The organism is Gilliamella sp. ESL0250 (assembly GCF_013345045.1).
Taxonomy (GTDB): Bacteria; Pseudomonadota; Gammaproteobacteria; order Enterobacterales; family Orbaceae; genus Gilliamella; species Gilliamella apicola_H.
The window spans coordinates 1-113891 of sequence record NZ_JAAEDV010000006.1 but is presented as its reverse complement, the minus strand read 5'-3'; the positions used below and the strand labels follow the sequence as shown (position 1 = coordinate 113891).

Below are 113891 nucleotides of genomic sequence, written 5' to 3'. Positions count from 1 at the left end.
GTTCTGTTTTAAATGTGCGTTCATCGTTACTGTCAAAGCAGTAACCAGTGAAATAAACTTCGTCATACGAGTTTATTTGGACTTTATCTAATAACAATTCTCTTTTGCCGCTGGAATATCCAAATGAAATTGAAAATACGCCAGAATTCCAAATTGTGGTTAGGCTATTTCTAAAATTTTCAAAATCTCGCTCTCGTTGTTTGTATTCGTTATCATCTGAATCATCAGAATAATGTGAATAGTTATATGAAGCAGTTTGATCCGATGCCTTTTTAGTATCAAAGCAAGCCCTAGATTTTTCAATTTCCGAATTTAAATTATTGTTCGCCTCAACCTGTGCATTTTTGTTGCTTTGTCCACAGATTGCTCGACCTAACAAAATCAAACCACAAACAAAAAATGAACAAAGAGAAATAGCGCCTAAAGTAACCATCGTTGGATTAGGCGGCGAATCGTCTTTAGGAAAAGTAATGATATAGATAGCAAAAATTATTAAACTAAAAATTAAAACCTTTTTCACCGTGATCTTATGTTTTTTTGTAGACATTATTCATTTCCTATTAAATCAATTTAGCCTTTAATTCGTTAAGCTCTTGCTCGGTTATTGGACCCTTTTCTTGCAGGGTGGTGAGCCGTTCCAACTTACCTAACGTATCATTATAAAGAATAGTTTTTTCGGTTGTTGTTCGGTTGGTAAAAATTCACTTTCACCATTAGCTAACCACTTTAGTGTGGCGCCTATTTCAGCCATACAACGAATAACCCAATCAGAAGGGGAAAAATATCTTTTATATCTTAAAGAAAGATTTACTGATTTTGTACCAAAGTGATTACAAAGTTGTAGTTTTGCACGAAATCCATAGGCTTTAATTATTCGATCTATTACAGCGGCTCCGCCACTATCAAAATTAACTTGCATAATTTTAATCTCAAGTAATAAAAATTCATTAACAACATCTTAGATTAAATTAAATTAATTTAATCTAAGATTGAATAAATCATATAAAAACACATATAAACACTTAATTGGGAATAATGCACTATGACGCCAAGAATATCAATAGCTATTTCAGTGCCTTATGTCACTGTTGATGAATTTGCCCGTGTATCAGGCATGAATCCTCGCACAGTAAAAAAATACATTAGTGAAAGCAAGCTTCCTATCCGTAAAAAGCAAATCACTGGCAAATACGACCGCTCAATCACCTTTATCAATATGGTGACTTAAATATTAAAGAGGAATAAACAATAAGCCACACAATCTATTTAAGTCCAAAAGTCGCTAATAAGTCAGCTTTAATTTCTTATCCAGATTAATGACCACAACCCTAAAGGTTATATCGAAAAGTCAAACGGTAAAGTGATTAAGTTGTATAAGAAGTTAATTGCGGATTAATCAAGTTAATCAATAAAAGTAAGTAATCATGTTTTGTCAGATATCGGATTCAGAACAGCAGGCTACTTTTTTGCTTGGAAATAAAAAACGCAAGACTAAGTGCACTTAACCCTCGTTTATTCAATTCTGGGGTTACATGAACACAACACGAAATACTCAAGCAACTAATCAATACAGCTTTTTGCGTGAGTTTCATCGCCCATATAGACCAAACCAACGAATCTGATGCTTCATTTTTAACACGTTTATACAATGATTTTAATGCCGCTGTAACATTAAAAAAACGGCATACTGATTTTTTTCAAAAAAGGACTGGCAAAAACGATAAATGGTCAAGACATCCACCCATAAACTTGGCGATCAGTACCGCTTTGCTATTGCTGACAGAAATACTTACAAATCTTATTGGATTGACTACCGCCACTTAATAAAAGTGGCTGATTTTTAAATGTAAACTTTTGATTATATTGATTTAGAGTGGTGGCCCCTACTGGACTTGAACCAGTGACCAATCGATTATGAGTCGACTACATCAAATAACTGATTTTAATATTTAACTAAGCTCAGTATAGAGGGATAGATATTGTTTATAAATAATAAATAAATTAAAATTTTTGTCAACATCAATAATTATTCAGCATTTTATAACTATTAATACATTTCTGGCTAGTTTTTCATATTATTACTTTCAATTAAATAAATAGCAGTAAGTTATTTTAAATAATTTTAATAATCAACAAACCACTATTTATATAATTACTCCATTATTTTAATTGGTTAAAATGAGCATCTAAGCAAGATCTTAATTGTTCATGATCTGTCACAATATATTCTAATGTCGTTGACAAAGATGAATGCCCTAATAGTTCTTTTACCAACGTCACATTTCTGTCTGGATGCCTCATCAAGTTTGTTGCTAATGTATGTCTAAATCGATGGGGACTAACTCTTACACAACAAGCTTTTGATAACTGCTGAAAAAAAGAATCTATTCTATTAAAATTCATTTCTTTATAAAAATCACATTTATTATTTTTAAAATGATAAATATTAAATAATTGCATAGTCGGTTTCTTATTCAACATTTTCAATTGTTTTTTTAATTCAACAATATCATTAAATACATCATCAATGAGCGGAATTTCTCGTTCGCTGTGAGTTTTAGAGCCTTCTTCTCTTAAAAATAGCTTCTTATCTTTATCATTAACATCACAAATACGAATATGCAACAATTGATTACGTCGTATTCCTGTATATTGCAAGACTTTAATTAAAGTTATCCAAAACTGTGCTGGATAACAAAAATCTTTTATTGATTCTTTTAGCTGCTTTTGTTTTAGAAAATTTAAACAAATATCAATATTGGTTTGTGATACAGTCTTTTTTGCTTTCTTCCCCGATTTGATTAACATACTATCAAACGGATTTTTTTTTGAGCAACTAAACTATTTTCAATTCCAAACTTCATCAATGCTTTAAAATGCCGACAATAGCTATTCCACGTTACATTTTTACATTGTCTTACACACAAAATGTGGTTTCTAAAATTAGATACCTTTTCATGAGTGATGGAATCAATATCTGTAAACTCGCTATTAAAAAATCGAGTAAATGATTCAATATATCTTTGATAATTGTAACTACTTTGTTCACGCAATGACTTAAAGTCTAGATATGCAATTAACAATTTTTGCCAAGACATTTTTCCTTGTGTTTCTGTTTTTGTTTTCATAAAAACTCCTTATTAATTGTTTTTGTAAATATTAATATCATGGATTAAAGTTAAATGAGGGTTATCAGGGAAATTATTCTCAATAGCAAATAATGGTTTGTTATCAATTAAATAACCCTTAATAGTATGACTCTTTCTTTTTCCAGAAATGATGCATTTCCAGATGTTAAATCCTTCATCACTAAATTTTGTATGAATTTTTAAAGCTTGAAATTCACGTTGATATTGTTTCCAGTTACTATCATCATCATTACCATTTATATGTAAACTGTATTTTTTAAAAATTTTGGGAGTTACCATAAATATTTTATGGTCAACAGTATGAATGCATGCATTTTGGTTATTAACTGGTAATTTTTTATCAATAATTTGACTTCTAACCCATTTAAAAAATGGGTGATTATAGATATCATCATTATCTAATGTGTTAGAAATACACTCATTTGAAATAGAAATATTATTATTTTTTGAATCATTCCCTTTTATCTGACGGTTCTCTTTGGAATTGTCGCAATCATCATGATTATCAGCCATATCTACTTCAGATATCTCAATATTTGTCTGTTGATTAGAAAATAGATTAAATATTGTATCTTGCATTATAGAAGCTTTGTCATCTACAGACTCAGATATAATGTTTAATTTAGGCTCTTCTTCAACTTCCTCGGCAGGAATGGCAGGAATATTATCGGGTATCATAATATCATTTTTTTCAGTATGTTCAGGATTTTCAGCTTCTATCAACAGTGGAGTGATTGAACCTTTAAATGGTTCTGGAGCATTAGTAATATTATGAAATGCCACATTAGCAGGTATTCTAATAAGTGTTAATTTTTCAGCAATCCAACCACTCTCCTCAGATTCAATTTTACATGGCCAAATAGTTTTATCTTCATTTGCTATTGCTATCCCGTGCTCTTTTAATATATTAAATATTTTTGCATTATCAGTCGGTATATCAGTTATACCATTTTGCAACAAATTAGCTTTCATTTTATCGGTGAATGATTTACTGATAACCCAAACATCTTTCCCATCAAACCAGCCATCGCAAGCTTTTGGAGCATTCAAAATTAATTCCGATTCAATTAAATACCTTATCGAAACTATCATTTTACTCATTAATGATACAGGTTTACTCAGTATTTTTGTTGGGTCTCCACCTAAATTATTCGATACAGAAAACATATCAGCTTTTTGTATAATTTCAGATAATACGCCAGCTTTTTCAGTATGACCTGAACATAAACTTAAAAAAGATTTAAACAATTCAGGGAATTGTGATAACCAAGTGATACTTTCATCTGGTAAAATTCGTTTAATCATCAATGCTGCAGCACTCGGATGAAGAGAATAATCCTTATTTTTTTTATAATTAAACCGATACGGTAAATCTAAATTGCTTTTCCAGGGATACCAGATTTTGCCATCGTTCATTTCAACATGAACATCTACAACAACTTTACCTATGTCATGTAACAATGCACCGTATACAACTGCGGCACTCCAAGCCTGAGCTTGTCTTGGAATATCTTCTGCGTTAGCTCCAAGTAAGTAAGATTGTCTAAGCTTCAATGCATAATTTGCCACCTCCAGTCCGTGATCAATCATTCCCCCTGTATACGAGTGATGGTGTGCTTCCGAAGCTGGCAGTAATTGCACTATTTCAACATAATTATTGATAACATCCATATATAATTTATTAAACCTTTGTTGATCAATTGATACTCGTTGCCAAATTAGTGAGACCAACTTTTTTCGGGAAGGCGTATCAAGCAATTTTTTTGCGGATGTTGGAATATACCACCCATCTAACCCCGATAAAGTGGTGATATCATTAGTTTCGTTGTCTTCTTGTTTATTTTTAACAATTAATTTTTTTATTAAATGAAACATAATCACTATTATTTTTTAGATATCTGTAGTCTTTCAATATAAACTCGGTAAACCACATTTAATATAACAAAATAAACATTAATCAAAAGATCTTATTGCGATTTTTTACTTAATTAGTATAATTATCCTGTTTTCAGCTACTTTTTGTAGCAAACAACGAGAAGATGATCATTAATTCTCAGACGCTGCCAATAAAATGGGGCGTTCCTTTCTTAAGGTGATCACATCCTAACAGCCAACAAACTCACTACTTTCGTAGGTTGGTAGCATCTATTTGATGTTGAGTTATTTTAGACTATCTTTTACTCACCCATAGGGGAATTTTATCCCTATTGGGCATAAATTCTCCTTTTATTGACTTAATTTTGGAGAATATTATGACTAACTTAACTAATAACACAGTAACTAAACAATTTTTTGATTTACATACAACTGGAATTGGCTATTTAAACCGAATCCGTGAAGTTAAAGTCAAAAATGGTAAACCTTATTTATCATGTACAATCGCCGCTTTGAGGGGAAATTGTCAGAACGCCGAATATACTTACATTAACTGTAACGTTACCGGTGAAAAAGCAAAAAAATTAGTTGAAAAATGCATCGAAGCAAATAAAGCTAACAAAAAAATCTTAGTAAATTTTTGCGTTGGTGATATCTATGCTGAAACATTTACATACAGCACTGGGGATAAAAAAGGAGAAGTTGGAGTCAATTTAAAAGCTCGATTACTAAAAATCTCCAGCATTAAAATTGACGGTGAACTTAAATATTCGGATAAAATCGAACATTTAGAAAATCAAGGTGAACCTCAACAAATTGACGAAAAACTCAGTAATGTTGCATAATAATTAACGATAAAAAAAGCAAGGAAACTTGCTTTTTTTAATTGTAAAATCAGTTGCTTTTTACGTTTTTTAAATTACATTATTATTGGTGCAATACATATTGCAATGCACTTATAATATGGAGAATAAATTATGAGTAATAAACCTATACAAATCAGAATTGATGATAAACTTAGGGATGAATCATTTTCTGTTTTTAATCAGATGAATATTAAGCCAAATGAAGCTATTCGTGGTTTTTTGCGGTATGTCGCCAATAATAAGAGATTACCTTTTAAGGAAGTGAATCTATTTATTGACGAAGATGAAGATATTCTTAGAATTGCCGAAGATAGACTCAGAAATCCAGGTAAAACTATTGAGGTGAATGTGGATGACCTTTAAAGTCGTGTTCGATGAAAAGGCATTTAAAGAATGGAATAAATTAGATCGGAGTATTCAGCTTCAATTTAAAAAAAAGTTAAAAAAACTTCAGATTAACCCCTATATTGAATCAGCTAAGTTAAGTGGTTCACTGTCTGGGTGTTTCAAAATAAAATTGAGGTCATCTGGATTCAGAATGGTCTATAAAGTTATTGATGAGCTTATTATTATCAAAGTGTTAGCGATAGGTAAGCGAGAATCTTTAAATGTTTACAATGATGCGAAGCAGCGCATTAACTAAATCGTTATACTAATTTTTTTCGCTACTTTTAGTGGCAAACATAGAGAAGATGATCGTTAATTCTCTGACGTCGCCAATAAAATGGGACGTTCCTTTTTTAAGGTGATCACATCCTAACAGCCAACAAACTCACTACTTTCGTAGGTTGGTAACATCTGTTTGATGTTGAGTTCTTATAAACTTATCTTTTACTCACCCATAGGGGAATTTTATCCCTATCGGGCATAAATTCTCCTTTTATCGACTTAATTTTGGAGAATTATCATGACAATTAATTACATTAAAGACTTATTTACAAGTAATTATGGATTTAAACTAGAGATCAATTTCACTGACAATAATCAGGTCGAAATTATCACTTCTGAGCGTAGTTTCAATTCAATTATTGAGGCTGAAAATGAAATTACTCACCTTCTTAGTGATATTTGGATGGATGGTGAAATTAATAATCGTCCATGTAAAGTTAAACGTGCATCAATAGTAGACAATTCTACCCAGAACATAGTAATTAGTGGCTTAGTAAATGTAGTATTAGTTCATTGGCAGTTAAACCCAACAACTAATTTCATCGAATATCTGAAACGTAAATTACCTATTGTTCGTAATATTGAAATAGCTAAACTCATTGATCTAACTCGTTATGAATTAGCTTTATAAAAACTCTACACATTCCATTAGGAGAATACTCCTAATGGAGTGTTCTCCATCAATTAAACTATAGGAGAACACTTATGTATAGTGAAAATAAACTTGATAATGATACTAGTAAACGACTCTATCTTAGAGATGACATTATAAAAATTGATGACGATATATTATCTAATATTAAACGATATGATTTGATTAATTCATTCTCTGATGGAGAAGGCGTTGAATTTAATCTCTATCTATCAAAAATGGAAGATTGGTTAATGAAACAATGGCAATGTAATAATTTAAATGATTTCAATCATAAAATTGCTAGCCGTTTCAATTCATCTTATAAAGAAATTTTATCATCAGGAGATTATACACAATGTTTTTTGATTTGCTTTTTGGAGCATTTAAAAGAATTAGGCCATAATGCCTATTTTGATTTGTATTCCGAAGCTGTATTAAGTATTGATGGTGAAATTATTGATAATATCTGTCTCTTAACTAGTTAAATCATTCACAATAAGAAAGCAAGGAAACTTGCTTTTTTACGACTGATTTTATTCAGTGCAGATTGGACTCACGCAATAGATTTAAAAATAGGGGTTGAGGCTAATAATGGAAACAATAAAAAAAACAATTACAACAATCGAACAAATTAAAACACAAAAAGGGCTAGTTCTACAACGAACATTAACACATATAGCAACTAGTGATGGCACGCTCTGCAATAGCTATACAATAAAAAGAAATGAAAAAAATGAAGTAATTGGGGATTCTCTAAAAATCGCTGAAAACCAATACCCAATAACGTGTGTTGAGTGCCTAGTAACATGGGGGGAAGTTTGTAATTTTACTATTTCGGATTTTGCAGATTCTGAACAAAATAATTTCACTGAAACTCAGTTAAAAGAGATTTGTTTTGATAATTGCAACTCAGATTAATTTACAATATCAGCAACTCCATATTAATTTAATATGTAAGTTTGAATAAATCTTGATATTTCAAACATTTCAAAATCTAAATTATCACTGTACTTATTGATAACATGCAAACAATTGATACTATTTGCTTTAAATGAAAGAAAGCCCTCTTGATGCTCCACATCAATAACTGTTAAAAAAATATCTTCGGTATTATTCTTATCGAATAGTTGAGAATGCAAAGACAGTAACTTGTTAATATCGAATTTTTCATTATTTTTATATTTTAACTCAAATCCTTTTTCAATTAATCGTTCGCATGTGGTTATAATAACTATCTTCTCTTTCTCCTTTAATTGTTTTCTTTTTTCTTGTTCTCGAATGCAAGCCATATCCATCATTATTTGCTCCTATAATTATTTAGGCAATAATATTATTGCACTTATAATGCCATTTGGATTTATAATTAAAAAAACTGACACATAACGTGCCAGCTTTTACTTTATATCACTTATTTTTATACGGCAATTAGCTGTTTTGCTAAAGCCACTTCAATGGATTCATCATCAGAATTAAGTATATCTAATCCCGATTCAGGCATATCCCCTGAAGTACTTTGTGAAACCGCTATTTTTTTTGCCATTAATTTTAAACAGCTTGTTTGTGCTGAATTTTCATAGCCCAAATAAATCACTTTTACATCATTTTTCTGGCCAATTCTGAACGAACGTTTTGCTGCTTGTTGCAATGTGTAAACATTAAAACCAGTTTGCAAGAAAATAATGGTCGGAAAATCAAGTAAATCAAGACCTGTTTTAACAAGTTCTGGATTTGTTATGACAATATCATAATCTTTATCCACTTTGTCTAAGATCCAATCCTCTCTCTTTTCTGGCGACACATTTGATTTTAATATAGCTGTTTTTAAACCAGCTTGTTCTAAAATAAGCTTAAGCCGTTCTGTTATATCTCGAGTACCAGTATAAGTTGCATATACTAATACTTTACGACCATCTGTTTTTTCAGCTAAACAATGTTCAACTAAAGATTGCTCTTTTGGCGAACATTCAATAAAACTATCACCCTCATCACCACTAAATACAGATGGCACAAAAGCCAGCTTATCTCGTGTTCTTGGATGAGTGACTGTTTCTGCTCTAAAACAGCAGTCAGGCCATGCAAGTAAGGTATTGAGTACAACACCAAGTAATGTTGTATCTCTTTTCACTAATGCACTTCTCAACTCACTCTTAAGTTTATTCGATAAATCATCGTAATAACTTCTTTGCTCATATGACATTTTAATATCAATATACTCTTCAGTATAATTCGGGAGAATATTATCACCAATATCTTTAAGCTTTAGAAATACTGTATACGGTAATACATATCGTAAAATACCCTTTGGTCCAAAACCTGGAGCTTTTTGTGTTCGATGAGAAATCTGATTACCTTTGGCTGTTTTATGACTATTTCCATGCCTTTCCGTATATAGGTCTTTAATGATTCCATGATCTCGCATAAACTCCATTGCTGCAGTACCAAGTGAACCTCTGCTATTCGGTTTATAACCGTCTTCAATCATCTTAGACGTTAATACACGGAAAAGTAAAAAAAATAGGTCATCTGCATAACCTCCCATCAAAGTACCAGTTAAAAGTAAAATCTTTTTAACTTGGCTGGCAAGCACACCCATCGCCTGCCCTTGTGCAGAGCCCTGATTTTTATATTCATGACATTCATCAACAATCAATAAATCAAAAAATCCTTGTGGTAAATATCTTTTGATAAATTCGGTAGCTTGATAAGCACCCTCGCCAAAACCAAATTCAAGTTTAGCTAACGCTTTTTCCATTCTTATTGCTTGTCTGTCAGTGAAAATAAACTCACCCTCTTCATTCATAAGATTAACAAAATCTGATGCATTATCCGCAAGCAGATCAGATAGAAAATCGTCACCAAATTTATTAATTAAAGATTCAGCTTTTACTGGTCCAATTGTCGGAATTTGACACATCGATTTTTTAACTCTGTCTCTAAAACTAGAATTCGAGTTATTTGATGGTCTAATCAAAGTCCATAAAGCACTGCCACAATTCACACAAGTTGTTCGATGTTCTTTCAAAACAAAATCGCTAAAAAGAATTAACTCCCCCTCGTCATCACGACAAAAATTATAACAGTCGGGACAAGCAGCACAGTCTTTTTTTATGTATTTTGTTTTAACTTCCCCACTTTCATGAAAATTTTGCTTTTGGTAAATAGGTTTTGATTTCAGTGCGTGTTTCCAGTGGTATCCCATCCGCATTCGAACACGTCCTAAAACGTAAAATTCAGGCACATTAGATGTAGATGTAATACCTAACTTAAGCTCTTGTCTCAATTTTAATAGTTTTACAAGCGTATCTGAGCCATTTAAAACCCATACTTTTGCACCTGGTATCGTTTCTAAAATTTCACGTCGCCATTTATATACAAGATGAGGTGGCGAAATTATCAGATTACGTCGATACTGGGCTTCATAGTGAAGTACTGCTGCCACAGCAATTGCCATCATTGTCTTTCCTGTTCCCATTTCAGCATTGATAATTGCTGCAGGTTCATTCTGATCTAATAACAATTTTGTAACAGCCTGTACAACATTAGCTTGTTCACTAAATGGTTTACGTTTTAACTGTTCCATAATTGATTGTCGTTCAAATGACATATCATCCTCACTGTAAACTGGAGGATTAGATGCATTCAAACTATTCAATAGTGAATCTTTAAACTCGTTAATAAAACTATTTAAATCAATTTGTATATTTGATGTTACTTGTTCCATTTTTAATCCTTAAATAAAAAGGGATACAAGCTCCACAAGGGATTGTATCCCTTATGGGTTAATGTTTAAATTAATATAGATTTAATATTCATTTGGCAGCATTAACGTAGTTATAAAACCTCGCTCACCATGCCATTCAGTAATAATCCATAGTTTTATATCATCAGAAAGCTTATAACTTGCAAATAAGCGATCATTTTTTTGTCCTTGCCTTAAAACTCGATCATTTAATTTTTTGTCACTATCATCCATATCATTACCCCAATCACCTTTTTCATAACGACTGAGAGCTTTTGAAACAGCAAGTGCCATATTAAAATCACTATCTGTTAAGGACTTAACTCCTTGTGTAAAATAAATCTCTCCAGTGATAACCAAATTGTATTGATTATTTTCAAGACATCCATCATTTTCACACAATTCATCAGCTTCATTATCTCGGTTCGAAATCAGAAATAACGAACCAAATGTTTCAGAATTTGGAGTGAAATCCCATGCCTGAATTGAAGGAACAAATTTATCAGTCAAAATTGTTTTTGATTCAATAATAAATCCATTATCATCCAACGTATTTTCAACATTTTTCGACTTTGATTTATAAGTATCACCTTTAATAATATATGTTTTACCTGTGTTAGACTTTACAATACCATTGATTTCACCAGCAGCTAGTGCTAACGATAAATGCCAATCCGACATTTTACACAACGGTTTGCGTTTGCGTTCACAACATTTTTTGAAAAAAAGATTAAAGTCATTCCATAATCCACCTATCTTTTTAACTTCCTGACCTAACTCTTCATCGGTAAATGATAATTTATAGAAAGACTTAATTTCACTTTCTAGCTCAGGAATTTGATACATTGGCTTATTTGTAACAGCTATCTCATCAGGAACAATTTCTCCTTCAAAAATAGCCTTAAATTTCGCCTTCACATCATTTTTTTCCTGAAGTGATATATCATTTTGTCGAACTTTTCTTCCAAAAATAACAATTTGCTTGAATTGTTTATCACAAGCTGTAAATATTGAAATATCAGTGAACTGACTTGCAATCCAATTTGAAAGCATCTCATCAAGCTGAGTAAACGGAATTATTAATACTAAAATACCGTTATACTGAAGCGACGGAATCGTAAAACGATAGAATATTTTCTCTAGTCGTTTGTAGTCTTTCTGATAATTTTTAATTGCTCCTTTATGTTCACTAGTTAAATCTCCATATGGTGGATTTAAGAATAATAAACCAAAGGAATTAGGTGAAATAACGGTATCAAATAAGTCACTTCTTAACAAAACATCACAATATTTTTGAGCTAGTTCTGCTCGATGTCGATTGTATTCAATACCATATAGTTTTGCTTTATGACTAAGTGAATACGCAATATTACTTGCTGCTCGAGCTTCACCAACGCAAGGATCTAAAACTCGAATAGCAGTATTATCAATTCTTACAAAATGGCTAATAATTGCATTTGTTGTAGCATCATCCGTTGGATAATAGCCATTTTTAGCAAAATTATGCGCCACTCTCGGTGATACAAGTGCAACCATAAATACTCCCTATGATTATGATAAAGTTAAAATACCATCACAAATTTTTTGGCTCATGATTTGAGTTAATATTGTGTCGTTTACAATGATTGTTGTTGCATCAATATCACCAACAATTGCTTTATGTTCTTTAATCATTCCTTGTTGTTTAGCAATCGATACAATTTCGTCAGCCCAATGTTCTAAAATGGGTACAGATGAAAGTGTTTTAATTGCATCAAAGTAACGATTATGTCTAGTGGAAACATCTTCTACCTTATAAATAGAGATCATTGAATTTGAATCACGGTTTGGCTCAATAATGCGTTTATCAAAAATAAAAGCATGAATCAACGAACCAAATAACGTTTTAGTTACTTTCAATGTGCGCTTTGCATAATGCTTTCCTTCAGCTAAAAACACCCGATGATGATTTAACTTAATATCCGTTAAACCATGTTTAGTTGTTTCGCCAATCGTAAGTTTTGCAAAGAGTTCCTGCATTGCTGTATCTTTCCCCCATACAGATAAAAAAATCAGTTCGGAGTCATTATTCGCAATACAACAATCACATTTCAAATCTGGAATATCTTGTAATGTAAGAATGTTACTCATTAAAGTTTCTCCTTAAATCAATATAAGGAGAAACGATCTCTAGAGAGACCTGTTTCTCCCCAGAGATAGATAAGTTAAGTTAAAATTGTTCTGGCAATTTATTCCAACATTGGCTTTTATAGTCAAAATGGTAACCAAGTTCGATTAAACGTTTTTTCTGGGAACGTATTTTTAAGCGATCCTCCGTTGAATCTAGTTTAACTTGATCACCTATCGGCCATAAAATACCAAACAGTTCAGCATCACCTGAACCTGAGGTAGCCATAGTTTCTTCATGTTGATGTTCAGTATTAACTTTCTGAACTTCAGATGACTCAGTCTGACAAATAGGGTCTTCTGATACATGTATTTTTTCCGAATCTGCTTCATCTAATTTGGATGAATTAACCAGATCCATCTCTTCAATATACGCACAACATTCAATAACAACACGATTGCCATAACTATATGAAGAAGATTTGATTTGTTTAATCACAAACGACCCTTCATATTTTCCAGCTTCATACTGATCCAATAATTTATTATCTTTTAAAGAAAATTCACCAATGGACGTAAAAAGCTTGGCGACATTGAAATTGCCATATTTACCCGTTCTGGTTGTAATGACTAATTCACCAGATATTGAAATCATATTAATGCTCCAGTATAAAAAGTAAAAATAAAAACCAACTACTTTATACGTAATAAAGTAAGCTGGTTTAAATAGAAATAGGAAAACTATTTTTGTAGTTGATGATAATTTCTAACTTGAGTTCGCCATTCTTGATTTACTTCAAAATTAGCTAATTCAAGGTAATTAAGTGGACATGAATAATAAGGAGGAAAAGATAATTCACAATAATATGAATAGCTCCAAGCCTCGTCAATTTTTTTAATCAAATTACATTTTATGTAACGGTATTTACCCGCCAGTAAAATGTTTCGATAATCGTTTATGACATTAAATTCAATTAATGACCATAATATGGTTACTCCATGAATATAGTCATTACAAACATGAAATTGCAATGTTTTTTCTTCATAATGTTCACTATAAACAGGAGCAATTAATAAATTAATTAACTCAGATTTAGTATGAATATTATGCTCTGAATACCATCTCATAATAATAAACCTCCTCAAACAAAATCAGGAGATATCACTCAAGAGGAGTGAAAATCCCCCCTCCTGGTTGACACATTAAAATTAAGACTTATGTAAGTATTCTTGAATGATTGAACTTAATGATACATCATCAGGTATAGTTGCTTCACAATTGATTAAAGCAAGGAAATATTCTGTCGAAAGAAGTATGTATTCGTTAGTTAACATGGATATATATTCTCCTAATTAAAAGTTGAATAAAAAAGGAGAATTTATGCCCGATAGGGATAAAATTCCCCTATGGGTAAGTGATAAAAACAATTAATTACTTATTAAAATAATTTTCTTGTTTTATTTTGGATCTCATTTTTTTCTAATGAGGCATGAGTTAGTTCTCGTTGTTGCACCAATGCTGGAAGTAAGTCATTGTATTCCTCAATTCTTAGCATTCGAATATCTTTCAATGAAGGTGTAAACCAACTAAACTTTTGTCCCAATTGTTGAACGGCTAAAACACAAGTTACTGCATTAATACTACTATTACCAAAATATACAGATCCTTGCTTCCATTCAAAACCAAGCTTTTTTAACTCATCTCTAACTTCTTTATAAGCATTAGTATATGCACCAGGATAATAGTGCTCTAACCTACTAGTATCGAAGTCAAAAGTAATTGCATAAGACATTGAGTATTCCTCAATATGTGAATGTGATAGTCTAAAATAACTCAACATCAAATAGATGCTACCAACCTACGAAAGTAGTGAGTTTGTTGGCTGTTAGGATGTGATCACCTTAAGAAAGGAACGCCCCATTTTATTGGCAGCGTCTGAGAATTAATGATCATCTTCTCGTTGTTTGTTACTAAAAAAGTAACTAAAACTAGTTTCATTATAATGCAAATGATTCACTAAATTCAATATTAAATTTAAAATCAACAACTAGTTATGCTATGCCCTTTTTATTTTTAGCCTTTTCAGCCTTTTCAAGGTAGGGCCATTCCCATTATGGCCCATTACCATTAATAACCATTACCTTTTTTTCCTTACCCTTTTACCCTTTGTTTTTGCCATTTAAGTATTTAGCATTGACACAAAGCAAAATATATTTTATATATAAAGGCTAAATTTTAATCAGAGGCATAAAAATGGAAAATAAAGATAAGTCAACACAATCTGACACAAACCATAAAATGCTGTTTAATAGCGACGGATTTGAATTATTTATAAAAATTTTATCAGTTTCTGTAACATTTATATTGTTTATATTCAAAGGTATACTCTACATATTACCGTTTTTTTTGGAAACAACACCAGCAGAAAGAAGAGAAGAAGAAGAAGATGATGATGATGATGAAATATCATATTATGATGATGACGGTCATGCTTACACAAGAGATGGCAGGATAAAATGGTGATTATTTTAAATAACTGACATTTAGCATTTAATGCCAGTTATTTTAGCGCAACTTATCTAATTCCCTTTAACTATTTTTTCCCTTTTCCTTTTGTTGCAACTTTCATTGCAATGTTTGCTCCTTGTTTAGCCTTACTCATTCCTTCTCTTCCTGCCTGTTGCATTTTTTTACCCGAATTATTGATAAAACTCTCTACTCCTACACTAACTTTAAACCCAGCCCACGATAAACTTGTAAGTAAAATCAAAGGGAATCCAATAAATACAAATGACGTAATAATATCAACTAACGATTTATTAATATTCCACCTATCTGACATAAAATGAATAGCATTATTTTCATACATAATATTAATAAGTCTAGAATCTAGAAAACGAGCAAGTTCCCAGACAAAAGTTAAAAATATCAATGAAAACATGACAAATGTTAGTGTAATTATCGTTTTCGGTTCAAATCCCCCAATTAAACTAATGATAGGTAATAAAATAATAATAGACATTATTAATATAGATTGAATCATGGGTGCTGCTTGTCGCAACGCATCAATTTCAATAAAGTTCGACATAGAAGAAAAAAATGTACCTACCGACGCAATTGAACTGCCGAGTTGCTCTGATATCGATGGATCCCTGTTTTCGTAGTCAATAAACAGATAATCAGAACTCTGTAACATTTTTTTTGGATTTAAAACTGAACGTAAAACAATTTCATTTAACTCTTTTTTGCTTGTAGTCACCCATTTCCAAAACGAAAATTTATTAATATTAGGATTTAAATTACCAGTTCTTGTTTTTTCATTAGATTCAATATAAATCTGCTCATTAATATCATCAATAATTTTCTTTTTTAAACCAACTTCACTATCACTCCACCATGTATTACATGTCGGATAGCCAGTATTACCTTCTCCAGGCGTCAATCCCACATCTCGTTGTTCATCATATGGCCAGCTTTTTTGAGGAGTCTGAGATCTAAACGAATCATAATATCCCGGCGTATTTAAATAATATGACGATCCCGGCCACGTCACATCACTAATTAAATCATCAGGTAATTTAGGCAACTCAGTATTTAATTTGTTAAACGATGGATTAAAACAAAATGAATAAAACTCATTGGCTTCTTTTTTCAAAATTGGATCTCTTACTGCTAACTCTGAAATTGTTGTACGAATTTCTCGTAAATCGGTGTTACACGGTAATGTCGTGACCACTGATTGTGTAACACCAGAAGATAAAGAATGCACAAAGTACCACCAAATTGGGACATAAATTTGTTGTCCACCAAATAAAATACTATTTTTTTTAAATGATGAAGACTCTGGAGATATTTCAGCATATGAACATTCCATTTTCTGTCGAGTAATTTTTCCTTCATCAATAACTGCTGAAAATCCGCTATGCTCATAGTGTAATACACGAATATCAAGAGGAATTGATGGATAACATGCAAAGAAAATGACAACCATGCTAATATAAATGTACGTTTCCAATCTAGTCAGAATAAAGTTTGCATGCTTACCTTTTAATTCTCCATCCTCCATAACATTTATCGTGATGCTAAACATTTTGAATATAAAAGGGACAATAAAAAGACCAGAAGATGATATAATGCTCCATATTCCGTTATTTACCAACCACGCTAGTGACAATGTCACATAGTCAAAAAAGCTCATTGCAGACATATATCATTACCCCATTTTAATAAATAGCATCACTTCATTAAAACAAATTAAAGCAACACATAACATGCTAATTCTAAAAACTAATCTGTTGTAATATATCTTTTTTTCAGTTGTTACTACTTTTGTCTTTATTATTTTTTTTAGTTTTAATAAAAGAAAACCAGTAAAACAATAAATACACAAACGCATTACAAGAAAAAAATAGTAATTGCTACTCAAAAATACATTAATAGAAGCAACTTTACGTTCTGTTAATGAAAAAACAGATAATATGCAACAAATTAATCCAAGTGAAAAAATAAGAGAAATTGCAAGTTTAATAATTTTTTTCTTATTCATATTTAACTCGCTATTTATTTGCGTCAAAAGATTCATGATTATCGATATGCAAAATAGCACCTTGCTGTCTTTGTTGTTTCCGTTCTTGTATGACAGATAACGTATTGCCTGCAATCGATTTACGCATATCGTACTCTAATTTAATTTGATTCAGTTCCATATCCAGTTCATCTATTTGGTCCAAAATTGTAGACTGAACTGGTTCATTTTTAGCAACATTTGGCTCTTTACGGCCTGCCAACATGATACGTCGCGCCATCATCGCTTCTTCAATAGTTCTAGACAACGCCATTTCACTCGCTAAACGTTTCACTAGTACAACACGCTCATTATCTTCTCTCAATGTTTCAATGACACTTCGAGTGACACTTACAGAGCTACCTTGTAGTGCCTCTAATTCCGCTTTGCTAATGGGCTTTGTACCATTTACTAAATCAACCAACTTTTTATAATAAAATTCGTAGTATTCCTCCGTTTTAGGGCTTAAACCTGTCCCCGGCTTACCTGTCTCATTGCCGTTTTGATTTTCACTATCAGTTATCATGGTGCGCTCACCAACTACCTCAGTTAGCCACACTTGGGCGTCACTAGGTTTATTCCATGTTTTATAAACCCCCCCTTTATTTTTTGCATCACTAACTGGTGTTGTATCCGTAACGTTTCGATTTATTAATGAGTTATAGCCAGCTAAAGCAACATCACTTGTTATATTAATCGGAGCTTGCCCTTTCCCCCCCTTTTTTACCCCTCCGATCCATGAGATACCATTTTTACCTGCATCGCTATCAATTTGTTTATCAACTCGAATTGCATCGACTTTCTTTCCATTTAACATCTCTGCCATATTTTCGGCTTTAGCGGCTTGAACAAAACTTGCAGAATCTGTGTAATCAGTCATTTTTTCAGCAAGTTGCTTACAACTAGTCTTAATATCGGAATAATCCAACTTTGCTTGTAACACACCATTGGTCAATAAGTCATAAAGCTGAGGATTAGCTCGTTGTATAACTAATGCAGGTAAACTTGCAACAGCACCTTTAGCATTGTTAATAACTTCACTCATAATATTGTTAAAACCTTCTGTTACACCATTAAGTTGATTTGAAATCGTTGAACTAATATCAAAATTACCGCACATCAAACTAGAGTTCCATTTTCCCATATTCATAATTGATTTTGGTTTATCAAATGTATATGTAGATCCTTTTACCGAGCCACCTCCGATACGATAATAAAGGCTATCCGATATTCCACCAGTTGAATTAGCATAACTATATGAGCTAATTGTTAATAATAATGCTGTTATAGTCATTGTTGTTTTCTTTGCCATGATCATCCCCCAAAATCGATACTGTATAAAAATTTTTGCCCACGTCTCTTACAACATGCATAAGGTCTCCACAAAGCATAAACATAGGCTCCATCAACGCTCGCTGTATCATTAATATTTGGAAAAATACCGCATGACATATTTAATGTTGGAGCCAATTCTTGCCATTTATGATTTTTTGTATTTTCTTTAACTGGAGCGGGTGGCCAAAATCCATCTTTTTTACGCTTAGTGTAATTTTGAACGACATGCAATGAATTACTATTTGTTAATACATCAGCACCTCGTTGAACGACCACCGCTCCTGCCTTGAAGTCGTCATTTTGAGTAACAGCACCAGCTCTTGGATAAATGTTTCCCCACATATCGGATGAATTACCATTACCAATTTCTCTTTTACCTGGTATTAATGCCTCTGGGTATACAGATTCAACAAGTGCTAATCGCCATGCAATAAAATCAAGTTCACTCACAAAATAAGGATAAAATGGCGTTACCCCATTATTACAATAGTAGCCCATACCTGATAGCATTTGAGAGAAAACAGCCCCACCAGGGTGGCCGATTGCTTGAACATCTTTAAAACGAATTTTTGTTCGATTATTTGCTTGACGATTATTTGTATCTCCCCCTCCTTGAATATTTGACCCAACTAATGAACTTCCTGATGAGGTAATAGCATTAATTTCAGTCCAAGGATTTTCAAACGGCTGTTCATATGCGGACATAACAACATCCGGAATATAGTGCTTTACTTTTACAGATGTACGAATTTTGCAACCGTAAGAACAAAACAGCCAAAAACAGGTTCCAGCAATTTTATATTCAGTACAACTAGTCGAGAGAGCTGATTGAACTATTTGTTGAGTATTAATAGATGTGGCAAAACTCGGCATAGTAATTATGAGTCCAAGTAAGCTACATTTTATTTTTTTTATCATCGTTTATCCTCATTACTCATAAAATCATTAACTGCACGTGCAACATCTGTTATTCCGTAAATCACATTTTTTTCATTAATAACAATCGCAGGATATTTTTTAACACCGAGATAAAATGCTTTTGTAATTGTTTTTTGAGCTTCAATTATTTGAGCTTCATGCGTTTTCCATTCTGGTAAATTTAATTTTTTTTCAACAACTGAATAAGCATCATCAATATCACTCGGTAACTCACCAAAAAATGAATTTAAAAGCACTTCTGTGCTATCTAGATCATATATTTGACAATTATCATGACAATTTTTAACTCGACTTGCTTGCTCATGATTCACAAAAACATCAATACTATAAATATCTGCCCCAATACTTTGAAAACTTACAAATACAATCAGTCCTAATATACGTTTCATGCATCAGCTACCTCTGTTTCTGTTAAAGCCATCAAATTTTTAATCAGCAAAAAGGCATCTATCCAGTCAACAACATTGATACATAGCCGTTTCCCTGTTTCAATATCAGCTAATTGTGGCCAATGAATTTTGTTCAAATTAGGATTGCATGACACCTCAATTAAACACGCTGATTTTTTACCTTCAAAAGCAATTAAAGCATATTGCTTATACAGTATTCCAAATTCTGTATGATCATCTGTAGGTATGCGACATAAACGTAATTTAGTCGAAATTATTGCTCCAATTTTTCCTAATAATTCAGAGCAGAATTGTTCAAAACCTTTACTGTGTTCAATATTAATATTTGATTTTTTTAATGAAGTTGCATTAAATAAAAAAGCATTATCATTCATCATGAATCCTCATATTTTCGTGTAATACCTCGAGCTTCATCTAATTTTTCAGATACTTTAATGGCAGCATCAAGCTCACTGATATTAAACTCATTCATCAGTTTCATTCTCTCCGCTTTTTCATCTTTCTCTGTCATAGCTAGAGCTAAGAAAAGGCTTGGGGGAACAATTCTGAAAAGGCATTCCATATTTTTTGATAACACAACGCCTTCCGTGTACTGGCAAGCAGCTTTACAAGCAGAAGTGATCATTGAAATTTGTTCATCCGTTAATGCTTTAAAACGACGTATTTTCTCTGCTTCAGATGATTCTGTTACTAACATTTCCCACCACTCAATCATTGATAATAGTTTTGAAGCCGCATCGGGAAAATCTTCCATGTTTTGGGTGGCTAACCATAGCCATACTCCCAGTTTACGCCACATTTTTGACGCTTTTGTTAAGTATGCTGCTGTTAGTGGTTTTACTGTAATAATATGTGACTCATCGGTAATATTAACGATAGCTCTCGCCTGATGCTGATATTGTTCGCCCATATTGTTGATATGATTAATAAGAGAAATATACGCAATTGATAATTGAGCTTCATAACCCTCCCTCGCGAAAGTAGCAAGATCGACATGAATAACATCAACATCTGGCCATGATGTACCTTGTTTATTAAATATTTCACCTTCAAATCCGTGAGTGAACATACTTAATGATTCACCCATTTCATATGCTTTTGCACGTCGAGCTTCGGGTAACTGATTATCTTTACTTAAAGAAAATAATGCATCTTGAACATCACTGGGAATAGCTTGCCGTCTTTCATCATAAGCAACTTGAGCAGCCATAACTATGGCTTGTCTAATCATTGCTCTATCTGAACGACGCAGTAATTCATCTTCCCGTTCTTCCCCTCCAGTAATCATTAGACGTATAGAAATTTCTATTTCACCGAGTACATCTCGTTGTGCATCATCTTCTTCATCTTCCTCATTTTGTTCTAGTGCTTCATTAACAATGTCATCGCTCAAATTGTTTTCATCAATTTCAAACTGAATATCCTTATTTTGTAAAATTAAATGAGAATCAGCTAAAGGATTAAGCACTACACCGCTCCCGGGCTTTAAACTTACTCGATGAACACTGACCCCAAGTCGCTCCATAAAATCAACAAGAAGACCAAAAGAATTACCGGTTTCGACAATAATTGTTCTAGGCCGATACATAGCAACAAGCTGTGCTATTTCGACATTCAGTGTTGCTGATTTACCCGCCCCTGTCGGCCCTAAAATAAGTTTGTGACCATTTTGTGCTTTATCGATCATTGGATCGTAACTCAATGGTTCCCCACCGCGGTTAAAAAATGTCACACCAGGATGACCTGTTCCACTACTTCGACCCAAAACAGGTAATAAATTAGCTAAATGCTTGCACCAATTAAATTTAACATACAGTCGTTTTATGTCATTTTGAGGGTTATAGTTCATGGGTAACCATCTTAAAAATGACGATGCTGGAGCAACTTCATTAGCTTCAGCTACTGTGACAAGCCCATTATTATTAAGTACTGAACTCAGCCCCTGTATTTTACGTTTCAATCCACCGATACTTGAATCTTTCACATAAAATGCAATAGAGCTGTAATACATTTTTTCTCGTTGCCTGATATACTCCATCGCTTCATCACAATCCTCCTTGACAGACAACGATTCAGCATTCTCACCAATGGCTTTACCTCGAACAAAATTGATATGTTCTTCTAACCTGTCCTGTGGATGAGTTACAATTGTCAAACTCATCATTGTTGATTCAGGCAATACATCAAAAAGCGCATTTATTCCATCCGCTTTACTTGTCTCGCCTGTAATATGACCAATTTTGGGTGGTGTTTTTAATCGATCCACCATAACAACAGCGTGAGGAATATTATCAAAATGCCAGTACCCCTCTTTAATCTCTGGTTCACTGTAGAAAAGACTTTCGGCAAAATCATTAATGATCGGCAGTTCATCAGCCTGTTTTTGGTCATCCATTAACTGTTTAATAAAATTTTTTTTACCTTGAACGGGTGAAGGATTAAATATTTGAGCTAACCACCTAGAAACCTCATTTTTCCCCAATCTCTTGACAGCAATTCCCGCTCCTTTCAACGCAAGTATCAAATTGTTACAAACAATATCTAGCTTTTCTTGTGCATTTAAATTTTCACGTTCTTTTGGTCCGATATACCGATATACAACTAACCTCGTTTTCCGAACCTTTCCTCTCCACGGTGTTTTTGTCACTGTGTTATCAAAAAAAAGGCCATCACTTTTAGTGATACTATCTAAATGATATTCCATAATATCTAGCCATTTTTTTGTAAATTCAGTGCCCTGAGCGTGAGGTCTAGGATATTGTTTTAATAAAGAGATATAATCTTGTAAATTATCTTCATCTTGACAAAAATATTGTATAACCCACGGATTCATATCTCGTTCATCAAAAGAATCCTCAATACTATTTGCTACAATATCACTAATAGCTCGTAGTTTTGATGTTGGTTTTGCTTCAGTTCCATAGGGTGTAATCTCAAAAACAGCACCGACAGATCGACCATCTTCTAATAAAATTGAATTATGCTCTTCATCAAATTCAATCCAAGGCAAAAAATCAATAATTGATTTTTTGCCATTATTGGCATAAAGAAAGTTTTTTTTATGACTATGAGTCAAATTTCCTTTGCGTGTTGGTCTTTTACTTTCTTGAACTTCTTTTTGTGAAACTTTTTTCTTACCAAATAACTTCATTAGTAATTCTCCACCCTTTCTCCAGGCATCGCATATTGCACTTCCGCATAAAATGGAAATACTGTTGAATAACCAGGAACTGGAACTTTTCCGTCGGTCAAATGAGGATAGACATACATGACTAAATCGGGGTTTGGTAATCGTTGAAAAAGATTATTAATTTCTTGTTCTGCTGTTCGTGTATGCGTTACCACTTCAACATTTTGCGTTAAATTATCAACTTCTCTTCTGAGTTGAAGTCGATTATCAAACAATTGAGAAGCTCCCCCTCCCGATTTTTTATTGTAAATATCACTCATCGTCTCACTACTATGTGGAAACATTTTTTCTTTTGAAGTACTACAACCAGATAATAAAAATAGAGCTGTGCCAAAAGTTAATAAAAATATTGTTAATTTTTTTTTCTGTTTCATTAATCAAGCCCTCCCATTTTTTTAGTATTCATCTCATAATCAACAAGTCTGCCCTCAAATAAATAATCAATTTGCAGCTCCTTGCTAATGTGAATTGCAATTTCTTTACCAGGAGGGACATAAACAGCATCAAAAGTTTGACCATAGCGTTTATTTAACCAGTCGATTTTTTCATGTTTTCAGGGGCTAAAAATTGCTGTTGTTGCTCACTATATTCATCTTGAGGATCTAACATTTCATAATACACACCCATCGAATTACCGCCATAATCACTGATTACATTCAAATCAGCTATTGCAGAATGAGCTGTTATAGAGATAATAAAAATTAATGCTCTTTTGTTTATAATCATTACAAATCACCCAATTCAATTTGTCTCCATTTGCCACCCTGATTTTGTACTAAAATTGGCAAGGTATTTTTTCCGATTTGTTCCCACTGACCGCTATTGTGATTTAATGTAATTTCGCCACTTTTTACTTTATCAATTGGGAGATGATTTAAACTAGCCCACTTTTGGGCAGCTAGATCATCATGTTTGGTATTCAGCAAATAAATATCCATTTCTTTATTTGTTTTTAATACTTTACCTAATAATGTTTCACTTCTTACATTATCATTAATATCAATAAATAAAATCATTCTGTCCCCCTCATAATTTAGAGGTGCTACAAAATTAGGATTATCATCCAACTCAACAGGTAATATGTTTGTATAAAGTTGTTTAAACATACGATTATAAATCCGTTGAAATTCAAGTTCTTTAGTCGTACGTTCAAATTCTTTTTGGGCTAATAATTTTGCGTAATGCTCTCGTTCTTCTTGAGTTTCAGATTCAACGCCAAGAGTGGTTAGAGGGTCAAGATTAGGAGACCAATAACGCCGTCCGCCTTCATTAATGAGTTTTTCATATTTTTGCCATTCTGTGACTGTCAATCCCCAAAAAGATGCTTTCTCTTTAATTCTTTCTTCTTGCGTATTCCGAGATTCTTCATCAGATTTTTCAACCGATTCAGTGGTATCAAGATCCTTGGAAACCTGTTGAGAATTAGCTAATAAATCCCAAGAAATAAAACTTAATAGCAATAACAAACATATTTGTTTTTTTAGTATCATATTTACTCCTTATCTATTGTTAGAGTATAAGTTTGTTGCTTACTATTTATTAATTTCACAGAGTTTTTATCAATTTTTGCAACTTTCCAAGAATCATCTATAAACTCACCTTCATTTACAAATTTCAACGCAGATAGTGATGTCGCATTTTTAGGTAGGAATACAGCAACTAATTCACCAGCTCTAAATTCAATGCTAGATAATTGATATTTAAAATTTACTGCCGTTTCAATTTTAGCCTTTATATTACTTCTTGTTGTATTGGTTGACTTGCTATTGTTATTTGATAGCATTACTGTAATTTTTTGTATAATCTGATCTTTAAATTGACTGAAAGATGCAACAACGCCATCTAATGACTCTTGTTGCATTTTTTGAACATTCTTAACTGCTTCTAACTCAACTTCAATATTTGCTATAGCTGTTTCAAAATTATCTAATTTACTATCGAGATTTTTATCATTTAGAATTAGTTGTAATGACGTTATGTCCTGTTGACTTCGTGCAGAGCGTGTATTTAAATTATCATAATCAACATTGATTTTTTTCTGTTCCAACTGAATTTCACTTAATTTTTTTTCTACTGTATTAATATTATTTATACTTACATCATTTGCGTTCACTTTATCCAATAGCTCGTTATAACTATTGGAAATTAATTGATGTTTATCAAAGTTATTGAGAGATAAAAGCAACGTTATCACTATTAACGTAAACAAAATTGCAAATACACCACATATCAAAATTATCATTTTTTTAGTTATAGTAACGGGTTCATTTATATTTAATTTTATTAACGTATCCTTCATTTTTTACTTCCTCTAATATTAAGATGTTTTGTATTTTTAGAATCTTCTGTTTCTATAATCTGAGGTGGTGTTTGATAAGTATCGTCTTGTTTAACTGAGGAAATAGGTTGTTGTTTTCGAAAATATCCTTTTTTTAGCTGAAAACAGATCTCTCGTTCTACATCGTCTACAACTAAATTCCAAGCAGGGCCAGCCATAATATGTAGTGCATCATTTAATAAAATTGGCCCCATTTTATATTGAACTTTGGGTAAAGTGCTTTCATAAAGAACATTGATATCTGAGTTAGTGCAAAGAGAATAACCTGATTGTTTTAAAGCATATTCCATTCCATCTTTAACTGTTAAGTTTAAATTTTTAGGTAGTGAAATATTAATAATTTGATCTAAAACATATTTATGAATTGGATCATCTAGTTCAACAATAGTATATCTATCGGTCTGCAAAACTGGCTTAGATTCTATTTTGGGCTTAGAAGTAATAGTTTTAGAGTTATTTGTACATGCTGTTAATACAAATATTGGAAGCAATGCTAACATAGAGATAGCGATTTTCATTGTATTGACCCTTAGATTAATATATAGAAAATAGAAAGGTAAAATGCAATGATGACTGAGTAAACAAATAAATCAATTCTGAGTACAACAAAAAACCCATTTATCAAAATTATCAAAATGGGCTTTTGTTTCCAAGTATATATGTAATTAATATAATTAGAATTAAAGATAACTCAATAAAAAGTGATAAAATGCACTCTCCCCTCAAAAATCATGCAATTTCATACACATTCTCGATTCGCTATTTAGTTAGCTGAGATGAACCGAATAAACAAGCCTGCTTTTTTAAACAGTCTTATCAGGCACGCGTTAACGCACTAAGGGCTACTGATTTTTTTACCATTCAGTTTTGGTGTTGTTATTAGTCGTTATAGAACAAACAAGGTAAATACCACTGTTTTTCTTGCTACAATTTACAATGGTATTTACCCTGAGTTCGGACATAAAGACAGGAACAAGAACCACCTTGCTCCTTGTTGTATATTATTTCAAAATTGATGTGAATTGAATCAGCTCTGATACACATACAGCTCTATCCAACCGTAGTATAGTTGTAACTTACACAGAGTTGTTACAAGCAGCCATAAATTATGGACTTGGGACATTTCAGATTTCAGATTAATAAGGGTTAAAAATTAATCTAAAACAAATTAGTGATTTTATGACCGCAAAACCACAAAAACAACGGAGTAAGTTTTGATTCTGTCATAATTCGTTTAATTTTTCAATATTGAGCCTAATCTCATCCCCCTTTCTTCTCAAAAACTGGATTACCTTTCTTGTCCCCAAAGCAGGTAAATTTGCATCCATCTTTGTAACGAGAGCAACCAAACCAAATATATTTACCTTTTTGACTTTTACCTTCTCTTTTGATAAGTGCACCAATTTTACATTCAGGGCAATCGTATAATTTTGTTTTTGAGACTTTTTTAGATGTGATATTTTTAGGTAACTCAGCTCCTTTATACGTTTGAATTAGTTGGTTAATAAAAATATACTGTTTACGCATAAACTCGCTTTGTTGCTGTTGACCCGTTGCAATATTTTCTAATTCTTGCTCCCACAAGGCTGTCATACCAGGATCTTTTAAAACAGGAGGTAATGTGTCTATCAGTGCGTAGGCAATATCAGTTGCTAAGATAGCTTTCTTTTTTCGTTCAATGTAATTACGTTTTTCTAATGTTTCTACAATTCCAGCTCTTGTTGCTTCAGTACCGATCCCCGATGTCTCCTTTAACATTTTTTTTAATTGAGGATTTTCTACATATTTGGCAATTTGTTTCATTGCATCAAGCAGACTACCGTCATCGAAATGTGTCGGTGGCTTAGTTTGTAACGATCTAAAGTCAACTTTAGAAATAGTGCAAATATCATTGTTAGATAAAAGTGGAAGTTTTTGTTTATCATCAACATCTTCAGCATTTTCAATGTTGTCTCTTGTAAATAATACTTTCCATCCCAGCACAACTAATACTGTACCTTTTGCTTGAAATTTCTGCTCAGAACTAATTAAATTAACTACTGTTTTATCTACTTCATTATGCACCATAAAATTAGCTAAATAGTTTCGTCGAATCAAATCATAGACTTTTAATTCATCTGCACTAAGTTGTGACAATTCTATAGTCTTTGATGTCGGGATGATACCATGGTGTGCGGTTACTTTTTTATCATTCCAAAGTCGAGATTTATAAGCTAAATTAATCTGTGGCATAAATTTTGCCATTTCAGGATCATTTTTCATAATGACAGAAACTATGGTTTCAGACTCATTAAACATTGATTCAGGCAAATATCCGCAATCAGTTCTTGGGTAAGTTGTAATTTTATGTGTTTCATAAAGTGATTGAGCAATATTAAGTACTTGAGGCATAGACATACCGTACTTTTTAGAGCACGCTTTCTGCAGGTCACTTAAACTAAATGCTAAAGGAGGAGAGAATTTAACCCGTTCAGTGTTAACATCAATAACTTTTGCTTCTCTTGAATGCTGTAGCTTTTGTGCTATTTGTCTTGCAAAAGATTCATTAAGACATCGTCCAGCTTCGTCTATATTTTCTTCTGGAATCCAAGTGGCATTAAATGTCTGGGATGTCTTAGATAACTGAATATTGACAGAAAAATAAGGTTTGGGTATGAAATTTTTAATTTCTCTATCTCTATCAACAATTAGCTTTAGGACTGGTGTCTGAACACGACCCACAGATAAAACTCCATAACCCAAATCTCTACCTAATAAAGTAAATAGTCTGGTACTATTTAATCCAACCAACCAATCAGCTTTTGCTCGAGCTTGGGCTGCTAAATATAACGGATAAGTTTCACTAGCTGCCTTAAGACTAGCAAGGGCTTTTTTTATTGATGTATCATCAAGTGCTGAAAACCATAATCTTTTAGTTTCACATTTCCAGTTAAAACGTTCTAGCAGAGACCAGGCAATAGCTTCCCCTTCCCGATCTGGGTCGGTGGCAATAATAATAACATTAGCTTTTTTTACTAATCCTTGAACCACTTTAAATTGTTTTGACGTTTTTTGAGCAACATTATAAACCCACTTTTCAGGTAAAATAGGCAAATCGTCTATGCTCCACTTCTTAAATTTTTCGTCATAAACATGTGGTTCTGCTAGTTCCAGCAAATGACCGACACACCATGTAATACATATTTTTCCATCGGAGCTACGATAAAAACCGTTATCATTAACTGTAGCTCCAATATGTTTCTGGATATCTTTAGCTTGACTAGGTTTTTCACAAATAAATAATTTCATTAACATTCATTCTCTTATTATTCCTGATGTGTGAAATATGTTAACGAATTGAAATAAATATGGGATAGTTAAATCAATATTGCTAAATGGAATATTGATTTAATAATAAAAAACATATACAGCATAATTATAATTAAAGTTCACATAAATTTTTGAAGCAAAATACGAAAAATTTTCGTATTTTTAAATTAGAGAATGACGATATGAACGGATATGAATTAAAAATTTGGAGAAGAGGTTTTGGTTGGTGTCAAGAGATTGCAGCAGAACAATTAAACGTGACAACAAGAACATATCAAAATTACGAAAAATCAGAGTCAGTTCCCCACATAGTCATATTAGCAACTCAAGCATTATCATTAAAAATGAGATACAACGAAATGCAAAATAAACCTAAAAAAGAAATATTAAGAATTTTAAAGATAACCCTCGAAAAATAGATAGCCTAACTACTTTTAGCTAGATTATCTATTTAATATTTATAAAGTAAACTCTAGAATGGGATATCGTCATCAAAGTCCATTGGTGGCTCAGACATAGCTGTAGCTTGTTCTGTATGTTCTGTAGTTGGTGCATTTTGCGTTGTTGATTGTGGCACTGGTGCAGATGAAGAATTGTTTGCGCTTTGTCCCCAATTTTGTGAACCATCCCGTGAACCTAACATTTGTAAAGTACCGCCGATTGGGTTAATCACAACTTCTGTAGTATAACGATCTTGTCCAGACTTATCTTGCCATTTTCGCGTTTGAAGTTGTCCTTCAAGATAGACTTGAGTACCTTTTTTTATATACTCGCCTGCGATCTCAGCGAGTTTACCAAATACGACAACACGATGCCATTCAGTACGATCTCGGGTTTCGCCTGTTTGTTTATCTTTCCATGATTCTGATGTTGCGATACTAAAATTAGCAACTGCATTACCATTAGGCATATAACGAACCTCAGGATCTTGCCCCAGATTGCCAACTAAAATTACCTTGTTTATTCCTCTAGCCATTTTCTTGCTCCAATTCTTTTAAATTCTCATTACCAAATAACATCCCCAACTTTTAGCTTTTTCCATTCTTCATCTGTATAAATATAAAGATAAACAAAAGTATTAATGCAACAAATGCAATCCAGTAAATATATATAGGTATAGGTACTCCGAGCCACACGTCTATCGTGATTCCAAGCGCACAAATAATGACACCTAGAAAATAATATATTAGTTTAAAATTCATTCTATTTACCCCACATTAATGAATTAAAGTGTTCATTTTTTACTTCTAATAAAAGTGTATTAATTTCTTCACTCATTTTTTTAACTCTATAAAAATAAGGTTAAGCATAAGAATGACGGGAAGTATCGCCACAACACCTGTAATCCCTAAAAAAAAACTACTAAAAATATAGCTACAAACGATAAAATAATTATTATTCGTTTCAAATTTTTAACATTCATTCTATTTACCCCACATTAATGAATTAAAGTGTTATTATTTAATTTAGTTGGTGTTAAGCTCATCAAACTTGGGCAACATTTCATTAATTAAGTGTCTGATTCGAATACATACCCTCATTTGAAAATTTAACGTTAAGCGATCAATTTCTAGTTGTCTGATAAAATTTTTATCCTCATGACTCAAATTGTTTTGTTCCAGGGCATCTAATATCAATCGTTTTCCCTCAATCTCGGTACGACTAGTTTTACCATCAACAATGACTATTTTCTTATACTTCCAACTTAAATATACTGAACCATTTGATAAGCGTCTTTTTTTCAAATAAAAAGGTAAATACTTAATGGGTAATTTATCTCTTGTGTCATTGATGAGTCTTTCTGCAATGTTTTCTAATCTAGAAAGGTGGGACTCAATTTCTTGTAAAATAGTTTCATATTCCCCCTTACCTTTAAAAGGCTTTAAAAGGCCTTTTAGGGATAGATGTTGTTTTGCAAATTGATAATCTGTTGAAGAGAGTGTATTTGCATATTCATCTTTATAAAACTCATTCATTAGCTCACCTTATTATGTTAATTAGTTATTGATACTGTTCTGTCTCGCATTTTATCTGCATTTAGTATTTCTTCTGGTACAATCCCTAATTGCTCAATAGCTTTAGTTGCTAACGGGGTATTATCGACAAAATCTTTTCGTGTTACACCAGTGCGTTTATATTTAGTTATATAAGTAATTAACGAACGTAATTCATGAGCAATCATATTCTGCCTATCAGATGCATCGCCACCTTTAATCAATGAAATATGTTTAGCTAGCTGAACTTTTCGGACAAATAAATCAAATTTACACAGTAAAAATACTAACTGATAACCACTTGGAACATTAATAAATAGGTTCAGATCAACGGGTTTAACTGATGTCGCATCACTTATTTTAAAACCGGGTGGGACTGATTTAAGTGTTTCATCAATACGATAATTCTCAACATCTAATAATTTTTCAATTTTAGTAATATGCTCATAGAATTTAGTCAATCTGATATCTGCGTAGGGATCATCAAGACGTGTTGCTATTTCAATGACTTTTAAATAAGCAATAGCCCTTGTCATACTTTGAATCGGATGCTTATCATCAGTTTTTTTTCTACCGTACCAGATTTGAATTGCGGGAACAGTATGAAGCTCTATTTTAATATCACTTCGTAAAACACCAACTTGATTGTTTTCAATTGTTTCCATGGGAATACTCCTATCTAAATAAAATAAATTTTGAGTAACAGCAAATTAACTACTTAGCTCACTGTAACCCCCCGTTACAGTAATTGGACTACTTAGCTCACTGTAACCCCCCGTTACAGTAATTGGACTACTTAGCTCACTGTAACCCCCCGTTACAGTAAATAACTACTCAGTTCACTGTTACCCCCCGTAACAGCAAATTAACTACTTAGCTCACTGTAACCCCCCGTTACAGTAATTAACTACTCAGTTCACTGTTACCCCCCGTTACAGTAATTGGACTACTTAGCTCACTGTAACCCCCCGTTACAGTAATTAACTACTCAGTTCACTGTTACCCCCCGTAACAGCAAATTAACTACTTAGCTCACATTAAGGATTAGCCTCACATAACATGTTTTTTAATGGATTCAAGAGTTGTTCTATTTTTTCTTTGCTAATCATCTTCTTCTCTGAGTAGTCAACAGGTAAGATTCTTGAAATTTCCTGTTTGCTAGAATCCTCATCTGCTGTGGTTCCTGAAATGAGGTTATATTCACCTCGAGCGGCTTTTTGTATATTTGTTACAAGATAAGCAGTCATATTTTTAATTTTAGTGATATCTTTCATCGAGATAGTTTTTAATACACTATTGGCAATTTGTATGTCTAAACTATTTTTATTTATCGCACTGATAACATCATTCAATCCTTGAATACCAAGATTAGCTTTAATATTGTCTGGAACATTTAAATCTAACAAAACATTACTATTAGTAGTAGTACTACTATATAAACTACTACTAGTAGTACTACTAGAGGAATCATAACATAATGATTTTTTAGGTAGTTTCTTTTTGGAACTTAGTGAGTTTAGGCTTAGTTCACTTTTGGAACTTAGTTGTTTTTTACTGAGTTCCTTTTGGAAACTTGGTGTTTTTTCACTTAGTTTCTTTTGGGAACTTAATAAATTCTGTAAGTGAGTGAGTAACGATGATGCAATATTATTAAAATTGTAATTTATATCGCTTTCTTTCTTTGTATCGTTAATGTGCAAAAAAATGTCTTTATCAGATTGACTGCTTTTATTGATATATTCGTTGATTAGATTGTATGCAAGTATCGCTAATGATTTTGTAACTTTACTTTTATTTAACAATGATGCTAAAATATGTATAACACTGTCATCAATAATTTTTTCAAGTGGTAGTGCTGTATTATGAAGAATATAAATATTCCCCATTATTTGCCCATTACTACTTCTAATCATTCTAAATGACAACCATCCTGATAAAACTAATCTAGAAAGTATTTCTCGTACAGTTTTTCTAGACAATGTACCGCCTAGGTTTCCCCACAGCTTTTGTAAATTATCGTAAGTTGGAAAGTAGTTATTGTGCCTGTATTTTTGTAATTCAATATACAACCGTTGCCAAGCATATTTATCTAATGATGTAATCGAATCATCTTCTAATAACGCCCGTGGCATTGAGTCATATTGATGACCTGCAAAAAACATGGCAATCTTTTCATCAGAAGAAATGTTATTTGTTTTCTGCTCAACTAATGCATTACGTAATACGCTAATTTGATTTTCAAAATCTACCATAATATTTACAAACTATTTGAATTAATTAATGGCTCTAGCTCTTTAATTACCGATGTTAATGTTAAAGGCTCAGTATTATCATCGCTCATCATCGAAACATGTTGAGTAATATCCATATAAACTAATAAACGATTCAAATCATCGTTTATTACAATATCTGGATTTTCATTTTTTTTAAGCTGCCATTGTTCCCAAATAACTATTTTTTCGGCTTCGTCGGGTTTCCTAAAACGCCCCTTTGATACAGTTAAATCCTTTAGTTTTCTGGAACAACTAATATCAGATGTTGATAACCCAAAATATTTATTTAAAATTTCTATAGATGCGCCAAGTGAATGTGCTTTGTCAATAATATGGCTTCTTTCTTCAAATTCTCTTGCTCTTGCAAGTACAACATCAAATAATTTTGTATCTATGGTAACTTGAATCAATAGTACGGGTGAGTTTGCAATATAAGTAACTTGTGAATAACTCAATTCTTTCATTTGTTTTAAGTGTTCAATTGTAAATCCCATTTCAATTAATGAGTGAATCTTTCCTTCATTAATAAAATTATGAACCATGTTCAGGATCGCCAAATTTATATTATTACTGACACTTACCATGATATGCCCTATATTTCCTATATTTAATGTTGTTGATTTAAAAACTCGTTATAAACTCGGAACAATCGAATAATTCGTAAAAATTTAATCACTAAAAAATCATTGAATTCAGTGATTAAATAATGCATACTAATCGATTCTTCTGTCTGTTTTGTAAGTAATGATAATAATAGTTTATATGCGGTGCGTTTTTTGCTATCTACTTCATCTTCTGTAGAGAGAGGATTAAATGCAATAATGGGTAATTTTGATTTATCATTATCGTCAATTGAAAATGCAAAAGATTGGTTATTGATGCCAATTTCATCAAAAATATCAAGTACATGACCTGCAATGTCTCGAAAAACATATTCATAATTAGTAGCTTCTTCAGGCAGTTTCCAAATATCTAAAATAGGTGTTCTTTCCGTTTTCCCATATGTATTTAAATTAGCACTGAGACTATAAGCATGTGGATTAATTTTAGTTAAATCAGTACTTTTAATTATGTCTTCCATCACTGATTTAACATCAGTCCCGTCATGTACAGTAATATCACCATTAGGTAAAATAGTATAAGAGGAACTTACAGCAGTTTCCGATTCAGGCTCATCATCGGATATGACTGTTGGATTTATCTCTCTTTTTAATGAAATTGGGTCAACTTTAGTTGATTGTTGGCTATTAACATTAGTTTCTGATGAAATATCCTGTTGCAATTGACCTTTTAATGTTGGAACAACTTCCAATTTATCTTCCCCACCTTGTCCAGCATTGGCCTCATTTTTGCTAACATCAATTGGTGGCAAGTTTTTCTTTATCCCTTTATGGTTTTTTTCCTCTAATTCAAATTCAAAAAGCTGATAGCTAATTCCCAACAATTTCGCAAAATAACCAAATATTTCGTCTTGTAAACGTTCATAACTAAATAATTCTGGCTCATAATCAAATTCACTTAATACTAAATTAAAACCTTCAACAAAAGCATTGTCATCATCATATTTTTCGGAACGTTTATATAAATCCCAACATATACTTCTTAACATTAGAATTTTTTCAATTTGATTTCGACTCAATCCTAATTTCAGAATCTCTGGGATATAAGGATACAAATAATCAACTGTATTTAGCATCTTGTTGATCAATGTATGTGAAATAGGATATCCATGATTTTTTAAACACTCACTCAATTCTCGTGAAGATAATTGTTTGCCAGCTTCCTTTTCATATAAGGTTTTACTTTTTGAAACGCCCAATGCTTTTTCTATAAATGTATAATCGCTACGCAGTCCATTTTCGGTTAAATGTCCGACAATGGATTTCAGCTCTCCGCCCCAAGGTCTGAAAATACAATTAATTGTATAAAAGCGTTTATCGCCAGTTTCTTCATACAACTCTTTCAAAATTTGTAATCGTGTATTTCCCCCATCTGAAATTACATAGCCCTCTTCTCCTGGTATTTTTGTAATTGCAGGAGCATGATCAAGTCCTTTTTTTCGAATAGATTCTTTAATATCTTCATATGATTCATTTTTTTTCAAACGTGGTAATACCTGACTAGGTCTTAATTCGTCAAGATTGACCCGCATAGGCATTTCATTCAATGTAATTTTAGTTGTTGCCCTATCACCGTCAGGGAAACCTGTAGACATACGTTCACGCATAACATCAACAGATGATTTTTGTTCTACCATAATATTAATATTTTCCTTAAACTAAATTTTGATAATGCATGTATGGCCCATCAAATTTGACTGCTACTTTACCAGTCGCTGCATTACGAGCCTTGGCCACAATTAATTCACCAGTCCCTCTAGCTTCACTGTTTTCGTTATAGACTTCATCTCGATATAACAATATTACTGTTGTAGCATCTTGCTCAAGACCGCCTGATTCTCTCAAATCAGACAAAAGAGGATGTTTATCAGAACGAGATTCAACTGATCGGTTTAATTGTGAAAGCAGAACTAAGGGAATATTGAAATCTTTACAATGAATTTTTAGCTGTCTACTAATATTGCCCACTTCAACAGCACGATTTTCACTGTTTTTTTCACCTGATGACATTAACTGCACATAATCAACTGCAACAAATATTGGTTGACCATATAAACGTGTATAACGCTGAACTTTACGCCTAAAAATAGCTGGAGTTAAATACGCATTATCATCAATAATAAGAAACTTTTTTAACTTCAATAACATTGCAATCGCTGCAGAAATTTTTCCATAATCACTATCGTCAAGATTTTTATTCTTTATATCGATAAATGGTACATGAGCTAATGTAGCTAATAATCGCAACATCAACGATTGTGCATCCATTTCTAAACTAAAAACAAAAACAGGTTGTATAGGTAAATTAGGATTATCATTAAGAGCTATTATGTGATTGTAAATCAATGAAATAAGAAATGCTGTTTTCCCCATAGATGGTCTTGCTGCAACAATTGTTATTTCTTTTGGTTCTAATCCACCTATTTTATAATCTAAATTTTTAAAACCTGTTGGAATAAATGGGTTGTGTTCTGTTTCTAAGAAATTCATGACATTAGTCAATAATTCAGGTATACGTTGTTCATTTTGATTTTCTACATCGTGCCCAAGTTGAAATAGTTCTGATTCAGTTTGTGCTATAATCTGATTACTGCTGTCTGAATTACTAAATGACGCTTTTGTGAGATTTTTTATCAATGTCTTTGCAATATTATTTGCACTACGAGCTTTTGTATAATTGCGTAAAATTGATGCGTAGTGTTTAAAATTTGTTGCTCTTGGTGTATCTCTACTCAACTCAGCTAAATATGCTAACCCCCCGCAATTTTTTAGTTGTTCTTCGGAAAGAGCCTGAGATACAGTCAGAATATCCGCATGCTGACCTTCTTGAATTAAAGAAACTATGGCATTAAAAATCAATTTGTGCTGTGGTATATAAAAATCATCCACTTTTATTTCAAATGTATCATCAATACAGCTATTATCGATTAATAATGCACCTAATACTGATCGCTCAGTATCATTAGAATAAAATTGCTTATTCATATAATCACCTTGTTATTTATTGTGAACAGAAATAAAAATGATTAATGAGCAATTTCGGTTTTCATGAATGCATCAAATTGTGGCTGGTACCTGGGCAATAGGTGTTGACACAAATAATAAATATCGTCTTTGATACTTTGAGCCTGGGCTTTTGTTATTTTGTACGGATGTGCTACTTTATTTGTTGGTTCGGTATAATGTTGAAATGCTGCAATACCGAGGGATGCGGCAACTTTGTAACTATTTTTCTTTTTAATATCTTTATCTAAAACAGTAATTTTAAAAGGTAATGGTGGCAGAGCATTGATTTGTTGATTAAAAAGTTCTTTTATACGATGACAATCATTATTTTCTTCTACTCGATTAAAAAACGTATAAACGGGAGGTAATTCTATTCCGTAGTCAGTGAAAGGAATCAAACTTCTAAATAAATTAGAAATAGTACCCCGTAGATATTCTCGAACGCCTGGCATGGAAGGATCTAGCGGAGATAAAACCACATCAGAAGCAAGTACTGCCATGTTAACAGTTGGATCAATTGTTCCGACCGTATCAATGACTATCACATCATACTCACTTTTGAGAAGTTTTAAGCATGATTTTAGACGGATAATACCATCCGCCGAAGCGTTTAAATGTGAAACGATTTCTTGTCTAACGCTGTTTGATGACATAACATCTAAATTTTGTGTTGTTGTCGCAGATATTAGTTTATCTAAATCTGTTTCATACATTATAAGAAACTCATAAACGCCATATGGAGCTTCTTTTTGCAATGGAAAATATGAACAAGCTGTAGGCTGCTCTAAGTCAAAATCCAATAATAGTGTTTTTAACCCAGAATGAGCTATAAAAGCAGCAATATTAACTGCTGTAGTAGATTTGGTAGAACCGCCTTTCGTGTCGGCTATAGTGATCACTGTTGCATTTTTTTTCATGATATTAACCCTTAAAAAATTAAAAATTTATTAAACATTAAAATCATGATATTGATTGATGGTGGCCCCTACTGGACTTGAACCAGTGACCAATCGATTATGAGTCGACTGCTCTGACCAACTGAGCTAAGGGGCCATTTGGATGCGCTACTGAGTTAGTAGGGTTATGATTATAATAGAGTTGAATTAAATTTGCTATAGTTAATTAATAAAATAGGTCAGTTTGATTATTTATTAAACTTTAATTTATTGGATTTTATGCAAGTTTAATTACTGATATTTTTTGTTTAATTAAACTGATACAATAATTTGGCTTATTATTGTTTGCTATTTTATTGGTTGAGGGAATGTTATGTCTATAAAAAAATTATTATTTATTGGTGTTGCGATGTTTGCAACCTTGTTTTTAGGTGCTTGTAGTAGTTCTAAATATCAACCTACTTCTGCTGGTAGTCAAGTTCAGTTTATTGATATTAAGCCTGCAGCTTCTTGTCAGTTATTAGGTAAAGCGGAAGGACGTCGTAGTAGTTTCTTTTCTGGCCTTAAAACGCATAGCGAGCTAATTCACGATGCGGCTTCTGAGCTGATGAATAAGGCTGCTGCAATGGGGGGGAATGTGATTTATAACGCACAAGATACTTCTATGCAATATATTTCGGATATTGCGCCAACAGATGCGGTTATGGCTGGTGATGTTTATAGTTGTAAATAAGGCTAGTTAAATAAGAAAGGGAGCTTTGCCTCCCTTTTTTATTGGTATTAATGAATTGTAATATCTTGAGTTAATTTAACCATTTTGTTTTTCAAATTGCTGCATAAAGTCAATTAAATAATTCACTCCTTCTTGATCCATCGCGTTATAAATGGATGCACGCATTCCACCTGCAATACGGTGACCTTTGATGCCAATAATGTTAGCTTGAGTTGCTTCGCTTACAAATTTTTTATCTAGTTCTTCATTTGGCGATAAGAAAGTGACATTCATAATTGATCGATTCGCTGTTGCGACAGTATTTCGATAAAAATCGGATTGATCGATAAATTGGTATAGTAATTGCGCTTTGGCTTGGTTTCGTTGCTGCATTGCTTTTAGTCCACCAAGGCTTTTTATCCATTTAAACACTAAGCCTGACATATACCATGCAAATGTAGGTGGCGTATTAAACATGGAATCGTTATCTAATAAGATTTTGTAATCTAATACTGATGGTAGGATTTTTTGCGCATAACCAATAAGATCTTCACGCACAATAACAATGGTAATTCCTGATGGACCAATATTTTTTTGTGCACCAGCATAAATAATGCCATATCGGCTTACATCAATAGGTTGCGATAATATGCATGATGATAAGTCTGCAACCACGGTTTTATTGCCAAAGTTGGGGTCTTCAAAGATTTGAATTCCATCTATTGTTTCATTTGGGCAATAGTGTACATAGGCAGAATTATCATTTAATTGCCATTCTGACATAGGTTTGATAGCTGTTAGTCCATTTTGTTTGATAACAACATTTTGTTCATTAATTTGGCAATATTTGCTGGCTTCTTTGGCTGCGCATTGGCTCCAATAACCGCTGTTAATATAGTCTGCACTGGTTTTGTTACCTAAGATATTTAATGGAACTGCGGCAAATTGTGCTCTGGCACCACCTTGGCAATAGAGGATTTTGTAATTATTAGGGATATTTAAAATTTCACGCAAGTCATTAGAGGCTTCAATAGCACATGCATCAAAATCTTTGCCTCTATGGCTTAATTCCATGACCGATGCGCCTGTATTACGCCAATTTAATAATTCAGTTTGAACTTGCTTTAATACATCAGCAGGCAATTTTGCAGGACCTGCACTAAAGTTATAACTTTTATTCATTGCGATTCACTTTAATCCATTCAAAAAAGGATTCTATTTTTACACTGTATGGACAGATATACAATCAGATTTTTTGTAAAAAAGTTTCAGGAAACTATGTGTTTTAGTATAAAAACACCGGCGAATGCCGGCATGGTTGTAATTAGATTGATATAGATGATTATGAAAGTTGTTGCTTGGCAACTTCAATCGCTGATTTTACCTGCTGTGGTGCAACGCCGCCTTTAGCACAGCGTTTAGCTAAACAGGATTCTAACGATAATATTGGATAGACATCACTATCGATAACGGTGCTGAACTTTTGTAGTTCGGCAAGCGAGAGTTCTTCGAGTGCTTTTTGCTTTGCTATCGCATCAACAACGGCTTCGCCAACAATGTGATGAGCTTCGCGGAATGGTATGCCTTTGGCAACTAAATAATCAGCAAGTTCGGTTGCATTTGAATAACCTTGTTTAGCGGCTTCTTGGCAGTTAGTATAGTTAATTTTGATATCTTCTAACACTAGTGTGGCCATATCTAAACATTCTTGCCAAGTGTCAAGCGCATCAAATAGGTGTTCTTTGTCTTCTTGTAGATCTTTATTATAAGCAAGAGGTAAGCCTTTGATAGTCATGAGTATTCCCATTAGAGCGCCAGTGACCCGCCCTACTTTGCCGCGAATCAGTTCTAATGCATCGGGATTCTTTTTTTGTGGCATGAGTGAAGAGCCTGACGTAACGCGATCTGATAACTCAACAAAGTTGGTTTCGCCACTGTTGAAAATAATAAGATCTTCAGCAAAACGCGATAGATGTACCATGCCTATTGAGGCGTTATTTAATAATTCAACAATATGATCACGATCAGACACCGAATCTAAACTATTATTAGTTGCTTGAGTAAATCCTAACCAATGCGCCAATTGCTCACGGTCCATTGGATAGGCGGTTCCGGCTAATGCACCTGAGCCTAATGGGCTAACGTCTAAGCGTTTTAGTGTATCTTGTAAGCGGCTGACATCACGGCTAAGCATTTCAAAATAGGCTAAGCACCATTGTGCAAAAGTAATTGGTTGTGCTCGTTGCAAGTGGGTATAACCGGGCATAATGGCATTTTGATGCTGTTCGGCAGTTATAACCAGAGATTGTCGCAAGTGATTAATCGCACTAATTAAGTAAGGGATTTGATCTTTACACCATAGTTTTAAATCGGTCGTTGATTGGTCGTTACGGCTTCGCCCTGTATGTAATTTTTTACCTAAGTCGCCAATTTTTTCGATCAGTTTTTGTTCAACCCAACTATGTATATCTTCGGCATCACTTTGTAAAATCTGTTTGGGATCTTGTTGAACCGAAATCAGTAATTCATTTAAGGCTTTTTCTAATTTTTTTTGTTCATCATAAGATATTACGTTAACTGTCACCAATGCTTTTGACCAAGCAATTGAACCCATGATATCTTGCTCTGCAAGACGATAGTCAAAGCGCAATGAATCATTAAAATGCTTAAATCGTTGATCTGCCGCTTGACTAAAACGTCCTCCCCATAATGCCATAATTACCTCAATATTATCTTTAATAATTGCTTAAATAATTTAAATTTTATCAAGAATAAAAATAATATATACAGGGTTTAACCTGTATATATTTATTATTCTCACTATTTGCGCATTAGCTTTTACTTTTTTGCTTTTGTTGCTGATTTTTTAGCTGCTATTTTTGTGTTATTAGCGGATTTAGCTTTTTTTGCAGGTTGTTTTTGCTTTTCTTCATTTAATGCACGTATTCGTGATGATAACGAGAATAGACGAATAAACCCACCAGCATGGCTATGATCATAAACTTCATCTTCACCAAATGTGGCAAACTCTTCGCTGTATAAGCTATTTGGTGATTGCTTTTGTACCGCAGTCGCGTTACCTTTATAAAGTTTAACCACTACTTCACCGGTCATATCTTGCGCTAAAACTTCAGCTGCGGCTTGAATTGATCGACGATATGGAGCAAACCAGCGTCCATCATAAACAACGTAAGCCATTTCTAAACCTAGTTGCTCGCGCCATTTAAAGCTGTCACGATCTAAGATTAATTGTTCTAAACCGCGTAATGCTGTCATCATGATTGTGCCACCAGGTGTTTCATAACAACCACGTGATTTAATGCCAACTAGGCGATTTTCAATAATATCAACTCGTCCAACACCATGTTTTGCACCAATTTTATTTAATGTTGCAACACAGTTGTAAGGCGATAATTTTTTACCATTGACTGAAATCACTTCACCTTTTTCAATGCCAATGGTCACCAATTCTGGTTTGTCTGGCGCTTCTTCTGGCGAAACAGTCCAAGCCCAGCAATCAGCGTTAGCTTGGTTCCATGTGCTTTCTAACACGCCGCCTTCGGTTGAGATATGCCATGCGTTTTCGTCACGGCTGTAAATTTTTTCAACAGTTGCGGTAGTTGGAATTTTACGTACTTTTAAATAATCAATCAGTGCTTCACGTGAACGTAGATCCCATTCACGCCAAGGTGCAATCACTTTAAGTTGTGGCGCGAGTGCAGCATAAGTGGTTTCAAAACGTACTTGGTCATTACCTTTACCTGTCGCACCATGGCATAATGTATCAGCGCCAACCTCTAGCGCATACTCAACTTGTGCTTTAGCAATAATTGGACGAGCCATCGAGGTACCAAGATAATAAGTACCTTCGTATAAAGCCCCTGTTTTTAAGACAGGGTACACATAGTCTTTAACAAATTCTTCTCTTAAATCAACAACCTTACAAGCAACTGCACCCGATGCTTTGGCTTTTTTTTCTACATCTTTTAATTCTTTTGGATCTTGACCTACATTAGCAACGAATGCATAAACTTCACACCCGCCATAATTTTCTTTTAACCAAGGAATAATCGCCGATGTATCCAAACCACCTGAATAAGCCAATACAACTTTTTTTGTTCCACTTTTTTTCATGCTACACCCTTTCTAAATTAACTTACTATAAAAAATGAGTTAGAGACCCTTACTTTAAATTGTTAAATATAGCTAACCAGCTTAATATTTAAACAATAATTCTTGTACCTGTTGTACCTGATTGTCCGTTAAATAATTTAATCAGTTGATCAGACTCTTTCCAACTAGCAATTGCAATCGGTCGTCCTAAGGCTTTGGCAGCTTCAAAAGCGGAATTGACTTTTACGACCATGCCCTCTGTAATAGTACCTTTGGCAATCAATTGATCAGCTTGCGATTGCGTTAGTGATTCAATGCGTTGTTTATTTTCATCAAGTACGCCAACCACATCAGATAGCAATATCAAGTCAGCATTTAAAGTTTTAGCTAGCGCAACCGCAGCGTGATCGGCATTGACATTCATCATTTGCCCTTCTTCAGTGATACCAATCGAGCTGACAATTGGTAAGTAACCGGCATTAATAAGTAGGTTTATTAATGTAGGATCGCCGGTTTTGGCTTCGCCAACATAACCAAGGTCTTCCGAAATTTGCTTGACTTCTACACTATTACCATCAGCTAAGCAGAGTCCCACACTGGCTATTTGCTGTTTTTTAGCTTCTGACAATAAAGTGGTATTGGCACTGCCAGCAAGGCTACCAACAATAACGTCAATTTGGTCAGCAGGGGTGACTCGTAGCCCATTTCGACGTACCACGGGTAAAGAGAGTCTATCCATTAGTGAATCGACCACTGTACCACCACCATGCACAATAATTAATGGCCGTTGAAAATTCTTTTTATATTCACTAATAACAACAAATAATTTATTTAAGGCATCTTTGTTATCAAGTAATACACCACCAAGCTTTATAATTAATGGTTTCATTTTAGTTTCCTATTAATTTAACTTACTGCTAATTTATTCAATAATTTTTTACAGAATTTAAATATTTCATCCATTTTTATAATAATGATGTGGTTTCATCAAAACCATATCGAATATTCATACACTGCACTGCTTGTGCTGCTGCACCTTTTAATAAGTTGTCTTCAACAGAAATTAATATTAAATGGCGATCTTTTAATACAAAACCAATATCACAATAAGGCAAACCAATGACAGATTTTAATGCCGGCCAATCTTTTTGATAAACTCTGATTAAAGGTTTATTTTGGTAATATTTATTCAAAGCCGTAAGAATATCTTGTGATGTTACGCCTTCTTTTACTCGGCAAGTTATAGTGGCATGAATACCTTGTTTAAAACTACCTAAATGAGGTATAAAGATCACTTCTTGACCTAAATGTGTCGCAATTTCGGGTTGATGGCGATGAGTAAACAACCCATAAGCATGTAAGCTCACTTCGCAAAATATATTATTATGCGAAGGTTTTCGCCCTGCTCCACTTACACCACTGACGGCATTAATAACAGGCCATTGTGAACTGTCTAGTAGTTCTTCTTTAATTAATGGTTTTAGTGGTAATTGCGAAGCGGTAGGATAACACCCTGGTACCGCAATAAGTTGAGCTCTTTTGATCTGTTCACTATTCCATTCAGCTAAGCCATAAACGGCTTTGTCTAACCATTTTGGATGTTGATGGGTGAAGCCATAATAATCAGTATAAAAAGTGGCGGAATTGACTCTAAACGCACCAGATAAATCAAAAACGGTACAGTCATGTTCTAAGAAATAAGGGGCAATAGTGTGACTAACGGCATGTTCAGTAGCTAAAAACACGATATCGACATCATTAATATAAGCGGAATAATCCGCAGTGGCTATAAGCGGTAAATCAACAACACATTTTAACTGGGGATGTAAATCGTAATCAGAAATGAGCTTGCCACCATCTTGGCTGTTTTCTGATACAATTAAAGCAATAAGTTCTATATGCGGATGCTTATGTAAATAATAAGCTAATTTTGCACCAGCATAACCACTCGCTCCTACAATAATGGCCTTTAACATACCTATCCTTATCTATTTTTTATACAATAATTTGTATATAGTAGGTTATTTATAAGGCTATTACAAGTGTCAAAATGAATTTTTATTCACTTTTTATGAATTTAATTTCATTTTGTTTTTTTGGGGATTTTGTCCTAATATTTTAAGTGAATCTAATTTATGATTTTATTTTCTTGAGTAAATACAAGCAAACAACTTCAAATACCTACCGATAAAAATCGGCAGGTATACGTTAGATTATTTTAAAAAACTTGCCGATTTTAATATCGCTATCAATAATTCCCAATAGCGGTAAACGCTTTGTATGTTTACTTTTTCGTCTGGTGAATGTGGCGAAACAATCGTTGGCCCAATTGAAATCATATCCATATTTGGATAACTTTGTTTAAATAAACCACATTCAAGCCCTGCATGAATCACCATTATTTTTGCTTGCTGAGAAAAAATTTCGAGATATTTATCTTTAGCTAGTTTAAGTAATTGTGAATCTAAATTAGGTTCCCATCCTGAATAACCACCACTTATTTCATAATTGGCATTCACAAGTTGACTAAGAGATATCAATGTCGATACAACGGCATCTTTAGCACTATCAACTTGAGAGCGAATTAAAAAATGGGCATTAAGTTGGTTATCTTCAATATTAACAATACCGAAATTGAGTGATGTTTCAACCACACCATGAAGCTGATCACTCATTCTAACCACACCATTAGGTGCTGTATTTAACCAATCAATGATCTTATTTTGATGTTCAGTGGTTAATACACGTTTTACTTTATTGGATTCAACCTCTGATAAAATTATTTCGATAGCAGGCTCTGCATGACCTAATTCGCTGTGTAAAATAGTTTGATATTGTCTAACAATAGCTTCTAATTTAGGTAAATCTTGTTTATTTAGTGTGATTTCAGCAAAGGCTTCTCTTGGAATAGCATTGCGCAATGATCCTCCTTTTATATCGGCTAATCTAAACGAGATATTTTGTGCATATTGCGCTAAAAAACGAGCCATTAATTTAATTGCGTTACCACGACCAAGGTGAATATCACAACCTGAATGCCCACCTTTTAACCCTTTAAGCGAAATGCTCATATAACAATCATGTTTTTCAGGTATTACTGCATAAGTAATAGCAAAAGTCGTGGTAAAGTCAACACCGCCAGCGCAACCAGTAAATATTTCGCCTTCGTCTTCAGAATCAGTATTAATTAAATAGTGGCTTTTTAACCAATTTGGTTGTAAACCAAAGGCACCATGCATGCCAGTTTCTTCTGATACTGTTATTAACACTTCAATCGGCCCATGTTCAACAGTAGGATCAATTAACACAGCTAACGCAGATGCAAGCCCAACGCCGTTATCTGCACCTAATGTTGTACCTTTGGCTTTTACCCATTCACCATCAACATAAGCTTGAATTGGGTCGGTTAAAAAATCGTGACTAGTGCCTTCATTTTTTTGAGGCACCATATCCATATGAGCTTGCAAAGCAATCGACGGGCACGTCTCCATCCCTTTAGTAGCAGGTTTGGTTAATAAAATATTACCTACTTTATCAAGCTTGCAATCAATGTGATTCCTATTGGCAAAATCAACAATATATTTGGTTATCATTTGCTCATGATGAGATGGGTGGGGAATTTTACAAATATCATTAAAAATCTGCCAAACAAATTTAGGTGTTAAGGTAGAAAGCATAATATAACCTCAATTATTAAGTAAGTAATAAATTAATGAGTGGTTTTTTTTAACTAATCACTCTATAATAAGGTGCAATTTTACAACTATTTTTAGTCCATTAATATTTATTTATTCGTACATTCGATTAAAATTGCAGGTTACACATGTCAACAGAACAAACTTTATTAACAGAAGAAGAAATCCAAGCAAAAAAACAACACAAAGCAGAACTTATTGCTGAAAAGAAAAAATTCAATGTCACTTGGGAAATGTTACAATCCTACGGGCGTCAACTCTCAGAACGTTTATTACCTGCTAACCAATGGAAAGGTATTATTGCCGTTAGTCGTGGTGGATTAGTTCCAGCAGCTATCTTAGCGCGTGAATTAAGTATTCGTTATGTCGATACGGTTTGTATTTCAAGTTACGATCATGATCATCAACGCGAAAAACTAATATTAAAACAGGCAAATGGCGATGGTGAAGGCTTTATTGTCGTTGACGATTTAGTCGATACAGGTAACACAGCTCATACTATCCGCGAAATGTATCCAAAAGCACACTTTGTTACTATTTTTGCAAAACCAGCAGGTAAACCACTTGTTGATGATTATGTTATTGATATCGATCAAGATACTTGGATCGAACAACCTTGGGATACTGGCGTCATGTTCGTTAAACCAATTTGTGATCATAAATAATCAATAAGGAAATTAAGGTTGTTATGGCAACTACCGAAAATCTAACGGCACAGATATTTAAACCACAATTTGATTATCCTGAAACATCAACACTCATAAATCGTATCGATAGTAGTGATGGTAGTAGTATTAGCGCGTTAGATGGGGAAATTGATTCGAGGTGGTATCGCATTATTAATCCCATTTTGTGGCATTGGCGTGGATTACCTAAATTAGAAGCTGAAGCGGTTTTATCCAAAATTGCCGCTTCAACTAGACATCATACAAATGATAACTGGCTAGATACGGTTGTTGGTTATCAATCTGGTAACTGGATTTATGAATTTTTAAACCAAGCAGCAATCTGGCAAGCGAAAGCAGAGTCGATAGATAGAACGAATCTGAGCAATGAAGATAAAAATAATTTACTCAATTATTACCTTATTGCCAGTGAATTTTCAAGTATCGCCAGTTATCCCCATTTTAAAAATGATGAACTGGCAATGTATGCCCAAACTTGTGCTTATCAAGCTTATACAAAAGCACTTGGTTTTTCACCGTTTTTGATTAAAGAGCTTGAATTTAAGGTTGATAATCGTAGCGCCAAAGCAATTTTACATCTACCAAAAACTGAAAAAGCGTGCCCTGTTGTGCTAATCTGTAATGCATTAGGTAATTTGCAAATCGATTACTATCGTTATTTTAGTGAGTTTTTAGCCCCACATGGATTTGCTATGTTAACCGTTGACTTACCGACTGTTGGATATAGCCGTAACTTTGCTTTAACACAAAATAGTAGCCTAATTCATCAAGCTATATTAGAGCAATTGTCCTCTGTGCCATGGGTTGATGATCATCGTGTTTTTGTTGCTGGCTTTCGTTTTGGTTCACATATTGCTACACGTTTGGCCTATTTAATGCCAAATAAAATAAAAGGATTGTTTAACTTCACTCCATTTGTTCACCAAATTTTTGTTGATAATGAGCTGCAAAAAAATCTACCTAATAGCTACAAAGATATGCTCGCAAGTCGCTTGGCATTACCTTCGATATCCAATCAGCAATTAGCGGCAGAATTGAAATACTTTTCACTAAAAAATCAAGGACTTTTAACTCATTCTTGCCATGTACCGGTGATGAATATCATCTTTGAGGATGATAAGCTAAGCAATCTTTGTGAAGCAAAATTGATTCATTCAATTAAGCAAAATAAAGTAGTAACAGTGTCTAAAAAACAGTTACAAAAAAGTTTGCATCAAGCGTTAACTCAATCAGTACAATGGATGGAGTCTATTTTATAATTCATGATTTAAAAATAAGAGCAATGTTATGATCAATAAAAAACAACAAATTGTTGTTGTTAAATTAGGTACCAGTGTGTTAACTGATGGCACAAAACAACTCGATCGGGCACGAATAGTTGAGCTAATAAGACAATGTGCATGTTTACATAAAGATGGACATAAAGTTATTATTGTTACTTCTGGCGCAATTGCAGCAGGTCGCGAATACTTAAACTTCCCTACTCTACCTAATACTGTTGCATCAAAACAATTGCTCGCATCGGTTGGCCAAAGTAAATTAATACAGCTTTGGGAACAGCTGTTTTCTATCTATAAAATCTATATTGGCCAAATGTTACTTACCCGTGCCGACCTTGAAGATCGTGAACGATTTTTAAATGCCCAAGATGTGTTAAAAGCCATGTTGGATAATCATATCATTCCAGTTATTAACGAAAATGACGCGGTTGCAACTGCCGAAATAAAAGTTGGAGACAATGATAATCTATCAGCGCTAGCCGCAATTTTAGCCGAAGCTGATAAACTGATTTTATTAACCGACATTGAAGGCCTCTATACAGCCGATCCAAGATCAGATAAAAGTGCCAAGTTAATTCATGAAGTCGATCATATTGATGATAAATTACTAAGCATTGCTGGTGATAGTGTTTCGGGACTTGGTACTGGTGGTATGACAACAAAATTACAAGCAGCAAAAGTTGCTGGCAGTGCGGGTATTGAAGTTGTGATTGCAGCAGGAAACAGAGCTAATGTCATTATTGATATTATCAATAATCACCCTGTCGGCACACGATTTCTTCCTCAAAAAACGCCACTAGAACATCGAAAACATTGGTTATTTGGCGCACCCAAAGCAGGCAAAGTGTTATTAGATGATGGTGCTGTTAATGCGATTTTAAATAATGGCAGTTCGCTATTACCTAAAGGTATTCTAAAAGTTGAAAAGGACTTTTCGCGCGGTGAAGTTATTGATATATGTGATAGCTTAGGCAAACATATTGCTCGAGGTGTTAGTCGTTATAACAGTGATGCTTTAAGGCAAATTGCTGGGCATCATTCGCAAGAAATTAGTCAAATTATTGGCTATGAATATGGTCCTGTTGCCGTTCATCGTAATGATATGATAATAAAATAACATACAAAAACGAAATAAATAATAGGAAGCTATTAGGGTACGATTGCCAATTGGAAGAGCTTTTAGATTCATTACACAGGATTTTAAAGGATAAAGAAATATAAGTTAACTGACATTAAGCACAAAGAAGTAATATATTTTCTTTTCGCTTAATAAAATAAATGGTGATAACAATGTTACAACAAATGGGTAAAACAGCAAAACTTGCATCATACCAATTAGCACAATGCCCTACTTCAACCAAAAATCAAGTTTTAACCATAATTGCAGAGTTATTAGAACAGCATAGTGAAATTATCCTTGAAGCGAATAAACAAGATATCCAAGCGGCTAAAACGCAAGGGATAAGTGCTGCTATTTTAGACCGTTTATTATTAACACCTGAGCGCTTAGTCTCTATCGCTAGTGACGTAAGAAAAGTAGTTTCATTGACTGATCCAATTGGTCAGATTATTGATGGTTCAACCTTATATAGTGGTTTAAAGCTACAACGCCATAGAGTTCCTTTGGGGGTTATTGGTGTTATTTATGAAGCAAGACCAAATGTAACGATTGATATTGCAGCACTTTGCTTAAAAACGGGTAATGCAGCAATATTACGAGGTGGTACAGAAACAATGCATACCAATGCCGCCACAATCTCGATTATTCAACAGGCTTTATCTCAAGTTGGATTACCCGAAGCGACTATACAGTATATTGATAATCCTGATCGTAAATACATCACTGAATTACTTAAACTCGACAAATATGTCGATATGATTATTCCTCGTGGTGGGTCAGCTTTACATACATTATGTCGCGAACATTCAACAATCCCTGTCATTACCGGTGGTATTGGCGTCTGCCATACTTTTGTCGACGAAACGGCTGATTTTGATAAAGCACTTTCTATTATTGTCAACGCCAAAACTCAGCGCCCAAGTACCTGTAATACACTTGAAACACTACTTGTACATACAAAAATTGCCGATACATTTTTACCCAAACTTAGCCAAATTATGGCTGATAATAATGTGGTATTACACGCTGCTCCAAATGCGTATAAAATATTAAAATCCGGTATAGCAAATACTTTTGCAGTAAAAGATGATGAGTTACGCCAAGAATGGTTATCAAAAGACTTGAATGTGGTGATTGTCGACTCCCTTGAACTAGCAGTGGAACATATTCGTGACTATGGTAGTGGACATTCCGAAGCAATTTTAACGCGTGATTTAACTAACGCCCAGCAATTCGTCAATTTGGTTGATTCTGCTGCGGTTTATGTCAATGCTTCAACACGCTTTACCGATGGTGGGCAATTTGGGTTAGGCGCAGAAGTAGCGGTTAGTACACAAAAATTACATGCCCGAGGCCCAATGGGTCTTGAAGCTTTAACCACATATAAGTGGATTGCTTATGGCGATGATTTAATTCGCCAATAACAAAGTAAGATTTAAAATAACTGTTCGGTTATCCCGAACAGTTTTTATTGTTCAATCGCTAATCAAAATTACGCATTAATAATGCATAATTAAGATCTATATCTTCAGGTATTGGAATATAAACAATATGACCATCCCCCAGTCCTGCTGGAACGGGTTGTCCTTTTTTGTTTTCCATACGTTCGATAATGAAGTTTTGATTACCTTTGGGAGTCATCATTTCGACACTATCCCCAACAGAAAATTTATTCTTTACGATAACTTCAGCTAAGCCATTGAGCCTCTCACCGCTAAACTCGCCAACAAATTGTTGCCTTTCTGAAACCGAATGGCTATGTTCGTAATTTTGCATTTCTTCATGCTTATGGCGACGTAAAAATCCTTCGGTATAGCCTCGATTAGCAAGTGCATTAAGTTCTTGTAATAAACGAGGATCAAAAGGTTTACCTTCACTTGCCGCATCAATTGCTTGGCGATACACTTGCGCCGTTCTTGCACAATAATAAAAAGATTTGGTTCTTCCTTCAATTTTGAGAGAATGTACGCCAATTTTAGTTAAATCGTCGACTAACTCCACAGCTCTTAAATCTTTTGAGTTCATAATATATGTGCCATGTTCATCTTCAAAAGCTTGCATATATTCGCCTGGACGCCCTGACTCTTCAAGCATGAATACTTTATTAGTTGTTTGACCAATACCTAATGTTGGCTCAACTTGTTGTACTGGTATCGGTTCACATTTATGAACAATTTGCCCTACTTCGTCTTCTTTACCTTCAGCAACTTTATATTCCCAACGGCATGCGTTAGTGCATGTACCTTGATTTGAATCACGCTTATTGATATAACCAGAAAGCAAACAGCGCCCAGAATATGCCATACATAGCGCACCGTGAATAAATACTTCTAATTCCATTTCGGGCACTTTTTCACGGATTTCAGTAATTTCATCCAGTGATAATTCACGCGATAATACTACTCGAGTTAACCCCATTTGATGCCAAAATTTTACTGTTGCCCAGTTAACTGCGTTAGATTGTACCGATAAATGAATTTCCATATCAGGAAAGTGTTCGCGTACTAACATAATTAAACCTGGATCTGACATGATAAAGGCATCGGGTTTCATGTTTACAATTGGTTCTAAATCGCGAATAAAAGTTTTTAACTTAGAGTTATGCGGTGCTATATTAACCACTACATAAAACTTTTTGCCTTGGGCATGAGCTTCGTTAATGCCGATCGCTAAATTTTCATGATTAAATTCATTATTACGAACCCGCAAACTATATCGGGGTTGCCCTGCATAAACTGCATCTGCACCATATGCAAATGCATAGCGCATATTTTTTAAAGAACCAGCAGGAGAAAGTAATTCTGGTTTTGCATATAAATTTGTCATTAAAAATGCCTCTGATTTCAGGTCAGTATTACTAATTAGTAATAGATTAAGCAAAATAGGATGGGCATTTTACGCTTTAGCCTATCAGTTGGCAAATTTATTATATAGTCAAGCTATATAACGCCAAAACTATACTCATTAAAAAGTGTTTTATTAATCAATATGATTAGATTAGATTCGAACAAATTTACAAATGTTTCTCACTCTTTTAATTTTCAATCATTCTTTTTAGGCAAAGCCACATGGCGCGATACCTATTACAATACTAAAATGAATTTGGATATAACTTAGCAAAATGGAAGTAAATTAAGGAAAAAATTCAAAAATTAAACTAATTACTTGGCACAGTGAATTAATAGAATTATTTTTTTGCAATATTTTTCGAGAAATAATCCTGTTTGTTCGTTATTTTTTGATGCAATAATTGAGAGTATTTATTAGTGGTGGCAATTTAATTCGAACAGTATCTATTTCAACTAATGCTACACAAAGTATTATGGAGACAGTAATTTGAGCATTAGCACTTACATATCAGCCTAATGCTTTATTAAGCAAAGCTACTTATTTTAATAAACTCTCCCCATTACTCAACAATGGTAAATATTCATTCCATCGATATTCTCTAATTGGCATGGGGTTAGCCTCTCTAAAATATAAAACTAACGCAGGCTTGATACCATTCCAATTATCTACAAACTCATACCTGATAAGATAACCATCCTTGATTAACTTCTTCGCTTTTGCATGATAATTAAAATAGCTCATAGTTAATATTGAAAAGTTAGATTACAAAATTGAAAAAATGTGATTACAAAAAATGACAAAATATTGGTTAATTTAAATGGAGGCGCGTCCCGGAGTCGAACCGAGGTAGACGGATTTGCAATCCGAAAACATGTCATTATAAATCAATCAGTTACAAAAATAACTTAGAATATACAGTACTTTTTATCGATTTTTTCATCGTTAAATATCAATAAGTTATTCAATTATATTCTCACATATTCTAACACTTTTTGCGACCATTTTCTCAAAATCTCACATCACAATTTCACATCAAAATACAATCGCACTAATAGCACAAAAAATCAAAAATAATACTTTACATTATGGAGCGCTCCATTTATAATGAATTCATACAGTCAACTAAGACTACCGAACTGGACGGGTTTCCAGCTTTCTGATAAGGAAAATGTTATGTTTGTATCAATTAAAAATATTGACAAAACAATTCAAGTAAAAACTCAATTCAACCCTGATTTTGCATGTGCAGCCCGAAAAATTGGGGGAAAATATGATTATAGTCTAAAAGCGTGGTGCTTTGATGAAAGAAATATCGATTTAGTCAAAGCCGCATTATTAGATATATTCGGTACTGACGGATATAATCAATCAGTTGTTGATGTAGAAATCACGGTAAAAAAGAAAATATTAGGCGAGCAATCACCGATTTACTTGGGCGGCAGAATTATCGCGCAAGCACGAGGTAGAGATAGCGGCGCAACAATCGGAGATGGGGTGGTTTTTATCGAAAAATCACCAACTTCGGGAGGCTCAGTTAAAAACTGGTCAACTAAAGTAGAGGAAGGTTTAAAATTCAAAATATTAGATCTTTATGAGGGCGCGTTAAAGTTTTTAGATAATGACGAATCAATCGAATATAAAATTATTAGTAAAAAATCACCACATGACGAGTTGCAACAGTTAAAGGCTGAGTTAGCAAGAATTACATCACGCATAGCAGAGCTAGAAGCCTGATCCCAATAGTGCGCTCACGGCGCACTTTTTTTAATTAATTTAAATGTAAACGAGTTACAGTGATGATAAATAATATTTTTAATTTTTTTAAAGCAAAATTCGCGAAATCAAAAACTTTGAACATGTGGTTAATTGAGTTTCAATTTATATTGAACAATAAAGGGCTCAAAAAACACACCCTTGATAACAAAAATTCTCTAATAAAAATTTTAAAATCCCGGTTGGGGCATAAAAGAATCAGAAAAATATCAACACTAGATCTAGCTGAAATTATAAATGAATACGTTAAACGCGGGACCAATAGCGCAGCCAAATCTATGTATCAAATTATAAAGGAGATTTTTAGAGAGGCGTACTTTAACGGTTGGATTACGACAGATCCAACCATTCCATTACGCCCCCCACGAACCCCGCCAAAACGCTGCCGACTAACATTTGATGAATTTAAAAAAATTTTAAATTCCGCTAAAAAATCTAGACAGCAATATTTTTATCAGGCGATGATTGTGGCATTAGTAACGGGTCAACGACGATCTGATATAGTAGCTATACAGCGCTCAGATATAAAAAATGGGCATCTATTTATAGAGCAATACAAAACTGGCGCAAAAATAGCATTGCCACTCAATTTATATTGTGAAAAATTAAATATGACACTAGAACATGTAATAAACAACATTTGTACGGGTAAAAAGTATTTAATTGAAAATAACAAAAAACAAGTTAAATTATTTTCACTAACTCAATATTTTTCAGAATTTCGAGATAAAATTTACTATGAACGTAACTATTGGAACGGCACTCCGCCATCATTTCATGAAATTAGATCGCTATCAGAACGGTTGTACCGTGCGCAGGGTATTGATACAATGAATTTGTTGGGACACAAATCCCAACAAATGACAGATAGGTATAACGACAGTAGAGGACGGGAATGGCGATATCTGAGAATATAAATATATATAGAGTTTATGTCATTAAACAACGCCGCGGAGGCAGTGAAACAATTACACATCTCAGTACAAAAACACCATTTTTTAGCGCCGCTAAAGCGGCGTTTTTAGAGCTATATAAATTATCGTTTGATAAAAATCATCTAGTTTTAATGTCAAAAAACAATAAACAAATTAATGCGTATCGCTATCAATCAGAAAAAGGTGATCGCGATTATTTTAATGAAACGATGGGTATAAATGATGGCACTAACTGAGGCTCAAAAGCGGGCAGAAGAAAAACGAAAACAGAAACGACTGGGTAGGCCAAGATTGCCAGGTATATATCTGACCGATAGTGAACATGCGCTATTAACAGAAATGGGCGAAAAATATGGCTCAAAAAAAGCTGCTATTTTTGAGGGGCTACACTTGCTAAAAGACGTATCGAAAGACGGTTAGAATATATTTGTCATAAATGATAACGATAAACTACACACTACCAATTTACATACGCCAGAAGCCAGAAGACTTCGAAAATGAAATATCGGGCGAGTGCTACATTATCAACAGCGACGACAAACACAATTACGTGTTCTATCAAACAGCAAAAACGCTATACGATATCGCCGATTTTGTGATGCTACATGACGCTGTTGAGTATTGTAGGTTGAAGATTGATAGTGTGTTTTGATGTTATTATGGTTTTTCTGGCCATTTGATATCTGGCGCAGTTTCGACATCAATACGATTTAGCAAAACTCTGTATTTTTTCCACGTTGAATACAATGCTTTTTCTTCGTCTGTTGCTATTTCTGTATCAATTGCGTCTTGTAGGTAATCAATCTGCGTAGTAGCTTCGCTTAATAGCTGTTTTTTTTGTGCTGTTGCTACAGCTATATAATGCTGATGCTGTTTGTTTTTATCTAACACCCACGCCTCACCATTCCATGTGTCAAACTCGCTAGACGGTTTTAATAGCGTGTAATTATTCGGAATGTCGCCGATTTCTGTTACTGTTGATTCTGCGCCATTTTCTGTTGAGTAGATTTTTTTACCGCGATGGTCTGAGGGGTATGTCCACGTATCGCCGACTCTAACGATTGCGTGCTCATCGTCAACTGAATTTGGGGCATCTAAACAAACATGATCAGGTAAACCAATACCTTCGGCAACATATTCGTATGTTGCGTTCATAAATTCGCCAGTTATAACATCTGTGTTATAAATTAATGCCCAGCCCTCAGTTGTTACAAAACCGTCTTTGTCAAACTGTGCAACTTTCGGTGTTAATTGATATTTCATTATAAATCTCCTTAATTATTCTGCTTTAACTATATATAAAAACGCTACACTGCGTACTCTGTTTTCGTTAGCTGTTGGGACTATATTTGATGCATCAAATACAACGCCGCCGACACTGCCTCTATCAATGGTCGTGGGGGTGTGACCAGCGTGCTTTTCAAAATATTTGAAGGCCCCTGTGGCTATTGGTTCTGATGCAAAAGATTCAGAAATCGGTGATATTTCACCCCAAATATTACGTATAGCGTCGCCCTGCGGGCTTAAAATTTCTCGTCCAGGATCAACTCCACGACCATCATCCCAGCCCCGAATGGTTTCACCCCGCATTTCGGGCAAATAACCCGACGGGTATGCTTTTGCCAGTTTCGGATATTTATTTTTATCAAATTTCCATCCGTTGCATTTTAACCAGCCAGCGGGTGGGGTTGTTGTCGGCCATGGTTGAGGGATGCCGACAGGCAAATAATCATTGATATTTGCTGTTGTAATTTGTTCAACCCAACTCTCCCAATGCCCGCTATTTGCTGTACCGCGGTAATTTCGAATAAACTGCCGCCCAGATTTATATAACGTATATATTTGTGCACAACTCTCACCATCACCATCTGTTTTTAAAACAGTTAATGCGCCCGCATCACGCACAGGGTAGCCGCGTTCTATCGGCGCTTCGTTATATGAATTTTGAAAATAAACGCCGTGGGATGTTGCACCAATGTTATTTAAATGTCGGCCGCCCAGATTTCCGCGAAATGGAAATTCGTTGCCACGTCGGACTGCTAATTCGGCAATATTATGTGCCGTGGTCGCTAGATCATTCACTTTCTTAACAGCCAACGGCGTTGCAGCTTCTGTTTCTGATGTACTGTTAGTTGATGAGCTTAATTTAACTATACCGCTTTGTGTTGTACTTGCTTTAGAAACTTCTGCTTGCGTTTTTTTCCATTTTGTAGTGCTTGTTGCTGGGTTTGAGTTATCATTTTCAGCTATTGCAGTGTACAAAACACCGTTATATTTAATAATTGCATTATCTGGATATTTGACGCTTTCGCTCCATTCTGGTACGCCCTGTTGTAATAAATACAGCATATTTTTATCAATGCGATTAAATGCGCCATTCATCCATTCCATCGGTGGTTTTGAGCCTGTTTGCTCGATAGTCACCCCCCAGCCTCGACTTACATCAGGGAAATTACTAATCTCCCCCTTTTTCGCAGATTCGGCAAAAATTAAATAATCTGGTTTTTCTTGAATTTTCATGAATTGATTCCTATTTCTTGAAGCCTTACAAATTTACCTAAATTAAACCCGTATGAATGTTTATCATGCACAAAGCCAAACGGTTCGTTATTGACCAAAACTAAATAGCGGTACATAACCCCAATTGGTCTCACTAAAATATCCATTTTGCTTATTGCATATAGCGTTAATGAATTAAGCTGATCGCTATTTACTAGCACATTCATAGTCATGTTTTGCGCATCAATGATATTTCCGTGATCGCCGATCATAAATTTAATTGATTTAACAATGTTTGATATTTCGCCATTCTGATAGTTTTTTGTTATGCGTGCTTTGATAAAAAAACGATAGTCATTGTCATTTAAAACTACAGATGCGTGTAGTGCGTCACCGTGTCGATAAAATTCACCGATACCGAACGACAAAGCTGTTTTATCTTTTAGCCATCCGAAATATTCTTTTGCTATTGCGGTAGATAAAACTCTTGATACACCGACATGACGACCAACTAGATCCAACGCATAGCCCGTCGCATCATCAATGTTGAGAATATCTGCTACTTGAACAACATTTTTAAACGTGTTATCTGTTTCTGTGTAAATAGCTCTAATCGTACCCAAAGCCTTTGGCCTAGTTCGATACTGCCAAATGATGAAATTTTCTCTACTCAATTAGCACCTCGACATTGTTTATCTGTGCATATTCTCTATAACCGATATTAGCTATATTTGAGCCATTAACCGTAAGCTCTTTAATATAAAAGCCATCAACTAAATTAATGCTCGAAATAATGCGTGAGGCGTAAACATTCTCGCCGATTTCAAATTCCAAACTCTTTAAATTAGTTTTGATTTGCTCAGTATTAATATCGTTAAATGACTTATAACGGCCAATTGTCATAGCGACGTTAACATCAATTTTTTTCGGTCTGTCAAAGTAAACTCTGCGAGGTATGTCATCTAACAGATAAGACGTTTCAATTTCCCCGAATAGACCGCAACCGCCAATTTTCTTCTTGGTGATCACTTCCGCTATTTTTTCATCAGCACCACCCAAAATAACGGCATTAAATGAATGAGCTGGAACACCTTTTTCATCGGTTTTATTCGTGTAATTTTCATATACAACACATTTAGTCACGCCAGTAATATTCATTAAAGCTGACTGTATGCCTCGTCTATCATCATAGTTATTAATTGAATGAGAAAGCATGAAACGTTTTAATAATTGCGCGTCAGTTTCCTCATCAACACCGCCGTAGCTTTTTGTATTTGCTGTAACTTTATCAACGCCAATAATAATTGCACTTAGCGTAAACTCATCAAGTGCGCTAACAGTGTAATTACCGAGTTCTAACGATCTGAATTTAACGCGTGCGCTACCTAAATCATTTAATGTTATCGGTTCTGTTGTTACCCATTTGTTTTTGTTCTTGTCTATATAAATAGAATTGTTCGGTATTGTCGTTTTTGGTGAGCCAGTGAAAATAACCTCATCAATATAAGAATAAGATGCTGTAATTCGTGTTATTCCAGCGTACATTGCTCTCTGTTCTAACCAATGCCCAGTTGCTTGGTATGGGTCCAACATTTGAACGATAAACGAAACAGCTTGATGAATGTTTGCAAGCTCCTGCGAGAATAATCCAAGTAATTGACCATCGGGCGTATCACTGTCAAGGTTGACATTCTCACCATAAATTGACTTAAATGCGCTAACTAATCGATTTTGAATAGTGTATAAGTCATCAATTTCGACGCCCTTATCTGTTATCTGTAACATTGAATGATGCCTCGTTAGTTTTGTTAAATTTATCTGTATAGCTAATTTGTATTAGAAATTGGCGGGTATCGCTATCTAACAAAATATCGAAACTATCGATGTTGATCACACCATCCACTTTAAAAATTTCCGCTTTTACATCAATTTCTAACTGTTTTGTGTTCGGGTTTTTAGTTAGATAATCAAACCATGCGATACCGTCCTCGCGATTTAAAAACCAATCTCTTTTTAATGCTAATAACTTGGTTTTTACACATTGCGCTATCGCATCAGAACTATCTAAATAGTTACCTAAACCATGCCCAAACGTCCAATCGTGATTATTATCTAAGCCTCTAACTATCATGTTGGCGCTCCTGTTTTTTCATTACCACTTTTTACATCTGTGTGAGTGTGCGTATTTAAATCAATACCTTTATTTGTCTTGACATCTTCGGCGGTAATAACTCCTGAGCTTGTTGTATTTCCGCCTGTTTGATTGTAGCTACCAATTTGCTCAGTGTTACCCTCGTGCTCGATATTGCCTTTTATGTAGATTGTGCCATTTGTCAGTCTTATATGTGTTGAGCCGTCATCGGTTTGCATGGATGCACCATCATGATAAAAATCAGGTATTTTGTTAGGTACGCTATTGCAACCAACAATAAAAAAGCCGTCGCTAAGGTCGTTAATTCGGTTATCTAGCGGTTTTGACGCATTACCCGATGCAAACCAACCATCAATACAACGGCTAGAAAAGACTACCAAACCCTCGTCGCCCTCTTTTATCGGCACAGTAATGCAAAATCCGCCCGCGTGCGGAAATTGAGCAGGAACATCAACTAAAGGCGGTATCGTTATTTCTTGCCCGTTCGCCATTACTCGGTTAACCATTACTTGGCAGCTAACTGTATGACCGTCAAAGCTAATAACTTTAGCTGGTAGTGCAGTGTATATATTCGATTGAGCACGCTTTATTTGACTTTCAATCGCTTCAAATAGTGAATCTGTCATAAATAACCTAATAAAAATTATTGACTAGTGTGTATATATGTGTATAATGATTTTCAGGTTAGGAGGTAAACATGAAATCAACTGACCTGATAAAGGAACTTACCAATGCCGGGTGTATTCTGAAACGAGTTAGAGGTAGTCATCATATGTTTTACTCACCGATAACTAATAAAACGTTTCCAGTTCCTCACCCAAAATCGGATTTACCGATTGGCACAGTAAGATCAATCAAAAAATCGGCGAGGCTTTTATAGCCCGCCATCTTTGGAGGTATTATGTTTTTTACTCTTGGCATTGAAACACCGAAAGATAGCGATACGGCTTACGGCATTGTCGTGCCCGCGTTATGTAATGAAAAATATAGTTGTTATTCTGCTGCCGACAAAGAAAGTGATATCCCAGCAATGGCAACAGAAGCTATTTTGTTAACTGTGCAAGATATGATTGAATCAGGCGATTATGATGTTAAAGATATTCACAACGATCATGTTTCGTATAAAAATAACGATGAGTATGCTCATTGCGATACGTGGGTCATTATTGATGTTGATTTGTCATCATTTGTTGGTAAACAAAAAAGAATTAATATCACATTGCCCGATATTCTTATCGATAGAATAGATAACGCAGTTAAAGCACCGAATTCTTTTTATAAAGATCGGAGTAATTTTTTGGCAGAAGCTGCTATTAATGAATTGGCGGCACAAAATAGAGTGCGTTAATTATTTTTAGTTATTAAGCGCCATACAACTACTAATAAAAAACCACCCGAAGGTGGTTTATTCGCCTACTCGGCGGTGAACGGTTACGTTAAATATGCCATCAATTCTCTAATTTTCTAAACCGCTTTGGTGGTCAATAATAAATTAACTCAATTTAAATAAGCCCTTTCGGGCTTTATTATGGCTTTGGCATTGTAAAGTTTTTTACCTCGTCTGTCGCTTTGCTTTCAGCGAAATCTAAGATCTCATCAAAGTCGGACTTATTTTTTATCAATTCAGATACAGTTTTATATTTATCTAAAATATTAGGTTTTTTTACATCGAACTCCCAAAGTCCGAAATAAAAAGCCTCAAAACTATTGTCAGGTTTAGCATCTTTGTCTAATTTGTTGATATTCAGCATCGTTGTTTCAATAAATTTTTGAAAATAACTGTCCGCCGTCACACATTTTTTTAACGACGGAAACATAACATTATTTTTTGTGCCAACGCAAATCAGCTCAAGCTTGTTACCCTTATTTATATTCATTGCGTCATCTTTATTTTTTAGTTCAAGAGACACGTGTTCAAATTGATTTTTACCATTTGCAACAACGTATGGATCACCACTGAAATCTGTTTTTACACCTGATGCCACTGTTTTGATGTAAACAACTGTATTATCGTATTTTTTTTCATACTTAAACTGATTATTTGCGTATTCGCTAATTAATTGAGACGCATTAACAGACGGGATTTTTTTACCAATAACTGAACCTCCACCTTTTCTGAAAGTAGACACGTCATCTTTTATAAAAAGTTCAGTAATCCTTTTGGCATTATCATTTGCTGACGCATTAAAACCGATCAACATCAATAGTGTGATGGCGATTATCTTTTTCATGTGTTATCCCCTTTCATCAGATAAATGAAAAACAAAATAACAAATTAATTATACTTTTTCAAACTTTCCACCCGTACAAACCAATTTACTGTGCCAGTTTGTGCCGTATAAGTCGCCGTTATGCTCAATTGATTTTACTTTGTAATCGCCGTTATACTCGGTGAGTTTTGATTCAACACGAACAAGCGAACCAATTCTATAATGCGGATTGCATAGCGTTGTAATTTCCAGTCCGTCGTTGCTTTTTTTAGGGCTTCCTATCATTCCCGTGTTTCTAGAAATGACCCAACCCTCTTTATTAGCGAGGGCTTTATTTTTAGGGATAACAACTAGCTGATCATCTTGTATAGACCAATCAGCGTTATTGTTAATAGCGATTTTATGCATTGCTTCGCGTGTGTCGCACATGAGCACTTTACCGCGAGGCAAAGCCCTATCATTTGGCAAATTAATAGCGCCTTTTTGGACACCAAAGCTACTTACTGCTTCGTTTAAAAAGTCGCTGTCTTTTTGCCCTTTTTGCATTGTTTTAATAATGGTTTTTTCGGTATAGGCTCGGTGACCATCACCACAACGCATTGTTGTGATGATGTCCTGCCCTGTTAACTTATTTTCTACCGTCAAAATATCACCGCAGAATATCAACCGCAAAACATCCTCTTTATAGCAGACTGATAACTCTAAAAAATGATATTGTTTGCTAGTAATAAGGTTGCGGTTTGAATCATTAAGATTATAAACCGATATTTCGGCTGTATTTGGCTCAGAAGTTAACGTTTTTTTAATCGAAAAAGCGACACGTAAATTATTGATAACAATGCTTTCTTTACGGTTACCGATTTTAAGTTCTAATACCCTGCCGAATTGCCTCACGATATTCGTCCTTTGTCATTGCTAATAATTGCATGCGATTATTAAAGTCGTCTTTAGATATAGCGTTAGTGCCTCGACCAGACTTATCATCTAATACCAAAACGAAAGGTAAATTAAACTCAATTAATGATGGGCTATTAACGACTAAACCTTTGTTTTTCACAATAAACTCATTTTTATCAATATCAAATAAATCAAATTGATAACCTTTTAAGAATTTGTTGTAACGCAATGTTAATCGCAAATTCATATCATATAAATTTAGCGTCTGTTCTAATATATCGTCATTCGTTGTCTGTATAATGTGCATAGTTTTACCCTTTTTTGTTACGTATATTTTAAAAACTAATTTTCCCGCCAAGCCGTTCAAGTACAGCCCGTTGTTCAACCTCTTTCGGTTGAGTTTTACCTAGATTTCTAACTTTCGGCTTAGACATTTTAAAGCCGTTAGCAATTTGCGTTTCAACTATGAAAATTTCGCGAAACGTTAATACAAACTCACCGCTTGTATTTTGCTTTTGAGTAAGACCAACCGAGGTTAAGATCATGTTTTTATACTGCCGTGTGTTAGTCTGTAGCGTTACAGGCTCACCGCTTCGCTGTATTGCTAACAGCTTTTCATGAGCATCAGCAATGCGATCTGATGATGAGCTGTTTAAAAATGGAGATTGGTAGTCAAGTAAAAAATCAGCTACAACTTGGTTTTTTACTTTCTCTTTTGCGTCATTTATTGATGCATAATAACGCTGAATCATTTTTTCTGCTTGCTCAGTAATTGGGCTAATCTTCATTGGCGCAGGGTATTCCTCAAAATTATAACCTGTCATCCGCTCAATTGAATTAGCTTTCGGCTCATAACTGACAACCAAGCCGTATACCGTCACTTCTTTAGGGTCTAATACTGCATGGTCTGCAATATTAGCCCCATTTTCGATTGGGTTTTCCGTTACTCTTAACTTTGATGTGTGTTGTTCAACAGTGTTAATATCAAGATTAAACGTAAAATTATCACTGATAATTAACCCAAAATTATTTGATGATTTATTTAATATAGATTGAAACATTAGTTAGACCCCAAAGCTGTTTGTATATTATCGTTTATACGTCTCGCAGCATTATTAGAAAGGCTATTCAAGTTATCAAAACCATCTTGTGGTGTTGTAACGTTCATCGTGTTATTGATAGTTACCGCATTGTTATTATTGATGTTTTTGTTTGATGGCATAAGACTTCCTGCTTTAGCTCCGTCAGTACTGAGCTTTGCTTGTATGTTTGTGTTAGTTAATCGCTTAGCTGTAACTTCTATCTCATCATCGTCACCACCTAATCCAATCCACGATAGCGCCCCCTTAACTTTGTTTTTCACCGTATCAATAAATCCATAGAATTTATCTTTTATCCAATCCATTGCTTTTTTAAATGGCGCAGTAATTGACTCATGAACCTTTAAAAACGTTTCAGCAAATTTTTTAGTAGTATCTCCAACATCTCCGACCCACGCTTTAAACAGACTTTTCACAAAACTCCAAGCTGATTCAAACGGGGATATAACAAAATCGAAAATAGCCCAAAGTGTTTCGCCTACCTTGTCGGTAGTAGTGGCAGTGTCATCTTCCCAGATGTCAAACAGATCATTAATGAACTTCCAAGCAGCTTTGAACGGAGCAGTCCAAAACTCAAAAATAGCTTTAAACGTCTCTCCAATAGCATTAACAGAGTCCCCAGCATCAACACCTAGCCAGTCCATTATTTGACAAATAGTGTTATATGCTGAGCGGAAAGGTAGCGTTAGTACATCGATAATAAAGTTAAAAATCTTACCGATTCTATCTACCGTCTTGCTTGCTTCGCTTTCAGACATACCAAAAAACATTAGTATGTTTTTAAGCGCTTTTGACAGTAACGACTTGATACCCGCTATTAGCGATTTAAAACCGCTTACTATCGAATCAAACAAGCTTTTAGATAACGATTTTATTTTTTTAGTATCGCCCGTCCACAGCGCTTTGAGAAATTTCCAGAATGTTTTTGCAAATTCCCACGCCGCTTTGGCTCCGTCGATAAATGGTTGCCAGTACTCACCAAACAGGCTTTTACCGCCGTTCATGTAGACCATGAGGTCATCAATTAACAGCATTAACGCAGTTAATAAACCCAGTATTATGCCTATTGGGCTAAATAAAAATGCTCGATTGAGCACTGCCCAAGCGATGCCAAGCGCAATTAGTGCGTTTTTCCAGCCAATTGTTCCTGATATGATTTTGTCAATAAATTTAACAAAATTAACAACAACCTGAATTGCCATCCCGACCGCTTTAATGACTTTTGTAATGCCGTCAGCAATCAATTCCTTATTAACTGTTAACCAGTTTCTGAACCCAGCAATTAAATTAGTCAAAGCAGGGGCAAGATTGAGTGCAATCTTAGTTTTTATGCTATCGAGTGCTAACCCAGTCTTGCTCATTTCTCGCTTATAAAGCTCAGCTTGTTTAAGCTCTTTTTGTGAGATTTTGAACAGTGCGCTTTTTTTTGTTGCTAACTCTTTAGCTTTATCCATTGCATGGTTAAATGCGCTAACAATTTTTTTACCATACAACACGGCGATCGTAATTAAACCAGCAATACCAATTTTCAACTTGCTAATTTTAGATTTAGTTTTATCTGCCGCTTTACCTGCTTCTGCTGTTGATTTTTTTGTCTCTCGAATCGCTTTGTTTGCATCTTCTTGTATGTTATTAGCTGTATCTGCAAGCTGATTTGCACCAGCCTGTAAATTATTAACAACTTTCGTTATCTCACCAGCTTTGGAAGCGTCAACGCCGATTTTTATCAAAAATTCTTCTAAAAACATTATTGCGCCTCACCTTGCTGTTGTTGCTTTTCTGCTAATTTAGTTTCAGCTATTACGTTATGCATATCGATAACATCATCAAGAGAATAGACAGTTCGAAGCTCGTGGAGCGTTGCATATCTATTTACGATAACGCCCCACACAAACCAATCTACATTGCTTTCTGAGCTATCCCCTCCCAGCTGAGCGTACTTAGATTGGACAATATGCCACTTGGTAAAAAACCCAAAAAATGGAATTTTAGCCCCTCAATAATGACTTGATAGTAATGACTTCGATGTGTGTTAAAAAATTCCCCTGCTTCTTGAGGTTTTTGAAACAGCACTTTTTTACCGTTTTCATCTATAGCAGTGACATAATCAAGAATGAATTTTTCTATTTCAGCAAATTGTTCAGAGCCGATATTTGATGCTAGTTGACCGATATCAAAGCCTGATTTGTTGCCCTCGAATGAAAAACAGCCTTGAAGTAAGGCTGTTAATTTTTTTAAATATTTGTTTGATTTGAAAAAATCTGCTTGTGTGAATGTATAAACTACATCATCAATAGTAAAATCTGTGCTTTGCATTATAAACCGCCCTTAATGTCAAATTCTGCTTTAGTTGCTTTAAAAGTCCATGTTACACCGTTGTGAGACGTACCCCGTGCGTGCGTTGGTGGTGTTGTAAACCAACAACCTGTTAGTAAAAATTCATCACCATTACGTAAGTCTTTGTATGTGATTAATTTACCCGTCGCTGTTGTTGGGTTGTTAATTTGAGCATTACGTAACTGATTTAATTTTTGATTAGTTTCAGAATGCTGTAACGTTTTAATAGTAACAGTTGCGCCACGATTACAAGAATGAACAAAAACACCCTTGCCGTTAATGCCGTATGTGATATCACCGTCGTCGCCTATTGGCGCAATACTGATAGCATCTTGCGCATTCTCGTAGCCTGTAATTTCAGTGCCGTCGATAGTCAAAACGGCATCTTCTAAAGAAAATGATTTAGACATATAAAATCCTTATCGATTGAATTGAACAATAATATCGACACTGTGGCCTGCGCCAGCAAGTTTAAGGGCACAGTTGATTGGCATCATCTTGCGAGCTTCTCTATCCGCTGTATCTTGCATATCGAACGAATCAGAATAGAAATAGTAACCGTTAATATGATCGCCGTATGATAGCTCGCCAACATCTCCACCTGTCCATTTTCCAGAACCCAAGAACCCATTATTAATAAACTGTTCTCCCGGAATTTTCATTGCGCTAAGTAAAATTTCTTGCCCCCTATCAGTTTGCGAGATTTTAAACGGATTACCCTGTAACGTATTAAACATTTGCACTTGCGACACATTAATGAAAGCATCTAGACCAGCGGTTTCATCAATAAATGTGCCACCAAGCATAACGCCCTCAGCTAGCATGTTTACACCCGCATAATCAGTATAAAAATTAACGCCTAACCGACGGCATTTTGTTGCTTCGTTGATAGTGATTTTATCGTCTGATGTGACACTAACTTCCTGCTTGAATTTAACGGTTTTAGCGGTGTTTACACCTGTCCAAACTGTTGTTAGTGCAATTCCCATTAATTCAGCGGCAGCATGTGTATTGCCCTTATTGTTATACTGAACCATTAAACGACCGCTATTACGTTTTGATAGCGTTTTAAGTACGTTGTTATCAGTATATTCAATGTTAGCTGGTCGGGTTTCTGTGTACGCCATGACTTTAGCATTTTCGACGCCCTGAGCGACAACCCAGTCGTGGGCTTCAACTAATTCGGCGTCAGTGATCGTATTAGCAAAATAAACGCCGTACCAGTTTTGGTATTGATTTTGTAACTTGCTCAGTGCCTCTGCTGGTGTTTCTTTATTGTAAGTGATCGCATCCTCACCGTTAATTAGCGTACCTCTGCCGTCAATCAGGTTAGTCATACTACCGACATAAGTACCATCTAATTGCGCATCAAACACATAGCCAAAATTAGCACCCTTACCCTCAGTGTTTGCTGATAAGATAAATCGACTACCTACAGCGTCATAAATAAACTTAACACCAAGATCATTTAGTTTTGCATTAATGACATTTACCACATCTTGCATACTTGAAATAGTCGAAAAATCTAGCTCTTTAACATCGATTTTTGCATCACCAAAATAGAATGACAGATAACCGTCCGTAATATTTTTAAATTGAATATATGAAACCGCTAACGCTGAACCGTTTACTTTTGAACTAACCGCTGATGATGTGAAATTTTCTTTCATATATCTAGCAATTAACGCAGTTTTTGGTTTTGGTCGCGCTGAAAATAACGCAGAAGCAGCACGATACGCATCTGAATTAGTGCCAAACAATGACGCTACACTGTTAACATCTGAAACAACGACGTAGCGAGTATCTGGATTTGTAAATTCGTCGCACATTTCATGAGTGAAAATAGCAACAACACTCAAATCACGCTTTTGTGCGCCCCGTGGTGATTGCGGTAGAGTTACATCTACCACTTGACTAATTGGTAAACTCATTATTACCCTCTTTTTATGTTGAATTTAACTGTATCGCCACGGTTTACTTGAGCCTTGACGATCGGATTAATTGAAAATGTAAGATCGACCTGCGCACGCTGTTCTTTACCGCCTGCTATAGTCGTTGGTAGGCTTCGAATTTGCGAGCATTTGAGATACCCCATACCTAAACGCTTCAACCTCTGCCAAACCGCTGTTAATCGCATTGATTCGGTTAATTTGCACAGCATATCGTAAGCATTCTTACCGTACGCATTGATTGAGATGGTAACCTCTCTGAGAGTTGACGCTATTTCTTCTTCATCTGTACCGTTAAATTTAACCTCAGTACCGATATCCGATTGATACGCATTTAGTACAGTGATAAATTTATCCAGTTTTGAAATGTCCTGCATATTGTTAGCATCAAATACCAGCTCCTCAGGTAACGTCAAAACCTCCGCTATCGTGCGTTTGACTTCCATCATATCTAGTCGCGAGACAGTCGTAATAGCCATAATCGCTCCAAATTGATTCCGAAATAACTTTAAATCTCATGCCGTGATGATGAAATAGCACGCCATTAGTGATTTTTTCACGAGAAAATATCCTGACTGTTGGATTGTATCTATCGCCCTCAGGTAATATTTGCAAATCATCATTACTAGCGGGTTGAACAATGCATGTGATACTGCCCATTGATTCAAAATTAACTTTAGTAGCAAAAAACGGATCGCTTAAAAATTGCGATATTAATTCACGATTCATTTTCTCTTATCTCATAAGTTATCGACGCTCGTAGTTGTCCAGTATCAATCAAAGGCTTGCTTGATTTCTTGCGCTTTGCTGTTTCTTCTTTATTTGCCACAAAATCGCCATCAGTTATTTTCTCAACGATTTTACCTTGCAAATAAGCACCAACATCAGCAAAAGCATCATGTGCAGATTTTTGACCTTTCAAAAATTCGGCAATACGAGCATTACCAAGCCGCCCCAAGTTTTCAGATTCTTCTGACGCTGTTGACCGCATAAAAGAACGTTCTGGAATACCTTTTTCAGGTGCTCCGAATTCATGAATAACACCAAGTTCGGCATTAGTTATGCCGGTCGATTCTTTTCGTGAACTTTCATCACTCGGAATACCAACAACTAATTGAATGCGATTTAGTTGTTCGGCTCGCTTCATGACTTCTTTTAGTCGTTTTACGATTTCTAATTCACTCATCCAATAACTCCGATTGGAGTTATTAAACGACGTAAGCGTAGATACTCTTGACCGTAAGAAGTGGAAGTTAAATCGTAGTCACTTGGGTTGCCCGATGATGTATTTTGTGATGTGTAGCCGATTGATAAACCGCCTGCTGATTTGCTTGATACTGATTTAAAGTTTTCGCCATTGTTAAAAATAACGTTATCGTCTAAATCCCGATTTAAAAAGCCTTTGACAGCTAATCTGTGCGCCGTGTAAGCAAACAAACCGAGGTTATACTGCTTACCCCATACTTTTTCACTCACAACTATCGCACTACTTTCTAAGAAATGCGTGATTGTGCTGTCATCGACTTTTGAAAATTCAGGGTATTCATCGCGAAAGTTCATAAATACCCCTATTTTTTATTTTGATGATTTATAATCCAGATATTGCGCAGATTTAGGCTCTTTCCACATTACGCCCGTAAATGCTGAACGATAGCCGCTTTGATATGAGAGTAAATCTTTTCGCATTACCTCTAAGATTTCTGGCATGTGTACTTTCATTTCAAGATAATCTTCGTCTGGCGTATAGATTACTAAACGTGATTTGTTTTTGTTAATATTTTTGGCGTATCCTGCTGGAATTTTAACAAAGTTGACATTAAAGCTGTCATTTTGTGACGCTTTTCGCAATGCCGCCATGACACGATCCATCGCAGCAATTGGTAATAGATCCGTACCGACAATTTGCGGATTTGGGTCGAATTTCTGCATTGCTGTCATGAAATCTTTTGCGTCCATAGCAATATTGGCTGGCTGAATAGTATAGTCAGAACGAGACCAAACTTTATCGTATGCACCAAGAATCATTTTAACGAATTCCTCAGATGACATTTCTTCTAACGTCTTACCTGATGTGTCGTTATAAACTTCAACTTGCTTCCCAGTTAACAGCCCTTCTTGCCCCGGCTTTTGTTCATGCCCAACATAGCCAGCATATTGAATAGTTGCTACAGCATTCGCGTATAAATCATTCTGCTTTTTAGCTGGTAAATTGATACCTAATTTTTGTGCTTTCTCAATTTCTTGTTGAGTGTACACAAGCCCTTTAGCCCACTGAACTACTGGTGATTTTTTCGCTTCAATGGTGCTATCGATTGTTTCGAGTGATGTGGTTTTAATACCAATCACGCCGTTTTTAACAGATCCACGAACCTCCGTTACACCGTACTCCCACTCCTCGGTCGCAAAGTCTAACCCCTCGGTAACTGGTACAGCTTGACCGATGTTAATTTCCGGTAGTTCTTTTTCTTGTAACTGTTTATCACGCTCTAACAGTTGTTCTGTGATAACGTCACTATAATCTACATTTTCATATGCCATTATTATTTAGCTCCCCTTGTTGCAACCTTACAGATTGCGCATAACCCAATGTAATTGCCGCGCAGTGATTACCATTACTAACGCGCTCAACCCAATAACCTAAATCGATATTACCCTCGGCAACGTTTGTAATTTTTCCTGCATTATCACCCGTTGATACGATATAAACACGCTCACCACGCTTCAACTCGATGTCATTTACTGCTAGCGCAACAACAGAATCACCGTGAGAGAAGTGTCCAATGTTGATTTGTCGATTATTTGGATGTTTATCACCGTAAATATCACGCACGATAATTCCGTGAATCAAATCGTTTGCTGATTCAATCGCTTTGATACCGCCGTCGGCATTAACTGCCACGAATGTACCGCACAATAAATCTTTACCCGTTAAATTTTCTTCACCCCAGACTTTACTGTCTGAGCTAGATACGCGGTAAATAGAACCAGGTTGCATTGTCCCCTGATCTGAATCCCAACTTGTAAAACTGTAACCCATTACTTACCTCCTAATCGTTTGCTTGCTGATTTTGTTTGCGCTTCTTTACTGTCATTAAGCAAACTTGAAACAACCTTGTTTTTCTTCGTGCTTGTTGCTACTAAACCAGCATAAGCCGCTCTGATTTCTGCGTCTGTTAATTTTGATGCTTGGTCCTTTGTGTAAATACCGTGATCGACCAAAACACCAATACGAACATCACGACCACTTTTAGCGTCATTCAGCTTCACTTTCGGGAATCGTGCTTTAGCATCATTCATCACACTGTCCTTGTCTTTTTCTGCTTCAAGTTCTTCAACACGCGCTTTGTATTCATCACGCTCTTTCTTAACTTGTTCAAGCTCTGCTGTTAAAGCCGTAATTCGTGCATCTTTATCATCTTCGCCATTACCGCTTGCGGCTGGATCATTGTCATTAGGTTTTTCAAGCTTTGCTTTTAGCTCATCGATTTGTTTTTGAAGTTCATCAGCTTTAGCTTTTGATTCTTCATCTTCTTTACCTTGAACTTCTTCAAGTTGTTTTGTGAGTTCATCAATCATTTTATTGATTTCCTCTTTTGACAACTCCCCCTCAGCATCATTTAGACGTTTACGAAACGAATCGATCAATGCGAGTAACTTGTTTTTTTTAGGCATTAAATTTGCTCCTATTTTTGGTTTACTATCGTTTAATCTACAATCTGAGCCAGCGCGCCCCTCAGCAACGATAGCAACATGATTGACCTTGATATTTTTGTGATAAAACTTTCCATTTTCTTCTTGAATATCCGCAGGCTCATAACCAACCGACAATTCGCGAATATCTTTGTTTTTGAGTAACTCAATTGCTGACGCATCTTGAATATATGCATCGCATACAATGTAATTACCATCAGCTCTTGGATTCTGAACATGTCCAACCGTTTTATTTTTCCAGTCAGTCGCATCAACCGATTTTTTATCTGGATGTGTGATTGTGATTGGCATACCATCAATCGATTTAAGCGTGTCGGGTTTACTGAGTTCTTCAATTGTTCTATTAACATCAACAAGCTTGTTTGCTCTGCTGTCAGTTAATCCAATTTCATGACCGTAATACTGCAAAATCGAACCTTTGGTAATTTTTGCGGTTGTTTTTAAGTAGCCCTGCGGTGTTATTTCCCAAGTCATAAAGCCCTCTTTTAGACGTAAATAATCCTACTCACTTAAGAGCATAGATTTATCAATTTTTGTTAGAATTTAATATAAGGAATAGCTAAACATCGGCACTGATAATCTTCACCACATTTGCCGATATAACCACCGATTGATTTGCGCTTTTTCCACGTTTTACCCTCATCATCTGAGTAGACTGTAGGGTCTGAATATTTGCATAGCATGTTATTTAAAACTAAATGCGATTCGCGCTCCCGTGCGTCACCTGTACCTTTCCATTTGTAAATGTCAAAACCCAGCTTTTTGTTACGCTCTTCTTCAAAATCAGCGTTGATTTTAGCTGTTTGGTCTCTTGCAATGAGTTTTGCACGAGAATATGAAACATTGCCTATGGCACGAATTTCATTGATTAGCTCGCCGTGTCTGAAGCCTTTTTTGTAGTTTGTGAAAACATTTGAACCAATATCATTAATAAAGTCATTTTTAATTGATGTTATTAGCTCGACATTTTGCTGAATAGCTACTGATAACGTATCGCCCAAAATTTCTTTTTCGATAATACTTGAGAGGTCAATATCAAACGCATTTTTAAAATTTCGAGTAAATTGTGTCTTGTTCTGATAGTGAACCTTGGTTACGAACCGAGCGGCCAACAATTTAGCTCCTTCTTCGATGCGCTCGCCAGCAATTGACGCGAGTACTTCAATTAACGAGTTAATGTAATCATCATCACTAATAGCGACAGCATCAACCAAGTTCTTTTTACTCAGCGCATCAGTAATTCGGTTTATCATTGTCCGAATAAAATCAGCTAGCGCATCACGATAATAAACCTCAGCCCTTTTACTGGGCGTTGTGGGCGGTAAAAACCTATCACGCCCCGACAGCGAATTCTTCAGTAGAGAATAAATCTCCATCTTTCAAATCCTCTTCTGTAGTGTTAATTAGAAGCTTACGCGCGATTAACTCGGTTTGTGCCACTTTATCAGGAATAATATTAGCGGTAACTAAGGTCGAAAAAGCACTAGCGAATTGTCCAAATCTTGCCGCTTCCTTATCTTCATTGACAACTTTTATCGACGGGTATTCAAACGTTAGTTCGTGATTTGGCATCATTTTATCGAGAATAAATTTATCGATAAATTCTTGAGCTGGTCGCAATCGGCTTTCTTGTAGTGCGTTGATTGTACCGTGATATGATTCTAAATCTTCTTCACCAGTTGAAAATCCGCTCGCAGATAGTCCAAATAACACCGTAATCGGTCTATCTAGCGCACCTGCGGTAACAGTAATGAGTTTTGTTAAAACATCAGACAAACCGCCGTATGTTGCTGTTTTTTGCTCCCAGCGCCCTTGCGCTTCACTATTACCCGCATCAAGCGCAATAGCATTCATTGACGATTTAGTATGATTAATTAGATTAATGAATTTTCTAATATCGTCTTCCTTACCTTGTGCCACTTTTGCTATCAAATCAGGAATAAACAACACATCAACATTACTATCTTGAATAATATCGCCAATGCATGTAATTGTCGTATCAAACAACCGAATAGCATTGTATTTGTTTTGTAAATCAGATGTGCCAAATTGATTTCTATCTGTCAGTTTTGATTTACCAAGTTTCAATCTGTGACAGCGTGAATGATGGACCTTGTCATTCTTCCCAATTGTGTAGTAAATTGGTTTGCCGAAATTCGCTGATTTCAAATCATCATCAATATTACTATCTGGATTAAACTCGCCTTTAGTTAACACGATGAAACGCTGGATATCCTCAACATCGGATAGCGGTTGAGATAAACCATCAGCATCAGTAATGGCGACAATTAACGCATCACCGAGCAATGAGCTAAACGCTAAAAACTTCTCTTTTATTTCGTTTAGTTTTAATCGGTTTTCTTTTTCGATAACAAGTTTTAGCAGGTTTTCATCATAATCACCACTAAAAACCCTTGGCAATTTGAGCATGTCCTCCGCTGTTTTATCGATGTATTTACCAGTTAACCACGAACTGCTATACATATTCAATAATTGCCTGTCAGATATTTTCTTATTCGAATATCTCACTGAGTCATTTTTGTTACCAAGCGAGGTAAATAAGCTTTCCATTGAATCAGTAATATAATTTGCTTGTGTCATAACACATCCAAAATTGATAATTTGTTTTTAATGTAACCGTCTAATGAGTACCGGACAGCATCCCAACAATGATTATTTGCATCAACAATGATCGGTAGTACCTCGCCCGTCATTCTGTCAGTTTTATAGCTATATAACCGCGCTTCGGTTGCTGTATGTTTACATCGAGGATGAATAATAATTTTCTTAAACCCTCGCAGATATGCGATACCGTCCTCAACACTGCCCTGCCATTTTTTTGCAGCTGAAATATTAAAGCCTTTACGTTTGATATGGCTAATAGTTTCAGGTCTTGAGCAATCACCTTTAATCGACCATTTTCTCGTTTCAGGTACTGAATCATAAAACGAACCCATTTCGTCGAGTTCAATGTTAACGCCATACGCTTCGTATTCGATATACAGACAATCGTTAAGAATAAATGAGCGGATTAATGTATTTGGGTCATTAGCAAATCCGAAGTCGGCGCCAAATAATAAACGGTCAGCCTGTTTGTGTAGATTGTCATCAAATTCTTCAACAACATATCGACCGCTTAAAACTTGTTTATCTGAGTTTTCGAGATAAGCGCCACCCCAAATCCAAGCGTATGATGCGTAATCAAGTCGGGCTAGGTCGTTTAATCGCTCTTGCTCTAATACATCGGGGAAAAATGGATTATCGTTATAATTCATCTCAACGATAACCGCGTTTTCTGGTGGGTTTTGCCTGAATCTTATATCTGTTGGGCTTCCCTCGGTTTCAGGGTTCCACGTCACCCATATTTCGGAGTTAGTCTCACGAACTGTTGGGGTTAGTTTTCGCCATGCAATTTCTGATACGTTTTCCGCTTCGTCAACCCAACATAGCAATATGCGCGCCTTTGATTTAATGCTGTCTAGATTATGACGTAAACCACAAAACACATAGCTAACTAATCCGTTTTTTGTTCTGATATAGTTTTGCCCGATATCGTAGTAATTAGCTAACCAGTCAACCGAACGAATAGCCTGCTTTACTTCTTCCATGCTTGAATCAGCTAGCGAGTTCATGAATTCACGAGCGCACAGTATTACACCGCTTACCCCTGCCTCTGCAAATTGATAACCTTTAATCGCTGTCATTAATGCAAATGAACGAGTTTTAGCACTACCTCGACCGCCGTACGCTCCTCGATACCTGACATTTTCAGCAGTAAACACAGGTATTAATTTTTTAGGTAACTGTATTTGCGCTGTGGTCATAATATTTACTCTTTGGGTGTAACTAACTCTATTCGTGTTGGTTTTGATGACATGCTGCCGTCGGATGATTGATGATCTATTTCTTGTTTATCTCGCCATTTATGCGGTTGTCGATTTTTAAGCCAGAAAATTTGAGCAGTTGTATCGGGTGGAATTAATTTTTTAATCACTCGTTTAGATTTATTTTTCCCATCGGTTTTTAACTCAACTTCTTCATATTCAATACCAATAGCTCTTTTATATAATGATTCAACAACATCAACATCCGCAATCTCCTTACCTTTTTTTATGGACTCAAGAAACTGCGGGTGTTTAGTTTTCCATGTGTTGATAGTTTGCTCTGAAACATTAAAAAAATCCGCTAATTGTTTATCTGTATAACCCAACAAGCACAGCTTTCTAGCCTGTTCAGCGTATTCTTCTCTGTAGTTTGTTGGTCTTGCCATTAAATTAACCTCGTTTTTATATTTCTATTATTGACTACCTAAGGAGGCATGTTATTTTTAAAGAAAAAAGGAGAAAATATAGTGATAACTAAAACAGAACAAATTAAAGCAGCAATCATGAAAAATGATTATAAAAAGGCGATTTCAATGCTGGCAAAAATTAGAAAGCTAGGAAAATATACGGAAGATATACTCAATGCGGACATGGCTTATAAACATAGAAATTTTTGTATTCAAATTGGCAAAGATCCGGATATATTGATCGACAAAGGAATTATAGCTATAAAAACAAAATACAACATGATTTAGTCATTTTTTATAAATGATAGAATTTTGTTGATTGTTTGTTCTCTCTCAGCAATAATTTGACTTAACACATTATTTCTAAATACTTCTCTCAATTGATGATAATCTGAATGTTTGATAAATTCCCACAACTGATTTTTATCATCAAAAAATAGAAATTCCGGTATATTGTAGCCCGATTTAATTACATTCTTCTTGCATGACGAATCAAACACCGGCACACAATTGCAATACACGGCTTCATAAAATCGATTGGCTAAATGATTGTAATTTTCATGAGTGAACTCATCTTCTATATACAAACTATATTTAAATAATCTTAAAGTCTCTTTATTTTTATCCCATTTTATTTTTTCTATAAATTTAGGTTGGCATCCATGCTGCATATATTGTTTAAAATTTTTGCTACTTGAGCTTACAATAATGTTTTCATCGAAATATTTTTTAAAATATTTTGCTCTATCTTTTCGATATGTACCATAATAAATTAACTCATGTTTTTTCTTAACATCAATGTCGCACTCACCCCATATCAGTGTGTTTAAATTAACCATTAACCATGATTTAGCAAATTTATACGATCTCTGTCGATTTTTAGGAATTTCAAAATTAGCAATTACTTTAACATCGTTTCTTTTTTGCATAAAGCTAGGTGCAGGGCAATCATATTCATTAATAATCCAATATATTTGCGCTGACTCATTATTTTTTAACAACTCGTCAATTTTCTTAAATGGCATATAACCACTTGCATAGCTAAATATGATTTTATCATATTTGTTTAAAATTACATTTGATATAGTTTTATCATCAAAAACTATATCCCAATTTAAATATTTATTTATTGCCAAAACATTTCTAACATGAGCAACTGAACCAGCTTGCCCACCTCTAATGGGTGTACATTCAACGATTAATCCACGCATTTAAAAAATCTTCTCCATTCATTTTTTTGCAATGCAAAATAGATGTTATTTTGTTATATTCATCCAAATTTGAGCATTTAATAATAAAATTCTTGCTAGTCGAAATATCATTAATTATATCTATATCCATTATTTCTGAATCATTTAACATGCTATTTAATTCCGTTTCACTAAACCCAAGCATATTCACATCAAAATTTTCAATCTGTAGCGATTCAATCTCAGCCCTTAACAACTCAATATCCCAACTCGCGTTTAATGATAGTTTATTATCCGCAATTAAATAAGCTCTTTTTTGTGATTCCGTTAATTTATATAACACAATACACGGAACTTTATCCAAACCAAGTTCTTTTGCCGCATCTAGACGTCCATGTCCAGCAATTATAATATCGTTTTCATCTATTAATATTGGATTCGTCCAACCAAACTCTATAACACTATTAATTATTTGCTGAATCTGTTCTTCTGAATGCGTTCTTGAGTTTTGGATATATTTTTTTAGATCGCTAACTTTTTTGTAAATAATTTTTAATTCGTTCATTAACATAAAATCCCAATCGTTGATCTTCTATTATTTGAATATAAAAATTTAAATATTTTCTTAAAAATAAAGTGGAAAAAATATTGACTTAATGTCGCAAATGCGACATAATACTTACATAGATTCGGAACTGGTTCGAATCAATCCTAGAAGAGGACATAAAAATGATCAATCAAGTTAAATTAAATCAAATTTTCCAAGCTCACTGTCACAGCAACTCAGATCTAATCTGCAAATATCGAGTTATTAAAATCACTGCTAAACGAGTTGTTTTGCAACATTTGCAAATTGATGATGACATCATTAACGTTAAAGTATCGCCGTATAACTTAGCTGAATTGGTCTTGATTGGTAAATACACAAATCTATACCCAACTGGAGAAATTTATGAATCACACTGAATTAAAAGCGCTTCGGCGCTTCTTCTTTCTTGATGTTGTAGACGCCGCAAATTTAATAGCAGGTGTATCAGTTCGATCTTGGCAAAGATACGAAAAAGGCACTGTCACAATACATAAAGATGTTATTGAAAAAATGAATAAATTAAAGCAAGAAAGAAAAGAGATTCTTAAACAGATGTCCGCTGGTGAAACACCAAAAATAGACATTACAAAAACGCACAACGAGCAGGAGCTAACAAGGATATTAATTTTATCAGTTAGCGCCGAATTAATAGCTAAATCATAAACAAATCAAGGCGGTTTGATTAAATATGCAGTTATTTTTTATAACTGCCTGGGATTTTTTATAGTTTATGCGGTAAAAGTGAATAGTTATTTATTTTTACTTTTACTTTTGATGTATTTTTCTAGATTACTAATGTCATGTTTACTATCGTACAGATTTTTGCAACTAAACAAATCTAACACTAATAATGCGTCAGCCACCATATTGTATGCATCCTTGGCCATGGATTTGCAATTATGCTTGTCTTTTGAGTATTCAATAAATCTCAATGCACAATCTAATTGGTCACAAACCCAATTATCTACCCACACTGGGAAATCGGGGTTGGCTCTCATTTTATTTAAATCGCATATTGCGGCGTCCAATTGACTTAGCGTGAACTCTTGCCAATGTGATGATTCTTCATATGGTTTTAATCTCTGCATTTTTGGTAACCAGTTATCTTCGTCGCATTTTATTTCACCTGTTACTTTAAACATAAACATATTCTCTTTACCAAGCAGCGTTAGCATTGGTTGAATGATGTTATCAAGAAAAGTTAGACCCCACTCTGGAAACCAATTTCTAACTTCTACAGTTGGTGATTCGTGATGTAGTTTACCGATATAAATCGGGTAAATTCCGTACGCCAAGGCGTAATGGGTATAATTCATTTGGATATATTCTTTTGAAACACGTTTAAATATCGCCATTTTTATCTCTTTATTTAAATAATAGGTATGATCCAAAAATTACATTATTATTTATATCATATTGATTTATAATGATATAAATATGATTTAAGTATTGATCGTGTTTTGCTTAATCGAAACTATTAATTTCTCTTATCGCCCTTTTATCCGCATTACACTTCTCAATAACATTTAGCAAATGCTCGTTATATCTGAGACTATAGCCAAACGTCATCGATTTCGATGGTAAATTTGGTAGGCAGTCACTGAGTAAATTTGCTGGTATCGGTCGATTGACGTAAACTTTTCGCTCTGTTGTACAGGCGGTCAACAACAGAACTGGGAATACGTTCATTAGCACAATGATTATTTTTAAGTTGCTCATTGATTCGCTCCTGACGTTCTAGTGATTGGTTTTCTAGCTCGCGTTTGCTTTGCTCATTATCTGCTATGACTTGATTGTTTTTAGCGATGTTCTGGTTCAACTGTTCGATTTTTCCGAACAGTTCATTGTTTGTTTTTTGAATTGCTTCTTTGTCTTTACACAAATTAACAATAACATAAATCATAAATGCAAAAATAATCGCTATTGTCGTGTATGTTTTATTCATTTTAAACCACTCAAATAAAGCGTTTTACCGTCCTGCTTGACTGCTGTTAACACTATTTGACGATTGTTAGTTGGGCTAAACCCGATATGCACCCATTGGTTGTGCTCTTGAATTAATTTATCGAACTGTACACCAGAATCGGTTAATCGTTGACAAATCTCTTTAGGCGTACCGAATGACGATTTAAAGTCTACCGCTAATCCCTTTGTGTGAGCGCTTGTTGCTACACCGCCAACTTTAGCATTTAGCGCAGGACAGCGATATCCAGACGTGATAATAATTGGCTTACCTAAAGCTTTTCTTACTAGCTCCAACTTGATAGCTGTTAATTGCACATTAGCCATCAAATTATCTGGCACACGATTATCTATTTTTAATCTGTCCGCTGTCGTCGAACGTGTAAACTCTTCTAGCGTAAAATGTTCAGTTAGCTTGGTCATCGTTGTTGTCAACCCTTTTTCTTAACATTGAATTTGATATTTGACGTAATTTATCAACCCCTAAAAATCCAATTGCACCACCAATAAAAGGATTCATGCTAACGGGCAAGCCAAAATAATCTAGTCCACTGCTAGCGGCTAATGATAACGCACCACACAATAACGCCTCCACCCATTTACGACGTCCACCTACCCCATCATACGTTAAACGACCGTAGGCTATGATGATGGATAAAACGACGCCATAAATTAATGGCGCATTCGATTGCAACCATTCCATGATTGATGATTTATACATGTTATTATTCTTCTTGTTAGTTAATGATGTGACAGCGTACTAGCTATTGTTGGTTATGTGCGCGTGTCTAGCTTTGCTGTCGATTCGATGTTGAGTGAATTACTCAAAATTTGGACATAAAAAAACCGCAGTTAAGCGGCTTTATTTTTTCTTACTTATTCGTTTCTTTTTGAATTTTTTTAGTTTATATACTTCTATTTTCTTTATTTCTTTACTTACTAATTTTTTATTTTCAATTAAAGGAACTTCTTTTTTATTCTTTTCCTCTTGTTCAGCTTTTAATTTTTTATACTCATCTTTAGCAACAACAATATTAATAAAAATAAAAAAAACAAAAAAGATAACTACTAACCAAAAAATAAAATCAAACACTCGCTCAGCTGTAGGACTAAGATGACCATTTTTTGAGCTGTGAAAATGTGGTACATATCTTACCCGAGCATCGACAATTGTTGACCAAAAAATAATTAAAAAGAATGCGATTATCTTTTTCATTGCGCACACTGCTCAGTAATGAATTTATTATCATTACCCTGAATTTGTTTAATTTGTTGATTGCGCTTGCATTCCCATTGTTCAGGCGGATACATTTTGTTCCACTCGGTCATTAACTTATGTTCAGAATCCGATAGGTTGATATTGTATTTATTCGACATATAGAAATAGGTTCGTGCTATTGTTCCTCGAATCTCGTCGCGCGGTTGAAATTTTCTTCCTTTAAAATCAACGGCTGATTGGCATTTTCCATATTGATTAAATTCTTTAGTGAATTGCGAATAGCGATAATTTGACCTGTCACCGTTTACTTCACCGATAGCGGGCTGTAGATTGTGCATATCCCCCTCCATCAAGTTGAACGTAACATCTTTTTTACACGCTTTACGTCCACCATCTCGCCAACATTGTAGATGACGTCCGAAATTTTCGGCGGGCATAACGTGTTCCCACTCAATGCGAGTCGCCTTATCTTTATTTTTTCTCAGTTCATATCCGCATTTACCAAAATCTACAACACCTTTTTTACCTGCCCATGAAATATCACACCCGCAGTAAAATTCTGTTTGTGTTGAATTTGATTTATACAATTTAGTAAGCTGAGTTTTCGCATTGTCAAAATTTTGCTTACTAATTGCAATTTGATCGGATGTCGGCACTGATTTTGACTTTTTCGGCTTGGGCGTCGGTGCTGCTGAATACGTTCCTATTCGACATGTTTTAGAAGCTGATATGCAAGAATTGCCACACGGTATACCTTTGCGACAATTTTTAGCATTTGAAATTGACGGAAATAATAAAAATAAAACTAAAATTAAAGCAATCTTTTTCATAATTAAATATTACCTGCGTTTAAAAATTACGCAGTTTAATATAAAAATTACAAAATAAAAACAAAAAGCCCAACTTATTAAAGTCGGGCTTCTATTTAAAAACAGTTTGGATAAAAAAATTCCAGTCTGGGTACTTTATACCACTGTGCTCTTAAGAAATCAAGATTTTTTTGCTATAATTAAATAATTCCATTTCTAAACATATTTAACTTCTAACAGATAATAAAAAAGCCCGCATTTGCGAGCTTTATATATAAAAATCCTATCATGAATAATTTAGTACAGTTTCTGTCCCACGTCAACACATTTTAATAAAAAATATCATTTCTTTTTGACAATTTAGCAACAATAAAACTTTCAAAAGATTTTAGTCTTCTATCAACTGAATTTTTAGACATATCTTTCATGTGTGCGATATCTCTTAATGTTAGTCTTTCGCTCCAATCTGTGCCCCCAGCAACAATATCAACACCTCTATAATACAGTTCTGCTAGCTCTTGCTTTTCTCTCATTGCCGCATCTTTTGAGTTTTTCGCCTCTTTCATGCATTCATCAATAAACTCAAGCTCATTTTCAACATATACATAATTTTTTTTTGGGTATAACTCAGAAAACATTGAGCTGACATTTTTATAGCCGCATTTACTGGAATATGAATTACATTTACCCCACATTTTTAGTAATTCAATAGCTTTGGCTAATAAATTGTTCTCATTAGCTCTCTCAATAAATAAATTTTTACTATTGAGATAATTTTCAAATTGCTTAACATCTGGCTCATCATCAACGTATATATATTCTGCTAGCATTTGTTACCTACCCTTTTAACTCTTTTAATTTTTGCTTATATTCAGCTTTAACCTGCTTTATTTGCTCTATCGTGTATTTTTTTGGTTCGTGATGACCCTCTAGCCACTCAACTTTTTCTACACCTATTTTTTTCACTAAATTAATTCTGTACTCAATGATGTTCCCCGATTTGTGGTTGTTACATGCTGAACATTGCTTATGTACATTCAGCTCACAGAATCGTAACTCTGGACATGCCCCAACGCTTCGATAATGCCCCGCGTGATATTGCCCGTTATGATAACGCCCACAACTGATACACGGCTCGCTTTTATCTCTTTCTCGAATAAATGCATTAAATACTGTTTGCGCATCTCTTAAATGCTCTGAGCGTGTTTTTATGCTTTCTTTTGCTATCCGCGTTAACTTTCTTCTAACTCGCTCTTGAACTTTATTATCTTTTGCATACTGAATAGCACAATCAACCGAACACACTTGAGCGAGCGAGTTAAATGGCGCAAATTTTCTGCCACAACTTTTACATTTTTTCTGCTTTATTTCTCCCTTCATCGTCTAAACTTCGCTTTATTCATGTAAAACTTACCGCAAGACCCTTTTACTTCGCCGTTAACATTGATGAGCGGTCTATTGCAAACAAATAAATCCCAATCAACGTTATATAAACAAGCACCATTACATTCAGGGCATTTAAAATCAGTTTTGATTAGTTTGTGTTTCTTCGGCATTGTCGTTAACCTTGTTTAAATTATGCTGGTTAATGTATTCTCTGCGTTGTTCTCTAACTATTGCTATTGCTCGTTCTAACTCTCGCTCTTTATCATCGTATAGTTTCAGTTGTTCTTTGTGCTTGTTAGTCATTATTTTCAGCCTCTTTTATCATTTGCTTAATTTCCTCAATGCTTGACGTGCAAAAATATCGGAATCTGTGTATCTCGTTGTTACTGCTAGTAATTATTTCTGTTTTGAAATCTGTTGCATCATCCGCACTTATTAGCGAAACAATACAGTCAATACAGATTGAAACTTGACGCTGCATTACCAGCTTCTCTCTTCGATAATCTATAATTGTCACATCAACAAATTTTTTCTTACTTGTTTTACTTGCTTCCGCTCTTTTAATTACATCTTTTATTAGCTCTGTTTGTAATTGCTCAAACTGTTTATCTGTTAATTTAATTTCCATCATGCCACCTTTGATAATTGGTCTTTGTACCAATCAAATATTAATAAATCTGTCTTAGACTGCTCGCTCCAATTAACGCCTTTCTCGGCTCCAAATGCATATGCTAGCTCCAATAAATCACTTAATTCTTTTTTACTCATTCTTCTTGTTGATTGGCCTAAAACAATAACGCCTGTCCCGTCCAAATTTGGTACTGTTTTTTGTCCTTTTAGTGTTGCAGTAAAAACGTGCTTCCATTCCTCTGGAGTTAGCGTTAATCCGTGCCAATTAACTTGTTTCGATATATCCGTTAATGTTGCCCACATGCGGGCGTTTTGCTCTAAAGTTCTGGTCATCTCTTGAATACAAACTACTAACGGATTTTTACTATCAACCGGTAATGAGCGAATAAAATTAATTAAATTGTTTTTTACTGTTTCGCTAACTAGTTTAAATATTTTCTTATTTGCCATTACTTAGTTGCCCTCCAAGTTACGAATCCCCAGAAAAACAGTACAGCTAGCATTACAATAGCTTCATCACTCATCTGCTAACTCCTTATTCGCAACCATTTGGTTTAATTGAATTAATTTTGTTAGACCGAAAATCTGAGCTGGAATATAAAAACATAAAAGGACAACCCATCCCTCATACGCAATAAAAAAGATCGATAAAATGGCATAAATCAAGTTCCAAGCTATATGAAAATTGGTTAAATAATTCCAGTTTTTAATAAGCTTTTCAGACGGAATGAAAATAGCTAAATACAAAATGAAACATTCAAACCAAAACACAATTTTTGGTATAACTATAAAGTTTTCGCTAATCAATTTAGACATAAGAATGGCTATGACTATGATTGCCGTGTATGAAATTTTTATTAATAATTTACCGCTCATTATCTACCTCCCGTCAATGCAAATATGTTTTTTATTTTCAAAAATCTTCTCGTACTCGTTTGCTTTTGCAATGTCTTGCTCTAACGCATCTTTTTTACCTGCCCTGATTCGATATTTCAAAATGTTACCGAAACAAAAGCCTCTAAACTGCTCTACAGTCATGCTTCGTGCGATAATGTCGATAGATTCAACACCTTCGATTATTTGATAATGTTTAGGATTTTTTACTTTTTCGTTCATCAGTTATCACCCGTAAATATTTTTAATTTTATGATGCTCTTGTTTTTTCAGCCCGTGCTAGCCATGCTATCCAGTAATCGCCCTCAGATTTCCTTACCATTTCCCTGAGTTCCGCTTCCGCTTCCGCTTGAACAGGTTTTCTATACCAGCTCAAAAATTCTTCTAGCTCGTTCTCTAACTCTTGCTGTGTTAATTTAGTCATCAATAAACCCTCACACGTTCAAAATTATCAAGCCTATTTCTTTCCAACCGAAAGAATTCTTTTTACCATTTGACAACTTTTCAACACATTGTTCGATTGTTAATTTCTCATCAGTAAAATGCGTCCAATTTGTCAGTTGATGTCCGTTTTTTGTGATGATTGCTGTTATTTTGTAAGCCATTTTTAATACCTCTATTTACCAAATCTAAATACTGTCATCATCAACCAATGAGAAGTTTTGCTCCTGCCATTGATTGCAATTAGTTTGAAGCCGCTCTCTTATGCAAACATCTTTATAACATTTCCGTTTTTCTCTCCGCTCATCAAAAGAAATTGCGAATCCTCCGTCGTAAAAGTTGTCGCATGTAACGCATGATTTAGTTGCGAGGTTTGAAAAACATTTAGCTTCATGATTATCAATGCCTTTTTTTGTTTTTCTGAGAACTTTGTTACAGTGTTCACACTCGTACATTTTTAATAATCTAGCCATTTCTGTATCAACTCCCTTAATTTAATTCTGTCTTCTTCTGAATATTTTTTAACTCGTTCTGCTAATTGCTGTTTAATCTTTGCCGTATTTGCTCCCCTGCTCTTTATCGCTCTCACATAGTCGTATGCTATTTTGTCTAGCATGTGATTGATTCCTTGGGGACAGCGGTTAACTCTCCGCAACACAAGCTCTACCCGTTTTTAACATCTGCTTAATGCTAGCTATATGCATCATGCTTTTACTTGATGCTCCCTGCTCGGTTTTGCATTCCAGCATTGCAAACGTATTTTCTGGTTTTGGTAGATAATGATTAGCTCGCTCTTGCGTTAATAGCCCTGTAAAAACAGCATGGTTTATAGCGTCAGTTCGTTTTTCTTTATCGCTACCTAGCGAAACAAACACTTCAACGGTACGCCCGTACATCATCGATTCATCAACCATTCGCTCATATGCATCGATAAACGTTCGTCTTGCTCCAATTTTGTCGCCATTTCGGTAGACAATCTCAGCTTGTGACCACGCTTTTGCTATTTCATTAGTCCAAACAACCGTATTAGTTTCATCGCTAGCAAGTATTGCAATCGACCATGCTTCATCTGGTGATAAATGATTACTTGAACCGCCCATTAGCTTGATTAAATCCGCAGGTTTAGGCATAAATTGACTTTTAAGCACCCAAGCATGTGCAGCGGCTTTTAACGATTGAATCGGATATTGCCCAAGCGTTGACCAGTAAATATTGACCTTGACAGTGCTTGCTTGCTGCCCGTAAACTTCAAGCAACCCACCAATAACCGCTAAAAATTCATCTGTAATCTTTGCCATGGCTAAGCCCTCATACTCTCTAAAACTGCCCTATTCCGTTCAGCAAGGGTCATGAATTTTTCAGATGGTTTATTTGATTTTTTATAACCGCCAGCATTGCGTAACCAGTTGTTAAAAGCAGCATTCCAATCAATATATTTTTTGCCATTCGCCAAGCAGTAATCCCTGAATTTAACAAACTCATTATCCAGATTGATGTTTTCATTCATCGCTATATCTCGATGATGATCGTTCGGTTTAAATTCATCAGGAAACTGACAAGGTCGCTTTGGCTGTTGCGATTTATCCGCAATATTATTTGTAGTATTCTCTGTAGTAATCTTTGTAGTATTCTCTTGATATAACGAACTTGATTTTGTAGTCTTCTCGACATCTATATTGTAGAGATCGGGGTAACTACTTTTCATTTGTCGTGAAGATTGAGTTATAGAGTTGGCGAAATCGCTCAAAACTTGATTAACTTTTTCATTATCAATCTTGTAAAAAGTCTTATGCTCTAACCTCTTTTCTGTAACAATTAACACGCCTTTTTCACATAGTTTTTTTATGGCTGTTCTCTGTTCGTTATGTGTTAAGCCTGTTTCTTCTTCAAGCTCATCACGTGTTTTATACACACCCAAATCAGATGTAGCCTTATCTTGCCAATAAAATAATTGTGAGAATAAAACAGCAGAACTCACGCCACCCAATGGCTTAGCCAGCTTAGGATAATAGGCATTCGGACGCCCTATTAGTTTTAATGTTTCAACTGCGTTCATTAATAGATTTTCATTGTTTAATGTACTCATGCGCTACCTCGAATTACTGACCAGTTGACATCAGGGCGGAGTTCTTCGCACGTTACTAGACCGTTTAAAGCCTGCTCCAGCAAAATAGCTTTATCTTCCCCAATTTTACTAATGCCATTCAGCCATTTACTTACAGCTGCTTGACTAACACCGCAAAGACGAGCTAACTCTCTCTGTCCTCCAACGGCAATTATTGCTTTTTTTAAAGGCTCCATTTCGCCCTCCTTATTTAAAACTAAGATAATGATAACTAAAGTTATTGATTAAGTCAACATTGTGATAACTTATGTTTTTTTATTTTTTATAACAAAAGTTATATAATCAAAACACAAGGAGTCTTTATGAATACATTTAATGAACGTTTTAAAATTGCATTTGATAAATCTGGTTTATCACAGCACGATTTAGCTAAGGCAGTTAATGTTTCTCAACCAGCGATCAGAAAATTAGTGGCAGGTGAGTCAAAAAGTTTTAGAAAAATATCTGAGTTAGCTCAGGCTCTAAAAGTAAATTTAGAGTGGTTGTCTTCTGGGAAAGGAGATTCTGGACTGGATGATCAACAATTTGAATTTATAGGTACAGTTAAAAATGGAGCAGTGAAAGTTAAGGGAGAGGCTGTAATGGGGGCTAATGGAGCTTTTGAAATGGACGAGTCTTTAAATGGATATTTGAAATTTTATAGTGACGATCCAAGCGCATTCGGCCTGAGGGTTAAAGGCGATTCAATGTTCCCAAGAATTAATTCTGGAGAGTTTGTTGTTATCGAACCCAAAGTTATGCCCGCATCAGGTGATGAAGTGTTTGTAAGACTGAAAGATGGAAGAAATATGATAAAAAAACTTGAGTATCATCGAGATTCTGAATATCGCTTCACTAGTATTAACCAAGATCATCCACCAATTACAATCAATGATGATTTAGTGGATAAGGTTATGTATGTAGCAGCTATTGTTAAATCATCAAGATTTATCGATGTTCATGATGTTACAACTTAAAAAACGCAATCAACCGCTTCGGCGGTTATTAAGCATAGAATACTCAGAAAGGAAAGGTAATAATTATGGCTGTTAGATTTAGAAAAAGGATAAAGATAGCTCCAGGCGTAAAACTAAATTTAAGTTCAAATGGGGCAAGTGTTAGTCTAGGGGGAAGAGGTGCTTCGTTAACCATAGGGAAAAAAGGAACATATAGTAATTTAAGTTTACCCGGTAGTGGTTTATCATATCGTACAAAGTTATCAAGTGAAAAAAATGTTAAACAAAAACAAACAACTCAAAAAGCAATATCGGATCATATTTCGGTAAAAGTTAGGATAAACGAAGACGGATCTGTTGAATATTTGAACCCAATTGACGACACACATTTACCTGAAAATATAGTTACAAGCATCAAAAAAAACAATAAAGAAACATTAATTTCTCTTTTTAAACAGGCATGTAAAAAAAATAATGACGGCTTAGATTTACTAGATAAGCTTCATTTAACTGTTATGCCACCCTCTGATACTAGAATTTATCATGAAAAAGATTATCCTGAGCCTCGCCCCAAAAAAGCAAAGCTAAAGGAAAAAACATTTTTAAGCAAAATATTCCCTTTTATTGAAAAAAATAGAGTAAAATTCAACGAGTCTATAGAGCTTGCATATAATAAAAAACTGAAAAATTGGTCTCAAAAAAAAGAAGAATTTGATAAAAACGAGCGTGATATCGCATATAGAATCAACGAACTACTAGCTTCTGGCAATGAAGAAGTAATAAATTCTGAATTGGTAACTTTATTATCCAATATTTCATTTCCAAAGGAAACTAATGTCGATTTTGAGATAAATGAAGATAATTTAGTTCTTGATGTAGATTTGCCCGAAATTGAAGACATCCCGAATAAAAAATATACGGCATCAGATAACTCTCTAAGAATTTCAGTAAAAACGATCTCTGACACAGAGCGAAGAAAAATATACATGACACATATTCATTCTATAATTTTTAGAATAATAGCTGATGTATTTAGTTTGATTCCAACAATAAAAAGAATTACCCTTTCCGCGTACTCACAGAGGCCAAACAATCAAAATGGAAATATAGAAGATCAGTATCTTGTAAGTGTTAATATTAATAAAGAGGAATGGAAGTCAATCAATTTTAATAATATTGAGCATGTTGATGTTGTTGAATGTTTTAATCAATTTGATCTGATTCGCGACATGAGTAAAACTGGGGTATTTAAAGCTATTATTCCTTTTGCTACCATAATAAAAGATAATGACGCAGAGGAGCAAGAAGAGGTAAGCGAGCTTAAATATCCAAATGAAGATAACAGCTTATCAACACAAGAATCAAAGAAAAAAGAAAACAAGCTACAACATCAATCACTTAGTATATTACTTATAATTGGAATTATCTTCTTACCATGTATTTTTTCTTGGTTCACATTAAAAACAGGATACTCTAAGAAAGCAAGGATCATTAGTTTTTCTTGGATGTTTTTATCTATTATTGCTTATTGTTCATAAATAAATAACACATTATCACCAACCGCCTTTTAGGCGGTTTTTCACACCTAAAATCTCCTATCGCAAATTTAAAAACACCAATCTGATTAAAAAACAGCTAATCGATAACTTTTATTTAAATATTGATAACTTTTGTTATTGACTAATCTGATAACTAAAGTTATTATTATCACATCAAAACAAATCAACTTAACAAAACAATTAAGCAATACCACGAGTTACTTAATTAGTTAAGCGAGATTCAAGTAGCTAGCTGGGGCATATGAAAGTACAGCGGTTTTGAAAGCAATCACAGCAGTACGCATCGGGTGAGCGACTTAATCACTCCCAGCCTCGAAAGAGACCGACTGGCCATCAAGTTCTTTAGTAAGAAGATTGCTATTTAATTTCAAATCAAAGCGCATTTAGACAAGTGCGCTTGAGTTTGAGATGAAAGGAGATTCTAACATGACAGAACAAGACAAAATAAGAAAGCTACAACAAAGCGCGTCTTTTAATGTCTCTAACTTTATTTGGGACGAAGAGGATCGACTATATGCCAAAATCGACTTTGATGAGTTAACAGCTTTATTACTTAGAATGATGAACGTTGATGAGATCGACGGAGAAGAACTTCATGAATGCGTGTGTAGATTAACGCACAAACAAGCTTTTATAGAAGCAAAGAAAAAAATTGAAAATAACGAGCAAATGCTTATTAACCAAGCCTGTTAATTGCAGGCTTTAAGAATAAATAAGGATAAATTATGAACCGCAAGCGTGAAATTGAAGATTATGTAAGAAAAGAATTAACAAGCCAACCACCTAAGCCATGCGATTTTAAAGTTGGCGACATTGTTATCTATAAGAATGACTTTGGCGTCAAATTTGAATGTAAAGTGATCGGCTTTTCAGTCTGCGAATTGTTCAAATACGGAAAATTCATTCACATAGATAATGAACAACATACTACAGCCTATTGGTGTCCGCATCATCCTGACAGCTTAAGTCACAAGTAAGAAATTCTGACAGCTCGGAAAGACGAACACATACTACATCCGTTTGCCCTCTTTTGAGGGCTTTTTTGAAACTATTTGATAGCAACCAGACACGGCTTGGCGCTTGCCGTAAAAGCGCTATTATTCCTTTCATCCCTTGCCCGTGAATTGAGTAGCGGGCTTTTTTACAGATTTAGCGGCTAGAATTCATGAGGATTAAACAATGACAAGTAAAAAGATTATTGAGCGATTACTGCAACAAGATTGGTTTGTTAAGTGTGAAACCGAACACGAAATCGCGTTAGTGCTAAATGCGTGTTTTGATGCAGAAGTTAACTGGATGAATGGAGAACTTACATCGTTCTTCCCAGATCGAACGATAGAATTGCCGGTTTTTATTGCGCGAGATGCTGAATTTAATGAGAGAGGAATTTTTTGGGGAGACTCAGTGTATTTTGAAGATGAAAATCGTCATTTAGAAGACATTACAGATTGGTTTTTCGAAGAATTGAGGAAATAGCATGAACACAATACCGATTGATTACGTCGGCTGTAATGTACATGACACAGACCGATTCACACTAAATTACAAAATGACCAAGGGCGAGCAAATGTACGCCCTTTTTTGTGTCCTAATTGTGACATTGGGCGGATTGTTTATGCTGATTCGCTGGATGTTAGAAGTAGCAACGAATTAAAAAGGAATATGGAAATGGCAGAATCATTTGAAAAGAAAATTTGGGAAACTCTATCTCAGGTTAATGTTAACGATAAAGTAGAAAAAAAGAACGGATTAACATATTTGTCTTGGGCGTGGGCATGGGGTGTTTTAATGGAGTATTATCCCCAATCCTCATACATAATTAACCCACCAACCACAGAAATGGATGGCTCTATGACGGTTAGCGTAACGCTAACAATAAAAGAGGATAACAACGAGGCAACTCGATTTATGTGGTTGCCAGTTATGGATTTTAAAAACCACGCTATTAAGTCACCAAATTCAGTAGATATTAATAAAGCGACCATGCGATGTTTAACTAAAGCCATATCCATGTTTGGGTTGGGTTTTTATATCTATGCTGGTGAGGATTTGCCAGAAGAAGAAAAGCAGGCGCAAAAAATCAATGAAGATGCGTTAAACAAAAAACGCGAATCATTAATAAAAGCAGTTGAGCAATCTGCACAAAAAGGAACTGATGCAATGGGTGAGTTTTGGAAATCGTTATCAATTGAAGACCAAAAACTTATCGGGTCCACTGAAAAGCGCCGTATCTATGATATAGCAAAAGAGGCTAATAATGGAACAGCGAACGGATGAATGGTTTAACGTGCGACTAGGTAAAGTTACAGCTAGCCGAATTAGTGATGTGATGGCTAAAACAAAAAGCGGTTATTCGACTAGCCGTCAAAATTACATGGCTCAGCTGATTTGCGAACGACTAACAGAAAAACCGACCGAATCATACTCTAATGCCGCAATGCAACGCGGCACAGAGTTAGAGCCGATAGCTAGAGAAATGTACATACTAAACCAATTTGACGTAATCGTTAAAGAAGTTGGCTTTATCCCCCACCCTACAATCGAAAACGCTGGCGCTAGTCCTGATGGGCTGGTAAATGAAGACGGATTAATTGAAATTAAATGCCCAAATACTTGGACGCACTTAGAATTTATGCAATCACTAAAGCCGAAGCGTGAGTACATTTTACAAATGCAATGGCAAATGATGTGCACGGGTCGAAAATGGTGCGATTTTGTCAGCTATGACGATAGATTACCCGATAATTTGAGTTTTAGGTGCGTACGAATTCATTACGACGAAGTATTAGCTCAAGAGATAGAAGCAGAAGTTATCAAATTTCTGCAAGAACTCGATGAGCGTATCAAACAAATAGAAGCCTCATAACCGTCAAAGTGACATTTTTAAAGGAAAGAATTATGACCAGATTAACTAAAACTATCAAAAAACAAATTTGTACAAATGCAATTGAACAATCACCAGTAACTAAAGAGCTAGAAATAGCAAATGAAAATTTATCTAAATTGGCCGTTGACGTTTATAACGATAACGTAACTGCTGAGCAGCTCAAAGAAGCGAATGAGATAAAAGCTCGCGTTAAAGAGCTGCCATTCGTTCGAGGTAGTGTTTTTTACATTTACCATAACATGAGATGTTATTTTAACGGATTAAGCGCATGTCTAGCATTACCGTCTGAGAGTGATTTTTACGAATTACAAGAGTACCCAACATACACCGCTGATCATGAGTTTTCAAAACGGTTTTTATCATTACAGAGCCAGATCGAAAACTTAGAAAAACAGATAAGATTTTTACGAGAAGAAGTTATGGCTATTTTAAATAGTTGTGCGACTCTCAAAAAACTACAGGAAATATGGCCAGAATCAGTCAACTTTTTAGGCGGTATACACGCGAATGTTATATTAAAAAAGGCGATTTAGTCGTGGTAAGTGGTGAGTTTTATGTTGAAGAATGGCAGAAAGATGGCGCAACATTCACAAGACCGTGTTTGCGAGTATCTCAAATTCAATTGACTAAAAAGCAGGATGAACAACCTCAACAATCTAAACCGCAAGCACCAGCTCAGCAAGATGAGTTTATAGATGACGGGATTCCATTTTAGTTTGACAATAATTTTATCGGGTTGTATAGTTGTTGATACTACAACATACGCGGACTTCCGCACCCGAAAGCTAGCGGTTTTTTTATGCCTATTTTTAGGTATTTGATCATGTCTATGATCGGGTCGAGAGGACGTAATACAATACTCGAAAGAGGAATAAGTCTCGCCGTCGTATGCGGTAGTTGAAGCCCGATCACCCACTAAGTGATCAAATAACTAAACATACGAAAGGTATAAAATCATGTCAAATCAACTAACTTTTAATAACGCTCAATTATACACTATCAATCATAACAATCAAATTTGGTTGTCAAGCAAGGATTTAGCCAAAGCTTTAAATTACTCTTGTAGTAAATCAGTAACAGATTTATATAACAAATATTCAGATGAATTTACGCCTTGCATGTCTCAGGTCGTCGAATCAACGACCTCAGGAAATTACAAAAAGAAAGTACGTATCTTTTCCCTTAGAGGTGCACATCTTATCGCTATGTTTTCCAGAACTCCAATCGCAAAAGAATTCAGGAAATGGGTTCTTGATATTTTGGATAAGGAAAGTGGCGTAATTAAAATAAATGATGTTATCACCCATTCACAAGAGCAAGAATTAATCAGAGCAATCAATCGATGTGTTGAGCGAATCAAAGAACATTGGACTGATATATCAGTTTGTTTATGCAAAAAATTTAATATTAGCAACAGGAGCGAGTTACCAGCATCAAAACTTAATGATGCTTTTGAGTTTTTAGATTCTCTTACAAAAAAGTCAGTTGTCGGCAAGCGTTATCTTGTCGAGGTAAAAATAACTGACTATATGTTTAATGGTGAAAAAACTATTTTGGGTAAATGCGATGATTTTAATATCTTGCTAACTAATTTAGCGTTAAATTTAGGCTACAAAATAGAACGGTTAACATATAACCCACAATTATTATCTTTTTAAATTAAGGGCGTTATGCCCTTTTTTAATCCACAAAATCTGTTAATAACTCACTGAACAACCACCCTATTCTATTAATTTTACAAATATTCTCACGCCCATTATTTGGCGTGGGATAACTATTATCTAAAGGAAACAACCATGACAACACACAAACTAAAAATTAAATCAGAGCATTTTAATACAGAAAATTACTAAGTGTTATTTGTTGATGAGAGAAAATTAGAGGTAATTATGGCGGAATCAATTATATTAACAGATGATGAACTACATATGTTAACAGGCAAAAAAAGAAAAAATTTACAAATACAATGGTTAAAAGAAAACAAATTTTGCTTTCATATCAATTTGCTTGGTAAACCAGTAATCTTACGTTCATCATTGAATCAAAAAGTAAGCATTGAACAAAAACAACAACAAGAGCCAGATTTTGGAGCCTTGAATGGCAAGGAACCGTAAAGACAAAAAAGACAATATCCTCCCTCCTCGCGTGTCAAAAAATAAATATTCATACTATCTCAAAACCAGAGAAAACAAAACAGTTACGCTAGGCTCGATCAATATGAGCATGGTAGAGCTGTGGGCGAAGTACGAGGGGGTTATTGCTGAACAAAAAGAGGAAATGACGTTTAGTAAGCTGTGGAGTATGCACTTAAATAGTGCCTCTTTTCATAAACTATCATCACGCTCGCAAGAGGATAAATTACGAGGGGCTAAAAAAATATTACCCGTTTTCGGGCATATAAACGTTAATAATATCAAGCCGGAACATATCAGGCGCTACATGGACATCAGGGGCGAGCAAAGCAAAGTGCAAGCAAATCACGAGCTATCTTACATGTCTGTAGCGTTCGGTTGGGGGTACGAACGTGGGTATTGTAAAATGAATCCATGTTCTGGGGTAAAAAAATTCAGCATTCAGGCGAGAGATAAATATATTGAAGATATCGAGTATTACACGATTTATGATGAAGCGATAGATATACTAAAAGTAGCGATGGAAATATCGTATCTGTGCGCAGTTCGGGAAGGCGATATATTCAAGCTAAAGCACAGCCAAATACTCAAAGAGGGTATTTATATAAAACAAGGTAAAACAGGGAAAAGGCAAATCAAACAATGGACAGAACGACTAGCAGACGCAATTAATTTAGCTAAAAAACTATTTCCGCCATCTTCTTCCGATTCTCTCGTGCTGCAAAATAAATCAGGAGGCAAACTAATTCAGAAGACATTTAACTCGTATTGGCTGGACGCAAAACGAAAAGCAGAAGAAAAACTAGGTAGAAAAATCAATTGCACATTTCATGATATCAAAGCCAAGGCTATTTCAGACTACGACGGAGCAACTAAAGATAAACAGCTATTTAGTGGTCACAAGACCGAGGCTCAGGTTAATACATATGACAGAAAAGTGAAAGTAACACCAACATTAAACCCGCCTAAAAAAGAAGATTTATTCTAACTGTATATTCTAAGTTAATTCCAAGTATTGATCGTTTTAAAATGACAGGATTTTATCTTATTGATTTTATTTATGAAATATGGAGGCGCGTCCCGGAGTCGAACCGAGGTAGACGGATTTGCAATCCGCAGCATGGCCACTCTGCCAACGCGCCGTACAGGTCTATCTGAATAGGTTGCAAATATTAGCATTGGCTTTATTAGTCGTCAAGTTCAAATAGATTATAATTACAGCAGTCACTTCTTTTTTTATTTGATTATTAAAAATCTATTTACTTTGGACACAAGTTTTAAAAACTTAATACATTATAAATGAAAAGTGCAACTATCGGCGCTATAAGGGTGTCTTTTACTCTATAGCGATATCTTATTAATCTAATTTTATTGTTATTAACCAATTTATTATTAAATATATTTAATAATAAATTAAATGCTTTTATAACCTATTACTAGACACCTCGTATAATATTGAAATCTAACTATAGCCTAGGTACACAGCATTGTCTACGAACAAATATCGCACTAAATACGGTTAAATTTTATTTCATGCTAGATCAACTCGTATAGCTTTCATGACAAGAAGTTATTACGGTGCTTCTGGATATTTATAGATCCAAGTAATATCTGGATAATTTGCAAATGCGTTAGGGAATAAATAAACACCACTTAATAATGGAAAGTCAGTAAACTTCCATTCAACTTTGAAATTGGGATAGAATTTAGTGATGGAGTCAAAAAGTAACGTTGTACAATAAAGATGTGGCTGTTCACGAGGAGCTAAGACAAAGGCTTTACCTTGCTTTGTTAAAAGATCACTAACAATTTGTTGTTGTTGTACATCAGATAAAAAATTAGGTCTTGCTATAGCATATTTTTCGGCTAATTCAGGAGCTATGAACTCGGGTAAGGTCGATACAATCACTTGATTAGGAAATTTGTCATCATCACTCGTGGTCGCATGAATAATTTTAATTTCGGGATTAGTCGATATAATCATGCCAATATGTGAAAAATCACCACCACCTAATTGTTTAACAATAAGGCTATCGGTTTGTATACCTTTTCTAAAAATCCAATCTCCTACTTTTACTGAATAAGGCAATTTAGAGGTTGGATTTGAAGAATAAACAGACTCATTAGCAAAAACAACCGTCGCCAGCATAATAAAAATAATCGAGAAAAAACGACAGTAGTTCATCAAAATTCATTCTTAACAAGAAAGGATAAATTAGTATCTACCCTTTCTAATATAACATTGCTATATTACCTTTTATTTAAGATTAATCATCCATTTGTTATCAGTTTTGATTACTGATAGGCTACGTTCATCTTTTTTAGTATTATCTTTGAAAAAAACAGTTGTTTTTACTTTAGCCATGGTTTTTTCATCATTAGTATATTCTGCAGGAGCAGACTCAACTTTATCAAGGCCGCCATGTTCATCAGCAAATTTTTTCCCTTGTTGAAGCGCTTCTTGCATTTTGCTTTTCACTAACATTGCCATATCCATATCTTTGTGATTATCATCTTTAGGGAAATTGATCAGATTCATAACGGTATCTGTATCACCTTTATAAATTGCTGTGATAAATTTTTCAGATACTTTTTCTGGAGTATCTTCAGTCGAACACGCTGTAACAATAAGTGCCAATAAAAAAACGCTTAAAAATTTCATTAGTAATTTCATTTTTATTTCCATTATCAAATTTAATTTATAAAATATTTTACATTCTTTCCTGTCGATTAAACTATACAGATAGCATCATAGGAAAGAGGTAAAATAATACTATGTAATAAGATAATCGCAAAGTAACATTATTTTGAAGCATTACTTTTTAAAATTTAAAAGGATATCTTGCCAATTTTGATCTAATTTAGCTTCAATAGCGATTGGTTTATGGTTAAGAGGATGAGAAATCTCTAACTTACTCGCATGTAACATCAAGCGTTTAACGCCAAAATAGTTGGCAAAAGCACGGTTTTGATGAAGATCGCCATGTTTACTATCTCCCAAAATAGGATGAAAGATATGTTTCATATGACGACGTAATTGGTGTTTACGTCCTGTTTGTGGTTTTAATTCAACAAAGCTATATCTAGCAGTATCAAACTTACCAACTTTAATAGGAAGTTCAATTTTGCTAATCCCTCGATAACAAGTGACTGCATCTTGTGCTGGTTTATTTTTATCAGAAAATTTGTCAGCAATTTTATCTAATTCTTCAACTAAAGGGTAATCGATCGCAGATTCACCCTCAAGATAACCACGCACAACAGCATGATACGTTTTCTCAATTTGTTTTGTGGCAAATTGTTCTGACACGAGCCTTGCTACATCACTAGAAAGGGCAAACAGCAACACACCAGATGTTGGCCTATCTAGTCTATGCACAGGAAAAACATGTTGGCCAATCTGATCTCGTAACGTTTGCATAACAACAACTGTTTCTTTTTTATCTAACCAACTGCGATGCACAAGCCAACCCGATGGTTTGTTAATCGCAATTAAAGCATTATCATGATAGAGAATTTCAAACATAGCCTATTTTATTGAAAATCAATTAGAGAAATAGCCTTTCAAGTTCAGCAGCTATACTTGGGCTATTATTATCGCCAATAGCGTAACTTGCTTTTGCTTTCACTTCATTATCAGCATTCCCCATAGCAATACCTAATCCAGCAATAGATAACATACTTATGTCATTATAACTATCACCAAAAGCGACTATTTCGCTTAAATCAATATTTTCATGCTCAGCCCAGTGTGTTAAACCATTTCCTTTAGTATTACCTTTAATCGCAACATCTGCTCGATTTGACCAAGACCATTCACACGAGAATACATCTAATGCATCTACCGCATTTGAGAATTGTCGTAGAGCAGGAAGGTTATGGCTACTGGTTGCAAATTTAAAAATAGCACCAGATTGATCTATCACGTTTTCAAAACTCGCTACTTTTTTGATTTCTGGCTGTAAAAAATCGGGCAATGTTTTGACCCATTTAAAAAAGCCTTCTAGATGATCATCTAACACTTCATAAGTCATCATTTGATCAGTATAAACTAAAGTATGGATACCATATTGGTTAACTAGTTTTAATAGCATTCTTGCTTGATCTTTGGTCATTGGTTTAGCAGCAAAAGCGTTTTGCTTTTCAAAATCATAAAGATAAGATCCATTACAACAAATTGCGGGGGTTGATAATTTGAGTTGATAATAATAAGGATAAATTACAGAATGGTGACGCCCAGATACTAAAATGACTTTCACACCTTTAGCACTGATTTTTTTTATCATCTCGACAGTTTCTGGCAAAACTAAACGATTACTGGCTAGTAACGTGCCATCCATATCAAAAGCAACCGCTTTATACTTCATATAATCCCCCTTTTTATTTCTAATCTTTGTTATAAAAATTAGCTGAGTATTAGAACTTCAATAAATTTAAAATTCAATTTTTTGACGCCCAACAAATGAATGCGATAAGGTAGTGCCATCCACCATTTCAAGTTCACCACCAACTGGAACACCATGAGCGATTCTTGTTGCTGTCACATTAAACTGTGCACACATTTGCGCGATATAATTGGCGGTTGCATCACCTTCAACGGTGGGATTAGTGGCTAAAATAACTTCGTTGATTGATTCTGACGCTAACTTGTTTTTCAATAAATCAAGACCAATATCGCTAGGACCGATACCGTCTAATGGCGATAAATGGCCTAACAATACAAAATAACGACCACTATATTGTCCAGTTTGTTCTATGGCAACTATATCTGCGGGAGTTTCGACAACGCAAAGCTGCCCACTATTTTGGCGGCGGACATTTGCACAAATAGTACAGATTTCTTGTTCGGTAAAAGTTCGACACTCTTTGCAATGACCTATATTTATCATTGCTTCATGTAGCTCATGAGCTAATTTTATTCCACCTTGTCGATTGCGTTGCAATAAATGAAAGGCCATTCGTTGTGCCGATTTGGGACCAACGCCCGGTAAACAACGCAGTGCTTCTATAAGCGATTCTAATAATGGGCTTATTTGCATGTATTATTTGATTCTCACATATTTAAATTTTAAGTTAATAATACCTTTTTTCAATAATCTATCAAACAAGAATTATTTTAGTTGTTTAATTTAATAATAATGAAAGTTGAAAAAACTTACAGAAAATTAATAGTTAAAATAATGCATAGCGAAAACTGTTTTCAGAAACAATCGTTAAATTAATACTTATGCATATAAATTTTAGACTATTGTTTACTCTTGCTATGATAGTAACTTTTCGGTTCTTCACCCTTTAAAAGGCGCATAATATTACTATTATGACGAATGATAATCAAACAAGAAAGCATAGCAACAGGTAAAGTAAGCTCAGGTTTGAATAACCAAACATAAAATGGCGCCATAAGAAACCCGACTATCGCAGCTACCGAAGAGTACCCAGTTATTAGTAACGTAACTAACCAAGTTAAAATAAAGCAGCCTGTAAAATCAAATCCTATGGGGACCATCATACCTAACGCAGTGGCAACACCTTTACCACCACGAAAATGAAAAAAACAGGGAAACATATGCCCTAAACAAGCAAAAATACCAATAATACCTAAAAAGAAAGGAGGAATATCAAGTCGATAAGAAATATAAACCGGAATCGTACCTTTTAGCATATCAAAAATTAAAACAAAAATGGCGGGTAATTTACCATTAAGCCGTAAAATATTGGTTGCCCCTGGATTATGCGAACCATGTTCTGAAGGATTAGGCAAATGCATGATATGGCTAATAATCATTGCACCAGAAAGCGACCCCAAAAAATAGGCCATTATGATCATTAATATCATTTGAAATGCCACAATATCACTCCTTTCATTTGCCGCCTTTAATAATCGAACGCTAAATGCTAATCAGCACCTTAAAACCTGTATCTGACTCTACTTGCTGGTAAAGTATAATAGAACAGACGTCATACCTTGCCCGTTCTATCTACGCTAAGTAGTAATAATACAATCCTACTTAGTTTATTATTTTTCCAACAACGGTTTTAAATATTTTCCAGTGTAGGAATGTTTAGATTTAGCAACCTCTTCAGGTGTCCCTTCGGCAATAATCTCTCCCCCACCATTACCCCCTTCTGGACCTAAATCAACTATCCAATCAGCTGTTTTAACCACATCCAAATTATGCTCAATCACAACAATTGTATTGCCTTTATCTCGCAATGAATGCAATTGCGCTAGTAATTGTTTAACATCAGCAAAATGTAGACCTGTTGTTGGTTCATCTAATATATATAAAGTGCGTCCAGTATCTCGCTTCGATAATTCTTTTGCAAGTTTTACACGTTGTGCCTCACCACCTGATAATGTTGTTGCTGATTGCCCAATGGTAATATAAGAAAGACCTACATCAATTAGGGTTTGTAATTTACGAGCAATCATCGGTACTGCATCAAAAAATTCACGCCCTTCTTCAACTGTCAAATTCAAAATCTCGTTAATAGACTTACCTTTATATTTGATCTCTAAGGTTTCACGATTATAACGAGCGCCATGACACTGATCACAAGGAACATAAATATCCGGCAAAAAGTGCATTTCAACTTTAATTAAACCATCACCTTGGCAAGCTTCACATCGTCCTCCCTTAACATTAAAACTAAATCGCCCAGGATTATAGCCTCGTGCGCGGGATTCTGGTACACCAGCATAAAGTTCACGGATAGAAGTAAAAAATCCAGTATAAGTTGCAGGATTAGAACGCGGTGTACGCCCGATTGGACTTTGGTCGATCGCAATGACCTTATCAAAATGGTTAAGCCCTTTAATGGCTTGATATGGCGCTATTTCTGTTTTTTCGGCACCATTGAGTTCATTTTGTGCAAGAGGATATAACGTATCATTAATTAGTGTTGATTTACCTGAACCTGATACACCAGTAATACAAGTAAATAATCCAACCGGAATATTTAATGTTACATCTTTAAGGTTATTTCCGGTAGCGCCAATAAGTGATAATATTTTTTTCTTATCAACTTTAGTGCGCGCAGTTGGAATTTCAATCTTTTCTTTACCAGATAAGTATTGGCCTGTTAAAGATTTTTTACATGCCATAATCTGCTTAGGCGTACCTTGCGCAACAACTTCACCACCATGAACCCCTGCTCCAGGTCCAATATCAATCACATAATCAGCAGCCATAATTGCTTCTTCATCATGTTCAACCACAATGACAGTATTACCTAAATCACGTAAATGCGTTAAAGTGTCAATTAGACGAGTGTTATCGCGCTGATGCAATCCGATAGAAGGCTCATCTAATACATACATCACACCAACCAGCCCCGCACCAATTTGGCTAGCTAATCGAATACGTTGCGCTTCTCCTCCTGATAAGGTTTCAGCTGAGCGTGAAAGTGTTAAATAGTTAAGCCCAACATTAATCAAAAATTGTAAACGGTCGTTGATCTCTTTTAAGATTTTTTCGGCAATTTGAGCTCGTTGCCCTGTTAATGACAACTGATCGAAAAAATCTTTCGCTTTTTGAGTGCTTAAATCACTAATGGCCGGTAGATTAGTATCATTAATAAATACATTTCTTGCTGCTGTACACAACCTTGAACCGCCACAACAAGGGCAAGGTCGATGGCTAATATATTTGGCTAAATCTTCACGAATAGTTTGTGATTCAGTTTCTTTATACCGACGAGCTAAGTTATTGATGATGCCTTCAAACGGATGTTTACGTTTAACCACATCACCACGATCATTGGTGTAGATAAATTGGATTTCGGTATTACCTGAACCATTTAATAAAATATCTTTTACCTTTTCAGGTAATTTTTCATAGGGTTTATCAATATCAAATTTATAATGTTCCGCTAATGATTTTAGCATCTGGAAATAGTAAAAGTTACGACGATCCCAACCTTTAATCGCACCAGCAGCTAACGAAACTTCTGGCATTTGCACGATACGCTTTTGATCAAAATATTGTTGCACGCCCAAACCATCACACTCAGGGCATGCGCCAGCTGGGTTATTGAACGAAAATAATCGAGGCTCTAACTCTGAAATACTATAACCACAAATTGGGCAGGCAAAATTAGCCGAAAACAGATATTCTTCAGCTTGAGGATCATCCAAATTTGCCACTTTAACAATACCATTAGTGATCGAAAGCACGGTTTCAATCGACTCGGCCAAACGAAGCTTTAAATCATCACGAATACGGAAACGGTCAACAACAACCTCAATGGTATGTTTTTTTTGCAGTTCAAGAATGGGTGGATCAGAAAGATCATAGACATCACCATCTACTCTTACCCGAATATAACCACTAGCTGCTAGTTGCTCAAATAATTTAACAAATTCACCTTTACGTTCGGTGACCACAGGTGCTAGCAGCATATAACGATTTTCAGTAGGTAATCCCATAATACTATCGACCATTTGTGATACCGTTTGTGCTGCTAATGGTAAATGATGATTAGGGCAACGAGGTTCACCAATTCGGGCAAAAAGCAAACGTAAGTAATCATAAATTTCAGTGATAGTTCCAACTGTCGAGCGAGGATTATGTGAAGTCGATTTTTGCTCAATCGAAATAGCTGGCGATAAACCTTCAATATGATCGACATCAGGTTTTTCCATCAATGATAAAAACTGACGAGCATACGCCGACAACGATTCAACATAACGTCGTTGCCCTTCAGCATAGAGAGTATCAAATGCTAACGAAGATTTACCTGATCCCGAAAGACCGGTGATAACAACTAACTTATCTCTTGGAATGGTTACATTAATGTTTTTTAGATTGTGCGTGCGAGCGCCACGAATATCGATATCTTTGATTGACATAGATCTCTTCTTATGTGTGTTTTTAAACTAAATGAATAGAAAATCAACTGTATATTATACCAGTAACATTTGATGAAATATACAACTATATAAATGAATCTATTACTTGACCAATTTTATATTAAAACATGGTCTTTTCTGAAACTTTTTGACAAGAATATAAACTGAAAATATTAGTTTCTAAAACTAGAACAAAAAACGACCATTACTAACCGTTTTTCGCTGAATAAACTTAATCTATTGACTTAATTCTATTAATTTCGGCGTAGCTTCGACAGGGATAATTGCACCGCGATATTGTATAACCGTACCAGCCACCAAGTGACCCTGTAATGCTGATTGTGATGGACTGCTTCCATGTAAACGCGCACCAAGATAGCCAGCACTAAAAGAATCTCCTGCAGCGGTAGTATCAATCACTTTGTCTTTAGCTATTTTATTAGCCGGAACGTCAAAACGACCTTCAGCTGAATCAATAATACAGCTATCACTGCCTCGTTTAATAATAATTTCAGTTACGCCAAATTTTTTTGTACGTTCAATAACTTGCTCATAAGGCAATTTGCCCCATAACAAATCTTCATCATCTAGCGTCAAAAATGCAATATCAGTAAGGTTAAGAATATCGGCATAAACACTACGAGCCAAATCAAGGCTACGCCATAAACGTGGACGGAAGTTATTATCAAAAATAACTTTACCACCATTGGCCTTAACACATTTTAAAAGTTCTAATAATTTAAGGATGCTTTCAGCATCTAAAATAGCGATACTAATACCACTCAAATACACATAATCATACTGAGCAATTTGCTGCGTTATCTTATCTGTTTCGGCTGTTTGCAACCAAAATTTAGCTGCAGCGTCATTACGCCAATAATAAAAAGAACGCTCACCCTGCTCATCGGTCACAATAGAATAAAGACCAGGCATCTTATCTGACATTCTTTGCACTAAATCAGTTTGAATATTTTCTTTTTGCCAATTATCTAACATCTCTTGACTAAAAGGATCAGTGCCAATTCCCGTTACATAATGAATTGCAAAATCATTATCTTTAAGTAAACGTGACAAATAAATAGCGGTGTTAAGTGTATCGCCGCCAAAACTACGCTCAGTCGAATTTTGTTTGATCGCCAGTTCAATCATGCATTCGCCAATAACCGCTATTTTAGTTGTCATATTATAACTATTATCCTTAATCAGATTATAAATAATCCAATGCGATTTTTATCACAACTTTTCGGACAGTTGCAATCTTACTATCAATTGCACAAAGCGGCTTATGTACCTCATTGGGTAAAAACACAATAAAATCATTTTCTTGTAATATTAACATGGTTTCTTCTTTTGGTGTTTCAACAAAAGCAATATCGTTTTCTGCCAATTTATTGTCTAACACTTTGGTATAGGGTGGTAATGTGCTCACAGCCATCCCCTCTTGCCCTTCCAATACAATCTGAACATCGATATATTTTTCATGATATTCCGGCTTAGCATCACAAATATGACGCGTTCGGCTATCAGACACCATAAAGAACATCTTATCCCCATCAATATCATAGCGCCCTATAGGTGTATTAATATTAACGTTGTCTTGAATATATTCAATAGATTGTTTTATTTTGGAAGGTAAATAAGGAACTAACCTTAAATGATTAATATTACCTAAAATCATACTAAAAGATCCTTAAAATATTGACGAAAATACATACCGACAATTAAATTACCCACGACTAACATACACCATGATAATCTAATTTAATTGATAAAGAGTATATACTTAAGTAATCTGTTTTTGTAGATCATTTGTTAATAAGTTTTTATGTTTTTATCGGTATAATATAACTTGGAGATCATTACAAAAAAAAAGTAAACAGATTGAAGATTTTTGTAATGAACTTAGAAAAAAATCAAGGCTATTAGTACTATATGCTCCCTTTCCAGTATTATATCCAGCGCCCGACCGTTTTAATATTTTTCATTATATATCAATTTGTTACAAATAACTTTGCCTTAGTTCGTTATTCTAACGTATTTTTCCCCCGACACGCTTTTTTACCTTTTGCTTTTTAACTTAGGTGACTAGTTTTGTAAAAATAATTCAGGATTCTATACCGTTTCATTTTATTAGAATTCAATAACGGCTTATCACTTGACAGGAGGGATGGAACAAATAAAGTACGGTATAGTTTTATAATCTTGTGAGATCCTAAATTGAATAACTAATCATTGAATGTCATCTGCGATTATTTGCTGGAAAGTACGCAAGATGAATCGGTTAAAGGAGATTTCAAGATCGGGCGTGTTAAATATAGAATTTGGTGACAGAATTAACTGTCACCTTTGACTGAAAATACACAAAATCTAGGATGGGGTCTAAAAATCAGACCACTCTGAATATTCAATATCTTCAGGTGTTAACTCTTCGAAGCCATCTTCTGTTAACATTGCATTAAAATTTTTCATGGTATTTTTTAAAGCTTCTTCAATTGTATCCCCACTTCCTAAGCCATTCTCAGGATATCCATCAAATTTACGCTTTATAGCTAAATCAGTCATACCTGTGTATCGTCTTGAGGGACTTTCATAAATTTTAATTTTCATTTTTGCATACGGTAAAATAGGCATCCAAATAACGAATTCTGCAACATTTTTTTCAATTTTTACCACATTATCAATAACTAAATCATGCCACATATTTAAGTTCCTTTATTGTTTACCAAATGAGATAATTTTATCACCTAGTTTATCGATATATCTTCCATTTTTATAATATCTGATCACTCCATATGTTGGTGTATTAATCTTTACCTTTCTTGCACCTTTTAAATTCTGGGAAAATACTTTGGCTTTATGTAAATATTCTTCAGGAGTTAAAGCGCCAACTTCTTTACCGTGTTTATCGAAATGATATTTTAATGAGCCTTCTGGAGAATCAAAGGTACCTTTATCCCAAGAACCCTCGATATCTTTACGATTTTGTTGGTTATCACTTTGTAACTATCCCCTAAAATAGTACAGCAAAAAAGTAGAAAATTCTCTATGATAAAAGTAAAGGGGATTTAATTATGAAAAAAATGACCGAACATCAGATTGTATCTATTTTAAAAGAAGCTGAAGCCGGTATTCCTGTCAAGGAGCTCTGTCGTAAATATGGCATGGGTAATTCAACTTTCTATAAATGGCGGGAAAAATATGGCGGAATGGAAACTTCAGACATCAAACGCTTAAAGGAGCTGGAGGCCGAAAACCGCAAGCTTAAGCAGATGTTTGCCGAACTGAGCTTAAAATCCCAGCTTCAGGAAGAAATTATAAAAAAGCTTTAGTGCCCACAAAGGCACGTAAAACGTGGGCACAGCAACTACAACAAAATCATTCTGTTTATTATCAACCTAAGTTACTGGATGATTCGGTGATTGTTTCGGTGTTGAATGCTATCACAGACCGGCATTTACGCTGGGGCTTTCCTAAATGCTTTAATCGCATCAGAAAGCTCGGCTATAAATGGAATCATAAACGGGTGTATCGGGTGTATTGTGAATTAAAGCTTAATCTGAGGGTAAAGCGTAAACAACGCATTCCTCCACGATGCCCGGAAAGGTTATTAGTACCCAATAAACAAGGTGAATGTTGGTCAATGGATTTTATGAGTGATAGTAGTGGTAATCAACGTCGCTTTAGGACATTCAATGTCATCGATGACTTTAATCGTGAGGCGCTAGGCATTGATATTGCGGTAAGCTTACCGGCAGGGAGAGTTACCCGTTACTTAGATAAACTGGCCGAATATCATGGGTATCCATTAAAAATACGAGTCGATAATGGGCCAGAATTTACAGGAAAAACCTTTATAAACTGGGCAAAGTTACATGGTATAAACATTGATTATATCCAGCCCGGTAGTCCTTATCAAAATGGTTATATTGAACGATTTAATCGTACCTATCGTACTGAAGTACTCGATTTATATCTTTTTAACAACTTAGCACAAGCAAGGAGAATAACCGAAGAATGGTTAACGATTTATAATACCGAAAGACCGCATGAGGCGTTAAATAACATGACACCGATTGAGTATAAAACACTAAAACAAGCAGCATGATTTTCTACGTGAGTTGTGTACTAGGTTTGGGGTATTTACAATCACAGACCGGCATTTACGCTGGGGCTTTCCTAAATGCTTTAATCGTATCAGAAAGCTCGGCTATAAATGGAACCATAAACGAGTGTATCGGGTGTATTGTGAATTAAAGCTTAATCTCAGGGTAAAGCGTAAAAAACGCATTCCTCCACGAAACCCAGAAAGGCTATCAGCACCCAATAAACAAGGTGAATGTTGGTCAATGGTTTTTATGAGTGACAGTAGTTGTAATCAACGTCGCTTTAGGACATTCAATGTCATCGATGACTTTAATCGTGAGGCGCTAGGCATTGATATTGCAGTAAGCTTACCGGCAGGGAGAATTACCCGTTATTTAGATAAACTGGCCGAATATCATGGGTATCCATTAAAAATACGGGTCGATAATGGGCCAGAATTTACAGGAAAAACCTTTATAAACTGGGCTAAATCCCATGATATAGCCATTGATTATATCCAGCCCGGTAGTCCTTATCAAAATGGCTATATTGAACGATTTAATCGTACCTATCGTACTGAAGTACTCGATTTATATCTTTTTAACAACTTAGCACAAGCAAGGAGAATAACCGAAGAATGGTTAACGATTTATAATACCGAAAGACCGCATGAGGCATTAAATAACATGACACCGATTGAGTATAAAACACTAAAACAAACGGCATGATTTTCTACTTGAATCTTGTACTAAGTTTGGGGTATTTACAGGGCACTGGCGCCCGCAAAGTCACCAGTAATGTCGCCGTGTTAATACCTTTACTAACATCACCACCCATAGTGCCCAGATTTTTGGTCGCTTGGTTGGCTTGTAATTGGCTGTCTACCGCATTATGATTGATTACAAAAACGATAAAATGATAGAGGCGAGCACTATCTAATATTTTGGCGAAGTTAAGAATTTAGTCACAGAATTAACTACTATCTTTAAATAACAAATATACAAAATTTTGGATAGGGTAAAATCCCAGCATTAAAGCTGGGATAATATTATTTACCAAATATTTTAATTCCATAGCGACGACACTCTAAATACCAAAATGCTATCCCTGTAGGAATACCAAAACAAGCTACCTTACAAGCTATATATATATCATTAACGCCATATATAAAATCTACATTATACATAATAAACAGTATTATTGAGATGGTTAATTCAATTATAATTGCACTACAAAAAAACAGAAAAGGAACTACTGTTACACAATATAATAATGCCAAATATTTTCTATTTTTTTTCATTTTTGTTTTTACCAACTTTTTCTTTAATATAATTTTCTGTCATTGTACCAAGTATAGAATCAGCTACATTCCCCCCAATAGCAGGAATTGAGCTTTCTGTATAATGCCCTGTTATTCCTAAAAAGCCTTTGTTTGTTTCATGAATATATTTATTTGCTGCTGGATTAAAGATTGGACGGAGTCCTTTTTCTGCATATTTTCCAAGGCCATAACCAATTGTTGATGAGCCAGCACCAATTATGGCACCTGTTACAGGATCTTTACCATCTAATTGATTCAATAATGCACCCCCAGCAGCATTCCAACTGATTGTTCCCCAAAATTTAGTGCCAAATCCAGCAGTAAAAGCACCCGTTCCTGTTGCTATTCCTACATCTCTCCAACTGATACTGCCATCTTCATTAAAATAATATTGACCACCAATATTTGCTGTACCACTTAAAAATCCACCAATAATTGCCTCTTCTGGTAAGAGTGCTATCACAACTGGTACTAATATAGTACCAATAACAATTGTACCTACTAATTTACATCCTTCCCTATCATTTTCACAATTAGCTTGAGCATGAATTTTTTCCATTATTTCTTTTTCAGTTTTTCCTACGAATTGTCCTAAAATGGCATTATTCTCAACCGCATTCTTACTCGCAGCTATCGAAGTGCTGATATCTCCCGCATCTCCGCCACTCACTGCTGTTGATAGCCCCATCACTAAGTGGGTTAACGCGCTGATGTTTTGTTTTTCAGCTTCAGTAAGGTCTTAAAACCGTGATTAAGATATTTTTGGATGCTTTTCTGACTAAAAAACAGATTAAAATATTAGCAAAATAACGTAGTAGTAACAGGTTCGCACCCTGCTACCACTGCTAATCACAACAACTCACGACTTAAGGAGTAGTTATCATGACTAACGCCCATTCTACGGGCAAAAACAGCCAAAACCAAAACCACGAGTAAAACCCTGCGAAAGCGCTCGCAACGTCATTACACTGTTGGCTATGTCAGCGTCCGACATGAGCCCAAAGTCGCACAGGCTCCCACCCATTACAGCAAACACCCTGCTTTATATTTAAAAAGTAATTGGTTAGAGCAAGCTGGCTTTACAACTGGACAACCTGTCACCATTACGGCTAAAAAAGGCAAGTTAATTGTCCAACTTGTGAAGTAGATCGCATAATTGGAAGATAATTAACTCATTTCTGCGATGAGGATCGCAGAAATGAGAGATCATAAGATATATTCCAACATAGTGCGGAATATTCTGTTTTCTATTAATTAGTCCAATTGTAGTTTCTTTTCAGAATTGCATAAAATTCGTTACAAACTTCATCTTCTGAATTAAAATCACCTATATAGTTTTTACTACCACGATCATTATGAACTAATAGCCATTTTTCATTATCTTGAACAATACAAAGACAATCACCATCTTTAAGTCCATCAAGACTATATGACATATGGGGAACTTTTTTAACATCTAAAATTTTTTTCAATTCATCTCTATTCATTATTTTATTACCTCTTTTATGTAACCATTATCTACATACCATTTTACAGGTTAACTTATATTGTGTTCCTTGACCTGGTTGACCGAACCATGGTAAAACTTTGCTTTGTGATACATCTTCTATTGGTTTCAATATTTTATAAACTTTATAAGGTTTTTCTAATGAAGATGAAGGTATTGCTCGTTGCTCAAAGGCTATACCTTCTGGGGATATATAGTAATCAGTATCATATCCATATCTATCAACAGTTGCTCCTGGTTTAAGTGTTACTTTTTCAACAGGCCCATAAGCCCCACTATTTGGTGGCCAAATACCTAAATCTTCCTGAACTTTTCCTTCCAATTTACTGTGTTCACCAAAATTACTTGAATCTTTACCTTTTTGAGTTTTTGCAACATTGGATTCTACATTACCTTTGATTATACTTTGAAGATGCGCATTTGTACTACCCGCACCTAATCGATTTATCATCATATTAAGCGCAGTCGTTGATTCAGTATTATTTGATCCTGATAAATGATCCTTGCTTGCCTCAGTTAATAATTGTATTAGATTAGCTTTATCTGTATCTGTTATGGCAACATCAGTTGCAGCTAAAATCGCCATTGCTGTACCGATTGGACCTGGTAAATATTGCCCAATTTGTTCGGGTGCACGCATCCATAATTCAACATAATCGCTACCATTAGGCATTCCTTTACCCTTTATCAAGTCACTGAGTGCTTGCTCGGTTTCTTCTGGCGTTAAATAACCCGCTGCTGAGGCATGGAGGATACCTTCATAATTTGCCCCTGTTTCAGGTGAAAGACCAATAAAATCGCCACCAAATCCACCATCTGCCCAACTTAATCCATTATTCTCAACCGCATTCTTACTCGCAGCTATCGAAGTGCTGATATCTCCCGCATCTCCGCCACTTACTGCAGTTGATAGTCCCATCACTAATTGGGTTAACGCGCTGATGTTTTGTTTTTCAGCTTCAGTGAGGTCTTTGATGTCTTTTCCACCATAGAGGTTATCTAAGATGACTTTTGACGCCAGCTCTCCGCCTACGGCTCCCGCTCCTCCAGCAAGACCTGAGTTACCTTGTAATTCGGCTACCACCGCACCCAGTATAGCATGCGATACTAATCTCGCTGTTTCATTATCACTCACCCAGTTGCCGTCTTTATCCATATGCCCTGTGTGCAGTTTTATCTGTTCGGCTATCCACGGAGCACTTGTCCCTGCTAAACCACCCGTAATGTCACCGGTGATAATACCCGTGATAATTGATGTCGCCGTGTCAATACCTTTGCTTACATCTCCCCCCATTGTGCCCAGATTTTTGGTCGCTTGGTTGGCTTGTAATTGGCTGTCTACCGCCTCTGAATACCAGTAGTCTTTATTGTCTTCATAATATTTATTAAAATCAATCCGTGCTTGTTCTTCCGCACTTAACTTATTATAGGCTTTCTCCGCTTCTTTTTTCGATAACGCTTCCTTGTTTTTATCTACCTCTTTTTGCGCCTGTAGGCGGTCATATTTGTTTACCACTCCTTTTGCCTGTTGAGCGATGTCTTTAACTAGCTCTACCGATTCTAATTTGTCTAGCTCTTTTTGTTTGTTAAATATCGGTTTCAGTGAGTTATTCGCATGCTCGGTATCTCGGCTTAGTTCGTTGATATCTTGTTTTTGGTCGTCTTTATTACGGATGATGAGTTGCCCATTTTCTACCGCTGAATGCGTTATGCTGGACTCTTTTTCGCTGTTTTGATACGCCGTCGGGGCGCTCGCTCCGCCAGTGCCGCCACTGACTGAGACGTGGCTAACTTTAAAATCCGCTTTGTTTTTGATATCACTAAAGCTGATTGTGCCTGTGTCAAGTTTGTTTTTACTGGTATCTTTCGCTTCTGACGATATCACCGCCACTGCCGCACAAAAACAAAAAACAATATAAAATTAATAAGTTGACCAACAGATTTTTTGTAAGTAAATAGTGTGTTTTTAAATTGAATGAGATATGACACAATAAGCAATACTACAGATAGGCTTTATTTACTACAATAGTGCATAAAAATAGTAATAGCTAAAGTGGTGCTAAGCCAAAATTAGTAATTAAAAAATTAATTATCGAATTTAGTGACAGTATTAACTGTCACTTTTAATTTACAAATATATAAAATTTAGGATGTGACTAATCTAACTAGGTAGATAACGATTATCCTTAATAATATAAGGCTCAGCTATTTCATTCCATACAACCTGAGCCATTTTTTGCCATTCGGTTGGATTATTCTGCTTTGCAATATAATCCCTTATTAATTTTACAGATTGGTTAAATTGTTCTTTATCCAACTCTACAAAAGAATAAAACTTTAAGTATTCTCCTTCTTCCGATTTTATGATTTCGTGTAATTTAGGATAATTAGGCAAAAATACCGCATCGAGTAAATCGCCAAAGGCATCCCAATAACTGCTATTTACAAATCCTCCTGTCCTTTGAAAATTAGCTTCTCGTTGCTCTTTATCGTTCCAACCTACGAATAAACTTGCACCCATTGTACTACCTCATGATAATGATTTTATTTTGTTGTGTTTTAGGCAATGTTTTTATGTAATCTAAAAATATTTTTTGATTAGCAGGTGTTAATACCCTAAAGTCAACAGGGACAAAATCCGCTTTCTTCAAATGATCTTGAATAACATCTTTACCGCTGCCAATATTCATGTTTTTTTCGTAAAATTTATTTAATCCATCAATTTCTTTTTGCGAAAGCTTATCAGTTGTATATAAAGCATCTACTGTTTTACCTTTATTAGGACCTGAAGTAATTACAAAGTCGGGAGATGCGCCTTGTGTTGCTCCTGGCGGAGGAGTATAACGCTCCATTTTACCTAATGCTGGCTCAAGCTGCGCTGCAGCGGCTGCTTCAGCGGGTTTTAATTTACCACTACCGCCCAGATCTGGAGTATTGAGACGGTTCTGCCCTTCCAATGGAGTTTGATTTATTTTCATTTCATTCAAACCATCACTGTTTTTTATTATTTGTCCATTCGTCCCCTTTCCAGCTGCACTATTTTTTATAACTGTTGTTTCAATTTGTTTTGACTGGCTTGCAGCTTGATTCATCAAGCGATTACCTTCAGCAACATTCCCCGCTTTATATGCTACTTCCGCTTCTTTTA

The 113891-nt window shown here is 34.9% G+C and carries 138 protein-coding genes, 2 tRNA genes and 5 pseudogenes (1 of these 145 running past the window's edge); 39 read left to right on the top strand and 106 right to left on the bottom strand.

The window, feature by feature from the left end; genetic code table 11:
• Both GYY69_RS06705 and GYY69_RS06700 read right to left on the bottom strand, forming a co-directional pair.
• On the bottom strand, positions 1-547 hold the 5' portion of the coding sequence (locus GYY69_RS06705; RefSeq protein WP_174796977.1) for a hypothetical protein. 107 nt of this gene lie to the left of the window's left edge; 547 of the gene's 654 nt are visible here — the first part of the coding sequence; the start codon lies at positions 545-547; its stop codon lies beyond the left edge, outside the window.
• A gap of 99 nt (positions 548-646) precedes the next feature.
• Positions 647-919 carry a helix-turn-helix transcriptional regulator gene (locus GYY69_RS06700; protein ID WP_174796976.1) on the bottom strand — a complete coding sequence of 91 codons (273 nt, stop codon included), beginning with the start codon at positions 917-919 and terminating at the stop codon, positions 647-649.
• A 123-nt stretch (positions 920-1042) separates the two neighbouring features.
• Here GYY69_RS06700 and GYY69_RS06695 point away from each other — a divergent pair, with 123 nt between their 5' ends.
• The gene (locus GYY69_RS06695) at positions 1043-1228 is read left to right on the top strand and encodes a regulator (RefSeq protein ID WP_174796975.1); all 186 of its coding nucleotides are present in this window, start codon (positions 1043-1045) and stop codon (positions 1226-1228) included.
• 932 nt (positions 1229-2160) lie between these two features.
• Here the strand turns inward: GYY69_RS06695 and GYY69_RS06690 are convergent.
• The 3 genes from GYY69_RS06690 to mobH are packed head-to-tail and all read right to left on the bottom strand — an operon-like array spanning position 2161 to position 5024.
• Positions 2161-2808 (bottom strand): site-specific integrase, encoded by a 648-nt coding sequence (locus GYY69_RS06690; RefSeq protein WP_160430858.1) that lies wholly within the window; start codon positions 2806-2808, stop codon positions 2161-2163.
• Positions 2802-3128, bottom strand: a complete 327-nt coding sequence (locus tag GYY69_RS06685) for a phage integrase SAM-like domain-containing protein (protein WP_174796974.1) — start codon at positions 3126-3128, stop codon at positions 2802-2804. The genes GYY69_RS06690 and GYY69_RS06685 overlap by 7 nt, the downstream gene beginning before the upstream one ends.
• A 12-nt stretch (positions 3129-3140) precedes the next feature.
• Complete coding sequence (gene mobH, locus GYY69_RS06680) at positions 3141-5024, bottom strand: MobH family relaxase (protein WP_174796973.1); 1884 nt, start codon at positions 5022-5024, stop codon at positions 3141-3143.
• Between the two features lie 377 nt (positions 5025-5401).
• On the opposite strand from mobH, the gene GYY69_RS06675 reads away from it, so the two are divergent.
• From GYY69_RS06675 to GYY69_RS06650, 6 genes are all read left to right on the top strand, one after another.
• On the top strand, positions 5402-5869 hold the full coding sequence (locus tag GYY69_RS06675) for an STY4534 family ICE replication protein (protein WP_174796972.1): 468 nt from the start codon (positions 5402-5404) through the stop codon (positions 5867-5869).
• A 132-nt stretch (positions 5870-6001) separates the two neighbouring features.
• On the top strand, positions 6002-6253 hold the full coding sequence (locus tag GYY69_RS06670) for a type II toxin-antitoxin system RelB/DinJ family antitoxin (protein ID WP_160432459.1): 252 nt from the start codon (positions 6002-6004) through the stop codon (positions 6251-6253).
• Complete coding sequence (locus tag GYY69_RS06665) at positions 6243-6533, top strand: type II toxin-antitoxin system RelE family toxin (RefSeq protein WP_065583136.1); 291 nt, start codon at positions 6243-6245, stop codon at positions 6531-6533. Before GYY69_RS06670 ends, GYY69_RS06665 begins: the two co-directional genes overlap by 11 nt.
• 264 nt (positions 6534-6797) lie before the next feature.
• Entirely contained in the window at positions 6798-7190 is a 393-nt protein-coding gene (locus GYY69_RS06660) for a hypothetical protein (RefSeq protein ID WP_174796971.1), read from the top strand.
• A gap of 74 nt (positions 7191-7264) precedes the next feature.
• On the top strand, positions 7265-7678 hold the full coding sequence (locus GYY69_RS06655) for a hypothetical protein (protein ID WP_160430866.1): 414 nt from the start codon (positions 7265-7267) through the stop codon (positions 7676-7678).
• 106 nt (positions 7679-7784) lie between these two features.
• A complete protein-coding gene (locus GYY69_RS06650) occupies positions 7785-8111 on the top strand; it encodes a hypothetical protein (protein WP_160430868.1) in 327 nt (108 codons plus the stop codon).
• 23 nt (positions 8112-8134) lie between these two features.
• Here GYY69_RS06650 and GYY69_RS06645 read toward each other — a convergent pair whose 3' ends face one another.
• The 7 genes from GYY69_RS06645 to GYY69_RS06615 all read right to left on the bottom strand — a co-directional run bounded on the left by GYY69_RS06645 (position 8135) and on the right by GYY69_RS06615 (position 14831).
• The gene (locus GYY69_RS06645) at positions 8135-8491 is read right to left on the bottom strand and encodes a hypothetical protein (RefSeq protein WP_174796970.1); all 357 of its coding nucleotides are present in this window, start codon (positions 8489-8491) and stop codon (positions 8135-8137) included.
• A 116-nt stretch (positions 8492-8607) separates the two neighbouring features.
• On the bottom strand, positions 8608-10914 hold the full coding sequence (locus tag GYY69_RS06640) for an SNF2-related protein (protein ID WP_174796969.1): 2307 nt from the start codon (positions 10912-10914) through the stop codon (positions 8608-8610).
• An 81-nt stretch (positions 10915-10995) separates the two neighbouring features.
• The gene (locus GYY69_RS06635) at positions 10996-12468 is read right to left on the bottom strand and encodes a DUF6094 domain-containing protein (RefSeq protein WP_174796968.1); all 1473 of its coding nucleotides are present in this window, start codon (positions 12466-12468) and stop codon (positions 10996-10998) included.
• Between the two features lie 15 nt (positions 12469-12483).
• Positions 12484-13062 carry a hypothetical protein gene (locus tag GYY69_RS06630; RefSeq protein WP_065590136.1) on the bottom strand — a complete coding sequence of 193 codons (579 nt, stop codon included), beginning with the start codon at positions 13060-13062 and terminating at the stop codon, positions 12484-12486.
• 79 nt (positions 13063-13141) lie between these two features.
• On the bottom strand, positions 13142-13693 hold the full coding sequence (locus tag GYY69_RS06625) for a DUF3275 family protein (RefSeq protein ID WP_174796967.1): 552 nt from the start codon (positions 13691-13693) through the stop codon (positions 13142-13144).
• Between the two features lie 86 nt (positions 13694-13779).
• Entirely contained in the window at positions 13780-14166 is a 387-nt protein-coding gene (locus tag GYY69_RS06620; RefSeq protein WP_174796966.1) for a hypothetical protein, read from the bottom strand.
• Between the two features lie 311 nt (positions 14167-14477).
• Complete coding sequence (locus GYY69_RS06615; RefSeq protein WP_065590133.1) at positions 14478-14831, bottom strand: hypothetical protein; 354 nt, start codon at positions 14829-14831, stop codon at positions 14478-14480.
• Between the two features lie 461 nt (positions 14832-15292).
• On the opposite strand from GYY69_RS06615, the gene GYY69_RS06610 reads away from it, so the two are divergent.
• Positions 15293-15562 carry a hypothetical protein gene (locus GYY69_RS06610; RefSeq protein WP_174796965.1) on the top strand — a complete coding sequence of 90 codons (270 nt, stop codon included), beginning with the start codon at positions 15293-15295 and terminating at the stop codon, positions 15560-15562.
• A gap of 70 nt (positions 15563-15632) precedes the next feature.
• Here the strand turns inward: GYY69_RS06610 and GYY69_RS06605 are convergent, their stop codons facing one another.
• The 13 genes from GYY69_RS06605 to GYY69_RS06545 all read right to left on the bottom strand — a co-directional run bounded on the left by GYY69_RS06605 (position 15633) and on the right by GYY69_RS06545 (position 29103).
• The gene (locus tag GYY69_RS06605; protein ID WP_174796964.1) at positions 15633-17246 is read right to left on the bottom strand and encodes a conjugal transfer protein TraG N-terminal domain-containing protein; all 1614 of its coding nucleotides are present in this window, start codon (positions 17244-17246) and stop codon (positions 15633-15635) included.
• Positions 17247-17252: 6 nt separating this feature from the next.
• Positions 17253-17585, bottom strand: coding sequence for a hypothetical protein (locus GYY69_RS06600; protein ID WP_174796963.1), 333 nt, complete (start codon positions 17583-17585; stop codon positions 17253-17255).
• 10 nt (positions 17586-17595) lie between these two features.
• A complete protein-coding gene (locus GYY69_RS06595) occupies positions 17596-18915 on the bottom strand; it encodes an integrating conjugative element protein (protein WP_174796962.1) in 1320 nt (439 codons plus the stop codon).
• 2 nt (positions 18916-18917) lie between these two features.
• A complete protein-coding gene (locus tag GYY69_RS06590; protein ID WP_174796961.1) occupies positions 18918-19856 on the bottom strand; it encodes a TIGR03756 family integrating conjugative element protein in 939 nt (312 codons plus the stop codon).
• The gene (locus GYY69_RS06585; RefSeq protein ID WP_174796960.1) at positions 19853-20266 is read right to left on the bottom strand and encodes a TIGR03757 family integrating conjugative element protein; all 414 of its coding nucleotides are present in this window, start codon (positions 20264-20266) and stop codon (positions 19853-19855) included. The genes GYY69_RS06590 and GYY69_RS06585 overlap by 4 nt, the downstream gene beginning before the upstream one ends.
• On the bottom strand, positions 20263-20661 hold the full coding sequence (locus tag GYY69_RS06580; RefSeq protein ID WP_174796959.1) for a hypothetical protein: 399 nt from the start codon (positions 20659-20661) through the stop codon (positions 20263-20265). The genes GYY69_RS06585 and GYY69_RS06580 overlap by 4 nt, the downstream gene beginning before the upstream one ends.
• Positions 20661-23438, bottom strand: a complete 2778-nt coding sequence (locus GYY69_RS06575) for a conjugative transfer ATPase (RefSeq protein WP_174796958.1) — start codon at positions 23436-23438, stop codon at positions 20661-20663. Before GYY69_RS06575 ends, GYY69_RS06580 begins: the two co-directional genes overlap by 1 nt.
• Positions 23438-23851, bottom strand: coding sequence for a TIGR03751 family conjugal transfer lipoprotein (locus GYY69_RS06570; RefSeq protein WP_174796957.1), 414 nt, complete (start codon positions 23849-23851; stop codon positions 23438-23440). The genes GYY69_RS06575 and GYY69_RS06570 overlap by 1 nt, the downstream gene beginning before the upstream one ends.
• A gap of 154 nt (positions 23852-24005) precedes the next feature.
• The gene (locus GYY69_RS06565) at positions 24006-24203 is read right to left on the bottom strand and encodes a hypothetical protein (RefSeq protein ID WP_174796956.1); all 198 of its coding nucleotides are present in this window, start codon (positions 24201-24203) and stop codon (positions 24006-24008) included.
• Positions 24203-24967 (bottom strand): TIGR03759 family integrating conjugative element protein, encoded by a 765-nt coding sequence (locus tag GYY69_RS06560; RefSeq protein ID WP_160430921.1) that lies wholly within the window; start codon positions 24965-24967, stop codon positions 24203-24205. Before GYY69_RS06560 ends, GYY69_RS06565 begins: the two co-directional genes overlap by 1 nt.
• 2 nt (positions 24968-24969) lie before the next feature.
• Complete coding sequence (locus GYY69_RS06555; RefSeq protein ID WP_174796955.1) at positions 24970-25776, bottom strand: hypothetical protein; 807 nt, start codon at positions 25774-25776, stop codon at positions 24970-24972.
• Positions 25773-26333: a PFGI-1 class ICE element type IV pilus protein PilL2 gene (gene pilL2, locus GYY69_RS06550; RefSeq protein WP_174796954.1), complete on the bottom strand. Its 561-nt coding sequence runs from the start codon at positions 26331-26333 to the stop codon at positions 25773-25775. Before pilL2 ends, GYY69_RS06555 begins: the two co-directional genes overlap by 4 nt.
• A 742-nt stretch (positions 26334-27075) precedes the next feature.
• Positions 27076-29103 (bottom strand): DNA topoisomerase III, encoded by a 2028-nt coding sequence (locus GYY69_RS06545; RefSeq protein WP_174796953.1) that lies wholly within the window; start codon positions 29101-29103, stop codon positions 27076-27078.
• A gap of 203 nt (positions 29104-29306) precedes the next feature.
• Between GYY69_RS06545 and GYY69_RS06540 the strand changes: the two genes are divergently transcribed.
• Positions 29307-29543, top strand: coding sequence for a hypothetical protein (locus GYY69_RS06540; protein ID WP_065606440.1), 237 nt, complete (start codon positions 29307-29309; stop codon positions 29541-29543).
• A 53-nt stretch (positions 29544-29596) separates the two neighbouring features.
• Here GYY69_RS06540 and ssb read toward each other — a convergent pair whose 3' ends face one another.
• The 9 genes from ssb to GYY69_RS06495 form a co-directional block, all read right to left on the bottom strand.
• Complete coding sequence (gene ssb, locus GYY69_RS06535) at positions 29597-30100, bottom strand: single-stranded DNA-binding protein (protein WP_174796952.1); 504 nt, start codon at positions 30098-30100, stop codon at positions 29597-29599.
• Positions 30101-30590: 490 nt separating this feature from the next.
• Positions 30591-31100, bottom strand: a complete 510-nt coding sequence (locus GYY69_RS06530; RefSeq protein WP_174796951.1) for a DUF3158 family protein — start codon at positions 31098-31100, stop codon at positions 30591-30593.
• 17 nt (positions 31101-31117) lie between these two features.
• Complete coding sequence (locus GYY69_RS06525; RefSeq protein WP_174796950.1) at positions 31118-31783, bottom strand: PFL_4669 family integrating conjugative element protein; 666 nt, start codon at positions 31781-31783, stop codon at positions 31118-31120.
• A 372-nt stretch (positions 31784-32155) separates the two neighbouring features.
• Positions 32156-33370, bottom strand: a complete 1215-nt coding sequence (locus tag GYY69_RS06520; RefSeq protein WP_174796949.1) for an STY4528 family pathogenicity island replication protein — start codon at positions 33368-33370, stop codon at positions 32156-32158.
• 5 nt (positions 33371-33375) lie between these two features.
• Positions 33376-33975, bottom strand: coding sequence for an STY4526/YPO1902 family pathogenicity island replication protein (locus GYY69_RS06515; protein ID WP_255458431.1), 600 nt, complete (start codon positions 33973-33975; stop codon positions 33376-33378).
• 23 nt (positions 33976-33998) lie between these two features.
• A complete protein-coding gene (locus GYY69_RS06510) occupies positions 33999-35648 on the bottom strand; it encodes a ParB family protein (protein ID WP_174796948.1) in 1650 nt (549 codons plus the stop codon).
• Between the two features lie 16 nt (positions 35649-35664).
• Positions 35665-36996: a replicative DNA helicase gene (locus tag GYY69_RS06505; protein WP_174796947.1), complete on the bottom strand. Its 1332-nt coding sequence runs from the start codon at positions 36994-36996 to the stop codon at positions 35665-35667.
• A gap of 41 nt (positions 36997-37037) precedes the next feature.
• Positions 37038-37934: a ParA family protein gene (locus GYY69_RS06500; protein WP_174796946.1), complete on the bottom strand. Its 897-nt coding sequence runs from the start codon at positions 37932-37934 to the stop codon at positions 37038-37040.
• A gap of 59 nt (positions 37935-37993) precedes the next feature.
• A tRNA-Ile gene (locus tag GYY69_RS06495) sits at positions 37994-38070 on the bottom strand.
• Positions 38071-38286: 216 nt separating this feature from the next.
• Here GYY69_RS06495 and GYY69_RS06490 point away from each other — a divergent pair.
• Positions 38287-38646, top strand: coding sequence for a DUF4156 domain-containing protein (locus GYY69_RS06490; protein ID WP_174796945.1), 360 nt, complete (start codon positions 38287-38289; stop codon positions 38644-38646).
• Positions 38647-38721: 75 nt separating this feature from the next.
• Here GYY69_RS06490 and serC read toward each other — a convergent pair whose 3' ends face one another.
• From serC to GYY69_RS06460, 6 genes and pseudogenes are all read right to left on the bottom strand, one after another.
• Positions 38722-39807: a 3-phosphoserine/phosphohydroxythreonine transaminase gene (gene serC, locus GYY69_RS06485; protein ID WP_174796944.1), complete on the bottom strand. Its 1086-nt coding sequence runs from the start codon at positions 39805-39807 to the stop codon at positions 38722-38724.
• A gap of 160 nt (positions 39808-39967) precedes the next feature.
• Positions 39968-41341: an argininosuccinate lyase gene (gene argH / locus GYY69_RS06480; protein ID WP_174796943.1), complete on the bottom strand. Its 1374-nt coding sequence runs from the start codon at positions 41339-41341 to the stop codon at positions 39968-39970.
• Positions 41342-41541: 200 nt separating this feature from the next.
• A pseudogene (locus tag GYY69_RS06475) lies at positions 41542-42759 on the bottom strand (argininosuccinate synthase); the annotation flags it as partial.
• Between the two features lie 88 nt (positions 42760-42847).
• Positions 42848-43627, bottom strand: a complete 780-nt coding sequence (gene argB, locus GYY69_RS06470; RefSeq protein ID WP_174796941.1) for an acetylglutamate kinase — start codon at positions 43625-43627, stop codon at positions 42848-42850.
• A 76-nt stretch (positions 43628-43703) separates the two neighbouring features.
• On the bottom strand, positions 43704-44714 hold the full coding sequence (argC, locus tag GYY69_RS06465) for an N-acetyl-gamma-glutamyl-phosphate reductase (RefSeq protein WP_174796940.1): 1011 nt from the start codon (positions 44712-44714) through the stop codon (positions 43704-43706).
• Positions 44715-44951: 237 nt separating this feature from the next.
• Positions 44952-46415, bottom strand: a complete 1464-nt coding sequence (locus GYY69_RS06460; RefSeq protein WP_174796939.1) for an aminoacyl-histidine dipeptidase — start codon at positions 46413-46415, stop codon at positions 44952-44954.
• Between the two features lie 146 nt (positions 46416-46561).
• Between GYY69_RS06460 and gpt the strand changes: the two genes are divergently transcribed.
• The 4 genes from gpt to proA all read left to right on the top strand — a co-directional run bounded on the left by gpt (position 46562) and on the right by proA (position 50943).
• Positions 46562-47098, top strand: a complete 537-nt coding sequence (gene gpt / locus GYY69_RS06455; RefSeq protein ID WP_174796938.1) for a xanthine phosphoribosyltransferase — start codon at positions 46562-46564, stop codon at positions 47096-47098.
• A 23-nt stretch (positions 47099-47121) separates the two neighbouring features.
• A complete protein-coding gene (locus tag GYY69_RS06450) occupies positions 47122-48378 on the top strand; it encodes an alpha/beta hydrolase (RefSeq protein ID WP_174796937.1) in 1257 nt (418 codons plus the stop codon).
• Between the two features lie 28 nt (positions 48379-48406).
• A complete protein-coding gene (proB, locus tag GYY69_RS06445) occupies positions 48407-49516 on the top strand; it encodes a glutamate 5-kinase (RefSeq protein ID WP_174796936.1) in 1110 nt (369 codons plus the stop codon).
• 173 nt (positions 49517-49689) lie between these two features.
• The gene (gene proA, locus GYY69_RS06440; protein WP_174796935.1) at positions 49690-50943 is read left to right on the top strand and encodes a glutamate-5-semialdehyde dehydrogenase; all 1254 of its coding nucleotides are present in this window, start codon (positions 49690-49692) and stop codon (positions 50941-50943) included.
• A gap of 58 nt (positions 50944-51001) precedes the next feature.
• On the opposite strand, the gene trhP is transcribed toward proA, so the two are convergent.
• A complete protein-coding gene (trhP, locus tag GYY69_RS06435; RefSeq protein WP_174796934.1) occupies positions 51002-52345 on the bottom strand; it encodes a prephenate-dependent tRNA uridine(34) hydroxylase TrhP in 1344 nt (447 codons plus the stop codon).
• Between the two features lie 1197 nt (positions 52346-53542).
• On the opposite strand from trhP, the gene GYY69_RS06430 reads away from it, so the two are divergent.
• The 5 genes and pseudogenes from GYY69_RS06430 (at position 53543) to GYY69_RS06415 (ending at position 55497) form a co-directional block, all read left to right on the top strand.
• Positions 53543-54103: a hypothetical protein gene (locus tag GYY69_RS06430; RefSeq protein WP_174796933.1), complete on the top strand. Its 561-nt coding sequence runs from the start codon at positions 53543-53545 to the stop codon at positions 54101-54103.
• 62 nt (positions 54104-54165) lie between these two features.
• Positions 54166-54489, top strand: a pseudogene (locus GYY69_RS13090) (phage integrase central domain-containing protein); the annotation flags it as partial.
• On the top strand, positions 54472-55059 hold the full coding sequence (locus GYY69_RS06425; RefSeq protein ID WP_446718889.1) for a tyrosine-type recombinase/integrase: 588 nt from the start codon (positions 54472-54474) through the stop codon (positions 55057-55059). The pseudogene GYY69_RS13090 and the gene GYY69_RS06425, both read left to right, overlap by 18 nt.
• A complete protein-coding gene (locus GYY69_RS06420) occupies positions 55038-55313 on the top strand; it encodes a hypothetical protein (RefSeq protein ID WP_174796931.1) in 276 nt (91 codons plus the stop codon). Before GYY69_RS06425 ends, GYY69_RS06420 begins: the two co-directional genes overlap by 22 nt.
• A complete protein-coding gene (locus GYY69_RS06415) occupies positions 55297-55497 on the top strand; it encodes a hypothetical protein (RefSeq protein ID WP_174796930.1) in 201 nt (66 codons plus the stop codon). The genes GYY69_RS06420 and GYY69_RS06415 overlap by 17 nt, the downstream gene beginning before the upstream one ends.
• 237 nt (positions 55498-55734) lie before the next feature.
• Here GYY69_RS06415 and GYY69_RS06410 read toward each other — a convergent pair whose 3' ends face one another.
• The 7 genes and pseudogenes from GYY69_RS06410 to GYY69_RS06385 all read right to left on the bottom strand — a co-directional run bounded on the left by GYY69_RS06410 (position 55735) and on the right by GYY69_RS06385 (position 60354).
• A complete protein-coding gene (locus tag GYY69_RS06410; protein ID WP_174796929.1) occupies positions 55735-56340 on the bottom strand; it encodes a tail fiber assembly protein in 606 nt (201 codons plus the stop codon).
• A 218-nt stretch (positions 56341-56558) separates the two neighbouring features.
• Positions 56559-56802 (bottom strand): annotated as a pseudogene (locus GYY69_RS13085) (phage tail protein); the annotation flags it as partial.
• A gap of 387 nt (positions 56803-57189) precedes the next feature.
• A pseudogene (locus GYY69_RS13080) lies at positions 57190-57426 on the bottom strand (tail fiber protein); the annotation flags it as partial.
• A 167-nt stretch (positions 57427-57593) separates the two neighbouring features.
• Positions 57594-58250, bottom strand: a complete 657-nt coding sequence (locus tag GYY69_RS06400; protein WP_174796927.1) for a DUF2612 domain-containing protein — start codon at positions 58248-58250, stop codon at positions 57594-57596.
• Entirely contained in the window at positions 58243-59361 is a 1119-nt protein-coding gene (locus GYY69_RS06395) for a baseplate J/gp47 family protein (RefSeq protein ID WP_174796926.1), read from the bottom strand. The genes GYY69_RS06400 and GYY69_RS06395 overlap by 8 nt, the downstream gene beginning before the upstream one ends.
• Positions 59342-59707 carry a hypothetical protein gene (locus GYY69_RS06390; RefSeq protein ID WP_174796925.1) on the bottom strand — a complete coding sequence of 122 codons (366 nt, stop codon included), beginning with the start codon at positions 59705-59707 and terminating at the stop codon, positions 59342-59344. Before GYY69_RS06390 ends, GYY69_RS06395 begins: the two co-directional genes overlap by 20 nt.
• Positions 59704-60354 carry a Gp138 family membrane-puncturing spike protein gene (locus GYY69_RS06385; RefSeq protein WP_174796924.1) on the bottom strand — a complete coding sequence of 217 codons (651 nt, stop codon included), beginning with the start codon at positions 60352-60354 and terminating at the stop codon, positions 59704-59706. The genes GYY69_RS06390 and GYY69_RS06385 overlap by 4 nt, the downstream gene beginning before the upstream one ends.
• A gap of 71 nt (positions 60355-60425) precedes the next feature.
• Between GYY69_RS06385 and GYY69_RS13075 the strand changes: the two genes are divergently transcribed.
• The gene (locus GYY69_RS13075) at positions 60426-60608 is read left to right on the top strand and encodes a type II toxin-antitoxin system HicA family toxin (RefSeq protein ID WP_174796923.1); all 183 of its coding nucleotides are present in this window, start codon (positions 60426-60428) and stop codon (positions 60606-60608) included.
• Between the two features lie 21 nt (positions 60609-60629).
• Entirely contained in the window at positions 60630-61076 is a 447-nt protein-coding gene (locus tag GYY69_RS06375; protein ID WP_065560047.1) for a type II toxin-antitoxin system HicB family antitoxin, read from the top strand.
• Between the two features lie 178 nt (positions 61077-61254).
• Here GYY69_RS06375 and GYY69_RS06370 read toward each other — a convergent pair whose 3' ends face one another.
• The 20 genes from GYY69_RS06370 to GYY69_RS06275 all read right to left on the bottom strand — a co-directional run bounded on the left by GYY69_RS06370 (position 61255) and on the right by GYY69_RS06275 (position 76202).
• Positions 61255-61959 (bottom strand): OB-fold protein, encoded by a 705-nt coding sequence (locus GYY69_RS06370; protein WP_174796922.1) that lies wholly within the window; start codon positions 61957-61959, stop codon positions 61255-61257.
• 48 nt (positions 61960-62007) lie between these two features.
• Complete coding sequence (locus tag GYY69_RS06365) at positions 62008-62832, bottom strand: phage protein (protein WP_174796921.1); 825 nt, start codon at positions 62830-62832, stop codon at positions 62008-62010.
• The gene (locus GYY69_RS06360; protein WP_174796920.1) at positions 62801-63142 is read right to left on the bottom strand and encodes a phage baseplate plug family protein; all 342 of its coding nucleotides are present in this window, start codon (positions 63140-63142) and stop codon (positions 62801-62803) included. Before GYY69_RS06360 ends, GYY69_RS06365 begins: the two co-directional genes overlap by 32 nt.
• Positions 63143-63170: 28 nt before the next feature.
• Positions 63171-63896 carry a phage baseplate protein gene (locus GYY69_RS06355; protein ID WP_174796919.1) on the bottom strand — a complete coding sequence of 242 codons (726 nt, stop codon included), beginning with the start codon at positions 63894-63896 and terminating at the stop codon, positions 63171-63173.
• Positions 63896-65683, bottom strand: a complete 1788-nt coding sequence (locus GYY69_RS06350) for a hypothetical protein (RefSeq protein WP_174796918.1) — start codon at positions 65681-65683, stop codon at positions 63896-63898. The genes GYY69_RS06355 and GYY69_RS06350 overlap by 1 nt, the downstream gene beginning before the upstream one ends.
• Positions 65683-65826 carry a hypothetical protein gene (locus tag GYY69_RS06345; protein ID WP_174796917.1) on the bottom strand — a complete coding sequence of 48 codons (144 nt, stop codon included), beginning with the start codon at positions 65824-65826 and terminating at the stop codon, positions 65683-65685. Before GYY69_RS06345 ends, GYY69_RS06350 begins: the two co-directional genes overlap by 1 nt.
• A gap of 8 nt (positions 65827-65834) precedes the next feature.
• Positions 65835-66251, bottom strand: coding sequence for a phage tail assembly chaperone (locus GYY69_RS06340; protein WP_174796916.1), 417 nt, complete (start codon positions 66249-66251; stop codon positions 65835-65837).
• The gene (locus GYY69_RS06335) at positions 66251-66682 is read right to left on the bottom strand and encodes a phage protein (protein WP_065590540.1); all 432 of its coding nucleotides are present in this window, start codon (positions 66680-66682) and stop codon (positions 66251-66253) included. Before GYY69_RS06335 ends, GYY69_RS06340 begins: the two co-directional genes overlap by 1 nt.
• Positions 66683-66691: 9 nt before the next feature.
• Entirely contained in the window at positions 66692-68203 is a 1512-nt protein-coding gene (locus GYY69_RS06330; RefSeq protein ID WP_174796915.1) for a DUF3383 domain-containing protein, read from the bottom strand.
• Between the two features lie 2 nt (positions 68204-68205).
• On the bottom strand, positions 68206-68700 hold the full coding sequence (locus GYY69_RS06325; protein WP_174796914.1) for a phage neck terminator protein: 495 nt from the start codon (positions 68698-68700) through the stop codon (positions 68206-68208).
• Positions 68624-68950, bottom strand: a complete 327-nt coding sequence (locus GYY69_RS06320) for a hypothetical protein (RefSeq protein ID WP_174796913.1) — start codon at positions 68948-68950, stop codon at positions 68624-68626. Before GYY69_RS06320 ends, GYY69_RS06325 begins: the two co-directional genes overlap by 77 nt.
• Entirely contained in the window at positions 68940-69407 is a 468-nt protein-coding gene (locus GYY69_RS06315; protein ID WP_174796912.1) for a hypothetical protein, read from the bottom strand. Before GYY69_RS06315 ends, GYY69_RS06320 begins: the two co-directional genes overlap by 11 nt.
• The gene (locus tag GYY69_RS06310; protein WP_174796911.1) at positions 69404-69781 is read right to left on the bottom strand and encodes a DUF4054 domain-containing protein; all 378 of its coding nucleotides are present in this window, start codon (positions 69779-69781) and stop codon (positions 69404-69406) included. The genes GYY69_RS06315 and GYY69_RS06310 overlap by 4 nt, the downstream gene beginning before the upstream one ends.
• 15 nt (positions 69782-69796) lie before the next feature.
• Positions 69797-70759, bottom strand: coding sequence for a major capsid family protein (locus GYY69_RS06305; protein ID WP_174796910.1), 963 nt, complete (start codon positions 70757-70759; stop codon positions 69797-69799).
• A complete protein-coding gene (locus GYY69_RS06300) occupies positions 70749-71258 on the bottom strand; it encodes a structural cement protein Gp24 (protein WP_174796909.1) in 510 nt (169 codons plus the stop codon). The genes GYY69_RS06305 and GYY69_RS06300 overlap by 11 nt, the downstream gene beginning before the upstream one ends.
• On the bottom strand, positions 71258-72406 hold the full coding sequence (locus GYY69_RS06295) for a DUF2213 domain-containing protein (protein ID WP_174796908.1): 1149 nt from the start codon (positions 72404-72406) through the stop codon (positions 71258-71260). The genes GYY69_RS06300 and GYY69_RS06295 overlap by 1 nt, the downstream gene beginning before the upstream one ends.
• Positions 72407-72468: 62 nt before the next feature.
• Positions 72469-73308, bottom strand: a complete 840-nt coding sequence (locus GYY69_RS06290) for a phage head morphogenesis protein (protein WP_174796907.1) — start codon at positions 73306-73308, stop codon at positions 72469-72471.
• Entirely contained in the window at positions 73265-74533 is a 1269-nt protein-coding gene (locus GYY69_RS06285; protein WP_174796906.1) for a phage portal protein, read from the bottom strand. Before GYY69_RS06285 ends, GYY69_RS06290 begins: the two co-directional genes overlap by 44 nt.
• Entirely contained in the window at positions 74530-75756 is a 1227-nt protein-coding gene (locus GYY69_RS06280) for a PBSX family phage terminase large subunit (RefSeq protein ID WP_174796905.1), read from the bottom strand. The genes GYY69_RS06285 and GYY69_RS06280 overlap by 4 nt, the downstream gene beginning before the upstream one ends.
• Positions 75757-75761: 5 nt before the next feature.
• Entirely contained in the window at positions 75762-76202 is a 441-nt protein-coding gene (locus GYY69_RS06275; RefSeq protein WP_174796904.1) for a terminase, read from the bottom strand.
• 48 nt (positions 76203-76250) lie between these two features.
• Here GYY69_RS06275 and GYY69_RS06270 point away from each other — a divergent pair, with 48 nt between their 5' ends.
• Positions 76251-76511 carry a hypothetical protein gene (locus tag GYY69_RS06270; RefSeq protein WP_174796903.1) on the top strand — a complete coding sequence of 87 codons (261 nt, stop codon included), beginning with the start codon at positions 76251-76253 and terminating at the stop codon, positions 76509-76511.
• Here GYY69_RS06270 and GYY69_RS06265 read toward each other — a convergent pair.
• Together GYY69_RS06265 and GYY69_RS06260 are read right to left on the bottom strand one after the other, a co-directional pair.
• A complete protein-coding gene (locus tag GYY69_RS06265) occupies positions 76508-77434 on the bottom strand; it encodes a hypothetical protein (protein WP_174796902.1) in 927 nt (308 codons plus the stop codon). The genes GYY69_RS06270 and GYY69_RS06265 overlap by 4 nt on opposite strands.
• Entirely contained in the window at positions 77415-77978 is a 564-nt protein-coding gene (locus GYY69_RS06260) for a ParB/Srx family N-terminal domain-containing protein (RefSeq protein WP_238786531.1), read from the bottom strand. Before GYY69_RS06260 ends, GYY69_RS06265 begins: the two co-directional genes overlap by 20 nt.
• 164 nt (positions 77979-78142) lie before the next feature.
• Between GYY69_RS06260 and GYY69_RS06255 the strand changes: the two genes are divergently transcribed.
• Positions 78143-78379, top strand: coding sequence for a hypothetical protein (locus GYY69_RS06255; RefSeq protein WP_174796900.1), 237 nt, complete (start codon positions 78143-78145; stop codon positions 78377-78379).
• Complete coding sequence (locus GYY69_RS06250) at positions 78366-78665, top strand: Aca2/YdiL-like domain-containing protein (RefSeq protein ID WP_174796899.1); 300 nt, start codon at positions 78366-78368, stop codon at positions 78663-78665. The genes GYY69_RS06255 and GYY69_RS06250 overlap by 14 nt, the downstream gene beginning before the upstream one ends.
• A gap of 86 nt (positions 78666-78751) precedes the next feature.
• On the opposite strand, the gene GYY69_RS06245 is transcribed toward GYY69_RS06250, so the two are convergent.
• The 19 genes from GYY69_RS06245 to GYY69_RS06160 form a co-directional block, all read right to left on the bottom strand.
• Positions 78752-79357: a hypothetical protein gene (locus GYY69_RS06245; RefSeq protein WP_174796898.1), complete on the bottom strand. Its 606-nt coding sequence runs from the start codon at positions 79355-79357 to the stop codon at positions 78752-78754.
• Positions 79358-79466: 109 nt separating this feature from the next.
• Entirely contained in the window at positions 79467-79691 is a 225-nt protein-coding gene (gene lysC / locus GYY69_RS13070) for an Rz1-like lysis system protein LysC (RefSeq protein ID WP_446718888.1), read from the bottom strand.
• Complete coding sequence (locus GYY69_RS06240; protein ID WP_174796897.1) at positions 79600-79947, bottom strand: hypothetical protein; 348 nt, start codon at positions 79945-79947, stop codon at positions 79600-79602. The genes lysC and GYY69_RS06240 overlap by 92 nt, the downstream gene beginning before the upstream one ends.
• Complete coding sequence (locus GYY69_RS06235; protein WP_174796896.1) at positions 79944-80387, bottom strand: D-Ala-D-Ala carboxypeptidase family metallohydrolase; 444 nt, start codon at positions 80385-80387, stop codon at positions 79944-79946. Before GYY69_RS06235 ends, GYY69_RS06240 begins: the two co-directional genes overlap by 4 nt.
• Positions 80371-80685 carry a phage holin, lambda family gene (locus GYY69_RS06230; protein ID WP_174796895.1) on the bottom strand — a complete coding sequence of 105 codons (315 nt, stop codon included), beginning with the start codon at positions 80683-80685 and terminating at the stop codon, positions 80371-80373. Before GYY69_RS06230 ends, GYY69_RS06235 begins: the two co-directional genes overlap by 17 nt.
• A 141-nt stretch (positions 80686-80826) precedes the next feature.
• A complete protein-coding gene (locus GYY69_RS06225; protein WP_174796894.1) occupies positions 80827-81180 on the bottom strand; it encodes a hypothetical protein in 354 nt (117 codons plus the stop codon).
• The gene (locus tag GYY69_RS06220; protein WP_180214689.1) at positions 81177-82013 is read right to left on the bottom strand and encodes an endonuclease; all 837 of its coding nucleotides are present in this window, start codon (positions 82011-82013) and stop codon (positions 81177-81179) included. The genes GYY69_RS06225 and GYY69_RS06220 overlap by 4 nt, the downstream gene beginning before the upstream one ends.
• Before the next feature lie 308 nt (positions 82014-82321).
• Positions 82322-82822 carry a hypothetical protein gene (locus GYY69_RS06215; protein ID WP_174796893.1) on the bottom strand — a complete coding sequence of 167 codons (501 nt, stop codon included), beginning with the start codon at positions 82820-82822 and terminating at the stop codon, positions 82322-82324.
• Between the two features lie 7 nt (positions 82823-82829).
• On the bottom strand, positions 82830-83372 hold the full coding sequence (locus tag GYY69_RS06210; RefSeq protein ID WP_174796892.1) for a recombination protein NinG: 543 nt from the start codon (positions 83370-83372) through the stop codon (positions 82830-82832).
• A 144-nt stretch (positions 83373-83516) separates the two neighbouring features.
• The gene (locus GYY69_RS06205) at positions 83517-83681 is read right to left on the bottom strand and encodes a hypothetical protein (RefSeq protein WP_174796891.1); all 165 of its coding nucleotides are present in this window, start codon (positions 83679-83681) and stop codon (positions 83517-83519) included.
• Positions 83674-84006: a hypothetical protein gene (locus GYY69_RS06200; protein WP_174796890.1), complete on the bottom strand. Its 333-nt coding sequence runs from the start codon at positions 84004-84006 to the stop codon at positions 83674-83676. Before GYY69_RS06200 ends, GYY69_RS06205 begins: the two co-directional genes overlap by 8 nt.
• The gene (locus tag GYY69_RS06195; protein ID WP_174796889.1) at positions 84006-84458 is read right to left on the bottom strand and encodes a recombination protein NinB; all 453 of its coding nucleotides are present in this window, start codon (positions 84456-84458) and stop codon (positions 84006-84008) included. The genes GYY69_RS06200 and GYY69_RS06195 overlap by 1 nt, the downstream gene beginning before the upstream one ends.
• A 66-nt stretch (positions 84459-84524) precedes the next feature.
• Positions 84525-84884, bottom strand: coding sequence for a hypothetical protein (locus tag GYY69_RS06190; RefSeq protein WP_174796888.1), 360 nt, complete (start codon positions 84882-84884; stop codon positions 84525-84527).
• Positions 84885-84887: 3 nt separating this feature from the next.
• Positions 84888-85124 carry a DUF3310 domain-containing protein gene (locus GYY69_RS06185; protein ID WP_174796887.1) on the bottom strand — a complete coding sequence of 79 codons (237 nt, stop codon included), beginning with the start codon at positions 85122-85124 and terminating at the stop codon, positions 84888-84890.
• Between the two features lie 28 nt (positions 85125-85152).
• Positions 85153-85326 carry a hypothetical protein gene (locus GYY69_RS06180; protein WP_174796886.1) on the bottom strand — a complete coding sequence of 58 codons (174 nt, stop codon included), beginning with the start codon at positions 85324-85326 and terminating at the stop codon, positions 85153-85155.
• 10 nt (positions 85327-85336) lie between these two features.
• Positions 85337-85507 carry a DUF1187 family protein gene (locus tag GYY69_RS06175; RefSeq protein ID WP_174796885.1) on the bottom strand — a complete coding sequence of 57 codons (171 nt, stop codon included), beginning with the start codon at positions 85505-85507 and terminating at the stop codon, positions 85337-85339.
• A gap of 477 nt (positions 85508-85984) precedes the next feature.
• The gene (locus GYY69_RS06170; RefSeq protein WP_174796884.1) at positions 85985-86641 is read right to left on the bottom strand and encodes a hypothetical protein; all 657 of its coding nucleotides are present in this window, start codon (positions 86639-86641) and stop codon (positions 85985-85987) included.
• A 2-nt stretch (positions 86642-86643) separates the two neighbouring features.
• Positions 86644-87429 carry a hypothetical protein gene (locus tag GYY69_RS06165; protein ID WP_174796883.1) on the bottom strand — a complete coding sequence of 262 codons (786 nt, stop codon included), beginning with the start codon at positions 87427-87429 and terminating at the stop codon, positions 86644-86646.
• Positions 87426-87644: a transcriptional regulator gene (locus GYY69_RS06160; RefSeq protein ID WP_174796882.1), complete on the bottom strand. Its 219-nt coding sequence runs from the start codon at positions 87642-87644 to the stop codon at positions 87426-87428. Before GYY69_RS06160 ends, GYY69_RS06165 begins: the two co-directional genes overlap by 4 nt.
• Positions 87645-87770: 126 nt before the next feature.
• Between GYY69_RS06160 and GYY69_RS06155 the strand changes: the two genes are divergently transcribed.
• The 12 genes from GYY69_RS06155 to GYY69_RS06100 all read left to right on the top strand — a co-directional run bounded on the left by GYY69_RS06155 (position 87771) and on the right by GYY69_RS06100 (position 95969).
• Positions 87771-88424, top strand: coding sequence for a LexA family transcriptional regulator (locus GYY69_RS06155; RefSeq protein WP_174796881.1), 654 nt, complete (start codon positions 87771-87773; stop codon positions 88422-88424).
• Positions 88425-88489: 65 nt separating this feature from the next.
• Positions 88490-89941 carry a DUF4236 domain-containing protein gene (locus GYY69_RS06150; protein WP_174796880.1) on the top strand — a complete coding sequence of 484 codons (1452 nt, stop codon included), beginning with the start codon at positions 88490-88492 and terminating at the stop codon, positions 89939-89941.
• 447 nt (positions 89942-90388) lie between these two features.
• A complete protein-coding gene (locus tag GYY69_RS06145) occupies positions 90389-90655 on the top strand; it encodes a hypothetical protein (protein ID WP_174796879.1) in 267 nt (88 codons plus the stop codon).
• A 32-nt stretch (positions 90656-90687) separates the two neighbouring features.
• Positions 90688-90939: a hypothetical protein gene (locus GYY69_RS06140; RefSeq protein ID WP_174796878.1), complete on the top strand. Its 252-nt coding sequence runs from the start codon at positions 90688-90690 to the stop codon at positions 90937-90939.
• 202 nt (positions 90940-91141) lie between these two features.
• Complete coding sequence (locus tag GYY69_RS06135; RefSeq protein ID WP_174796877.1) at positions 91142-91438, top strand: hypothetical protein; 297 nt, start codon at positions 91142-91144, stop codon at positions 91436-91438.
• Positions 91439-91630: 192 nt separating this feature from the next.
• Positions 91631-92239, top strand: a complete 609-nt coding sequence (locus tag GYY69_RS06130; protein ID WP_174796876.1) for a Sak single strand annealing protein — start codon at positions 91631-91633, stop codon at positions 92237-92239.
• Positions 92220-92828 carry a lambda exonuclease family protein gene (locus GYY69_RS06125; RefSeq protein WP_174796875.1) on the top strand — a complete coding sequence of 203 codons (609 nt, stop codon included), beginning with the start codon at positions 92220-92222 and terminating at the stop codon, positions 92826-92828. The genes GYY69_RS06130 and GYY69_RS06125 overlap by 20 nt, the downstream gene beginning before the upstream one ends.
• A gap of 32 nt (positions 92829-92860) precedes the next feature.
• Positions 92861-93382, top strand: a complete 522-nt coding sequence (locus GYY69_RS06120) for an Nmad5 family putative nucleotide modification protein (RefSeq protein ID WP_174796874.1) — start codon at positions 92861-92863, stop codon at positions 93380-93382.
• Positions 93383-93384: 2 nt separating this feature from the next.
• Positions 93385-93564, top strand: a complete 180-nt coding sequence (locus GYY69_RS06115) for a hypothetical protein (protein WP_174796873.1) — start codon at positions 93385-93387, stop codon at positions 93562-93564.
• Positions 93565-93805: 241 nt separating this feature from the next.
• On the top strand, positions 93806-94507 hold the full coding sequence (locus GYY69_RS06110) for a BRO-N domain-containing protein (protein WP_174796872.1): 702 nt from the start codon (positions 93806-93808) through the stop codon (positions 94505-94507).
• A gap of 195 nt (positions 94508-94702) precedes the next feature.
• A complete protein-coding gene (locus GYY69_RS06105) occupies positions 94703-94963 on the top strand; it encodes a DUF4224 domain-containing protein (protein WP_174796871.1) in 261 nt (86 codons plus the stop codon).
• Complete coding sequence (locus GYY69_RS06100) at positions 94947-95969, top strand: tyrosine-type recombinase/integrase (RefSeq protein WP_174796870.1); 1023 nt, start codon at positions 94947-94949, stop codon at positions 95967-95969. The genes GYY69_RS06105 and GYY69_RS06100 overlap by 17 nt, the downstream gene beginning before the upstream one ends.
• An 80-nt stretch (positions 95970-96049) precedes the next feature.
• Here the strand turns inward: GYY69_RS06100 and GYY69_RS06095 are convergent.
• From GYY69_RS06095 to GYY69_RS06045, 11 genes are all read right to left on the bottom strand, one after another.
• Positions 96050-96123: transfer RNA gene (locus GYY69_RS06095), tRNA-Cys, on the bottom strand.
• A gap of 431 nt (positions 96124-96554) precedes the next feature.
• Positions 96555-97166, bottom strand: coding sequence for a YiiX/YebB-like N1pC/P60 family cysteine hydrolase (locus tag GYY69_RS06090; protein ID WP_174796869.1), 612 nt, complete (start codon positions 97164-97166; stop codon positions 96555-96557).
• 72 nt (positions 97167-97238) lie between these two features.
• Positions 97239-97655: a DUF4878 domain-containing protein gene (locus tag GYY69_RS06085; protein ID WP_174796868.1), complete on the bottom strand. Its 417-nt coding sequence runs from the start codon at positions 97653-97655 to the stop codon at positions 97239-97241.
• A gap of 141 nt (positions 97656-97796) precedes the next feature.
• Positions 97797-98507, bottom strand: a complete 711-nt coding sequence (gene truC, locus GYY69_RS06080; protein ID WP_174796867.1) for a tRNA pseudouridine(65) synthase TruC — start codon at positions 98505-98507, stop codon at positions 97797-97799.
• Between the two features lie 22 nt (positions 98508-98529).
• Positions 98530-99348 (bottom strand): pyridoxal phosphatase, encoded by an 819-nt coding sequence (locus GYY69_RS06075; protein WP_174796866.1) that lies wholly within the window; start codon positions 99346-99348, stop codon positions 98530-98532.
• 66 nt (positions 99349-99414) lie between these two features.
• Complete coding sequence (recR, locus tag GYY69_RS06070; protein ID WP_065638585.1) at positions 99415-100020, bottom strand: recombination mediator RecR; 606 nt, start codon at positions 100018-100020, stop codon at positions 99415-99417.
• A gap of 206 nt (positions 100021-100226) precedes the next feature.
• Complete coding sequence (plsY, locus tag GYY69_RS06065; RefSeq protein ID WP_174796998.1) at positions 100227-100817, bottom strand: glycerol-3-phosphate 1-O-acyltransferase PlsY; 591 nt, start codon at positions 100815-100817, stop codon at positions 100227-100229.
• 180 nt (positions 100818-100997) lie between these two features.
• Positions 100998-103826, bottom strand: coding sequence for an excinuclease ABC subunit UvrA (gene uvrA, locus GYY69_RS06060; protein WP_174796997.1), 2829 nt, complete (start codon positions 103824-103826; stop codon positions 100998-101000).
• Between the two features lie 243 nt (positions 103827-104069).
• Positions 104070-105014 carry a sugar kinase gene (locus GYY69_RS06055; protein WP_174796865.1) on the bottom strand — a complete coding sequence of 315 codons (945 nt, stop codon included), beginning with the start codon at positions 105012-105014 and terminating at the stop codon, positions 104070-104072.
• Between the two features lie 25 nt (positions 105015-105039).
• Positions 105040-105510 carry a YhcH/YjgK/YiaL family protein gene (locus tag GYY69_RS06050; RefSeq protein WP_174796864.1) on the bottom strand — a complete coding sequence of 157 codons (471 nt, stop codon included), beginning with the start codon at positions 105508-105510 and terminating at the stop codon, positions 105040-105042.
• Positions 105511-106211: 701 nt separating this feature from the next.
• Entirely contained in the window at positions 106212-106532 is a 321-nt protein-coding gene (locus GYY69_RS06045) for a hypothetical protein (RefSeq protein WP_065591031.1), read from the bottom strand.
• A 371-nt stretch (positions 106533-106903) separates the two neighbouring features.
• Between GYY69_RS06045 and GYY69_RS06040 the strand changes: the two genes are divergently transcribed.
• Together GYY69_RS06040 and GYY69_RS06035 are read left to right on the top strand one after the other, a co-directional pair.
• Positions 106904-107937 (top strand): IS3 family transposase gene (locus tag GYY69_RS06040; RefSeq protein ID WP_446718886.1). Its coding sequence is split into 2 segments (ribosomal slippage): positions 106904-107156 and positions 107156-107937, totalling 1035 coding nucleotides; the frame shifts between segments, so codons are not numbered across the junction.
• Positions 107938-107950: 13 nt separating this feature from the next.
• Positions 107951-108643 (top strand): IS3 family transposase, encoded by a 693-nt coding sequence (locus tag GYY69_RS06035; protein ID WP_174796863.1) that lies wholly within the window; start codon positions 107951-107953, stop codon positions 108641-108643.
• A 320-nt stretch (positions 108644-108963) separates the two neighbouring features.
• On the opposite strand, the gene GYY69_RS06030 is transcribed toward GYY69_RS06035, so the two are convergent.
• Both GYY69_RS06030 and GYY69_RS06025 read right to left on the bottom strand, forming a co-directional pair.
• Positions 108964-109215 carry a hypothetical protein gene (locus GYY69_RS06030; RefSeq protein WP_174787273.1) on the bottom strand — a complete coding sequence of 84 codons (252 nt, stop codon included), beginning with the start codon at positions 109213-109215 and terminating at the stop codon, positions 108964-108966.
• A pseudogene (locus GYY69_RS06025) lies at positions 109202-109963 on the bottom strand (VENN motif pre-toxin domain-containing protein); the annotation flags it as partial. The pseudogene GYY69_RS06025 and the gene GYY69_RS06030, both read right to left, overlap by 14 nt.
• A gap of 168 nt (positions 109964-110131) precedes the next feature.
• Here GYY69_RS06025 and GYY69_RS13065 point away from each other — a divergent pair.
• Entirely contained in the window at positions 110132-110383 is a 252-nt protein-coding gene (locus GYY69_RS13065) for a SymE family type I addiction module toxin (protein ID WP_446718887.1), read from the top strand.
• A gap of 103 nt (positions 110384-110486) precedes the next feature.
• Here GYY69_RS13065 and GYY69_RS06015 read toward each other — a convergent pair whose 3' ends face one another.
• From GYY69_RS06015 to GYY69_RS06000, 4 genes are all read right to left on the bottom strand, one after another.
• Complete coding sequence (locus GYY69_RS06015; RefSeq protein WP_174796862.1) at positions 110487-110723, bottom strand: hypothetical protein; 237 nt, start codon at positions 110721-110723, stop codon at positions 110487-110489.
• 27 nt (positions 110724-110750) lie between these two features.
• Positions 110751-112628, bottom strand: coding sequence for a glycohydrolase toxin TNT-related protein (locus GYY69_RS12955; RefSeq protein WP_174796861.1), 1878 nt, complete (start codon positions 112626-112628; stop codon positions 110751-110753).
• Positions 112629-112904: 276 nt separating this feature from the next.
• The gene (locus GYY69_RS06005; protein WP_174796860.1) at positions 112905-113264 is read right to left on the bottom strand and encodes a hypothetical protein; all 360 of its coding nucleotides are present in this window, start codon (positions 113262-113264) and stop codon (positions 112905-112907) included.
• 4 nt (positions 113265-113268) lie between these two features.
• Positions 113269-113891: hypothetical protein (locus GYY69_RS06000; protein WP_174796859.1), on the bottom strand; the 623-nt coding region annotated here is incomplete at its 5' end.

Coding starts and splice junctions, on each gene's coding strand:
- GYY69_RS06675 (WP_174796972.1), top strand. CDS start 5,402: ATGACTAACTTAACTAATAACACAGTAACTAAACAATTTTTTGATTTA.
- GYY69_RS06195 (WP_174796889.1), bottom strand. CDS start 84,458: ATGGCAAATAAGAAAATATTTAAACTAGTTAGCGAAACAGTAAAAAAC.
- GYY69_RS06670 (WP_160432459.1), top strand. CDS start 6,002: ATGAGTAATAAACCTATACAAATCAGAATTGATGATAAACTTAGGGAT.
- GYY69_RS06685 (WP_174796974.1), bottom strand. CDS start 3,128: ATGAAAACAAAAACAGAAACACAAGGAAAAATGTCTTGGCAAAAATTG.
- GYY69_RS06530 (WP_174796951.1), bottom strand. CDS start 31,100: ATGAATGAGTTTTATAAAGATGAATATGCAAATACACTCTCTTCAACA.
- GYY69_RS06640 (WP_174796969.1), bottom strand. CDS start 10,914: ATGGAACAAGTAACATCAAATATACAAATTGATTTAAATAGTTTTATT.
- plsY (WP_174796998.1), bottom strand. CDS start 100,817: ATGATATTAATGATCATAATGGCCTATTTTTTGGGGTCGCTTTCTGGT.
- trhP (WP_174796934.1), bottom strand. CDS start 52,345: ATGACAAATTTATATGCAAAACCAGAATTACTTTCTCCTGCTGGTTCT.
- GYY69_RS06230 (WP_174796895.1), bottom strand. CDS start 80,685: ATGTATAAATCATCAATCATGGAATGGTTGCAATCGAATGCGCCATTA.
- GYY69_RS06690 (WP_160430858.1), bottom strand. CDS start 2,808: ATGTTAATCAAATCGGGGAAGAAAGCAAAAAAGACTGTATCACAAACC.
- GYY69_RS06655 (WP_160430866.1), top strand. CDS start 7,265: ATGTATAGTGAAAATAAACTTGATAATGATACTAGTAAACGACTCTAT.
- GYY69_RS06390 (WP_174796925.1), bottom strand. CDS start 59,707: ATGATAGTTAGAGGCTTAGATAATAATCACGATTGGACGTTTGGGCAT.
- proB (WP_174796936.1), top strand. CDS start 48,407: ATGATCAATAAAAAACAACAAATTGTTGTTGTTAAATTAGGTACCAGT.
- serC (WP_174796944.1), bottom strand. CDS start 39,807: ATGAATAAAAGTTATAACTTTAGTGCAGGTCCTGCAAAATTGCCTGCT.
- GYY69_RS06285 (WP_174796906.1), bottom strand. CDS start 74,533: ATGACACAAGCAAATTATATTACTGATTCAATGGAAAGCTTATTTACC.
- GYY69_RS06240 (WP_174796897.1), bottom strand. CDS start 79,947: ATGAATAAAACATACACGACAATAGCGATTATTTTTGCATTTATGATT.
- GYY69_RS06430 (WP_174796933.1), top strand. CDS start 53,543: ATGTTTGTATCAATTAAAAATATTGACAAAACAATTCAAGTAAAAACT.
- GYY69_RS06665 (WP_065583136.1), top strand. CDS start 6,243: ATGACCTTTAAAGTCGTGTTCGATGAAAAGGCATTTAAAGAATGGAAT.
- GYY69_RS06460 (WP_174796939.1), bottom strand. CDS start 46,415: ATGCTTTCTACCTTAACACCTAAATTTGTTTGGCAGATTTTTAATGAT.
- GYY69_RS06045 (WP_065591031.1), bottom strand. CDS start 106,532: ATGTGGCATGATTTAGTTATTGATAATGTGGTAAAAATTGAAAAAAAT.
- GYY69_RS06575 (WP_174796958.1), bottom strand. CDS start 23,438: ATGAAGTTATTTGGTAAGAAAAAAGTTTCACAAAAAGAAGTTCAAGAA.
- GYY69_RS06150 (WP_174796880.1), top strand. CDS start 88,490: ATGGCTGTTAGATTTAGAAAAAGGATAAAGATAGCTCCAGGCGTAAAA.
- GYY69_RS06615 (WP_065590133.1), bottom strand. CDS start 14,831: ATGTCTTATGCAATTACTTTTGACTTCGATACTAGTAGGTTAGAGCAC.
- GYY69_RS06395 (WP_174796926.1), bottom strand. CDS start 59,361: ATGTTACAGATAACAGATAAGGGCGTCGAAATTGATGACTTATACACT.
- GYY69_RS06415 (WP_174796930.1), top strand. CDS start 55,297: ATGATGGCACTAACTGAGGCTCAAAAGCGGGCAGAAGAAAAACGAAAA.
- GYY69_RS06100 (WP_174796870.1), top strand. CDS start 94,947: ATGGCAAGGAACCGTAAAGACAAAAAAGACAATATCCTCCCTCCTCGC.
- GYY69_RS06505 (WP_174796947.1), bottom strand. CDS start 36,996: ATGAATAAGCAATTTTATTCTAATGATACTGAGCGATCAGTATTAGGT.
- GYY69_RS06630 (WP_065590136.1), bottom strand. CDS start 13,062: ATGAGTAACATTCTTACATTACAAGATATTCCAGATTTGAAATGTGAT.
- argB (WP_174796941.1), bottom strand. CDS start 43,627: ATGAAACCATTAATTATAAAGCTTGGTGGTGTATTACTTGATAACAAA.
- GYY69_RS06215 (WP_174796893.1), bottom strand. CDS start 82,822: ATGCTAGCAGAATATATATACGTTGATGATGAGCCAGATGTTAAGCAA.
- GYY69_RS06170 (WP_174796884.1), bottom strand. CDS start 86,641: ATGGCAAAGATTACAGATGAATTTTTAGCGGTTATTGGTGGGTTGCTT.
- GYY69_RS06075 (WP_174796866.1), bottom strand. CDS start 99,348: ATGAAGTATAAAGCGGTTGCTTTTGATATGGATGGCACGTTACTAGCC.
- GYY69_RS06190 (WP_174796888.1), bottom strand. CDS start 84,884: ATGAGCGGTAAATTATTAATAAAAATTTCATACACGGCAATCATAGTC.
- GYY69_RS06340 (WP_174796916.1), bottom strand. CDS start 66,251: ATGCAAAGCACAGATTTTACTATTGATGATGTAGTTTATACATTCACA.
- GYY69_RS06165 (WP_174796883.1), bottom strand. CDS start 87,429: ATGAGTACATTAAACAATGAAAATCTATTAATGAACGCAGTTGAAACA.
- GYY69_RS06300 (WP_174796909.1), bottom strand. CDS start 71,258: ATGGGTTACAGTTTTACAAGTTGGGATTCAGATCAGGGGACAATGCAA.
- GYY69_RS06370 (WP_174796922.1), bottom strand. CDS start 61,959: ATGAAAAAGATAATCGCCATCACACTATTGATGTTGATCGGTTTTAAT.
- GYY69_RS06235 (WP_174796896.1), bottom strand. CDS start 80,387: ATGACCAAGCTAACTGAACATTTTACGCTAGAAGAGTTTACACGTTCG.
- GYY69_RS06620 (WP_174796966.1), bottom strand. CDS start 14,166: ATGAGATGGTATTCAGAGCATAATATTCATACTAAATCTGAGTTAATT.
- GYY69_RS06325 (WP_174796914.1), bottom strand. CDS start 68,700: ATGGCTATTACGACTGTCTCGCGACTAGATATGATGGAAGTCAAACGC.
- GYY69_RS06595 (WP_174796962.1), bottom strand. CDS start 18,915: ATGGCAAAGAAAACAACAATGACTATAACAGCATTATTATTAACAATT.
- GYY69_RS06245 (WP_174796898.1), bottom strand. CDS start 79,357: ATGGCGATATTTAAACGTGTTTCAAAAGAATATATCCAAATGAATTAT.
- GYY69_RS06360 (WP_174796920.1), bottom strand. CDS start 63,142: ATGCACATTATACAGACAACGAATGACGATATATTAGAACAGACGCTA.
- GYY69_RS06625 (WP_174796967.1), bottom strand. CDS start 13,693: ATGATTTCAATATCTGGTGAATTAGTCATTACAACCAGAACGGGTAAA.
- ssb (WP_174796952.1), bottom strand. CDS start 30,100: ATGGCTAGAGGAATAAACAAGGTAATTTTAGTTGGCAATCTGGGGCAA.
- GYY69_RS06635 (WP_174796968.1), bottom strand. CDS start 12,468: ATGGTTGCACTTGTATCACCGAGAGTGGCGCATAATTTTGCTAAAAAT.
- GYY69_RS06520 (WP_174796949.1), bottom strand. CDS start 33,370: ATGGTAGATTTTGAAAATCAAATTAGCGTATTACGTAATGCATTAGTT.
- GYY69_RS06085 (WP_174796868.1), bottom strand. CDS start 97,655: ATGAAATTACTAATGAAATTTTTAAGCGTTTTTTTATTGGCACTTATT.
- GYY69_RS06510 (WP_174796948.1), bottom strand. CDS start 35,648: ATGGTAGAACAAAAATCATCTGTTGATGTTATGCGTGAACGTATGTCT.
- GYY69_RS06055 (WP_174796865.1), bottom strand. CDS start 105,014: ATGACAACTAAAATAGCGGTTATTGGCGAATGCATGATTGAACTGGCG.
- GYY69_RS06585 (WP_174796960.1), bottom strand. CDS start 20,266: ATGAAACGTATATTAGGACTGATTGTATTTGTAAGTTTTCAAAGTATT.
- GYY69_RS13075 (WP_174796923.1), top strand. CDS start 60,426: ATGAAATCAACTGACCTGATAAAGGAACTTACCAATGCCGGGTGTATT.
- GYY69_RS06290 (WP_174796907.1), bottom strand. CDS start 73,308: ATGGAGATTTATTCTCTACTGAAGAATTCGCTGTCGGGGCGTGATAGG.
- argC (WP_174796940.1), bottom strand. CDS start 44,714: ATGTTAAAGGCCATTATTGTAGGAGCGAGTGGTTATGCTGGTGCAAAA.
- GYY69_RS06275 (WP_174796904.1), bottom strand. CDS start 76,202: ATGGCAAGACCAACAAACTACAGAGAAGAATACGCTGAACAGGCTAGA.
- GYY69_RS06420 (WP_174796931.1), top strand. CDS start 55,038: ATGGCGATATCTGAGAATATAAATATATATAGAGTTTATGTCATTAAA.
- GYY69_RS06695 (WP_174796975.1), top strand. CDS start 1,043: ATGACGCCAAGAATATCAATAGCTATTTCAGTGCCTTATGTCACTGTT.
- recR (WP_065638585.1), bottom strand. CDS start 100,020: ATGCAAATAAGCCCATTATTAGAATCGCTTATAGAAGCACTGCGTTGT.
- GYY69_RS06130 (WP_174796876.1), top strand. CDS start 91,631: ATGGCAGAATCATTTGAAAAGAAAATTTGGGAAACTCTATCTCAGGTT.
- GYY69_RS06385 (WP_174796924.1), bottom strand. CDS start 60,354: ATGACAGATTCACTATTTGAAGCGATTGAAAGTCAAATAAAGCGTGCT.
- GYY69_RS06540 (WP_065606440.1), top strand. CDS start 29,307: ATGAACGGATATGAATTAAAAATTTGGAGAAGAGGTTTTGGTTGGTGT.
- GYY69_RS06205 (WP_174796891.1), bottom strand. CDS start 83,681: ATGACTAACAAGCACAAAGAACAACTGAAACTATACGATGATAAAGAG.
- GYY69_RS06110 (WP_174796872.1), top strand. CDS start 93,806: ATGTCAAATCAACTAACTTTTAATAACGCTCAATTATACACTATCAAT.
- proA (WP_174796935.1), top strand. CDS start 49,690: ATGTTACAACAAATGGGTAAAACAGCAAAACTTGCATCATACCAATTA.
- GYY69_RS06500 (WP_174796946.1), bottom strand. CDS start 37,934: ATGAAAAAAAATGCAACAGTGATCACTATAGCCGACACGAAAGGCGGT.
- GYY69_RS06560 (WP_160430921.1), bottom strand. CDS start 24,967: ATGATACTAAAAAAACAAATATGTTTGTTATTGCTATTAAGTTTTATT.
- pilL2 (WP_174796954.1), bottom strand. CDS start 26,333: ATGAAAATCGCTATCTCTATGTTAGCATTGCTTCCAATATTTGTATTA.
- GYY69_RS06255 (WP_174796900.1), top strand. CDS start 78,143: ATGATCAATCAAGTTAAATTAAATCAAATTTTCCAAGCTCACTGTCAC.
- GYY69_RS06600 (WP_174796963.1), bottom strand. CDS start 17,585: ATGAATAAGAAAAAAATTATTAAACTTGCAATTTCTCTTATTTTTTCA.
- GYY69_RS06660 (WP_174796971.1), top strand. CDS start 6,798: ATGACAATTAATTACATTAAAGACTTATTTACAAGTAATTATGGATTT.
- GYY69_RS06320 (WP_174796913.1), bottom strand. CDS start 68,950: ATGAATCGTGAATTAATATCGCAATTTTTAAGCGATCCGTTTTTTGCT.
- GYY69_RS06650 (WP_160430868.1), top strand. CDS start 7,785: ATGGAAACAATAAAAAAAACAATTACAACAATCGAACAAATTAAAACA.
- lysC (WP_446718888.1), bottom strand. CDS start 79,691: ATGAACGTATTCCCAGTTCTGTTGTTGACCGCCTGTACAACAGAGCGA.
- GYY69_RS06590 (WP_174796961.1), bottom strand. CDS start 19,856: ATGATAAAAAAAATAAAATGTAGCTTACTTGGACTCATAATTACTATG.
- mobH (WP_174796973.1), bottom strand. CDS start 5,024: ATGTTTCATTTAATAAAAAAATTAATTGTTAAAAATAAACAAGAAGAC.
- GYY69_RS06555 (WP_174796955.1), bottom strand. CDS start 25,776: ATGAAGGATACGTTAATAAAATTAAATATAAATGAACCCGTTACTATA.
- GYY69_RS06545 (WP_174796953.1), bottom strand. CDS start 29,103: ATGAAATTATTTATTTGTGAAAAACCTAGTCAAGCTAAAGATATCCAG.
- GYY69_RS06250 (WP_174796899.1), top strand. CDS start 78,366: ATGAATCACACTGAATTAAAAGCGCTTCGGCGCTTCTTCTTTCTTGAT.
- GYY69_RS06580 (WP_174796959.1), bottom strand. CDS start 20,661: ATGAATGATAATGCTTTTTTATTTAATGCAACTTCATTAAAAAAATCA.
- GYY69_RS06180 (WP_174796886.1), bottom strand. CDS start 85,326: ATGACTAAATTAACACAGCAAGAGTTAGAGAACGAGCTAGAAGAATTT.
- GYY69_RS06155 (WP_174796881.1), top strand. CDS start 87,771: ATGAATACATTTAATGAACGTTTTAAAATTGCATTTGATAAATCTGGT.
- GYY69_RS06225 (WP_174796894.1), bottom strand. CDS start 81,180: ATGAAAAAGATAATCGCATTCTTTTTAATTATTTTTTGGTCAACAATT.
- GYY69_RS06375 (WP_065560047.1), top strand. CDS start 60,630: ATGTTTTTTACTCTTGGCATTGAAACACCGAAAGATAGCGATACGGCT.
- gpt (WP_174796938.1), top strand. CDS start 46,562: ATGTCAACAGAACAAACTTTATTAACAGAAGAAGAAATCCAAGCAAAA.
- GYY69_RS06145 (WP_174796879.1), top strand. CDS start 90,389: ATGACAGAACAAGACAAAATAAGAAAGCTACAACAAAGCGCGTCTTTT.
- GYY69_RS06175 (WP_174796885.1), bottom strand. CDS start 85,507: ATGGCTTACAAAATAACAGCAATCATCACAAAAAACGGACATCAACTG.
- GYY69_RS06090 (WP_174796869.1), bottom strand. CDS start 97,166: ATGAACTACTGTCGTTTTTTCTCGATTATTTTTATTATGCTGGCGACG.
- GYY69_RS06335 (WP_065590540.1), bottom strand. CDS start 66,682: ATGTCTAAATCATTTTCTTTAGAAGATGCCGTTTTGACTATCGACGGC.
- GYY69_RS06525 (WP_174796950.1), bottom strand. CDS start 31,783: ATGGAAACAATTGAAAACAATCAAGTTGGTGTTTTACGAAGTGATATT.
- GYY69_RS06265 (WP_174796902.1), bottom strand. CDS start 77,434: ATGCGTGGATTAATCGTTGAATGTACACCCATTAGAGGTGGGCAAGCT.
- GYY69_RS06330 (WP_174796915.1), bottom strand. CDS start 68,203: ATGAGTTTACCAATTAGTCAAGTGGTAGATGTAACTCTACCGCAATCA.
- GYY69_RS06220 (WP_180214689.1), bottom strand. CDS start 82,013: ATGAAAAAGATTGCTTTAATTTTAGTTTTATTTTTATTATTTCCGTCA.
- GYY69_RS06125 (WP_174796875.1), top strand. CDS start 92,220: ATGGAACAGCGAACGGATGAATGGTTTAACGTGCGACTAGGTAAAGTT.
- GYY69_RS06350 (WP_174796918.1), bottom strand. CDS start 65,683: ATGTTTTTAGAAGAATTTTTGATAAAAATCGGCGTTGACGCTTCCAAA.
- GYY69_RS06185 (WP_174796887.1), bottom strand. CDS start 85,124: ATGAACGAAAAAGTAAAAAATCCTAAACATTATCAAATAATCGAAGGT.
- GYY69_RS06610 (WP_174796965.1), top strand. CDS start 15,293: ATGGAAAATAAAGATAAGTCAACACAATCTGACACAAACCATAAAATG.
- GYY69_RS06645 (WP_174796970.1), bottom strand. CDS start 8,491: ATGATGGATATGGCTTGCATTCGAGAACAAGAAAAAAGAAAACAATTA.
- GYY69_RS06305 (WP_174796910.1), bottom strand. CDS start 70,759: ATGGCATATGAAAATGTAGATTATAGTGACGTTATCACAGAACAACTG.
- GYY69_RS06140 (WP_174796878.1), top strand. CDS start 90,688: ATGAACCGCAAGCGTGAAATTGAAGATTATGTAAGAAAAGAATTAACA.
- GYY69_RS06210 (WP_174796892.1), bottom strand. CDS start 83,372: ATGAAGGGAGAAATAAAGCAGAAAAAATGTAAAAGTTGTGGCAGAAAA.
- GYY69_RS06015 (WP_174796862.1), bottom strand. CDS start 110,723: ATGAATAGAGATGAATTGAAAAAAATTTTAGATGTTAAAAAAGTTCCC.
- truC (WP_174796867.1), bottom strand. CDS start 98,507: ATGTTTGAAATTCTCTATCATGATAATGCTTTAATTGCGATTAACAAA.
- GYY69_RS06605 (WP_174796964.1), bottom strand. CDS start 17,246: ATGTCTGCAATGAGCTTTTTTGACTATGTGACATTGTCACTAGCGTGG.
- GYY69_RS06315 (WP_174796912.1), bottom strand. CDS start 69,407: ATGAGTGAATTAGAAATCGTAAAACGACTAAAAGAAGTCATGAAGCGA.
- GYY69_RS06565 (WP_174796956.1), bottom strand. CDS start 24,203: ATGATTATAAACAAAAGAGCATTAATTTTTATTATCTCTATAACAGCT.
- GYY69_RS06295 (WP_174796908.1), bottom strand. CDS start 72,406: ATGACTTGGGAAATAACACCGCAGGGCTACTTAAAAACAACCGCAAAA.
- GYY69_RS06450 (WP_174796937.1), top strand. CDS start 47,122: ATGGCAACTACCGAAAATCTAACGGCACAGATATTTAAACCACAATTT.
- GYY69_RS06515 (WP_255458431.1), bottom strand. CDS start 33,975: ATGGTAAGTGTCAGTAATAATATAAATTTGGCGATCCTGAACATGGTT.
- GYY69_RS06280 (WP_174796905.1), bottom strand. CDS start 75,756: ATGACCACAGCGCAAATACAGTTACCTAAAAAATTAATACCTGTGTTT.
- GYY69_RS06700 (WP_174796976.1), bottom strand. CDS start 919: ATGCAAGTTAATTTTGATAGTGGCGGAGCCGCTGTAATAGATCGAATA.
- GYY69_RS06355 (WP_174796919.1), bottom strand. CDS start 63,896: ATGTTTCAATCTATATTAAATAAATCATCAAATAATTTTGGGTTAATT.
- GYY69_RS06135 (WP_174796877.1), top strand. CDS start 91,142: ATGACAAGTAAAAAGATTATTGAGCGATTACTGCAACAAGATTGGTTT.
- GYY69_RS06160 (WP_174796882.1), bottom strand. CDS start 87,644: ATGGAGCCTTTAAAAAAAGCAATAATTGCCGTTGGAGGACAGAGAGAG.
- GYY69_RS06310 (WP_174796911.1), bottom strand. CDS start 69,781: ATGAACTTTCGCGATGAATACCCTGAATTTTCAAAAGTCGATGACAGC.
- GYY69_RS06270 (WP_174796903.1), top strand. CDS start 76,251: ATGTTATTTTTAAAGAAAAAAGGAGAAAATATAGTGATAACTAAAACA.
- GYY69_RS06005 (WP_174796860.1), bottom strand. CDS start 113,264: ATGGGTGCAAGTTTATTCGTAGGTTGGAACGATAAAGAGCAACGAGAA.
- GYY69_RS06120 (WP_174796874.1), top strand. CDS start 92,861: ATGACCAGATTAACTAAAACTATCAAAAAACAAATTTGTACAAATGCA.
- GYY69_RS06030 (WP_174787273.1), bottom strand. CDS start 109,215: ATGAAAAAAAATAGAAAATATTTGGCATTATTATATTGTGTAACAGTA.
- GYY69_RS06570 (WP_174796957.1), bottom strand. CDS start 23,851: ATGAAACAGAAAAAAAAATTAACAATATTTTTATTAACTTTTGGCACA.
- GYY69_RS06490 (WP_174796945.1), top strand. CDS start 38,287: ATGTCTATAAAAAAATTATTATTTATTGGTGTTGCGATGTTTGCAACC.
- argH (WP_174796943.1), bottom strand. CDS start 41,341: ATGGCATTATGGGGAGGACGTTTTAGTCAAGCGGCAGATCAACGATTT.
- GYY69_RS06200 (WP_174796890.1), bottom strand. CDS start 84,006: ATGGAAATTAAATTAACAGATAAACAGTTTGAGCAATTACAAACAGAG.
- GYY69_RS06050 (WP_174796864.1), bottom strand. CDS start 105,510: ATGATTTTAGGTAATATTAATCATTTAAGGTTAGTTCCTTATTTACCT.
- GYY69_RS06260 (WP_238786531.1), bottom strand. CDS start 77,978: ATGAACGAATTAAAAATTATTTACAAAAAAGTTAGCGATCTAAAAAAA.
- GYY69_RS06410 (WP_174796929.1), bottom strand. CDS start 56,340: ATGAAATATCAATTAACACCGAAAGTTGCACAGTTTGACAAAGACGGT.